Raw genomic sequence first — 112333 nt, 5'->3', positions numbered from 1 at the left:
GTGCCCCAAGAGGCCGCTCAAGACATCACTGATACCCTGGTAGCGGCTGGTGTGAAGGGCATCATGAACTTCACGCCACTCCGGGTTTCCGTACCGGATGGTGTCCGTGTTCAAAACGTTGATTTGACAAACGAATTGCAGACCTTGGTCTACTTTATTCAAAACTACGCATCCATTACAACGGGGAAGTAACACATGGCATTGCTTGATCTGACAAATCAAAAAGAGCTCGAACGTTTTCAAGAATTCGTTCGAACACAGGCCGGTGGCCAAGTCACCCAGGATCCAAAGTGGGGCGACTTAAAGGGGAACTGGGGACATCTCTACCTCTATCGTGAAGACGAGCAGGGGCAGATTACTGCCGCCATGGCCGTTTTGACTATCGAAGCCGTTCCCGGCAAGCTCTTGGCTTACTGTCCCAAGGGACCGGTGGCAGACATTAAAGATGTCAACTTAGTCAAGTCCCTGGTCGAAGAGGCCTTAGACAACTTGCCTGACAATGTCTTTTTGCTCCGCATGGATCCGGAAGTGCTCTACGATGACAAGCTGGATGCGGCCTACAAGGCAGCCGGCTTTGTCACCCGCAACACCGATGTGACCTACATGCATGGCAACATCCAACCCCGAAGAAACGTCGAACTCTTTTACGACGGTCGTGGGGAAGGGGCATCAGTGATTACGAACGAAGAGGAGCTGATGCACCACTTTAAGAGTGATTATCGCAACCAGATTCGCCGGGCAAAGAAGGACGGTGTGACGGTGACGGCCGGAAGCTCTAAGGAAGACATTGAGGCCTTCTTTGAGACCTACAAGATGATGGCCAAGGCCCAGGGAATCACCCACCGACCAATCGACTACTTCTACCGAATGCAGGAATTGTGGGCAGACGATCCAGCTTTCCGCGTCTTCTTGGCCCACTTTGATGGCCAGGTCGTTGCGGCCGGGATTGGCTTTGCCTACGGCGATAAGATTTGGTACATGTACGCGGGATCAAACCGCGCTTATGCCAAGCACTACGGCCCCTACCTTGTGCAGTGGGAAATGCTGAAGTGGGGTCTTCAGGAGAAAAAGGTTCGCTACGACTTTGGTGGCGTTGGTTCCTTTACCCCAGACGACGGCCTTTACAAGTTCAAGCACGGCTTTGCCTACCATGATCCACACGTCGAATACATTGGCGAACTGGACTGGGTGGTCGACCAAGCGGCTTACGACAAGTACCTTGAAGGCTTTGCCGAATAACTTTAAACGAGCCCTCCCGACAGAAGACGAGAAAGGCGAATGATGACAATTAAATTAATCGCATCCGACATGGATGGTACTTTTTTAACTAGCCAAGACGCATACGATCAAGCGCGCTTTGCCAAAGTCTTGGCCCAACTAAAGGAGCAAAACGTTCGCTTTGTGGCGGCTTCCGGTCGTCAGCTAGCGAACTTGGAAGAGCTCTTTGCCCCAATGGCTGATTATGGTCTCTTGGATCAAATCGATTATATCGGGTCGAATGGTTCGGTCGTGGCAGTGCCAGGCCAGGTGCTTTCCGCTGTTTACTTGACTGCCGAACAGATTCAAAAGGTGATTCAATGGAATGCTAAGCACGCCAGCATTAACGAAAACCTGATTGTTTTGGCCGGCACGAAGGGAACTTACGTTTCCAATCACGCCACGGCTGAAATCATCGCCATGCTGTCACAGTTTTATCCAAACGTGACGCAAGTCGAAAAGCTTTTGGACATTGATGATCAAATTTTGGGTGTTTCCTTCATTTGGCCCCATGACGAAGTTCAAAAGTACGTGAAGATCATTGAAGACCTCTTCGGGGATGACATTCACGTGACCGGCTCTGGCTTTGGTTCGGTGGACATTTTGCCAAAGGACGTCAACAAGGCCAACGCCCTGAAAATCTTGCAGGACTATTACGACTTGACTGACAATCAGGTCATGGTCTTTGGCGATAACTCCAACGACTTGGAAATGCTACAGAAGTATGAACACGCCTTTTTGATGCCGAACGCGGCCGACTTTATGCACACGGCCCACGACAAGGAAGCCGTGGCCACCAATGTCGAAACCGGTGTTTTGAAAACGATTGAAAAAGAATTGGGCTTAACGCCTTCATAAAAAAGAAGACCAAATGGTCTTCTTTTTTTATTGTTTAGAACGATTCAGATAATGGCCGGTCCAAATGGTATAATGAAAGCATATAGGAGAAAAGACGATGAAGGCATACCAGGACTTTTTAGAACACTATTTTAACCTTAGCGAGCGGACGAATCGGTCAACCTATTGGGCGGTGGCCGTCATTAACCTCTTGTTCTTGGTTGGCTTTGCCCTTGTCTTTAAGCTGCTCTTCACCTTGTTAACCATGGTTGAGTGGTTCTTTATTTTAGACATTCTAGTTGCTTTTATTACGATTACTTGGCTGGTCTTGACGACCTTCTTCCTCTTAGCCATCTTCATTCCAAGCATCACCATTTCCGTTCGGCGCTACCGGGATACCGGCCTATCCCTTTCTTTCTTCGTGATCGAACCCGCCGTTTTCTTAGCTATCTGCTGGTGTGTGAGTGAATACGTGGTGGATGGCTATGCCAGCATTTGGGCCGTGGTCATAACCGGTCTCCTTTTATTAGCAGACGTCTTGATCAAGCTCCTGCCCTCCGCCGATTAATATGGATAAAAGTTTTGCAAAAGTCGCTTAACAAGCGGCTTTTTTGCTTGAAAAGGCTTGGTTGTGGTATTCTTATCTGAGAAACGAGGTCAATTATGGTAAAAAAGAATGCTTTGGCTGCTTCAAAGCAGTGGGAACGCTCTCATCAAAAAATAACAAAGGCCGGCCGCTTGACCCTCTCTGGGACTGTGCGCCTGTTTTCCTGGCTCTTCTTTTTTGCCTTTGAGTACCTGGCCATGGCTTTGATGCAGGGGTCGGTCCTGATGACCGGCCGCGACCGCTACTTGCTTTTGTTCTGTGGCTTTCTCTTGGCCTATTCCTTCATTCGCTTTGGTCTGCAGGCAATGGCCAAGGTCAAAGCCGGCCTTCATTCAAGCGCAACTTCTTTGAAGAAAGGCTTTTCATTGAAAACCATTAACTGGCCGACGCTTTCCGAACTGGGCTACATCGCCTCGGTCTACCTGATTGCCTTAGCCGGGATGATGGTCTGGGGGATGCTTGAAAACCTCTTCTTAGCAAAATGGGCGTCATCGACGACCGAAAATCAAGCGGCCATTGATGGTTTGATGAACGCCGGTGGGCAATATTCAACGGTTGTTTTGTCTTTCATTATTGTCTTTTTGGGGCCGGTGATGGAAGAGCTGCTCTTCCGTGGCCTCTTCTTCCGTTACTTCAACTGGGCCAAGGCACCCTGGGTAACCATTATTGCCTCAGGTTTGCTCTTTGGCCTCTACCACTTGAATTCCTACACCTGGCTATCCCTCTTAGACTTGCCACCCTACCTGATCATTGGAACGGGACTGGCCTATGCCTATCAAAAGACGGGGAAACTGTCCTCATCTATTCTGATGCACATCTTCCACAATGGTTGGGTCCAGGCAGCTTCCTTGTTGATGCTCCTTCATTAAAAAAACGACGACCAGGTGGTCGTCGTTTTATTTTGCTTCAGTCAATCCCGGGGAATTTCTTTTCACGAATGATTTGATCAAAGAGGGCGTAATCCTTTTGGAAGGAGTACGGTTTGTTTAAGTTGTTGTTCCAAATGCGGATGACCTGCATGTTACCGAGCAGCCAAAGCACTTCCGAAGAAGAAGCCATGGCAGCTAGTTCCTTAAAAACTGCGTTATAAAACTGTTCTTCAAAAAGTTTATCCTTCAGCTGGAAATCGAGAATCGATAGTGAATCTGGAAAGGCGAACTGATTAATGGCCGTAAAGGGCGCCTGCAAGAAAAAGTCAACATCAAACTGGTTGGCCATTAACTGGAGGGCTTCTTTAACGATAACGTCCAGTAAATCAAACTTATCGTCAAAGTGCCGGTAAAAGGTGTTTCGGTTGACCTCGGCCTTTTCACAAATGTGTTTGACGGTAATCTTTGAAAAGGGCATGGTTGAAAGCAGTTCGCCAGTCGTGTCTAGCAAGTGCTCATGCATGAGGGTGTAGGTTTTATTAGCCATAAAAGGGACACTTTCTCTCTGTTGTAATGGTGCTGCGACAGTATCTCAATTTTACCCCTTTACCGGGCAAATTTCCATGCCTAGAATGGATGCAGTAATAAAAGAGATATGAAGGAGAATAACAATGCTTAAGCGCTTAGGAGAATGGATTTATCGAAATAAATTCAAGACCTTTTTCGCCTGGATCGTCGTTGTTGCTGCCTTGGCAGCTACGGCCATGGGATTGGGTTCGCACTACACCCAAAACCTAACGATTTCAGGTATTCCATCAACCAACATTCAATCGACCCTGCAAAAGGAGTTTAACCAAAACCCCAATGCCGGAACGATGAAGGCGGTTATCCAGGAGAAAAACGGTGATGTTACGGACTCAAAGACGAAGGCCGACGTAACCGCTGCCATTCAAAAGGTACAAGACAAGTATGGTAAGGACATCAAGTCCATTGCCAACCCATACGAATCAAACGCCGTATCTTCTGACAAGACGACAACTTACGTTGACATTACCTATAAGGAAGATTCCAACAACGTTGCCCGCAAGGATATCGACGGTGTCATGGACATCTTTAACGATAAGGTGAAGACCTCAAACACCAAGGTGGCCTTTACGGGATCTGTTAAGGTGCACCCCTTTGAGGTCGGTGGTTCATCTGAAATCATCGGAATTGCCATCGCCTTTGTTTTGCTCTTGGCCCTCTTCCGTTCATTCGTAACGGCTGGAATGCCAATCATCTCAGCCTTGGTTGGGTTGATTTCTGGGATCTTGCTCGTGGTTATCGGCACGAACTTCTTGACGATGTCTTCCGTTTCACAGACTTTGGCCGTGATGTTGTCATTGGCCGTTGGAATCGACTATTCCCTCTTCATCTTGAACCGTTATAAGACGGATTTGGCGGATACCAAGGGGAACAAGCAAGAAGCCTTGGGCCGTGCCCTTTCTGAGGCTGGTGCCTCCGTTATCTTTGCCGGTGTAACGGTGATTATCGCCGTGCTTGGTTTGGCCTTTGCCGGCATCGAATTCGTGACGACGATGGGAATTGCGGCAGCCTTTGCCGTTGCCTTTGCCGTCTTCTCAGCACTGACTTTCTTGCCAGCTTTAATTGCCTTGCTTTCAAAGTTCATCAAGCCAGCCACTAAGACGGTTGATGAAATGGCGCAAAACCCATCAAAGATTACCAAGTTTTTGACGGGTCACCCTTGGACGGTTATCGTTTCGGTTATCGTTATCCTGGGAGCAATGGCTTTGCCAACGCAACACATGCGTTTGGGCATGCCATACAACGGTTCACTGCCAGAAGATCGCACGGAACGTCAGGCCTATGACATGATCTCTGACAAGTTCGGTGAAGGGGTGAACTCACCACTGGTTGCCGTGGTTAAGTTGGATACTGATAAGGATGCCAACCAAAACCAGGCCAACCTCGCAAAGATTGCTGATCACATTGCTGGCTTTAAGGCAGTCAAGACCATGCAGACTTTGTCAGTCGACCAAACGAAGGCTGCTGCTTTGCAAAGTCAATTGACGCAACAAGCCCAGCAGCAAATGATGGCTCAAGCACAAGCAACGGGTCAGATGCCTACGCAGGAAGAAAAGGACCAAACCGCCGCTAAGATTAAGGCAGCGATTATGGCCCAAGCCGGTCGTAAGTACATGGTTTCAGACGATGGCAAGTACGCCCTGATGCTGATTACCCCTAAGAAGGGTTCAGAAGCCAAGGAAACGACAGACTTGGTTAACAAGATTAAGGACTACTCTGACACGACGAAGTCAAAGTACGATGCTAAGATTACGCTGACTGGAATCAACGCCGTTAACTTGGACATTACGGCCAAGTTAAACAACGCAACGCCAATCTTTGTGGCAACGATCATGATTTTGGCCTTCCTCTTGTTGATGGTGGTCTTCCGTTCCTTCGTTGTCCCAATCGTGGCCATGCTCGGCTTCGGTTTGTCTCTCTTGGCTTCCTTTGGTTTCACCACCTTGGTTATCCAAGACGGCTTCTTGAAGGGCCTCTTCGGCGTATCGAAGGGGGCTCCGTTGATTGCCTTCTTGCCAATCATCGTCACGGCCATCCTCTTTGGTTTGGCCATGGATTACGAAGTCTTCATGGTGTCACGTGCTCGTGAAGAATTCAAGAAGACGCAGGATAACGACCGTGCTGTCACGGTTGCCATGCAGGATTCTGGTCCAATTGTCGTAACGGCCGCCTTGATTATGATTGCCGTCTTTGGTTCCTTTGCCTTGAACTCTGATCCTACGGTTAAGTCCCTTGGATTGGCCTTGGCCTTTGGAATCTTCTTCGACGCCTTCTTCGTTCGCTTGCTCTTCGTGCCTGCGATGTTAAAGGTTTTTGGAAAGCTCAACTGGGCCTTCCCTGGAAAGAAAAACTAATTGAATAATCGAAAAAGGGAGACGATTCGTTCGTCTCCCTTTTTTACTGCCCAAATGGCGGCCTATTTCAAAAGAAATCACGAAAAAGTCTTGCAGGGACAGGCCAGCCTTGATATAATATTTAAGTCGTAAGGCATTCGGGAGTGTAGCGAAGTCTGGCTAAACGCGACGGACTGTAACTCCGTTCCTTCGGGTTCGTAGGTTCGAATCCTACCGCTCCCATCGCTGCTGCATAAGTAGCTGGTATCTTACGATTGCCCCTTGGCCAAGTGGTAAGGCAGAGGTTTTTGGTACCTCCATGCGCTGGTTCGATCCCAGCAGGGGCAATAAGCCGTTTTGGCAATCACTTTTGGCAGACCTTTGGGTCTGCCTTTTAATTTGCAAAATAAAAAAGCCGCTCTTAATCGAGCGGCTTTTTTTTAGTGAATGTATTTTTGATAGCGATTGATTTCATCGGGCGACAGGGCCAGCTTAACCGTAGTTCCCGTTTCGTCAAAGTCCTGGCTAAGCAGTTCGTGATCATCAAGCAGATGGGCCACCACGGCCGAATCGGCAAAGGGCACCTTTAGCGTGACTTCTTTACGGTCGGTGAAGAGGGCTTTCTTTACCAAGCCGAGCAGCTCATCTTGCGACTGCCGGTCCCGAGCCGAAATCGTGATGGCGGCTTCACCATCGACCAGTGGGAAGGACAGGTCAGCCTTATCGGCCTTGTTATAGACGGTAATCATGGCCTTGTCCTTGATACCAAGGCGGGCCAAGGTGTTTTCTGTTGTCTTCATCATTGACTGGTAGTGTTCGTCTGAAACATCAACGACTTGGAGGAGCAAATCGGCGTTTGCGGCCTCTTGCAAAGTCGATTCGAAGGCGGCCACTAAGTGGTGGGGCAGCTTGGAAACAAAACCGACCGTGTCAGACAAAAGAAAGCGGGACTTGTCTGAAAGGGTTAACTGCCGAATCGTTGTGTTCAACGTCGCAAAGAGCATGTCTTTTTCAAAGACCTGCTTGCTTGAATCGCTTCCGGCCCCCTGGCCAAAACGGGTTAGCAGCTGGTTCATCAAAGTCGACTTGCCGGCGTTGGTGTAACCAACCAGGGCAACAGTTGGAATGGCTGACTCCTGGCGTTTCTTGCCCTGGGTGCTGGCGTCTTTTTGCAAGGCTTCCAGCTCCTTCTTAATGGACACCATTTCAGAAGTCAAGCGCCGCCTTGACTGTTCTAGCTTCGTTTCACCAGCACCACGGGAGGTGAAGCCACCGCCACCGGCACCGGTTTGCTGATCGAGTGAGACGGACATGGATGTCCGGAGACGGGGCAGCTGGTATTCGAGCCGGGCCAACTGGACTTGCAGTTTGGCGACTTTGGTCTGGGCACGCTGGGCAAAGATGTCTAGGATTAAGCCAGTTCGGTCAACAACCGTGGCTTGGGTTGCCTCTTCCAAGTTGTGAATCTGTGAGGGGGACAGTTCGTCGTTGGTGACAATCAAATCCGCCTCGTATGTCTGGACGGCCAGGCGCAGCTCTTCGACCTTGCCCTTTCCAAAGTAGGTGGCCGGATTTGGCCGGTCTAAGGCCTGGATAAAGGTTTCGACCGGTTCCAGCCGGTTGGCTAAGGCCAGGTTTTCCAGTTCTTCTAGCTCATAGTCCAGGTTTTGCTTTTGGTCCTGTCGCAAGGCCGCCAAAAGGACGGGACGGACGGGGATTTCAGTACGTGTATCTTCTGCCATAGTAGACTCCGTTTAAAAAAGTCGGCTGCGGCCGACTGTGCTTATGCTTTTTTGAAAACGTGCTCGTTATCATTAAAGATTTCGACACGGCCATCTTCTTTTGTCAGATGAATCTTTGTCACGGCTCCGTTTGTAATTGATTGACCGGCCATTTCGGGGTGACCAAAGTAGTCAACGATTGCTCGAATGGCGGTGCCGTGGGCGACGACCAGGACTTGATCGCCATCTTTGTGTTCCTTCAACAAGAAGTCAAAGCCGCGCTTAATGCGACTGATGAAGGCCTCGTAGTTTTCAGCCAACTGGTAGGGGTCGGCTTTTGCAAAGAGGTCCATTGAACCGGCCATGCCACGTTTTTGAATCATGTCTGAGTAATCAGCGTATGGGGTGTCGGTGAAGGCGTTTAACTGCGTTAAGGCAACCTGGGAATCAATCCCTTCAAAGGAGCCGAAATTCTCTTCACGAAAGTCTGGAAGCTGCTGTGGCCAAGTTGGCGAACCGGCCTTGTTTTCAGACAAAATATACTTAGCTGTATGGATGGCACGGGTTAAATCAGAGGAATAGGCGCCGTTGAAATGAATGTTTGCCAAGCGCCGGCCGGCGTCGTGTCCGTGTTCGATTCCGGCTGCTGTAAGTGGTGCGTCAGAGTGACCCTGGAGACGACGGGTTAAGTTAAAGTATGTTTGTCCGTGGCGGACAAGGTAAAGTTGAATGGCCATGGTTACTCCCTTTCAATCTGTTCTAAGGTCTATTTTACCATTGTTTGACCTGTCTTTTTGGACTTTCTGGAATGGGAAAGTTGCCCTTTCATGGTCACAACGACCATTTTGATCTAGCTAAAAAAGAAAGGCCAAAGGGCAATGGCAGAGCCGATACGTCTTTGCCTAGTTTTCTCTTTTGAAATCGACTAAAAACTGCGGTAGGCTAGACATTAGAATAGTGCTGCAGGAGAAAATAATGCCCCAAAAAATTGAGCAAATTGAAGTTCGCGGTGGACGTGTCCACAACCTGAAAAACATTGATGTCGACATTCCGTTAAATCAGTTCGTAGCCATTTCGGGGCCGTCTGGTTCAGGAAAGTCCTCCTTGGCTATGGGCATTCTCTATGCCGAGGGGTCACGTCGCTATCTGGAGGCCTTGTCCACCTACACCCGCCGACGAATTGGTCAAAGCAGCCGGGCCGACGTGCGAGAAGTCAAACACATTCCTTCCGCCATTGCGCTGCGACAGCGACCGGGTGTTCCTTCTGAACGGTCAACGGTTGGCTCGATGTCTGAGATTTTCAACGTCGTTCGCCTCGTCTTTTCACGGTTGGGTTCGCCAGTTTGTCCAAACGGACACCGCGTGGCCCCTTCGATTTCAATTGCCCAGGCCTTCGATAAGGCATCGTCGTCTGATGAACAAGATTCCTGGACAATCGACTGTCCGACCTGTGGCGTCAGCTTTAAAATTCCAACCGCCGCTGACTTTGCCTTCAATGGAAACGGTGCCTGCCTGACCTGTCATGGAACGGGGCAGGTACGCGAAATTGATGATGATGCGATTATTAAGGATGAGAACATGACCATCGACGAGGGAGCCGTTGCGCCATGGCGTTTGCCGGGCCGTGCATTTATGGCGACAATCGCTCGTTCACGGGGTGTGCGCACGGACGTTCCCTTTAAGGATTTGACGGACAAGGAAAAGGACTTTGTCTTACATGGTGAAAAGAAGCGCTATCCGGTCGACTTGCATACATCAACGGGTCGTGTGTATAACAACAATAACTCCCTTTATGAAAACGCCTACGATGCCATTCGCGATTCCCTGGCAACGGTCAAGTCCGAGGGGGCAATCAAGCGTCTGAATAAGTTTTTCCTCTTTAAAACCTGTCCGACTTGTCATGGTAGCCGGATTAAACCAGAATTGCTGAAGCAGACGGTGAATGGAAAAAACATTGCGGAGGTGGCCGACCTCACGCTTGGTTCTCTGCAGGACTGGCGGGATGAGACCTTGAAAACACTGCCAGAAAACATGCAAAAGATGGCCAGGGCGATCTTTTCGGAGTTAACGAACAACCTGCGCCCGCTGCTGCAACTCGGGCTGGACTATCTGTCCTTATCACGGTCTGGTAACACACTGTCGACTGGGGAACGGCAACGGATTCAGCTGGCTAAAACATTGAGAACCGAGACGACGGGCGTGCTTTACGTCTTGGATGAGCCGTCGATTGGGCTACACCCAGACAACGTGAAGGGGTTGATTTCGGTTTTCCGTGAATTGATTGCGCAGGGGAACTCGCTGGTGGTCGTGGACCACAACGTAGACCTGATTGGCGCTGCCGACTGGATTATTGAAGTTGGGCCGGATTCCGGTGTGAAGGGTGGTAACATCATCGCACAGGGGACACCGGCGGAGCTGCAGAAGAACAAGGATTCGCTGATTGGCCCCTACTTGTCGGGAAAGGCAAAGATTATTCTTGAAAAAACGGCGCCGGTGGCGCCTATAAAAGGCGAAGAAACGGCTATGGAGGTTGCTGACTTTTACAACATCAAGGATGTGAAAGTCAAATTCCCAGAACATGAAATGACCACTGTCACTGGCTTTTCCGGTGCCGGCAAGTCCTCCTTGATTCTGGATTCACTAGTACCCGCACTGGAAAATCAGAAAAAGTTGCCAAAGCAGGTGAAGAGCCTGAAGACAAACTTGAAGCACGTGGTGTCCGTTGACGCCAAACCGGTTGGGAAGAACACCCGCTCTTCGGTTGCGACCTACACGACGATTATGGATCACCTGCGCCATCTCTTTGCTGACCTACCTGAGGCGAAGGAAAAAGGCTATGGATTAGCAAACTTTTCTTATAACAGTAAGGCGGGGGCCTGCCCAAACTGTGGTGGTTTGGGCATGGTCGGTTTGGACGTGCAGTACTTGGCCGATATTGAAGAGCTTTGTCCGGTTTGTCAGGGGAACCGTTTTAAACCTGAAATCGCGGCAATTAAGTGGCATGGTTATTCCATCGTCGATGTCTTGAACCTGTCGGTCGAAGAAGCGCTGCCCGTCTTTTCAGAGGAGCCAAAGATTGAAAAAGAACTCAAACTGCTTCAAGAAATTGGGCTGGACTACCTTCAGCTTGGGCAGAGCACACCTTCTCTTTCTGGTGGAGAGGCTCAGCGTCTTAAGCTAGTGAAACACTTGAATAAGTCTCAGAAGCAGACGCTCTTTGTCTTTGACGAACCAACCATCGGCTTGCACCCAACGGACGGGGCGACCCTGTTTAAAGTCTTTAACAAGCTGAAGGCTAAGGGAGCAACAATCCTAATCATCACCCACGACTTGGATTTGATGACCAACGCGGACTACTTGATTGACCTTGGACCGCGTGGCGGGTCTGCCGGGGGCCAGTTGATGGCTGAAGGACAGGTGTTTGACTTGCTGAAAGAAAAGACCAACAGTTTGACCTTACGGTACCTAAAAGAACACGTTGATAAGTTCCACATTGCTTATTAAAGTAAAAGAAAAACCCAGTCCTTAAGGACTGGGTTTTTCTTTTACATGGTATTAATCTTTTTTATTTTCTTTTTGGTTGTCCTTATCACGAAGGTGGAAGCGGGATTTTTCCTTTTCCTTTTCCTCTGCTTCGGACTGGTCGTCATTTTCCTCATCCGTGCTTGGTTCTGGTTCGGGGTCTAATTCCTTCACCGCAAACTCGGGGATAAAGGCGTTTTCATAATCCAGGGCAGTCACTTGGTAGTTGGCGATCTTCAAAGAATCGCCAGTTCGAAAGTCGGGATCGCGTTTTAACACATAACCGGTCAGGGTCACGGCCTCGTCTTCGTCTAATTCCTTCACATCCGTGTGGAAGTAGCGTTGGAAGTCGTAGAGCGTTGTTTTACCGGAGACCTTGTAGCGGCGATCGCCCAGCTTTTCGATGTATTCATCGGCCTGGTCATCCATTTCATCACGAACGGATCCGAAGAGTTCTTCGTAAATGTCCTTGTCCGTAATGATTCCGGCGGTACCACCGTATTCATCAACGACCACGGCAATTGGCGAGCGCTTCATTACCATTTCGTCCATGACATCGTGTAGGTCCATGTTTTCAGGAACGGCAGGAATGTCACGCATGATTTTGGCAACCGGTTCCTTGCCAGAAATCCGGCTTTGGCGAACGAGATCGTAGTTAAAGACGTAGCCCAAGACCTTGTCCTTGTCACCGTCAGCAACCACCGGGAAGCGGGAGTGCCGCTTTTGCAGGTACTCGTCCAAGCCAGTGGCGATTGAATCGGAGACATCGATGACGTCCATTGACGTTCGATCGATCATGACGTCAACGGCGACTTTGTCATTCATTTCAAAGGCCCGCTGCATGAAAGTCAAATCCTCGGTATCCAATTCGCCGGCTTCGGCGGCGTTTTTAGACAGTGAGAGAATTTCGGTCTGCGAATAAATATCGTCATCGTTTGTGACCTGGAAGCCAAACAGGTGCGTCACCCAGTTGGACAAATGGTCCAAAATCCAAATCATTGGAAAGAGGGTGATGTGGAAGAAGCGCACGGGCTTCACGATGAAGAGCAAGACCTTGATTGGTTCTTCAATGGCGATGTTCTTTGGGACCAAGTCGGTGAAGACGGCGTGCAAGACCGTGAAAATCACGATGGCTGCAACGGAGGCGACTGGCTTGGCCATGTCGCTTGGCAACAGGTGGGATTGGATGATTAAGTCCGCGACGGTTTCTTCACCAACCCAACCCAAAATCAAGGAAGTCAGGGTAATGCCGACTTGGGCAGTGGAAAGGAATTCCGTCAGGTGCGTGACCATGTGAATGGCGGACGCAATGTTTTTTGATGGCTTATCCCGGTCAGCCTGCAAGGCCTCAAGGGCAGACAGGCGGACTTTGACTAGGGAGTACTCCGTCAGTGTGAAGAGCACGGCCAATAAAAGGATGAAAACAATAATAAATGTATTAATTAAATACGAAGGACCAGAATCCAAAATACATACCTCTTTCAAATGGTTTAATACGTTTAGTTCCTATTATAGCAAAAAAAGCAGGGAGGGAAAGAAAAGAGAGGGAATCGGAGAAAGTGTCTCATTTAGTATTCACAAAAAATACAGAAAGGGCGTTCCCCTTTTAAGACAGGCGCGAGAAGCACCTTGCACTTTCGTAACATTTGTCATAAAAGGCGGAAGCCGAACGATTACAGAAAGAAAAGGCTTGTCTAAATGAACACAAAGAAAGAGCAAAAAAGCCTTGCAATAGGCTTCAGACGAACAGGTGTTTGTGCAGACATGTTTAGACCTTGAAGTCTCAATTCAAACCGGTAAACTAGTAATTGTTCCACCGGTGCAAAGGACTTGCAAAGTCCGCCTCGGTGATAAATCTAGAGAGAAAGAAGGACCACGTCATGTCACAAGTCACGGTCTTTACCAAAAATAACTGCGTTCAATGCAAGATGACCAAGAAGTACCTCGATCAGCTCGGGGTCGGCTTTGAAGAAATCAACATCGAAGAACAACCGGAATACCTTGCCCAAATTAAGGCCGAAGGTTTCAAGCAAACCCCCGTTGTGAAAATTGAAGGGCAAGAAGCCTTTTCAGGATTCCAACCAGCCGTTTTGAAACAACTGACTGCCTAAGTTTTTTTGTGTACCGTTGTTTCATTTACTAGTCAATTAAATGGACAACTTGAAAAAGTTTGTTCATTTTTACTAGTGAACATTTTGAAAGGAATTCCATGTCATTACTCGATATCGACCTAGCGAATGTTAAGTATTTTGATCTTAACAACGAAGTCAACATTCCAAAAGATGGGCAAATTCAGCTCGAAAAAGACCAGGAAGCACTCCAGGCTTTCATGGAAGAAAACGTTAAGCCAAACATGAAGACTTTTCCTTCAGTTGCGGCCCGTTTTGATTGGATGATTGAAAACGACTTTTTGGAAGAGGGCTTCGTTAAGAAGTACAAGATGGCCTTCATCGAAAAGCTCTACGCCTTTCTTGAGGGGGAAGACTTCCACTTTGCTTCCTTCATGGCCGCCTTTAAGTTCTATAACCAGTATGCGCAAAAGACCAATGATAAGGCCTACTACGTTGAATCCTATCTTGATCGAGTGGCCGTTAACGCCCTCTTCTATGCGGATGGAAACGAAGACTTGGCCATGTCATTGGCCAACGAAATGATTCACCAGCGTTATCAGCCGGCCACGCCTTCCTTCTTGAACGCCGGTCGTGCCCGCCGTGGGGAATTGGTATCCTGCTTTGTGCTCCAAACAACGGATAACATGAACTCAATTGGTCGAATCATTAACTCCGCCCTTCAACTGTCCAAGATGGGTGGGGGTGTTGGAATCAACTTGTCCAACGTTCGTGAAGCAGGGGCACCCGTGATGGGGATTGCCAACTCTGCTGGTGGAATCGTGCCAATCATGAAGCTATTGGAAGACTCCTTTACTTTTTCTTCTCAAGTTGGCGCTCGTCAGGGAGCCGGTGTGGCTTACCTGAACATCTTCCACCCCGATTTGATGACCTTCATGGCCACGAAGAAGGAAAACGCCGACGAAAAGGTTCGTGTGAAGACTTTGTCACTCGGGTTGATTGTGCCTGACAAGTTCTACGAACTGACCAAGGCAAACAAGGAAATGGCTCTGTTCTCACCAGCCGACGTCGAACGTGAATACGGTGTACCCTTTAACTACGTGGACATCACGGCCGAATACGATAACCTGCTCAACAATGATAAGATTCACCACAAGATGGTTTCGGCCCGAATGGTCGAAGAAGAAATCTCAAAGTTGCAGCAGGAATCCGGCTATCCATACATCATGAACGTGGATACGGTTAACCGGGCCAACCCGATTAATGGAAAAGTCGTCTCGTCTAACCTCTGTTCTGAAATCTTGCAGGCCCAGCGCCCGTCACTTTTGAACGATGAGCAGGAATACACGCAGCTCGGAGAAGATATTTCATGTAACCTTGGTTCGATCAACATCGTTAACATGATGAAGACGCCAGACTTTGCGGCTTCGGTTGAATCAATGATCCGGGCCCTGTCCTTTGTTTCGGATAACTCCAACCTGAACGTGGTGCCTTCCGTGCAAAACGGGAACCAAAAGAACCACGCGGTTGGACTTGGTGCCATGGGCTTGGCAGCCATGTTTGCTCAAAACCAAATGATGTATGGGGATGAAGAGGCCCTGGACTTTACCCAGACTTTCTTCTCAACTTTGAATTACTACTCCATCATGGCCTCTATGCACATTGCCGAGGACCGTGGGGAAACCTTTGCGGACTTTGACAAGTCGGCTTATGCAGACGGCTCCTACTTCGATCAATACATGGAGAAGGACTTTGCGCCGAAGACTGAAAAGGTTCAAAAGCTTTTTGAAGCAATCAAGGTGCCAAACAAGGCCGATTGGGAAGAGTTGAAGCAAAACGTGATGAAGAACGGCTTGTACAACGCCTACCGTCACGCCATTGCGCCAACTGGTTCGATTTCTTACGTCAACAACACGACCGCTTCCCTGCACCCAATCATTAACCGAATTGAGGAACGTCAGGAAGGTATGATCGGAAAAGTCTACTATCCTGCACCAGGCTTGTCCAACGAAACCTTGCCGTACTACCAGTCAGCCTATGACACGGACATGCGCAAAGTCGTTGACGTTTATGCCGCTGCCCAACCACACATTGACCAGGGGATGTCTTTGACCTACTTCATGCGGTCAACGATTCCTGATGGCCTCTACGAGTGGAAGGATGACCGGACGAACAAGATGACGACCCGTGACTTGTCCATCCTGCGAAACTACGCCTTTAAGAAGGGCATTAAGACGATTTATTACGTCCGCACTTACACGGATGATAATCAAGAAGCCGGCGTTAACGAATGTGAGTCTTGCTCCATTTAATCACCGCTTCATTAAAAGCAAGCGCTTGCTTGCTGTACATAATCGTTTGGCCCATTTGGGCTAACCGTTGACTGGCTGGGCTCTTTCCTTCTTTTTTTGAAAGAACCCGACCGGTCGTTGATTTTCATTATCAGCGCATGGCGCTTAGAAAGGTGCTTTATGGCAACATACCGTTTGCTATACATTTCAATTGAAGGAAACACCGAGTCCTTTGTCAAAAAGCTGGCCGCCGTTGCGGAGGCTGAAGGGGACCAGCTGTCCCTGTTAGAAGTTGGTGACGAGGTCAATCCGGTCCATGAAAAGGCCCCCTTTGTCGTTCTTGTGCCCACTTATCTAAATGGTGGCACCGGAACCGGACCAGAAGTGGTGGAAATCTTCACCAATGCCTTAGGCGACTACGTCGACTTTGGCAACAATGCCCGCTACATTCGCGGGGTGATTGGCTCGGGCAACCGGAACTTCAACGATCAGTACATTTTGACTGCTAAACGTTACGCAGAGAAGTTCCAGGTACCGGTCATTGGTGATTATGAATTACGCGGGACGCCTCGCGAAGCCGAAAAGATTTTTGCACGCATCAAAGAAACGTTAGGAGAGTAGTATGCAACACGTTAACCAGGGTTCCTATACAGCCGTTAATTGGAATAACATTGAAGATGCATTGGATAAGGCCACTTGGGAAAAGTTAACCCAGCAGTTCTGGTTGGACACCCGTGTGCCCATTTCAAACGATCTCCGCGTTTGGCGTGGTGAATTAGACGATACGGAACGACGTGTTTATAACTTGGTCTTTGCTGGTTTGACGACTTTGGATACGCTGCAATCGCAAGACGGAATGGCATCATTGCGTGCCGATGCGGTCAACCAAAAGGAAGAGGCCGTTTTGAACAACATCCAGTTCATGGAGTCCGTTCACGCCAAGTCCTATTCTTCGATCTTTGAGACCTTGAATAACAAGTCTGAAATCGACGAGACTTTCGAATGGGCCGATCACGATGAATTCTTGCAGTACAAGGCCAACAGGATCAACGACATCTACCAAAACGGTACGCCTTTGCAGAAAAAAGTCGCCTCCGTCTTCTTGGAAACCTTCCTCTTTTACTCCGGTTTCTACACGCCTTTGTATTACCTTGGCCACAACAAGATGGTCAACGCGGCCGAAATCATCAAGCTGATTCTCCGCGACGAATCCGTTCACGGTACTTACATTGGCTACAAGTTCCAAATCGGCTTTAAGAAATTGCCTGAAGAGGAACAAGAAGAACTCAAGTCATGGATGTACGACTTGCTCTTCGACCTTTATTCAAATGAAGAACAGTTTACCCATGAAATCTATGACCAGATTGGCTGGACGGATGACGTTTTGTCCTTCCTCCGCTACAACGCCAACAAGGCCTTGATGAACCTGGGTCAGGAACCAATGTTCCCTGATTCTGCTGATGATGTGAACCCGGTCGTCATGAACGGAATCTCCACATCAACGTCAAACCACGACTTCTTCTCCGCGGTTGGAAACGGCTACCTGCTTGGGGAAGCCGAATCGATGGAAGACAGCGATTACGACTTTTAAAGCCTTGATGGCAAATAAAAACACCGACCAGAAGGTCGGTGTTTTTTGATGAAATCATTTAGGCTTCTTGGTCCTTGAAGAGCCAGAACTTCTTCTTTAAGAAAGTGGCCACCATTGGGTAGAGCGAAGCGCAGAAGATGACCCAGACGTAGGCCAAGAGGAAGGCGCCAATCGTATCCGTTAGGAAGTGGGCGGAGAAGTAAAGCCGGGACAACATGGTCATCAATGCCAGGGTGATTAAGAACCACTTTGTCAAAATGCGGACCAGCGTTGATGAAATGTTTGGTGTCACCAGTAAGAACATGATGAAAACGGTCAACCACATGGCCGTCACGTGTTGTGAAGGGAATGAGGCACCGTTGTCAGTCAAAAGGTGACCGATTGGCCGGTCACGGTGAATGATGACTTTGATAATTTGGGTAACCACAACCCCACCGAAGATCGTCAAGATCACCCAGAGGGAAGGGAGTTTCAAGTCGGCCAAGAGCAAGACCAAGGCGAGCAGAACCCCGTAAAAGAGGTTCATGGCTGGTGAGCCAAGGAAGGTGGCAATCGACATAATGACATCACCGTAGGATGTTTGAATACCGGTCATGAAGAAGCGGACTTCTTCATCCATGTTGGCGGGCCATGTGGCGTTTGTGCCAATCAAAACGGCTAAAACGATAAAAAGGAGCGCGGCGAGCAAAGCGTGCCGGCGCTGTTTATTGGTAACGGAAATAATCATAGTGGATACTCCAAGTAATCAGTGCTTTCTTTAAGTATAAAGATTTGAGACTGACAAAACAAGCATTCGAAAGCGAAAATGGCAGATTTTGTAAAAGAAAAAAAGCTAGCCAAAGGCTAACTTTCTTTACTTCGTCTTAGGGATTTCAACGTTCTTTCCCTTAGCCCATTGCTGCAATTGTGCAATGGCTGATTGACGCTTCTTCTTCTTGGCGTCGTGACCGACTTTGCGGCCGCGGGCGAATGAGTTCAAGGGTGTCTTGACTGCCATAGTGGTAACTCCTTATATTTAAACTTTAAAATCTATCGTACAGAATTTGATTATACCCGAATCACTGGGGCTTTTCAAGTGTTATAATACTGGTTATGGAGAATTGGGATCAGCAAACAATTGAAAATTTCCGATCGGATCTGTTGTCCTGGTACGACCGGGAAGGCCGGGCCCATTTGCCCTGGCGCGAAAACACCGATCCTTACCGAGTCCTGGTGTCTGAGCTGATGCTTCAGCAGACCCGGGTTGATACGGTGATTACTTATTTTAACCGATTTATGAAGGCTTTGCCAACTGTTTTCGACTTGGCTAAGGCACCTGAAGACCAAGTTTTAAAACTCTGGGAGGGCCTGGGCTATTATTCGCGGGCCCGCAACCTACACAAGGCTGCCAAAGTCGTCGCCTTTGACTTGAAGGGGGCCTGGCCCGAGTCTTACGAGGACTTGTTAACGCTACCCGGCGTCGGCCCCTATACGGCTGCTGCAGTGGCCTCGATTGCTTTTAACCAAGTGGTGCCAGCCATTGATGGCAATTTCTTCCGTGTCTTTTCTCGTTTGTTGAAAATCGATGCCGATATCGCTAAGCCAAAGACGAGACGGGTCTTTTACGATGCGGTGGCACCAATCGTTGATCCGAAACGACCGGGCGACTTTAACCAGGCGATTATGGATCTGGGCACTTCATATATGAAGACAAGCGATCCGGACACTCTGCATTCACCGGTGGTTAAGTACAATGCGGCCTATCGAGATGGTGTCGAAGATCAGTACCCGGTCAAAAGCAAAAAGAAAAAGCCGGTCTTGGAACGCTACCAGGCCCTTGTTCGGTATAATGAAGACGGGGCTTTGCTCTATGAAAAACGTCCAAAAACCGGCTTGCTGGCTGATTTTTGGACACTGCCGTTGCGACCCATTGATTCGATTGAAGAAGTCGATGGCAAGCAGTTAACTATTAAGCCAATCACCCATGTCTTTTCGCACCGGAAGTGGGAAATCTGGCCGGTTTTGCAAGAAGAAACAGCAGACCCTGCACAAAACCAGCGGTACTTTACTGAGGCGGAGCAAGAAGCACTGGCCTTACCAAAAGTGCAGCACAAAATTTTACAAGGACTGAAGGAGTCATAATGTTTCCAAGTGACAAACTAAAGCAACTATTTTTCTGGACAATTGAATTATTGGCCCTGGCCGCATTGCTTTTCATTGTCTTTCGTTTCGACTTTTTGATGAAGCCAATCGCGGTCTTTGCCGGTACGGTCTTCATTCCGCTCTTGGTTTCCGGCTTTCTATACTACTGTTTGAAGCCACTGCAGAAACTGATTGAAAAAGTTCACATCGGGTCTTGGAAAATGCCACGGTCGATCGCCGTCATTTTGACTTTTACCATCTTTATGGTGGTTATTATTTCGGCCTTCATGATCTTTGTGCCGCTGATTTTAAATGAAATTTCTAACTTAATCACTTCTTTGCCAAGCGTGGTTAACCACGTCCAAGACTATGTCAAGGACCTGATTGACAAACCTTGGTTCAAGAAGCTGAACCTGTCGATTTCAGATGACGATGTGAAGAACGCCGTTTCACAGTATGCCTCCTCTTTTGTGCGGATTACGGCTGGCACTCTCACTGGTTTTGTCGGGGCGGCAACCTCCTTTACCATTGGAGCCTTAACCGTACCAATCATTCTTTTCTACATGCTGTCCGATTCGAACCGCTTCTTGCCCGCCCTACAAAAGTTCTTTCCAAAGAACCGGGCCGAAGACGTCATGGTGCTTGGTAAGGAACTGGATAAGACCATTGAGCGTTACATCTCCGGTCAGGCCATCCAAATGCTCTTCGTTGGCTTTACCATGTCGATTGGCTTTGGCATGATTGGCCTACCATACATTTGGCTGCTTGGTTTCATCGCTGGTGTGGCCAACATTGTGCCATATGTCGGCCCTTTCATCGGGGTTTTCCCAGCCGTTTTGGTTGCCATTTCCATTAACTGGAAGATGCTGATTGGAATTGTCATCTTGATGGCCATTGTCCAACAGGTCAACGGCTCCATCATCTACCCAGCCCTGATTGGAAAGTCCTTGCGGATTCACCCGCTGACGGTCATGCTGCTCTTATTGGCAGCGGGTAACCTCTGGGGAATGGTCGGCATGATTGTGGTCGTGCCATTCTATGCCATTGCGCGGACAATCACGCTCTACATTGTAAAACTACGGCAGGCCCAGCGTCACGAAGAGACGGTTTCCAGCCTGACGAAAACGATTGAAGAAGATTCTTAACTAGAAGCATTGCAGTGCCATTTGGCACTGCTTTTTTATTTGAAAAACGCTTGACGACTGGTGGTAAATCCAGTATCATTTAATAGTTGCTTAAGACCTGCGGATGTGGCGGAATTGGCAGACGCGCTAGATTTAGGTTCTAGTGGATTTATCCGTGCAGGTTCGATTCCTGTCATCCGTATAACCAAAATTTTTATCTAATTTTGGTTGCCTTAGTAGCTGGCATTTGCTACAATTATTGAGTACTAATTTTGCCGACTTAGCTCAGTTGATAGAGCACCTCACTAGTAATGAGGGGGTCAACGGTTTGAGTCCGTTAGTCGGCATTTGATATAATTTTAAACAATGTAGCTAAAGCCCGGTGTTATCGCATTTAACGTGATAACACCGGGCTTTTCTTTTGTTTTAGTAATTGATTTTTTCTGTGTAATTCTGCCTAATTCTGTGTGTTTCTGTAAATATTTAGACACTTTTTAGACACTTTTTGCACTAAAAAATAGACATCATGATACGCTGTGTCTTTTCCTCTTCGCTTTCTTTTTGTGAGCTGAGAAGGTGGGTATAAACGTTAATCGTTGTTGAAATATTTTTGTGCCCAAGCCTCGATGAAACATATTTAATATCAATACCTTGGCTTAATAATAAAGATCCGTGTGAGTGACGCAATGCATGAAATGAAACTGGTTTAATGTCTAATTCCTTGATTGCTGCTTTTAAGGCCTTTCCCGCACCGTAATTACTGATGTCGGCGATTGGACCTTCAATACCAGTTAGCTCATTTAGTAAGTCATCATCAACAGAGATTATGCGGTTGCTTGATTCTGTCTTAGTGGACTTAACATGACGGTATTGATCAAGTGCTTTATTAACTGATATTGTCTTTTTTTCAAAATCAATATCATCAGATTGAAGGGCCATGATTTCGCCAATACGCATCCCAGTATGAATTGATATATAGATTGCTAAGTATGATTTAGCATGTGGATATGTAGCAAGCTTATTTTTAATATAATGATCTAGTTTAATAAGTTCATCTTTTTCAAGAAACTTTTCTGATGCTGACTTTCCATCTGTTCCTGTAAGTTGGATGCGAATAGTGGGGTTATTCTTAATTATTCCATCAGCAAAGGCATCTTCCAATGCCTGACTAATATGGTTCTTTCGTTTAGCAACTGTTTCTTTTGAATGGTCTTTACCGAATTCATTAATAAAATTCTGGAAATCAGTACGTGTGAAATCAATAAGAGTAGCATCGGGCATATATTTAATAATATTATCGAGCGTATTTTGATACTGATACTGAGTGGCAGCCTCCATTTTTGATTTATAGGTGTCAACCCAAGTCTCAAAATAATCTGATAACAGCATATTTTCATATTTATTTTGTAACTGATCAGTATAACCAGCTTCTAGCTCTGATGCCCAAATAACGGCTTCTTTTTTAGTCCGAAAACCTTGTTTACTAATTTGCTTGTATTTTCCGTTTTCTTTAACGGATACCCTTGCCCGATATTTTCCTGCAGTTGTTTTATGGAATGTAGCCATGTTTTTCTCCATTTTGGCACAAATAAAAAGGCCTGTGGCCTTAATTATTGTTATCTTGTTACTTGTCGTTAGAATCAAAAACTTCCGAATCATCTGTTATATCTACACGTTCATTAACGGAGTTTTGTTCTTTGCTTTTCTTTATTGCTAAATAGAAACAGTAACCAGATAGCGAGAACAGGGCAATTACAACAAACACCCAACTAAAGATAAAAGAAAGTATGGAAAATACAATCCAAGCAATAATCAACCATGGCAGGAATACTGTTAAAGTCTTCCATGTGAACCAGATACTGATGATGAATAGTGCAATTAAACCAATTAAAATCATTCTCTTTCTCTATCCTTTCTTCAACCTTTTCTAACATTCTTTCTAAACTTTCTTCAGCTTTTAACATGGCGCAGTTTTTGCGCGTATATATGCCCAAGAGGGCTTTGATTGTTAGCTTTGGGGGTCAACCATTGGAATAATTTCTCGCTCATCAGTAGAGTAAGCTATCATTTCGAGGTCGCCGTTAAACGGATAACCAAATGAAACGGCATCACCTTTCTTAAGCTTTGCTGCGGCCTTTTTAACCTTCTGTTGAATATTGTAGATTAAGCGCTTCTGATCTGGCGTGGCTCGATTATTATTGATAGCAGATTGAGCTTCCATGATGGCCTGAATATTAGCTTTGTGCTTTACAATTACCCTAACCTCAGTGTGGCTTTCAGGAAGATCTGATGTGGCAACGTTGTTTTCAACCACAACCTTTGCATAGTCTTTTTTTGAAAACTCTGCTGCTAACTCGTTTTTAACAGATTGATATTTATTAGTAGAGACAGATTTTTTAGCTTGTGCAGCATCTTGATGTTTAACGTTATTAGTGTGTTTGACAGTAGAAAATACAATTACCATCGCTGCAATGGCGGCTGCAAAAGAAGACAGAATAATTATTTTTTTACGCATGTGTACTCTCCTATATATCTTTTAACGTGGTTAAGTTTTGCACGTACTATGTACGCCGCCAATACGGTTTATTTGTTTTTGCGGAATTCTTCCAATAGTTCATGCTGCAGCTTTATATTTTCCTCTACAAGTTGGTTATTTTTATTTTGTAGATTCTGAATTTTAATGGCATCTACGTGTGCCTGATCATATCCCCACTTTTCGTCATTGTTACGGACAAGGTAGTCGTTAATGAACTGGATGGTATAGAAAACAACGATGGCGATGAATAGTAATGTGAGTAAGCTGTCCAGCAGTGAGGCAAAGGGAGTGAGTGCATAATCAAGGTTAAGTGTGTGACCACTGGTAAAAAGCCAAATTGTTAGTGTCTTTAAAAGACCAGAGACAGTCGCAATTAAATCTTTAATAGCAGATCCAAAGCTGTTACCAACAACAACTGAGATGACGAAGGTCAGCAGGTTGGGTGCAAAAATAAATCTTCTAAATGCTGAAATTCTTGCAGACCCATTCGATTGAAGTTTAGTAGTGCTTTCTTTAAACATTTCAGCAATTTTGTGTACCATTGGTTATTTCCTATTGTTTTTGATGTGTATGTGTCACGTTATGTATGCCCGAAAGGGCGTTTGTTTACTTACTTAAATGATCAATAGCATATTGCGCTTCGGATTCGGTAAACTTTTCTCCAGCATCTGAAGTTAGTTGCTCTTTGATATCATTCACTGACATGTCCATATCTTTTTGATAAGTTTCAGCTGATTTAAGAGCGTTCTTATTGTAGTCTGCTTTTAAATTGTCAACTGCATATTGAGCGTCATCAGCAGAAAATTTATCACCGGATTCAGAAGTTAATTGGTCATAAATGCCCGCTTTTGACATATGCATTGAGCTGCTATATGTTTTTGCGCTATTAAGAGCCGCCTTTTGTTGAGCAGTAGCACTTGAGTTATTTGAAGACTTTGATGTCTTTTCGTTAGATGTTTTAGTGTTCCCGTCATCGTTGCCACCTGAAACATTTATTGCAATAATAACGACAATTAATGCAATAAACCAAACCCAAACTCTCTTGTAAAATGGTTTCTTTTTTACATACGTATTTCCGTTTTCGTCAGTAATTTTCTTGCTCACGATACTTCTCCTATCAGCTTTTAACGTGGTTCAGTTTTGCACGTAATATGTGCACCCCGAAGGGTGTGTGTTACTTTGAGTATTTACCGTTAATGAAAGTGATTTCGTTTGTATCGTTGTAAGTTGAATAAGCTTTAGTAACTGCGATAATGAAGTCAATTAACGGCCATATACCAAGAGTTATCCATAATCCAATCAGCAACTTAAGGACACCGAGGATAATTTGACCACGCATAAAGCGATCAACACCAATGGATCCGAATAAAAATGCTCCTAACCAAACAAAGATATGTTTATTGATGATTGCTGTTTTCATTATGATTTTCCTCCATTGTTAATAAATTGCTGAGACAAAATAAACTCTGAATTTTCTGGCTCATCATGCCATTCAATTGTTATATTTTTATTATTTTGCACATAGTTTTTAATTTCTTCCAAACTAGTATTGAAATATTCTTTTCTGTTATTTACGTGGTTAATTTTGTTTTCTTTAAAGTGTTCATGTAGATCATGTTCAAGCCCAAATGCATCATCAGAAAATATCAACGCGTGAATATCAAATTTAAATGGAACTGATGCCGAACTTAGTTCGGCAATCCTTTCTGTAGGATCTAGTCTCCTGGTAACCCCAATTTTGAATACGCCTTCCCCAAATGATCCAACATTACTGATGATGTATATATACCCGGCTTTTGAGTTTTCTATCCGAAAATCTAAATCTTTTTCTTGATCATTGAGACTATTTATTTTTTCTTTCAGAATCTGAGTTTGTTCAATAACCTCTTTAGATTGTTCTTGTTGTAATAATTTACTTAGAGCGTTGGTAAATTGTGTGCGCTCTTTATTTAAACTTTTCTTTTCTTTTTCAATTTCTAATCTTAATTGTTTTTCTTCGCGATCACGTTGCCGCTCTTCCCTTAACTTATCTTTTTCTTCTTGTTTTTTAAGAGCGTATTCAACAGATAATTTTAATTCTTGTAGCTTTAAATCAACATAACTAGAAGATAGCCTTACGAAGTTTACTGTTTCAAATAAATCACTCAATTTATTTGCGCTTTTTACAATTCCTTCAGATTTTTTCTCATAGTTTGTCGCGTTTACTTTATTTATAATTCCGGATGCTTCTCCGTTGAATGCTCTAATTAAAGCTTGAGCACTTTTCTTTTGCATTTTTATTCCCTTTGATGGTGATCCGTCAAAGGTAATTTGTTGAATTACATAGGTGGCTAAATTATTTTTAACTTCGTACTTTTCTTTTTCTATAATTTCTTGTAATTCGTATTTATAGGATAAACTATCTGCAAATTCATATGTCGGTTTATAAAATCCAGCCGTTATATCATTTTCAATTCCATTTAATTCTTTTTCTGCTTCTTGTATTTGTTTTTTCTTGTTTGCCAGGTCCCTTTCACATTGATTGAGTTCTTGTTTTTTTGACTGAATGATATGTTCTAGTTCCCTTGTTTTTTGGATTGCATTAGACTCTATTTCACTCATCCTTTGTTCAGATAATTGAGCCAGCTTCCGTTCTTTTTCTAAAAGGGCTGTTTTTATTTCTTTTTTTTGCTGATTTTTTAACGTCGCACTATTTGACTTTATATCAATCAAAATGTCGTGTAGTTCTGATTTTTTTAATGCTATCTCACTTTTTAGTTGTGAAAGTTCACTTTGAAGTTTTTCTTTTTTATTGAACAATTTCATTCCCTCAATTAAATAATTAGTTTTGGATGTTTTTTCAAAACGATGATTGCTGATGAACTAGCTTACCAATAATCTGAATAGGTGGCTGTCCGTTCTCGACGTCTTCCTTATTATACTCAAAAGGCTTAAATTCTTCCTTTAACCAACTATCTGGTTCAAATCGAATACGATCAGGGTACTGGTACACGTGTTTGAGTGTAGCGGCTTCTCCGTCAATAATAACCCCACAGATGTCCCCGTTAGTAATTTCGCCTTTATCGATTTTTGCAAGAATAGCAACAGCACCATTGGGGACAACCTTGTTCATACTTTCTCCGTTAACACGAAGTCCTATTAAGTTGTCTTTACCATAACGTTCGATTAGGTCGTCGTCTATCTTTACGTGTCCCTCAATGTCTTCCTTAGCCCCTTCTGGGTATCCTGCGGAGATACGGCCGTAGATAGGAATAGAAACAGTATTAATTCCAGTAATATTTAGTTCGTTTGAAGGGGAATCAGCTACAAACCCTGCAACTTTGAAAATATCATCTTGGCTCACATTTAACCCGTGAGCAATTTTAAGTAAAGTCTTCTTAGATGGTATTGTGCTTCTTCGTCCGTTTTCAATTGTACTTAAATATGAGTGGGACATATCTGCTTTGATAGCGACCTGACGAACAGATACGTGTTTAGATTCCCGAATCTCTTTTATTTTTCTTCCAAATTCAACTCCGTCAACCATAATCGAGCCTTTCTGTTCGTTTTATGATTACATTGTAATAAAAAAATGTAACGAATTGGTCTTTTTTTGGTCAATAAGTGTTGCAATTTATAAACCATGTTGCTATACTTAATTCATCAGTTAAGGAAAGGAGACAGCAAATGACAGTTTTAAAAGTGAAAGACTGCCAAGAGTTGAAAGCGTTAATCGCTTTAAGTGGTAATACGATCAGCAGCATTTCAAAGTCTATTAAGATTAGCCCGACAAGCATTAATAAATATTTGAAGGGTGAAAATGTTCGGCCGGATAAAGCTAAAAAAATTTCTGATTATCTTGGTAAAGATGTATCTTATTTTTTTGAACAAAGTGGTCGATAAATAGTAACAAAAGGAGGCCGACATGGCAAACGAAGTAAAAGCTTTCAACTTCGAAAGCAACGAAGTACGGACTGTACTTATTGATAACGAAGCATGGTTCGTAGGGAAAGATGTAGCAGAGACTTTGGGATATTCCCAAACAGCTAAAGCAATTCGAACGCATGTTCAAGTTGATGACAAAGGGGTGTCCGTTTTGGACACCCCCGGAGGAAAACAGCAGATGACTATCATTAACGAATCGGGTGTGTTTGCTCTTATCTTTGGAAGCGAATTAGATAGTGCTAAGCGTTTTAAAAAGTGGGTCACGTCAGAAGTCCTGCCAAGCATTCGCAAGACTGGTAGCTACTCTGTACAAACTGACCCAATGGCTATCTTAGCGACAACGTTTGAAGCATTGCAGCAGATTGACGATAAGCAGACTCGACAGGCGGATGAACAGAAGCAACTTGAACAACGCTTTAATAAGTTCGAAGCCGACCAGGAAATCCGAAGTTGGGAACAAGCAGAGCTACTACAACTTCGTCGCAATCGGGTGTTTGCAGTCCTTGGTGGTAAGTACAGCCAAGCATATAAAGAATTGTCTAGCGAAGTGTTCCACGCAATTGCAAAGGACTTTAAGCGACAATTCAGCGTGCCACGTTACAACGCACTACCACGCAAGTATTTTGCAGAAGCAAAGCGGTTCTTGAGTTTGTGGGAACCAAATAACTTGATGGATTTAGCAATTCGTGGTGCTAACCAAGACCAGACGGCGTAAAGGAGAAAATAATATGACTAAGCAACCATTAAACAAAGAGTTCATTATGAACGCAACGATTGATAATTTTAATGAATTTGAAAAGTCATTAAAAAAAGCACAATCTACAGCGATTGCGCTTTTTGATGCAATTGAAGAAATTAATAAATTTATTCCTCAATTATCTGTGAGTGAACTAGACAAAGAAACAATTTCGAATTCTGAGTCTGATGAAAATAAGCTAGACGATAAGAATGACTCAAATGTTATTCAAGAAAACCACTTTCGAGGTATGAGCTTTAAGGGAGATCCTGAACTAGCTTCCATTCTTAACGAACTCGCTAAGCGAATTACAAGTTATTAAACAAGTTGTGTTTGTAATCTGAATTGTAACTTGAAGTAAAGTCGTTGGCATCAATTACAAAAAATTCACGGGGAGGGTTCATCTCTAGAAATTTATGAGAGAAATCCTTTAAGGACATTTTGGTTTTGATAGCAATTAGTTCGCCGGTTAGCTGAATCCAATTTCCATGTCCGACCAAGTCCTCAAGTAAGCCACGAGACTCAATGCTTTTTTCATCAGATCCACTCAAAGGCATATTAAAATACACAATAAATTTATTCATAACTATCCTCCTTTCAATTTACTAGGCACCTCACTGCCAGTAATTAAAGGATAACAAAAGAAAGGAGAACAAATGAGTAGACATTTTGACCCGACAAAGTGGTATTCGCAAAAAGACATTATGGACGAGTTGGGCATTAAATCTTACGCCACTTTCCGAAAATACTATAAGAGTAAAAAAGACTTCCCAAGACCAGTGATGGATAGCAAGACCCATCCTTTATGGGATGGGTTAGCATTACAAAATTACTTTTTTAAGAAGGCCAACAAGTACGCATAAGAAAGGCAATAGAATGAATGATTTAATGTTTTGGAATGACGTTGTTGTAGGCATTTGTTTGGTTGGTTTTGGTATTGGGTTGACCATCTTTATTAAGAAGTCACGTAAGCCAACATACAGTTATAACGACGTAACACGAGACGTTGTGAACAATGATCTAAACGACTTATTGCAAAAAGAAAAAGCTCTCAAGGCAGCAACCAAGAGAGCTTAGGCATAATGTTTCCTAGACAGAAAATTATGCCTCTAGTATATCACAGGAGGTAATGTATGAAAGTAGTACCACTAGAAGTATTTAATCACGAGCCTTTGGACGCTGAGTGGATTGAGATTGCCAACGGCGCACATCGAATTGCCTTCGTGACGACTCCTTCACGCAAGCAAGGAATGTACGTTTTAGATGATGATTTAACTGATTTTATCAACGGAGACGAAGCTGTCATTAAGCAAGAGTCGCTAGATGACATTGAATGGGAGGAACAGGCATGATTGAAAATCACATGGTCACAGAACAAGATTACTCTAATTCTCATTATCGAGGATATATGGACGAGTTCTGTATGAACACGTTTGATGAAAATGAGGAGGAGTATTGATGACTCAGGTGCATGACTTAACAACACTAACAGAAGATGGTGAGATGTTAACGTACAACTCGTTGATGAATAAAGATGATCGTGAAAAACTAACATCTGAACGATTTGAAGATATCTATAAAAACGTTATTGAGCGAATGGATAAGGCTGTCACTGCTTGGAAGAAAGAACGCAAAGAACGATTGCGAAATGGTCAAGTAATGAATAATTATTACAACGATGTAAAAGACGATGAAGTGCTTATTCAATCTAACGAAAATATGGAATACATCATTTCAAAAGTCGGTGTCGAACCATTAAAAGTTCCAACTTATAAGCAGTTAATTTCTAGCTATCCAGAATTTAAAGACGATAACCAATTACAAACTGTTATCAAAAATAAAGAAACAATTAGGAACCGCTAGGAGGAAAGATGATTACTTTTAAACCAGGAGAAATCAAGAAGTCTGGCGATATGTACTTCATATACGGAGACGGGGGTACTGGTAAGACAAGCCTGTCTAAGCTATTTAAAGGCAAGAAGCTATTACTAACGTTCGATGGCTCTTGGAATGCTCTAGTTGGAACGACAGACACAGCCGTGATGGCGTTTGGTAAGTCGGATGAAGCAACATTGCAAAAGAGTGTTGAACAATGGCTTGGCCAGTACCTGTACAGTGATGAATTTGATGTCATCATCTTGGACAACGTGACAGCCCTTCAAAACTTCGTTCTTGAAAATATTGATGGAGCAAGTAAGGACGGACGATAGAATTATCAAAAATTGCAAGCGTGGTTTAGATCGCTTGCTAACTCATTACGAGAAAGCAATAAGACTGTTCTAGCTACGGCTCACCAAATCGACAACGGTTCGAATGGCTTAGACGAAAAAGGTCGCTTTGAGGCTGATATGAACCAGAAGACATTTAACGCTTTCACGAGCCCTTTCGATGTAGTTGGACGTATCTACAAGGAACAGGGCGAGCGTTTCATTGATATGGACACAGAGAACGGAAATCATGCGAAGAATCGTATTGATGAACGGACAAAAATTAAAGCAGAAGACCTGCTAAAGCCAGAAGAAAAACAAACATTGTCAGAAATGACAGAAGAAAAGAAAGAGGATAACTAACATGGCATTTGGAGTAACAGTAGACAACAACAACGTATCAGGTCAACAAGTTGAAGAGGCAGGGAAGTATAACGTACGAATCCTCGACAGCTCAGAAGCAAAGCAGACGTCCACTGGTAAAGACATGGCCGTTATGAATTATGAAGTTACAGATGGTCCGTACGCAGGCGGACAAATCCGTTACGACAACATTGTTTGGGACGAGACGGACGAGGATTCACGAAAGCGTTCAGAACGAAACTTCAATACAATGCTGGTTGCTGCTGGTGTTCCTGAAGGAACTAGGGTAGACAGCATTCAAAGTTTTGTAAAGGGAATGGCTGGGAAAGAGTTGTCCGTTACAGTTGATTGGAATGAGTTTAACGGAAAGGTAAACCTTAATGTTAAGCGCCGTGAACCAAAGTTGGCTAATGGAAGTGAGCCAAATGGCATTACTCGTGACATGTACTCGGCAGAAAAGGGTATTAGCCAGTCTAATGTATCTCGACAAAACCAACAGGACCAACAAGGAGCATCCAACCCGTTCCAAGGTCAACAGGGCGTAGACATTTCAGATGACGACCTGCCATTTTAATAAATTGGTATAGCTATGTATCAGTTTTCAAAACGACTTAAGAGTCTACGAGAAAAAGAAGGGGTCACCCAGCGACAAATGGCGAAGCATATCGGCATGTCAGCAGGCACGATAGCCAACCTTGAGAACGGGTATTCAAAGCCTAGCTTTGATGTCTTGATTGACATTGCAGACTACTTCGAGATGTCGCTAGATGACCTAGTAGGACGAGAGAATGAAAAATAATCGATTGAAACAATTACGAAAAGAAAAGGGTGTTTCACAAATTGATTTGGGTGAGGAGATCGGTCTTTCTCATGCTAGCATTTCACGATATGAAACAGGTGGGCTAGAGCCCAACATCACAACCCTAAAAAAGCTGGCTACTTATTTCAACGTATCAATTGATTACTTAGTGGGGTACAGCGATGAACGGTAATAGATTGAAACAGTTAAGAAAAGAACGCGGGCTAACTATAAACCAGTTACACGAAAGAACTGGAATATCAGCACCCATGATTTACAAAATTGAGCATGATGAAAGAAAAATAGGTCTACATACCTTAATCAAGTTAGCAGACTACTTCGAAATGTCGCTAGATGACCTAGTAGGACGAGAAAGGGGGAGAGATGGCAAATACTAGGTTTTTCTCACAGATCCCGGCATGGGTTGATGAGTTAGACAACGTGAGTGACTTTCAAGTTCGGCTACTTGGGTTCATTTACACGGTTTCTAATACAGGTAATCAAGCTTTCCCAAGTAACAGTTTTTTAGCTAAAAAATATCATAAATCGGCAAGCACAGTTCAACATGCATTGAGTGACTTGTATCAAAAGGGATTGCTAAAAAGCACGCCGAAATACGTTGATGGGACTAATCGTATTGAAAAACGATACCTGGAGATAGTTGAACCAAACTATCATGACTTAAATGATATGGCAGAAAACGGAGGTACGTCCGAAAACGGACATACCCCTACTCCGAATTCGGATATACCCCCTAGCAGAAAACGGACATACCCTATGTCCGAAATCGGCACAGATAATAGATTACTTAATAAATTACCTAATAAATCAGTATATACAGAAGGAAACGAGAGTGTTCTTGACCCCATGACAGCTTCAAAAATGTTGGCTGCTTATAACAAAGCGACCGGACGAAATAATACAAACACAGGAACGTTCTCATCACTTGCTATGAAGAATGTATCGCTTGAGGAGTTTCAAGATGTGCTGAATTACATGGTCACGAGATACTCTGACCTTGAGTACATCACTGTTAAATCACTTGTCAGCAGGTTTGAAGAACATTTGAATAGCGCTAAGGAGCGTGGCTTTGTTGGTGGGGCGATGCCTGAGAAGAGAGTTAAGCCTAAACCAGGACAAAAGCAAGAGCCGCCACTGGCTAAGAACGAATTACCTGCAAGCACTGAACCAGTAGATATGCAGGCAGTAAAAGGAATGCTAAAAGGCATTAAGACAAGCGGATAGGAGGTCGCAATGGGTAGAAAGGCAGATAGAATCTGGGCTTTGTACAAGGGGGAAGAGTTGTTAGCCACCGGTACCATCATGCAAATATCCAGGCGAACCGGTAAGAGCTATGACCATTTAATGTTCATGACTAACCCGGCATACAAGAAGAGGCCTGACAAAGGTAACAGAATGCAAATGGAGGAGTTGGAAGAATGATTTGGTGGATTATTTATTTTGTGTTGTGGGCATTTGCATTAGCGATTGTTGGCCTGCTGTTGACTATTTTGTACCTGTTGGTCAAGTTTGCGATGACATACGATCTATACGGAGACCGCAAGCCGGACAAGCGAGATAAAAAGAGGGTGAAGTGATTCTATAGACGCACAAAACCCCTATCATCAATTGCCTGAACAATTTCAAATAGGGGCTTCATGTGATACTGATGTGTGCATGCCTTTGCTCACATCTGTCCAATTTCGTTGTCTCTAACTTGGCGGGTTAGTCAGTTAGTCTGTGCAGGACATGCACGATGCTGAAGGTGTGGCTAACTGTGAATGGATGCTTTGTTATTTATCTTAATAAATCCCAACACCAGACCTGTAAAACAAGATTGGCTGAATTAGTTATTTAGTTACCAGCTAAAAACCAGTGTCAAAGCCAACTGTCAACAAGATTGGTAAGAGAAATTGGTAAATTAATTTAAATAATAGCGTAAACATTCTTCAACGCACATTAGAACAAAACTTGGGTCATGAAAATAAACCCGCCTTTCGCTTTTATTTGGCGTATTCACGCCTGATTGAATTATAACAAAAGTTAGAACATAAAAGGAGTTGCGCTCATGAGTTTGTACAGTTTTATTATCAAAAAGTTAAATGAACAAAATAAATCAGTAAATTGGCTTAATCGTGAAGCAGGAATCTCATCAGCAACTATTTACAGGATGAGAAATAAGAAAGATTACACGATGAACCTAGCAACTGCAATTAAAATAGCGGATGCGCTTAATTTCAGCATGGATGAGTTTAGGAATACTGATGGAACTACCAGGTAAGTTACTAAGCAGGCGTGGGTCTGTCGTCACAATAGAGCTAGAAAGCCCAGATAAGCTGTATGAGCTCGATAAAGTGCAGGATAGTGTAATCACGCTAAACATACAAGATGGACGTTCTGTGAGTCCTAAACAGCGTAATTTTGCATTTGCTCTTATCGGCGATATTGCCAAAGCTGAAATTGGTGGTAAATGGGCAGGCGAACCTGAACTGATTAAGCGGGCATTCTACTTCGCCATGGATATGTTCTATGGCATCGAGGACTTTAGCTTGTCAAACGGTCGGGGAAATATGTCGGATGCCAACACGTTTATCAACATGCTGCTGGAGTTCTGCCTGCAACACAACGTGGCATTAAGTCGCCATCCGCTAGATGCATTAGACGATCCGGCCATCGCTCGGTACGAGTACGCCTGCCTGATGAATAAGCGCTGTGTGATTTGCGGACTGAAAGCAGACCATCACCATATCACAGGCAGCAAGGTGGGCATTGGAAGCGATCGCACGAAGATTAACCACAAAGGCCGGCGCTTGATTGCCTTGTGTCGAGAGCATCACGACTTGTTCCACCACGAGGAAAAAGAGCGCATGGCTGAATACCATTTGCAGGGTGTGCCTGTTAACGAAGAAATTGCAAGAATTTACAACTTGAATTATTGGTGAAAGAAAAATTGGTATAGGTGTATTTATGACTAAAAAATTCACTGAAGAAGAATATCAGAAGATTGTTGATTTGTTTGATAAGTTTAATAAGTTTAATAGAGAAGACAATATGGGCATTTTAAACCCAAGCGTTACCATTCACTTTCAAGAAGAATTAGGCAATGATTTTAACCTTATTAATGATTGGTCAGAAATTGTGGCAATTATGAACCCACGTACTCGTGACGGGGCGCATGAACAATTCGTCGAGAAAGAGAATAGGTACTTTTGGCGATATAAGAACCCTAATGTATACAATGTCTTTCTACACCTTAATAAAGCTCAAGGTATCGTGAGACTTAGTTATTTAAACCGTTGTCCCTTGACCGAAAAAGAAATCATCGAAACCGGCTATAACCCAGACATGTTCGACAAGGAAGAGGTGAAGTGATGAGTAAACAAGAGCTAATTTGATATAGGTTTAAGAACCACAAAGAAGATTGTTGGGCTTACACATACGATTTAGATGGTGCAAGACGTGGAAACGGTCTTAAAGATTATAAGTATGTAGATTCTATCTACGCTAAAGAGGGAATGGTGAGTGAATAACCATGAGAGATATTAAGTTCAGGGCGTGGGATAGATTTGCTAAAGAAATGGTTTTTGCTAAAACAATTGACTTTGGCATAAACGGTGCAGAATGCATTGTTGATTCTTCTGGAATTATTGGTGAAGTTGAAAGCGAGTGGGATTTAGAACAATTTACTGGCCTGCATGACAAAAAAGGCAAAGAGATTTATGAGGGCGATATTGTTAAGGTTTACGGATTCTCTAAAGTTACTGTCGGTAATGTGATTTATGAAGACTATTATTTCACCTTCGATGGATTTTGCGACACAGGCACAGATAGACCAGAAATGGCATTTTCAGAAGGTGAATTTGAAGTAAATTACGAGGTAATTGGCAACATTCACGAGAACCCAGAATTATTGGAGAGAAAACATGAGAGAGATTAAGTTTAGGGCGTGGGACAAGAAATGGGAAGAATGGTTAAATCCAGAAGAACACGTCATTTATGCTGACAACGGTGATGTCGGTGAAGTTAATGACGACGAACTAGTTGAAGATATTGTTCACGATACTGTGGTAGAGCAATTTACAGGACTGCACGACAAGAACGGTAAAGACATCTATGAGTCTGATGTTGTAAAGTTGCATGTTGTCATCTTGTCCCCTGATGACAAGGTTGGAGTAATTGAGTATAGTCCTGAGTTCGGCTACTGCATTAACTTCGGGAAAGCTATTGCACGGCAGGAGTATTGGGCTGCTAATGATAAGCATACCATTGAGGTCATCGGCAACATTCACGAGAACCCAGAACTATTGGAGAAAACAGGAGTGGAGTGATGAGCAGTATAACTGATTTGAAAATGCATGGTAAAAAAATTTCAGAAGGTTTTAGAGGAGAAAATCCATATTACTGGCGAACAGTTAATGGTTTCTGGTTGGTAAAGGATAATATTTCCGGAATGGTAACTTCTGACGTTAATTTAAATAAGGCTATCAAAATTACCGAAACAGAAGCTAAAAAAACTGATTTCGAATTTGAGAAGTTGACACCCTATGAAAAGAAACCATAGAAGGGTCTCTGATGGATATATTTTTTGAAACAAAAGTAATCATCGTAAGTAACTTGAACAAACATACTCCTGAAATTCTAAACATGATTGACGATGACTGCGAGCAGTTGTCAGTTGATAAGATAGACGGTGGTTTCATGATTATGTACGGGCGCTTTTCTGACTACTACAGGGAGCTGGAATCACAAGGATTAGTTAATCGTGATGGCTTTAATTTTAACGGGGAGAATTAGATGGCGGAAACGATAAAGATTGAGTTTGACATCAAGCCACAGCAACAAGAACGTCCTCGTATTGGTGTTAAGAAAGTCCTTAGCAAGGCTGGATATTACAAAAACAAGAAATATTTGTATGACCCATTAAAGACGGTTAACTACAAAAAGAAGCTTGCTTACCTAGCTAACCTTGAAAAGAGTGTGAACTACTTCGAGCCGTTGAGTGGGGCGTTGGCACTGAACGTTACCTTCTACATTCTGCCGCCTAAGTCATTAAGCAAGGCTAAGCATACAATGGCTATTATTGGCGAACTGTTGCCATTCAAAAAGCCAGACCTTAGCAACTACATTAAGAGCACCGAGGACGCCTTAAACGGCATTCTGTGGAAGGACGACGCCATGCTGTGTGACATTAACGCTAAGAAGCGATTTAGCGACGAAGAGAGAATTGTCATTGAGGTAAGCAAGATTAACGATAATCAGTATTAAAGGGGGTGATTAATTTGGGATATACAGTTGATCAGTTATTTACTGATTACTTCTCGGGGACAATTGAAAAGCAGATTGCTTGGCGCCGTTTTGAGTTGCGTTTTGATAACCCTGTTCGTGATGAAAACATTGGCGGTGGGAAGAAGCAAAATGAAATTAGCCGGGCGCTTGATAATCAGATTATTAGGGAAGAGTCAGACCCCGAAATTATCCAGTTGACTATACGGTATGAGTCGGTGAAACAGTTTATGCAAACAATCGACCAGCAGATTGTCACAATACTTGATTATCATTATGACGAGCAAAAGCACTATGTGTGGCCTAAAATTGCTCAAATGATGTACAAGTCTAAGAGCCAGTGCATTCGTGATGTACAGCATATGAAGGAAAAGTATTACAATTCTCATTGGTCCCGACCTGTGGAAAACTTGACCCTCTAAAAACATGCGACTATCATGCGACTTTTTGCCTTAAAAAAGGTGTTATATTTGTATTGTGGTTATTTCAGATAGCCAAGGGAATGAGCGGCCATCTTCAAACGGTGTCTTGTCATGAATGCTTACTTTTTCTTTCAATTTCTCGCATTGGTTAGCTCGTTCCCGTTATGAACAAAGCCAAGTGGCTCGTGGTTGCCTGCAAGCGGTTGTTAAATCAACGCCACGGTTAGAAATATCGTTACGGGTGCGATTCCCGTGTTGTTCTTAGCTTGCGATGACTAGTTGATGTGTCAACTAAGAGCGAGCAAATGTGACCATTTCCTGGCGGTTATGGTTGCGGTACATATGACTGTTTCCATTTTGGAAATGGTCATTTTTGACATTAAATGACAATAAATTAATATTTGATATATAATTGAAATGAATAAAATTTATTAGTTAGGAGATGTTGAGATGGATGCATTTACATCACGAGTTCGACGCACAATTGGAATTGATGGATTGATTTCGACAGTTATTGGGGCGCTGATCACAATTTGGCCTGAAAAAAGTGCCAGTTTTGTTGCAGGCATGATTGGATTTGCCTTTTTCGCAATTGGGGTATCAAAGTTTTTGGTTTCCGCCCGTAATACTGATCAGGGTAACGCCAACCGTATTATTGGTATTATCATGTCTATCCTTTACATGGTAGCTGGTCTGTTTATCTTTATTGATATTGAAACGGCCACCTTGTCGTTGTTCATCGTAGTAGGAGTGTTTACTGGTTTGACTTGGGTCATTGAAGGTGTTGTACAAATGAGCGTTATTAACCGTTTGGGAAGTAACCGTGTATGGCCGTTCATTTCTGCCTTAATCAGTTTACTTGCAGGAATTACATTGGTAGTAAGTCCATTCTTTGGTGGACTACTACTATGGGAGTTCCTCGGAATTATGTTGTTGGTTGTTGGTATTGTTAAGCTTGTACAGTTTACTGCCATCCGCCAGTGAACTAAATAAATTATTGATAAGTGACCGCTAGTTAGTTAAATCTAACGGCGGTTTTTATTTTGGAGGAAAACATGAAAGATTATTTGAAGTTTAAGGTTACTAAGAGAATGGCACACATGGCTAATGCAGTGGCTTATATGTTGTTAGGCGGACTGCTTGCCGGAGCAACTGGTATCATGATCATTGGTGCTAAGATGTTATGGTTTGGAGTGACGTTGTGAATGTTAGGCAATAGTTTTAATGTTCGATAATAAAAATAATGATACAATTTATCCATAGACTAAAAGGAGGCGATATTATGTTAGTACAAGTTTTACAAGCATTCACATCAGTGACTAAAGAAGTAGCTGAAGTATTTGCTGGTTCTTTTAAGGATACTATGCGTATTGTCGTGTCGCCATATAACCATATTGTTAATGCTAAAAACGGTAGTGATTATAAATCTCAAAGTTACCTTTCTAAGTCTGATGATGATAAACTTTATGGTGATTGGGTTTCTGTTGACGAAGATTTGAGAAAGACCATTAAAAATTATGGCCGATAAGCAATTTGTATCAGCAACAGAAGAAAATGGAGTGGCAAAAAGGAGCTTATCGTTAGGGCCTTTGCCTAACTCCCAAGAGTTGGAACGTCTTGAAAAGATTGCTCCTGGGTCAGCCGAGAAAATTATTGATGATATTATGGCGGAATCCGATCACCGTAGGTCATTAGAAAAGAAAGAACAAAAAGAATATTGGCATTCTAGAAAGTCCGGTAATCGAGCTGCATTATTTGTTGCGGTGGCCATGATTGGATGTACATTCTCACTTGTTTATTTTGGCCATCCTATTGCAGGAACCTTGTTTGGTGGTACGACATTTTTGTCAGTAGTTGGTATGTTTATCAATGGTAAAGATGAACAAAGTGAAAATGAAGATAATTAGATTATTAAAGGCAGCTTAGGCTGTCTTTTTTAGTACATATATCAAGAAGAAAGGAGGAGCGCCAATGACATGACAAAACGTGATGAAGCTAAGCAAGACTACTTAGCTGGAATGAAGTATAAGGAAATTGCAGACAAATACGGAGTAACTTTAAATACAGTTAAGTCGTGGAAAACGAGACACTGGAATAAAGAATCCGAGGGTGCACCCGTTGAAAAAAGTGTGCACACAAAAACGAAAAAGTGTGCACACAAAAAAGAGCTGCATTCGGCAATTCAAGAGTTGGAAGATAGCGACCTTACTGACAAGCAAAAAGTCTTTGCTAGAGAGGTTGTAAGACTTGCCAATCAAACACAGGCATATATAAATGCTTATGATGTTGATTATGAAACAGCGATGGTTAATGGATCGCGATTGCTAAGAAATGCTAAGGTTCAAACCGAAATAAAACGTCTACGTCAGGCTCGATTATCAGAGCTCGACATAGACGTTTTTTCGTTGGTTGATGATATGGCAAAAGAGGCAAAAGCTGATATTGGAACGTATGCCGATTGGGGTTCTGATGAGTTTCAATATACCGATGAAGCGACCGGAAAAGAGCTAACAGGACACAAGTCTTGGGTTGCTTTAAAAGATAAGTCAAAGGTCGATACTAAGGCTATTAAGAAGATTACTGTTGGTAAAGATGGACCAATTGTTGAGCTTCATGACCGTAACAAGGCCCGTGACAAGTTACTAGAGTATCTATTGGCTGATGGTAAGATTTCTACCGAAACAAACAAGCAACGAAAAAACAAAGCTGAAGCAGACTTGATGGAAGCAAAGGCTAAAGAGTTGCAAGGTGGCGGTGACAATCAAGATGACATGCTGCGTAGTATTGCAGATAGTTTAGGAGATGTTGAATGAAACTAACAACTAAACAACATCAAGTAATTGCCGAGGTAAATCGTACATTAGGTGATTTGAAATTGCTTATTTTATATGGGGCCAAGCGAAGTGGAAAAACATTCTTAGACAACTTACTTTTCCTCATGCTGGTAGCTAACGCTAAGAAGAACGCTGACGAAGTTGGTGTAACGAATCCGCAGTACATTCTGGCTGGTTATACTATGGCCAACATTCAACGAAACATCATTGCCGAACTACAGAATATGGGCATTAGCATTCAAATGAACAAGTATAACGAGTTTGAATTAATGGGTGTTCGTATCGTACAGACATCTACTGGTTCAATCTCTGGTATTGGTCGCATTCGAGGAATGACGGCATTTGGTGCTTACATCAATGAAGCTAGTCTGTGTAATAAGGTCGTCTTTGATGAAATTCGTTCCCGTTGTTCTGGTAAGGGTGCCATTGTTATCTGTGACACGAACCCTGATAACCCGGAACATTGGCTGTTAAAAGACTACATTGAGAAATCAGGCCACGATGGCATTCGGGCATACCACTTCGAGTTCGACGACAACGAAATGTTGGACGAAGCTTACAAGAAGAATTACAAAGCAACTGTTCCACCTGGCATGTTCTATGACCGTTATATCAAGGGATTGTGGGTCAGCGGAGAAGGTGCTGTCTATCCTGAATTTAACAAGGAAACAATGACTGTTACTCGTAATAAGGCGTTTGACCAAAGCTATGAACGGTTTATGGTCGGTGTCGATTGGGGATTCAATCACCCAACTGCTTTTGCTGTGATTGGATTCAAAGACGGCAAGTATACGTTGATGGAAGAGCATGTTGATAGCAAGAAGCCGATTGACCATTGGATCAACGTTGCCAAAGATATTCAAGAACGCTTTGGCGATATTATCTTCTATTGTGATACGGCCAACCCAGAACACATCTATGACCTGAAGCAGAATGGCATCAGGGCCTTTAAGGCAAATAAGAACGTTGCTAATGGTATCGAAGCGGTGGCTGACAAAATTCACAACAATCAGTTCAACGTTGTCTATGACGACTGCCCGACATTTAGGAGTGAAATATACCGCTACGTTTGGGGCAAGAATGGCGACGTAGTGAAGGAAAATGACCACTTGATGGATGCCATCCGCTATGTGATTTATAACGATAAGCTGGCCATGGATCAGAACACAATGGACATTTCTGACTTGGCTAAGCTGAAAGGATATATGTAATGGCAGTAGTTAATAATTTTGAGAGAGATATTAAGTCGATTATGAACGGTGAGTCATTCCCGTTCGATACGGCAAGTAATATCAATTATCTGGTCAGTTCATTAGACGACCTAACTAATAATAACTATCTGATGCTTGGTAAAATTATCAAGCATTTTTTAGATTACCAAGTTCCACGGTTGCAAGTACTAGATGAGTACTCAAAAGGACTTAATTCAACAATTTATAGCCGACCTAAGCGCCAGGAAGAGAATAAGGCTGATTATCGTAGGGCGCACAATTTCGGCAAGATTATTGCACAGTTCGTGGCTGGGTATACGACATCTGTTCCAGTTAAATACACCGTTGGCGATGACAGCGAACAGGAATTAATCGATACGTTCAATCAATACAACGATGTAGCGACACTTGATAATGAGCTGATGTATGACGTGGCTAAGTATGGCCGAGCATATGAATTGCAATATCGTGATGAAAACTCGAACAACAAGGTTAAGTTATCTAATGTATTCGAAACTTTTGTTATCTATGACAACACGATTGAGCGCAATCCGTTGGCGGCCATTCGACTTGTTGAAATTGATACGCTTGATAATAACCAGACACAGTACAGTGTTAGCTTGTACACAGCTAATGAGATTGTCACATTCGCTAACATTACACAGGCTGTTGGTTCGTTGAAGGTAACAGGCAGCACGCCTCACTTCTACAACCAAGTGCCAATCATTGAGTATTCAAGCAATCGATACCGCACAGGTTGGTATGAAGACGTGATTAGTCTGATTGATGCCTATGATGCCGTTAATTCTGACACGTCAAACTACATGACTGACGTTGTTAATTCGTTGCTGGTCATTAGCGGTGACTTCCAGGCACCAAATGGGAAAGACGGTGTGAGCCAGCTTATCAATAATATCAAGCAGTATGGTGTGTTGGCCTTGCAGTCAGGAACGGACAGAGAAGGTAACAGTACTAGTATTGATGCCAAGTACATTAACCCAGAGTTTAATTCAACGGCGAGTGAGAACTATCAGCAACGGCTGTTCAAGGACATTTTCATGATGTCGAACGTGCCTAATCTGGCTGATGAATCGTTTGGTGGAAATGCTAGTGGTGTTGCAATGCGTTATAAGATTTTTGGATTTGAGCAGGCCATTGCCCAGACAATGAATTCATTCAAACGGTCACTTGGTCGGCGGTATGAATTGTTAGGCACATTAACTTCTAATTTGAAGGGGGGATTGTCTAACTATATGCCAGTCAATATCACGTTTACACCGAACTTGCCATACGCAGTAAGCGAAGAAGTCCAAATGCTGACACAGGCGGGCGTACCATTGTCGCGTAAGACGATGTACGACCAAACACACTTCACTGATGCTCAGAACGAAGAGAACAACCTTGAACAAGAAGCCAAACAGAAAAACGACGGTAACGATGTTTTGAAGTTCGACAATGAGAATATAGACAAGGATGTGACGTCCGATGGCGCAGAAGGATAAGGAGTATTGGGTACAACGTGAGTTAGATCATGCGGAAGACATCAAAAAGTCAGTAAATGATGAGCTTAAGGTAATGAAGCATTCATTTGACCAGGCACTGTCAGATATTCAAGATGACATCGTCCGAAACTATTCACGTTATGCCAAAGGTAACGCCATGACGATGGATGAAGCGATGATGTTGGCTGACAAAGAAGACGTCACTCGTCTCACTGATAAAGTGGAGAAGTATGTTAATGAACGTGACTTTTCCCCGCAAGCTAATGCTGACTTGAAGCTTTATAACTTGAAGATTCGTGTTAGTCGTCTAAAATTGCTAGAATTAGAAATCCAGCTAGAAATTGACCGACTTAACGGGAAGAATACTGATAGAGCAGAACGATTTTTACAGCAACAAGCTATACAGGAGTACAAACGACAAGCAAGTATTCTAGGCCGGTCACTGTCTTATAGTGAACAGTCCGTATCAAGTATCGTAAATGCTTCATATTCGCTATCTAGTAAAGGTTCGTATTCATACAGTACAAACATCTGGAAGAACAATGAAGCTCTTAAATCAAAGCTTACAGATACGCTGAACAGGGTCATTCTTCAAGGTAAAAACCCAAACCAATTCAATAAAGAGTTTCGAGATTTATTTGACGTGCAGCCACACCAAGCTGGACGTCTTTTAATTACAGAGACTTCAAGAGTACAGGGTGAAGTGCAGTCTGACTCGTACAAACAGTCAGGTATTGACATGTATGACATTGTGTATGAACGAAGAGCTTGCCAGACGTGTATTAGCATAGCTAAAGATGGACCATATAAGTTGTCAGAAGCAGAAGTTGGGACGAACATGTATCCGTTTCATCCCAATTGCATGTGTTCGATCATGCCGGCATTAAGTGATTAAAACGTGACCTGAATACGTCCTAAAACTGTTCAAATAACAATTATCGTGTACGGACTAGTATTCGATAGTAACAAGAATTTAAAGACGTGTATGGGGCTCTGTGAGTCGTGTATGGGTCTTTTTATTTTGCTGTCGATTAGGTGTGTATGGGAGGAGTAAGAAATGGAAAACAAAGATTCACAAACCGAAGTTGTAGAAGAGCAGAACGAAGATAAACAAGCTGAAACCAAGAAAGACGGCATTAGCTTTGAATCTCAATCTGAACTCGATAGCTTCATGGACAAGAAAGTTTCAAAGGCGATTGAAACTGCCCGTAGTAAGTGGGAAGAAGAGGCTAAGGAACGTGAAGACAAGGCTAAGAAGTTAGCCCGCATGACAGAAGCTGATCGAATTAAGGCAGAACAAGCTGACCGAGATAAGGAATTGTCAAAGCGTGAGCAGGAATTGAAGCGACTCGAATATTCAATTCAAGCCAAGTCTACATTGGCTGAAGCTGGCCTACCTAATGAAGACGAATTGGTGTCGTTGATTCTAAGCGATGATGTGGAGACAACGAACAATAACATCAACTATCTCAAGAAGTTGATTGCTGATTCTGTTAACAAGCGAGTTGATGAGCTTTCTAAGCAAAAGACTCCAAGTGCTTCATCTACCAAACTAAGTGGTGCTGTTTCAATTGCTGAATTGGCACAAAAAAACCGTGTAATTAAATAAAGGAGAATAAAACATGGTACAACAATTTAACCCGAACAACGTGATGACCACTCAATCTGTTCCATCAGACGTGGCCACAACTATTATTGACCGGATCATGGGTCAATCAGCTATCTTGCAAGTCGCTAAGAATGTTGAAATGCAAGGCCAAAAGACTAAGAAGTTCTCATTCATGACTGGTGTAGGTGGCGCTTACTGGACTGGCGAAACACAGCGTATTGCTACGTCAAAGCCTACTTTTTTGCAAGCAAAGTTGGAAGCAAAGAAGTTGGCCGTCATTATTCCTGTGTCTAAGGAATTCTTGAACTATTCGTACTCTAACTTCTTCTCAGAAGTAACACCATTGATCGTTGAACAAATGGACAAGGCAATTGACTTGGCTGTTATCAAGGGAATTAACACCCCTTACGCTGATTCTTTGGCTAACGCTGCTAAGACGAATGGCGCAGTATTGACTGGCGATATCAACTATGACAACATTTTGGCTTTGGAAAACAAGCTATATGACAAGGGATTGCAAGGTAACGCCTTCCTGTCAACTTTGACGAATAACCCAGCCTTGCGTACATCTATTCAAAAGGATGCTGGTTTGTATCCAGACAAGTTGTATGATTCAGCAGCAAAGACATTGGACGGAATGCCTGTTGTTGACACGCAACAAGGCGTATTGAACAAGGGCGACTTGGTATTTGGTAACTTCGACTACTTGTACTACGGATTGCCAGGTAATTTGGAAGTTGAACTGGACAAGTCAGCTCAATTATCAACATTGACGAACGCTGATGGTACTCCAATCAATTTGTACGAACAAGACATGGTTGCCATGAAGGTGACAATGGACGTTGCCGTATTGCCAGTACGTCAGGATGCGTTTGCAACTCTGAACGTAACCGCTGGTGATGATGTTCTTGGTGCCGTTCCTGGAGAAGGAACAGACTCTAATGACAAGAACGCAAAGGCTAACACTAAGGCAAAGCCAGCTACTGAATCAAAGTAAGGAGGCCTTAAATGACTGATAAGCCAAGTGTCCTTGATACAGTCAAGACATTGGCGGGCATTAAGGACAATTTACAAGATGATGTAATTGCTACATTGGAATCGATGACTCGCGAACAATTGGCCATGTTAGTTGATGAAGATTCAGTCCCTAAGAAGCTCGAACCGATTATTCAGCATGTTGTTTTGGCTCGATTTAATCGGTTGGGTAATGAGGGCTATTCTTCGTATTCACAAGAGGGAGAGTCAATCAGCTATCCTAGCAGTGACTTTGATGAGTATTCCTCAACAATCTCTCGCTATATGTCTGAGCAAAATCGTGGAAAGATTATCATGTGGTGATTATATGCGGTATAACAAGCGATTACAGTTCATTGATGACAAGTTAGTCAAGCAGACAGAAGTGTACCCAGTAAATGTCACGAGTATGGGCGTTAAAGCTCAGAATCTAGTGTTTGGCTCATTCAAACAGGGACGGATTGCGGTTCGATTCCAAAACAAGGTGAATGTGCGTTCAGGGTACATGGTAATTGATGGCGATAATTTTAAGATTGAGAACAGTACCTATACTGATCGTGCTTCAACTATTTACGGGGTAGAATATCGTGGCAGACTTTGAAGTAAAATTTGATGGTTTTGATGATTTGATTAAGCGAATTGATGAAGTTGGCAAGATGAAAGAAGCCAAAGAAGCTGTCAAAGAGTCAACAGTCAATGTTGCAAGAAAGAGTTTGGAACTTGTTCCTGTTGGATATGGCCAGCGCTACTCTGTTAAGTCAAAGAAGCCAAAAGGATATGTAGGTGGAACATTAAAGCGCAGCCAAAAAGTAACAATTACTGACTACACTGGCATGGTTTCATTCAATACTGATTACGCAGCTTATCAGGAATATGGAACACGTTATCAAACGGCCCGTAAGTATCTTGGCACGCCGTTCATCAAAGAAAGAAGTAGCTTTATTTCAAAGCTAAAGAGGTTGGCAAAATGAGCAACCCGTACAACGAAATATTTCAGACAGTAATAGAACTGTCTAAAAAACAAGGGTATGACACTTTCGACTATTTACCAGACGAAAGCCAGTCATATCCTTTTGTTTTTGTCGGTAATCAGCAAAATGCAGATATTCCAACTAAAGGGCGGACGTTAGGGACAACACATATTCAAATCGATGTGTATGCGGAGTTCAATCACCGTTCTGAAGTGCTAGATATCTTGGATGATTTACAAGCCAAAGTTATCAATTATCAACATACAGATAACTTCAAATATCAAGTGACCAACACCAGTCAGCAAATGATTGCTGATCAATCAACGGACATTCCGTTGTGGCACGGGGTTTTGGAACTTGATATTCAGTATTTATAAGAAGGAGATACAAGAATGAATACACCACTTAAGGGTAAAGACAAGGTCTTGATGTTCCGCTTGTTCCAGGACAAGGATAAGGCGAATGCAACACGATTGGCCTTGCAAACGACTCATTCAATTAAGAATAGTCGCAAAAATGATTCAACGCCAACTAAGGATGGCAACATCGTTTCTGCTGGAACGTTGGAAACGACTATCGACATTGAGGCCATTGCTTCGGATGATTTGACAAATCAAGTTTTGGCTTATGCCCAAAAGAAGGGCCTGGAAGTTGAAGTATGGGAAATTGACTTTTCTCAAGATCCACAAAATGGCAAGTATGTGGCGCAATATGGCGTCGGGTACTTGTCTGATTGGGAAGTTCCAGCAGAAGTTGACAGCAATACCACAATCAAGACTACTTTGACCATTTCTGGTGAATTGGTCAAGGGTCTCGCTACGGTATCAGCCGTTGATGTGGCTACAGTTAAGAACTTCTTCCGTGACACGGTTAAAAACGCCACAGAAGTTGCTCCAATTGATGAAGCGCCTGACTATGGTTCTTCATCTAGTTCATCAGCTACTACACCATCTAAGTAAATTAACTAAATGTCGCCAATAAATGCACAGTACCTTATGGGGCGGCTGCTATGAAAGGAAATTATTATGTCACAAGCAACTATTACTATTAACGGCAACCAATACGACTTGAAAGTTACGTTCAAGTTCTTGTCAGCGTTTGGAATTGTAAAGAATGATTTTGAAAACAATATCGAATCAATGGGAAACATTGTTATGGGGATTGTTGGTGGCGACCCATACGCTTTGGTTAAGGCATTGTCTGCCATGTCTGGTAAGGATGAGGCAACAGTTCAATCTGATGTCGAAAACGCTGATGACTTGGAACAAGCATTTGAAGCAGTTGAAAATTTATTAGTAGTAAGTCCTCTTACGAAGACAACGGTATCCAAGATTATCAAGCCAATCAAGGACACGTTCGACAACATGGACAAGAAGATGGAAGAGGTAATGGCGGAGAAAAGCCAGACAACCGAGTTAAATACTCCAGCTTAATTCGTAGGGGCTTCTATGTGTGGCCAAACGCCACCATGGAACAAGTTGAGATGATGACCATGGATGAACTTCATTTAAGGGAACAAGCCCATGATTTGCGTTCAATTGATCAGCAAGAGTTGATGACAAACTTTGCTTTTGAAAGCCGTATGGTTCAGGGTGCCGATGAGAAAGGTAACTATGTTGTTAAGAAGCCATCAGATATTGTTAATTACACCAAAATACGTAAGAAAATAACGGGTGAAATCGCCGAGGATGAAGCTAAGGTTAGTCATCTAAAAGAGCTGTCTGATCGTGCTAAAAGGGCCCGTGAAGAAGCGCTACAAGAATTAAAGAAAGGAGGTAATTAATGGCAGATAGCTATTCAATCAACGCTACATTTAGCTTGAAAGATATGTTTTCGGGTCCATTAGATAAGGTGAAGCGTGGCCTACAAGAAACATCAGAACAGCCCAAGAAGCTCACTGCAAGCTTAATGGACATTGCTAAGGGAGCTGGCGCTTTTACGGTTATTAGCAAGGGATTAGATGTTGTTAAAGATAGCGTATCTAGTGCTGTTGGACGGTTCGATACGTTGAATGCGTATCCCAAAGTGATGAAACAAATGGGCTATTCTACCCAAGACACTCAAGAGTCGATTCAGCTCTTGAAAAAAGGTATTGATGGTCTGCCAACGTCACTGCAAGACATTACGAAGAGTGCTCAGAGTTTTGCTATTTTAACCGGTTCAGCAAAGGGCGGAGCTCAAACTGCAAACGCATTGAATGATGCATTCTTGGCTTCTGGTGCTAGCGCAGCGGACGCTAGCCGTGGCGTTCAGCAATATAGCCAAATGTTGGCTGCCGGTAAGGTTGACATGCAATCATGGCGAACATTGGTTGAAACAATGCCGTATGCATTGCAAGAAGTCGCTAAGTCATTCGGCCTAACTGGCGAATCAGCCAAGAATGATTTGTATAATAAGCTGCAAAGTGGCGAAATTACAATGAAAGAGTTGAATGATCGTTTCATTCAGTTGGATGGTGGAGTTGATGGATTTGCAAACACAGCAAGATTGGCAACTGGTGGAATTGGAACATCATTTACAATCATGAAAACGTCTATTGTGCGTGGATTGGCTGACATGATAACTGCCTTGGACAATGGTGTAAAACAAGCCGGTGTAAAAGGTGGTATTGCCGAGTTGTTCTTGAAGGCTCGTGTTGTTATTGATGATAGTTTTAAAACTATAAATAAAATCATTTCAACTTCAATTCCTTATATTGTTGACATATTCAATACTCTGGGTCCCATTATTCGGGATATTGGCCCCGTAGTTGTGACGATGGGTAGCGGATTTTTGAGTGCCTCTGCTGGTGTTTGGGCGTTTAATAAAGCAACTAATGCTGTTTCATCAACATTAATGGCAATAGCCAATCATCCAGTAATTGCGTTTGTTTTCTTGTTAGGAACTGCTTTCGTTTCGGCTTATAACAATGTTCAGCCATTCCATGATTGGGTTGATAAAACCGCTAAAAAAATCAAAGAGTTTGCTGAAGAAGTTTCTAAGAATAAGGATAAAATGGAAACCTTTAAGACGGTACTGCAAAACATAGCCGGAGCTGGCGTGTTAGTTGTCTTAATTGCGGGTTTTATCAAATTTAAAAAAGCGCTAGAAGGAATAACAAAAGCACCAAGCCTGGGGGACAAGTTTAAAAGCTTTGGTCAGGGAGCTGAAAAAGCGTCTAAAGGAACTTCAAAAATGTCCAATTCATTGCTAAAAGCTTCCCTGGGAATTGGTATTATCACTGCTGGTTTGGCAGTACTGGCGTTCGCCTTAACAGGACTTGCTAAAACAGGAAGTTCTGGTGCGTTAGTTGTCGGTGTATTTGGACTGGCAATAGCTGGAATAATTGCTACTCTTGGTGTGTTTGGTCCAGTATTAGATGCCTCTTCAGTTGGGTTGGCCGCGCTATCGTTACTATTTGTGTCGATAGGTGGTGCTATCTTTATTGCTTCAGCTGGAATAACAATGGTTATTGATGCCATTTCAAGATTAATTGAAATATTAAATAATGCTAACCAAGCTGGTGAGAACGCTAAGATACTTCTACAATCAATCGGTGAAGGATTTGCATTAATGATTCTCACTTTCATCGCAACAATTGAAGACAATGTACCTATTATTGTCCAAAAGTTCATTGACATGTTAATTCAAGTATTTAACACGATTGGTGCAAATGCACCATTAATCGTAGAAGCATTCACTGACATGATTGTTAATATGATTAACGCCATTTCAAATAATTTAGGAAGAGTTATTGATGCTGCTACTAATTTAGTGATTACATTGATGAATTCTCTTGCAGATAATGCATTACGGTTAGTTGATTCAGGATTAGATCTTCTGGATAAGGTATTGCATGGTATTACTGATAATCTTCATAAATTAACTGATACAGCAATTTCATTTGTAGAACGATTAGCGTTTGAAATTGGATATGCTGCTGGTCGATTATTGGCATCAGGAACGACATTAGTTGATAACGTGATTGATGGATTCAAGAGTGGATACTCTCGAGGCGGTGGATTAGGTTCTGGATTTGTTAATGAAATTGCTAATGGCATTAAGCCTTCGTCATTGTTTCATAGTGGTAAAGCAATTATTGATGGTTTGATTGATGGTGTAAAGAGTGCCTGGAATACTGGTAAGAAAATCTTTGAGGATATCACCAAAGCTATTCCTAAATTGAAGGGACCCTATTCATACGATAAGGTGCTTTTGACTCCTGCTGGTAACGCTATCATGGACGGGTTGAATAACGGTATTATGAATGGATATAAGACTGTTAAATCTAATTTGTCAGGTATGGCTGATGACTTGGAGAGCAACTTCAGCGGACAGCTAAACGCTAATGCAACGCAGACAAGCCGTAATGTTAGCCAGATTGAAGTGACTGCTAATAATTCAACCAATGGACTGTTGCGAGAGGTAGTTAAGGCCATTCGTGAGGGTCAAATCATCACGATTAATGGTAACCAAATGATTGGAGCTACGGCTAATGGATATGATGGAGCGTTGGGTGACATCATGACTGATAGGAGGCGTAACCAGCTATGATAGAGATTGTCGAAAAAATACAATTTGGTCAGTTTGACTCTAAAGAAGAAGGGTTTTATTTGGTCGAGCGGGAAGCTCCCACCCCTTCTGAGAAGACTGTTACCGAGAACTTGAGTTATGCCAATGGTATTCTTGATTTCTCCAATATCACTGGTGAGCGCTTTTATGATCAGCGGTCTATCACTTATCAATTTACAATGCCAAACGTGTCTTATTTTGAACGTAAGCTAGTCGAAAACAAAGTAAAGCGGTTGATTATGACACCGTTTGACCAGCGTTTGTACGATAGTCACGATAAAGGGTATTACTGGGTTGGCAAGGCCAAGAGCGTAAAAATTGATGATGACCAAGCTAATAATAAGTTAGTCTTAAGCATTGAATTTGACCTGTACCCATTCGCTATTAAGAATAATAGCAGCATCGACAACTATGATGACTGGGACACATTTGATTTTGATAACGACTTCATTCAACCGTTCTCATACCAGATTGAGGGTAAGTGTGAACTTGATTTGATGAATATTGGTGAGAATAGTCTCAGTCCAACAGTCGTGACAAGTGATGCCATTGAAGTCATTAAAAACGGCCAGTCTTATCAATTTGCTCCTGATAAAGCCAAAGACTACCTGTTCTCGTTGGAACGTGGTAATAATCATGTGATCATCAAGGGAAATGCGACAGTTAGATTTGTCATCCAAAGTGAGGTGTTGCTCTAATGTATCGAGTAATTGTTTACAAGAATGCCAGTGATCAGGTCGGCGAGGTGCTGCATGAGCCGCGTAATTATGGCAATAAGGCGATTTCTGGTGAGTTGGATATGCAATTCAATGGTGTATCAACAGCCTCCTTTACAATTACAATGCAAAACAGCCTCTATCGTCAGTCAGAAGCCATTGCGAACCTTGTTAGGGTGATTGACACTAACACAGGTAAGGTCGTCTTTGACGGCCGTGTGGTTAAGATTGATGGGGCCTTTAGTGGTAGCCATACCCAAATGTTACAGTGTGAGGACTGCTTAGCCTATTTGCACGATAGCACGCAAGTGTATCGCAAGGTTCAAAACACGAGTATTCGAGACTTTCTGCAGATGATTGTGGATGAACACAATCGGCAAGTTGAACCGCACAAGCGTTTTGAATTGGGGCGAGTGACCGTCGTTAATAGTACGGACAATGTCTATCGTTACACGGATGATGCTCAAGACACCTTTGACACCATCAAAGACAAGTTGGTCAGTCGCTTAGGCGGCTTTTTAATTTGGTATCGTGACGGAAATGGACAACTGGTGTTGGAGTATTTAGCCAGTGTTGGCGAACATATCGATACACCAATCAAGCTGGGTAAGAACCTCAAGAGTGCCAAGCGTGATTACGATGTCCGAGACATTATCACTCGATTAGTGCCGATTGGGTCGTCGATTGAACAAGGACAGACAGAACAGTCCAGTGATGATACGGCTGCTGCACAACCAAAGACCACGATTGAGACCGTCAATAATGGTATTCGTTACTTAGATGACACGGCCTTGATTAACCGCTTTGGGATTATTCAAAAAGCAGTGGAGTGGAACAACGTGAAGGTGCCTAGTATTTTGATGAGTAAAGGGCAAGAGTACCTGAAAAATCAACGAGTTGGCTTGCTAACATGGTCAGTCGATGTAGTTGACATTTCATTGTTAGACCCAACGTATAAGTCGTTTGAAATGGGTAACTTTTACCCAATCCACGACCAATTCTTAGGATTGGTAGAAGACTTGCAGGTAGTCGCTAAGAAGATGGATATCACACAACCACACAAGATGTCATTGACTATCGGTACGAAGAACCGGACATTGTCACAATATCAACTAGATTATCAGGCGGCCATGCAGTATGCCGAGCAGCAAAGGCAGAACGCCCAACAGACGGCTAATGATTTAAAAAATCGAATCAAAGAACTGTTAGACGTGACTAATCGTATTCCTGAGCAGGATAAAGAGATTGCTGATTTGCAAGCAAGACTGAAGGAATTAGAAGGTCAACAGTCACAATACTATGGTGGTGTAATTATTGATGTATCCGAGTTCCAGGGTGATATTGACTGGAATAAGGTCAATAGTGCTGGACTAGCATTGGCCATTGTAAGAGTCCAGTATGGTGCTAATCGTGAAGACTTGAAGTATCAACGAAACCTATCAGAATTAGGCAATATAGGCGCTAATTACGCCGTTTATTCATACATGACTGCTAGTGATACAGCTAGTGCTGAAAACGAGGCACAGGCGCTCTATACGAGGACACAGCAAGCAGGCAATGGTAAGCAACCTCGCTTTTACATGATTGATGTGGAAGAAACCACAGGTAATGACATGCGAGGCATTGTTGAGGCCTATATGAATAAATTGAACAGTTTAGGTGTACCAGACAGTAAGATTGTCCTGTACATTGCAAATCAACTGTATAATTCATTCAATTTGAACGTTGGCCGTGCTGGGGCCATTATGATTCCAGCCTATCGTTCTACGCCACCAGACCATGCTTATGACTTGTGGCAATACACCAGTTCCGGTTCAGTTAGCGGTATTAATGGAAACGTTGATATGAGTAAAAATTACTCTGATAGATTCAAAAATCAGTATTTAAGAAAGGAGTAGTAAATGGCAAATGATAATGGCTTTGTGGATATTACTCCACAAGCTGGTAATGGTGATCAGTACCGTGACTCAACTCATATTCCAAGTGAAAACGAGTTCACAAATGACATTAAGAATGGTGTAGTTGATAAGAATAGTCAGACACTAGCGAAATGGCTGCGTGAAAAGCAGTGGGGAGTCGATGTCCGAGAGGCATTGGCTCTTTTTGTTGAGTGGTTAAGTACCAAATGGAACAGCAACAAAGAATTAATCGATAACAACTCCAGTCGTCAGTCACAGGTTGAAAAAAGGCAGACTGACTTGGAGGGTCGATTTACTGGGGTGTTAAGTGGCGCCACCAAAGATAGTGAGGTAATTGATGCTCGCAACAGCCAGACATACGGCCAGTTTGATGTCTTGGATAAGCGATTTGAAAACATTGAAACTTTGCTGGCCAAGTACGTTCCGCAAGGGTTTGAAGTGACAATTAAGCACAATTTAAATCGAATGCCAACAGTGTCTGTATTCAGCTATGAATGGGCAATCGGAACAGCGCCTAATGGTTTCGGAACAGAACCGCAAGGCCTATTTGGTGGAACTAATCCAGTATCGGTTGCCAGCAATGTTGTCTATTCAGACGTTAATACTGTCAAGGTTGTTCTTCCTCTTGATTACAAGATGGACGGAACAATCGAACAACACGGCAGTAGCTGGTATCTAGTAGAAGGCATTAAGTCTTTGAAGTTCAAATTAGAATAAAGGAGAAATCATGGAGAAGATTTTTAAGGGCATGGATAACGCCCCAGATGCAATTAATGGCAACTTCAACGAATTATCAGACCCTAAGCGTGATGTGACGGTTAATGAATTGACTGTTAACGGTAATGTTAGTTTAGGGGCTCAAAAGGTTGTTAGGTCAAGGTTCATGATGGGGAATATGCAAGTAACGGCTACTCGTATTTTAAACGAAGTAGTCTTGTATTTCGAAGGAACACTGCCAGGGAACGATTGGAATGCTGATGGTGTCAATCCTATTCCGTTTGGATTTAGGCCTGTTACGCCATTCATCACTGATTTGAGTGATAATAACGGTTACGCTAAGGTTGGATTTAATCCAGACGGCACAATGTATCGCCGTGGTTCTAACAATTTTGGTGGCGATGTACAGCATGCAATTAATTATCCAACTAATGATTCGTGGCCAGAATAAGGAGGAATGACGATGGAAAAGAAATGGTACTTCAAATACGATCCACAGACGTTCGAGTTTATTCCGGGAGCTATTCTTGCTGAAGAACAGCCGGAGAATACAACAGATATTGAACCAACTGGATTCTATGGACTTCCTAAGTGGAATCCATCCACTAACTCATGGACAGGTCAGTCGATTGGTGATTATTTGGCAGAACAAAAGGCAAATGCAAAGCAACAGTTAGACCCACAGCAACAGCAATTAAACACGATTGCTAATCAGCTTTTGAAACAAAATATTGCATTGTCACAACGAGTATCGGCTCTTGAAAGGGAGGCTAAGTGATGTTTGACGTTTTAAAAAATTGGTATGAGATGGGACTAGAAAGCAACGATAGTCTTAAGAATTGGGTAATCGGAGAGGTTATCACAGCGGACCAATACCAGCAAATCACTGGTACTTTGTATTCGTTTTAAGGAGGTTAAATGAAGCGACATTTTTGGAAAAATCGTCAGTGGGTAACCATTGCGGTTGAGGAAATTGTTGTTGGTCTTGTGGTTATGTTGCACTACCAGCAACTTGATATTCGGTTGCCACCCGCACTAGGGTTACTAGATGATGCACCTTTTGGAATGCTGTACATCACAGTTGGAGTAGTGCTACTAGTTAACTCTCTTTGGGACTTCTATTGGTATCGCATTCGGTTAGTATTGATTGCTTTATCTGGTGGTATGTGGACAGCCCTGACGTTTAGCTATGCTATTAACGATTATGTGACAAACAATGTCACGATTGTTCCATTTATCTTTGGAATTATCACACTAAACGTGTTTCTTAGTGCATGGGACGAACCACGTTATAAGTTGAAGGGAGGTGAGCATGTTTGAAAATCTAGGTGCTTTTTTTGCTGTGATTGGGACAATTGCCACCGCCTTTTTTGCTTGGCGAGGGAAACGTGAGGACACAACACAAAAACATGATGACACGTTGAGCCTGATGTTTAAAGCTCAAAGTGACTTAGTGAAAGACCTTTCGTTACAGGTTAGCGATCTTAACACGGAAATCAAAAAGTTACGGACAGACAACGAAAACTTAACGAACGAAAATCGAGAGTTGCGAATCGAAGTCCGTAGTTTGACTAACAAAATTGATGAATTGATGACGGCTAATTAGTCGTCTTTTTTATTGGAGGAATAAAAATGAATTTAACTGATACATTGGTGTTGTCAGTGACTCTCTTGGCCATTGCTGCACCGGCAGAGCACGCCTTGATTCGCTGGTTGCGAACGAAGACGAAGAACGGAAACGTTCAACTATTGCTCACTTGGGCAGACCAAGCCGTTGCTTTGATTGAGAAGAGCGATCTAGCTGGCACACAGAAGAAGCAGCAAGCGATTGATTTTGTTTCGCAACGACTCGTGGCAAATAAGTTAGCAGGTAAGTTTTCACAGGAACAGCTATCAGCAGTAATTGAACAAGCAGTGGCACAGTTGAATGCCACTACAACTAAATAAGGAGGAATACACATGACAGTATCAGGATTAGCAACACCTTATGGATTCCAGTCATTCCCTAATTTCACACAGGGGCGGCAAGGAAATTCCGTTAATAAAATTGTGGTTCACCACATGGCCACGATTGACTATGATTCAGTACCTGGCATTTGGAACAATCGACAAGCCTCGGCTCACTATGGAATTGGACAAGATGGACAGATTCGTGCCTATGTTGATGAAGATAACACAGCATGGCATGCGGGCGATTGGGGTACTAATCTAACGAGTATTGGCATTGAGCATGCTAATGTTAATCTGGCGCCTAACTATGACATTGCACAGGCAACAATTGAAGCCAGTGCTAAGTTGGTGGCTGACATTGCTAAGCGGTATGGTTTCGGCCAAGTTGTGCCATATAAGAACCTATTCCCACACTCGCAATTTACGTCTACTGCATGCCCAGGTCAGTTGAAGGATAAGCTGCAAGAAATTGCTGATCGAGCTAATGCCATTAACAATGGTGGTGGATATGTGCCGACTCAAGCGGCCACTTCGACACCACAGTCAAATGGACAAACAGCTATTCAAAGGTTCCAAGCAGGAGGAAATCGATTCGTATTGCAGGGTTCATTTATCAACAATACCTGCCAGTTGCAATATGGAATCTACCAGGTACGGTCAGAGGAATTGACAGCCGACCCATTTTCATGGCCTGATAATGGTATCCCGACTAAGTTGTTGGAAGATTTGGACGACCCACAAGGACGGTCATTCAATGATGGTGGACGTGTAGCGTTTAAGAAGGAATATCAACGTGGTATTATTGATAAATACTCTGATAACGCCAACGCAGTCGGAATTGATTTCTTGGACGGCAACGGTATCATCTGGTTCGATGCTGACAAGTTCTGGAATCACGAATAAAAAAAGCCCTTCGGGGCGTACATATATGTTAGAATTAAGGCGTGCTCGTTAATGCGAGCTGCTAATTACAGGCTCACCCTTTGGTGGGTCTTTTTTGATTATCGTAATTAACCCATGCCCTTCGGGGCGTATATAAAATATCAAGCTTAATGATCTAAAAAATATCTTTACAACTTCTTATGAGGAATATATAATTGAGGCACGAACAGGACTTAATTCCGTATTCCGTCTTGTTTGAACCCACCATTTTTAGGCTGGCGAAAATGGAAGCCTGATGATTGGGCCTTGTACATCATCGTATGTCCCTACCGTGACGCCTGACGGTACGCCAGCGTACATATTGGTGCTCGGGTATTAAATTCCCGGGCATTTTTTTTTGGAGACTAATAAGTGTATAGATCCTTTGATTACTTAGAATTGAATACATTAAAAGAAATTGTCGATAACTATGATCGTGATTATCACGGACACACAGTAGAAATTACAACTAATTTTAAACCGCTTCAAAATATAGTGATTAACTTTGATATTTTAGATATTCCGCATCTTCTAGGACTTCAGTATTTATCAAAACGCAGGTCGGCTAGTCATATTATCGAATTAATAAAATCTGGTGATTTAACGCTAGATGATATTAAAAAAGATTTATCTTTTGGAGAAAAAATTAAGGATAGAATGAAGTATCATAGTTTTTTAAATGAAGTCTTCCAAAAAAATTCGTCACAGTTAATGGTTATAACTAAAGATATTCGTCCTCCTCGTCTTGGAAATGTTGAATTTCTTATTTATGATTATCTAGACGAACGAAAGAAAAGAATGGTGTTAATAGGATTTTCTCCAAATAATAAGGGATATTATGTTCCTGCTACTCTTCATGTTCGAAAAACTCCTAATATATTTACAGAACGTAGATTAACAGAAATAAAATCAATGAAATGGATTCGTTAGAATTTGTGACCTGCTTAATTGCAGGTCTTTTTTTGTGCAAAAATAGTAAGTAAAAACGTTGACAAACAGTAATATATGGAGTATTATAATAAGTATAGAAAGGAGGAAAGAGATGAGCGAAAATAAAAAAGAGCCACGAAACAAGCTAACCATCAAAATCAGACTTGTAATCGTAACTCTAACATTCACGAAAAGCTGGTAAAACAGCCGAGACCACTCGGTCTCTTTCGTGTACACTCATCTTACCATAGATATGAAAAAAGAATATACAAGTAAGGCTGGCGCACATACCACTATTGAAATTAAAAAAGCAACGCCTAAAGAAATGGTGGCTTCCACAATTGTATTAATTGCCATTGGGATAGTTGTTTGGTGGTTAATTAAATAGGGGGACATCATGGCACTAACACAAAATGAAAAGAATAAAAAATGGCGTGATAAAAATAAGAAACATAATCGCTATCTTTCATACCGTTCAACGTCACGATCGTTCATTCGCAAGTTAGCAACCGCTGATGATTTAAAGGAATTAATTAATTTAATCGAAGAAAGAAGTAAAGAGATTGGCAAAGAAGGATAGTAAACAAATAGCTCGAGAGATTTTTAAAGCAGTAGAACCACTTTGGAAGAAGCAACCAAACACTATTTATGCGATCCGTGTCGTAATGCCAGAGTTTAAACATGACATCAATGTTTTTTTGAATGGAACAAAGTAGGAAAATCCACAATATCTTGAGAAATTAAATCATATACAGCTAGCCAACAAGATGAAGTGCTAAAAGCTGTTGATGTTTTACAACGTGATTACAATTTGAACGTGAACGTGTACAATTAAAACGTCGTTACCGTAGCGACTTCCAAAATAAAATTCCCTACTTCTGTGATTGAGATAAAAATTTGGCGGAATTAAATTAGACATTTTTCAGACACATATACTTAAAAATGCTATTATATAAGCATTTTAATTTCCGTTAGTCGGCATCGTGCTTTAAAGCAATTCAAAAGTCCTGTGTAATTTCAATTACACGGGACTTTTTTCATCAAAGAATCTTTTCCACCCTTTCCAGCAAGTTCAGCGGAGCATTGCCCAATATTTGCCGCATGGCCATTTGGTTGAGTGGAATGAGGGTGTCGAGGATAGCCAGTAGGTTTAGTAACTGGTCCTTAAAAATCTGCCGTTCGCTTTGCTTAAGAAAGATACCAATGACAAGGAGAAGGCCGAAAAAGTCCCGTTTCCCATGTCCTTCAGTGAATTCTTCAAGGTTGATGACGCTTTCTTCGTAAAAGGGCTGAATCTGCTCATAATGCAGACTGGCCTTGCTTCTAATTTGGCCGATTAGCGTCCCATGGGCCAGGCCGTTACGAAATGATACCAGAAAACCAAGGGCCTCTTTAAAGCAGTCCAGCCGCTGTCTTTCTTCAGTAAAAGGCATGGTAAAGTCCGCAACAACTAACCGTTTAACGGGCAGGGGACTCATCATGTACCAGTGCATAAACTGACCAAAGCTAATTTCGTTAACCAAGACCCAGGGTGGTACATTACCGGTCTGTCGGTGTCGGTGTAGATCGCTTGACACCTGTTGACTCTTCTTGGTTTTTTCTAAGAATAGGGCCAGTGTTTGTTGCCGCTGGGTTTTCCAGGAAAGATAGGGGTCGGGCCTGAGGTAGTCACTTTCCTTTGTACCAAGTTCCTTGCTAATGGCTTGTTGGAAAAGGGCTTTCATGTTCTTTTCAATCGAGATAATGGCTTGTAGTAATTCGGAAGAAAGGCGGTTTTCAAGCATCTGAATCACACCCAGTGTTTCGATGCTAATCCCCGGCATGAAGCGTGTTGGTTGTTTTGGGTCCTTTAACGAAGGCAAATAACCCTGAACGAGACTGTGAAAGGCATACTTCTTTAAAGTCGCAAGGGCACTTTCCTTTGATTCAATCTGCAAGTTGTAAGTCTTTTGCAGCTCATGTAATTGTTCTTCCCAACCCAAAAAGTTGGCATGGTTTGGCATAGCAGTACCTCCTAATGAAAGAAAGCGGGCCCAGTGTTTGTCCAAAACGTGTATAACTGCTGAAACTTCCTTAGAAAAAAATCATGCATCACGGTTGATAGACCTATTTTACCACATAATACGAACATCTGTTCGTATTAAAAATTGGATAATTTTTAACTGTTCCAGGTACCGCTGTCTATTTTTTAGAAAGAATCAAAGTCGCGGCAGTCCTATTCTAAAGCGCTTTATCCCATTCGCAATACCCGAATTTGACCCGGATATGATAAATCAGCAACAGTTCTGACATTTTACTTTTTTCACATTTTTAAAAAGCCTTTAGAACGGCTTCGGTCGACTTTCGTAAATGACGCATTATTGTAAGAAATCTTCTTGTTAAATAAGGCTAATCATTCGGCAATCTCTTGATATTCTTTCGCAATCTTCATCCTGTTAATCTGGTTAAGTTAACTCAGCTAGGGAGAAAATCATGAGGAATTTAATGAAGCGCCGCGCACTTTTGGTGACAGCGCTAACGACCGTTATCATTGCTGCTGGATCCGGATTTGGCCACCAGCAAATTCAAGGGGCACAGGAAAAGCCCAACCGTTCAAAAGTCTTAAAGACAAAAAAGACGACGTCAGCGGCCAAAGTTGAACAAACGGCTGAACAAGCCAACCAAGCGATTGAAGCCAGCCAGCCAAGCGATGCGCAGAACAATGCGCAAGGCCAAAGTCAGAGTCAAGATGACCAGAATGCTAGTCAAACAACGACGACGGATCAAGTAAGCACTGCAACGGCAACAGCAAGTGCAAGCACCACTGCTAACCGCACGGACGGCTTCAACTTCGCTGGCCAACACTTTGACGTCACAACTTTTTCAAACACAAGTGGTGGCAACACGCCACGGTGGACGCCATACATCTTCCAGTGGTCAGCCATTCCAAACTACTACTTGGCCGAAGCGGCCTCGAAGGCGGGTAGTGCCGTTCGTCAATTGAGCTACGGTAGCGAAGCGGTTGTCAACGGCCGGACCTACCACGTGTCAGAGATCCACCACGGCATGAAGCGCCTGGATTCGCTGGAAACGGTGCAAGACCTTGCTGATCAACACGCCATTGGTATTCAGACTTGTGATGATGCTTCTGGAACCTACGTTTCCACATACTGGTTTGATTAATTTAAAGGATTCGATTAAAAAGTCAGTGCTTTAAGCACTGACTTTTTTGCTGTTATCAAGAAGAAAAGTCCGTATAATAAAAGGCAACGAAAACAAAAAGGAGTGAAATTCATGCGTTTGTGGCATTATCGACTCATTCAAAGCCTGTCTCGGCAGCACCTGCTCGGCCAGTGGCGGGAGTGCCTGGCCATTACCGGTGCCATTGCCAAGCACGGCGCCGTGAACCACGCGACCGTGAATCGGTTGAACGACTTTTCACTGGAACACTTGAAGGCATATACTCAGCTGGTGAAGGAAGAAATGCAGCACCGGGGGTATAAGACGTCGGAGAAGTCCCACCAGAAGCTGATTAATGATATTGATTACGACTGGGAGCAACCGATTGTTTATCAAAAAGACCAAAAGGGAACGATCCGACTAGAAAACGGCCAGGAACTATACGAAGGCTTCCATGACAAGCGCTACCTACTGCAAAACCTCTATATGATGCAGGAGAAGGCGGATACCCAGCAGATTGATGCCGCTGTTTGGCAGGGGATGGTTGACTCACTCTTGCACACTTACCCAGAATTGGATAACATACGCTAAACCAAAAAGCCCTCATCTTAAGATGAAGGCTTTTCTTTTTCCATTAACGACTGTAGTAGCCGTTGATAAAGGTGAGGTTTTGCGTGTCTTGATAGACACCGTAGGCCTTGATGACCGCGATGATAAAGTCGACTAAGTGCCAGATGCCAAGGGTCAACCAATTGAGCAGCAGTTTGGCAATGCCAACGCCGACCTGGCCACGCATGAAGCGGTCGACGGCTAGGCCGCCAAGCAGGAAGGCCCCGACCCAAACGAAGAGCTGCTTGTTGATCACGTTTTCTTTTACTGAGGGGTGTTCGCCACCGTAGTTTGCATTAATCATTTTGCGTAATGTCCATTGATAAAGGTAATTTGATTTGTTCCAGAAAAATCACTGTAGGCCTTCTTGACGGCAATTAAAAAGTCAATCAGAGCCCAAAGCCAAAGGTCCCGGCTTCAATCACCAGTTTCAAGATCCCGATACCGATTTGGCCACGCATGAAGCGGTCGACACCGAAGAGACCAAAGAGGAAGGCACCAACCCAGACGAAGACGTGTTTATTCATTGTTTTTTCTACCATGGGTGACCAACTTTCTTCTTTAACAAGGGATAATGTTACGGGAATGTTACTATACTAGTATACAGAGGAATCGAAAAAAAGCCAAGCAAAACACGAAAGGAGGTTCTGCTTGGCTTTTGGGTTTATTTGCTCAAATGATCGATGGCATAATTAGCTTGATCCTGAGTGAATTTGTCACCGGCATCGGCAGTTAGTTGTTCCCGGATGCTTTCTGGAGACATGTTCATTGTTTTTTGGTAAGTTTCGGCGGACTTTAAAGCATTTTCATTATAATCAGCTTTTAAATTGTCAACAGCGTATTGTGCTGCTTCTGGCGAAAATTTATCGCCTGCATCAGCCGTGAGCTGTTCGTATAAACCAGCTTTTGACATATGCATAATCTTGTTATAGTTCTGAGCAGACTTTAGTGCGCTTGTGTACTCCTTTGGAACAGAACTGTTTTTCTGAGTTGAAGAGCTCGTTTTCTGCGAACTGCTTGTTTTAGAATCTGCTTTTTCAGAGCTGTCCCCCATGTTGGCAATCCCAACAAACGCAACAAGAACGACAAGTAGAATAAACCAAACGCGTTTGTAAAATGGCTTTTTTGTTTTACTTTGCATTAGTTTTGTACCTGTTTCTTTGCAGGTCGTTGCAAAAATTGGAAAACAGCGGCAATGATTAAGACAACGATGGCAGGAAATGCCAAACCTGCTGTGAATCCAAATAGAAGGGTACCGACCAAACCAAGAACGGCTCCAACTAGTGAGATACCAGCTTTCTTAGAAGCATATAGGGCGTAGGCATTTAATACAACACCAATCCAGGCAACGGCATAAAAGAAAGTGATTGAATTTGAGCTTTGACCATTTGAATTGACAGCTTCTGCAATAACCACAAACCAAGAAATGCAGAACATGACAGCAGCAAAAATAGAATAAATCCCTGCAAGAATATTAACTTTGAGTTTCATTTTTTCTCTCCCCACAGCTTTTAGTGTGATTCAGGTTTGCACATATTTTTAAAAGTTTATGTTCATAAATTACCAAACTTTCTAATTGAATGTAAGAGGATTTATTCTAATTTAATCAAATTGTTATCCCAATGTAATAAAAAAGCACCCGCAAGCGGATGCTTTTGTTATCAATTTAGGCTTTTTCAGCGTTTTGGATTTCTGACTTGTGACCAAGGAAGAAAAGAACCAAACCAACGATGACGTAGGCTGCCAAAACACCAGCAGACAAACCAATGGCGTGGCCATCAAAGAAGGTCAGGTTACGCAAGAGCGAACCAGTTGCACCAGGTGGGAGGAGTTGTCCGAAGAAGCCCCAGCCCTTTGGCAACATTTCCGGTGCTGAAGACAGACCAGAAAGTGGGTTTCCAAGAAGAATCAAGAGAACGGCTGCGATTCCAAGACCGGCGTTTCCCATGACTTCGAGCAAGCCAAGAACGAAGAAGCCGGTTGCGGCGATTCCGAGCATGGCACCGAGTGACGTCAAGAAGTAGTTACCGTTGAAGGTTCCCACAACGAACTGGATAACCCCAACGAGGCCAAGTCCACCAACAAAGGCGAAGGCGATGGCAGCCCAGAACTTTTGCTTCTTACCCTTCACCGTGTTGGCGATGGCAACGGCACCGATCCATCCACCAAGGGCGATTGGCAAGGCACCGGCAGCAAGTCCCGTTCCCTTAGGATCGGCCTTAGGGAAGGCCTTCAATTCCTTAACCGTCAAGGTCTTGGCATCGATGGCTTGGACCTTTGCGTCCAGAGCCTTCAACATCGTGGCATCGGTTGCCTGTGCTTGCATTTGGGCAATTTGTGCCTTGGCAGCCGTCTTTTGCTGAGCAACAACGGCGTTACCCATTGTTTCCAAAGCTTGTGACACAGCTGTTGAAGCAGCGGTTGCCTTGTATAAAGTCATGTCGCCAGTGTTTGAGATTTCAAAGGCACCATAAACCTTGCGGTCGTTAACGGCGTCCTTCATTGACGAAACAGACTTGTACTGCTTAACGTCAAAGCCCTTTTTTTCCAAAGGCGTGGCAAACTTGTTGTAAACGGTCTTGTCAGTCGTGACAACACCAACGGGTACGTTGTTCACACCTGAGTTAACGGCTGGCAGTGAAAAGGCGGTCATCATGATGCCAAGAATAACCGCCAAGCCAACAGCTAAGGTCAAGATGAACTTAGGTGATGATACTTTCATTTTGTTTTCCTCTCTTTTATGAGCTGTTTTAATTATAGAAAAGGAAGCAAAATAAAAAAACCAACATTTGTTGGTTAAGAGTTGGATAAGTTGAATATACTGCGACTTTTACGCCGGTTTGATAAGCTGGAGAACGATGCTTGGCATGACGCGACTGATGATGTCAGCAAAGTCCTCTGGACTCTCTTCGAAGCCGTTTTTGACCCAAGTCGTCAGAGCGGAGGTGACCGATGCGGTTAAGAGCACCGAGGCATACTCCCTTGGGATAATCAGTTGCTCATCCGTGATGACGTCTTCAAAGACTTGGCGACTCCGGTTTTGCAGGTGGCTTTCAAAAGAGTGTCCGGCGTTTTTTGATAACATGAGACTCACCAGTTCGCGATGCTGGGTGATATTGTTGACGATGTTGATGGAACGCTGCTTGAATTGGGATTCTAAGGGAGTTTGTGACGTCCAGTTGATTTCAGGCAGGTCCTTAATCAGCTCGTTTAAGAGGGACTCTTGGACTTTTTCCATTAAATCGAACTTGTCTAAGTAGTGGGCGTAAAAAGTCGAGCGGTTGATACCCGCTTGATCGATGATCATTTTGACCGAAATCTTATCGAAGTTATTGGCCTGAAGCAGCGCTAGGAAGGCTTCTCTTATGGCAGTATCGGCCTTTGAAAAGCGTTGATCCGTTTTTTTAACCATGGTTCTTTCTCTTTGGTGTGTAAATTGACGTTAATCCGCCTTAACTGGTACTGCGACTTTGCCACGAAAGTCACTGGCGAAAAGGCCCATCATGTAGGAGTCGTGGTACTGGCCTTCGGCAAAGAAGTGCTGCATGAGCCGGCCTTCTTCTTGGAATCCAATCTTCTTATAGATATGGACGGCCGCTGCGTTTTCGACGTCGACATAGAGGTAGATTTTGTTTAAGTTCAAGACGTTAAAACCGTATTCGATACCTGCCCGCATCCCGGCCTGCGCCAACCCATGACCCTGGTACTTGGAGTCGATGATGATTTGGATTTCGGCGTGTCGGTGAATCGTGTTGATTTCCATTAATTCGACCACACCGGCAAATTCGCCACCCTTTTCAATGACAAAGCGCCGCTCGGTCTGGTCGAGCACGTGCCGGTCATACAGCAGGGAAAGTTCGTCAAAGGAGTTGTAGGGTTCTTCGAACCAGAGCGCCATGACGGAACGGGAGTTCTTCTGTCGGTAAATATGGGGTAGGTCCTTTTTTTCAAGTGGCCGGATATTCATGGAAACCTCTTTCTTTTTTTTAATAGCTTACCACACTTCATTAAGGCAAAGATAAAAGAAAAGGAGTGAAACCAAGGTGGTTTCACTCCTTTATTAATTGCCCCTGCTGGATTCGAACCAGCGCATAACGGCACCAGAAGCCGTCGCCTTACCGCTTGGCCAAGGGGCAATTACTTGATATATATTAGCTAATTTTTCATGAAATTGCAAGTCTTTCCCTAGAAAAAAGTCTGGATTTTTTAGAATTTTTGGCTAGTAAATCGTCAATCCGACCAAAAGGCCGCTGACATCAGCCTGACACGCAAATGTGATTTGAATTCTATGACTAGACCAATTATAATGAAAAAAGAAAATCACTGGGGACAATCCCGAGATAAACCGAACTTATCCACTAGAGGAGGTTTTAAGCATGGCTATACCACGCTATATTGAAATTCATAATGAAATCCGCCAACGAATTGCAGCTGGAGAGTGGAAGACGAATAAACGACTACCGGCTGAACGTGAATTGGCTGCAGCCTTCAATGTGTCGCGAATGACTCTGCGTCAGGCCATCCAGACTTTGGTCGACGAGGGGATTTTGGAACGGCGGGTTGGTTCCGGGACTTTCGTTGCCGAAAAGAAGGTTTCCGAACGGGCCCTTGGCATGACCTCTTTTACCGAACTAATGAAAAAGTCCGGCAGGACCGCTCAGTCAGTGACCGTTTCATACAAAGTCACGACGCCCTCCGTTTCCGAAATGGACCACTTGAAGCTTAAGGCGGAAGACGAAGTCTTGGTCATGGAACGCTTGCGTTTGGGGGATGCCGAACCAATCTTGCTGGAGCAGACGACTTTGCCAGTGAAGTTGGTCAATAACTTTACCCGCTCCGAATTGACGGATTCGCTTTACAAGACCTTGATCGATGCCGGCATTCAGCCCGGTCGAGCCGAACAGACGATTACCGCTTCCTTGGCCACTGAACGGCAGGCGGCCTTGCTTGAAATTAAGCGTGGTGACCCGATCTTATCGGTTCGCCAGGTCTCCTATGACCAGCAGGATAACCCCTTCGAATATGTTCGCTCCTACTACGTGGGTGACCGTTTCGAATTCAAATTAACACGCTAGTTTTGGGTCCTCCGCTTCCGCGAGGGACTTTTTTGCTATAATGATGGCAAGAAATAAGCGATTGGAGAGGGCAATGAGCAAAGCGAATCAAGCAGAAATCTACCTTGGTAAGGGCTTTTTGAACCGCCCCTTCTCTTTGCCCTACCAAAGTCTCTTAGGCAAGCACCTCCTGATTACCGGGCAAACTGGATCTGGCAAGTCAACTTCGGCCAAGCAGATTATCAGCCAGTTGCAGCAGGTAAACGTGACCAACATTGTCTTCGACCCAACGGGGGAATATGGCCGGGATCTGGAAAACGTAGTGACTTACCGGCTTGGTCAAAATGGCTACATCGACTTGCGCTCGCAATCGGCCGAAGAAATCGTCTCTTTGCTGGGCTTAAATTGGTCGACTGAGCTGGTGTTGAAGCTGCAGGCGGCAATTTACTCGCTGCGGATTCAGGCGACTTTGAAAGCTGGGCCGGGTGGCTTGTACAGCAAAGTCAATCGCTCGGCTGCTGAACACGAACGAGATTTGGAGGGCTTGACGGTTTTAAACCAAGACTACGACATGACCCTCCTGGCCAAGCAATTGCAGCAGGAGTTTGTCCGGCCCTTTCCAGACGAACGAGCTGATTATCAGCTGCTGGGTCAAGAGCTCGATCATCCGGCCATTCAGAAAAACTGGGCGGCCATTCAGGACTTGCAGGGGCAACTTGATGATGAAGAACTGAATAAAATTTTCCATTTTCATCCCTTGGAGAATGGTAAAACGCAATATGAATTGACTTTTATCTTGAAGACCTTTGAAGAAAAAGCCGGTTCTAACCGCTCTTTGGTAATTGATTTAGCGGCCTTGCAAGACCATCCAAAGGTCCAAAAACGGGTCTTGTCCCATCTCATGCAGCGCACCCTCCAAAACCGGTTGGCAAGTGCTGTCAAACAGCCAGTGGTCCTCTTCTTAGACGAAGCCCACCGCTACATTGACCAAACGGGCCCGATTAACGAGAACGGCCTCTTTCAGCTGCTTCGCGAGGGTCGAAAACACCACTTAAACGTGGTCATTGCCACTCAGTCCCAAGAGGATTTGCCAAAAGTCATGCGTGGCCAATGTGCCAACCAGTTCATTCACCGCTATCAATCAGTTGATGAACTGCTGAACATGGGCCTTTCCAAGAAGGAGGCGGGCAAGGTGTTCGACCTTCCGGTTGGCCAGGCCTTACTCCAGGTCGGCAATAAAAAGCGCTTTCTGCGAATTGAAAAGCCAAAGATGATGTAAAATGAGAGCCCCTTGATGAAAAAAGCCCCCGGCACCAATGCCGGAGGCTTTTTATTTTATTTATTATTCCCAGTGAACGATACGGCTCATGGCAAGGGTGAGCATGGCCGAGAAGAGAATGGCGTAGTCTTTAACAACCGGAATCAGCAAACTGATGACCAAAGCACCCAGGAAGAAGGCGGCAATGACCGTCGCCAAGTCTCGGGCTCGTTCAGCCATGGCTTTATCCTTACGGATTAGGCCTTCGTAAGTTGCGGCACAGAGGGTCCGTAAGTTACCGGTCATCAAAAGGGGCATGAAGGCGCTGCCTTTTAGAATTCGGAACTCCTGGAGGGCTGCAGCGGCAGCAATCGATAGAATAGCTGTGGCCAGCATGTTGGGGACCGAGCGACCAATCACGGCCGACAGGGAGAGGAGAACGGTCATGTAGAGCAGGATGTATTCCCGTTCCTTATCGTGTTCGAGATTTTTTAGCACCCGGTAGTGCTGCATGAACTTAACGATCAAAGTCCCGATGGCAAAGGCCATCAAGGAAAAGATATACTGACCGGCGCTGCCCCAATGAAACTGGCTAACGTTGATGCCAAGCAGAATGATGTTACCGGTCTGCAGTCCAGCGAAAACCTGGCCGTGCATGTGGTAGGAATAGGCGTCAATGGAGCCGGCCGTCATGGTTAATAGGCTGGCAAAAAGGACGCGTTCATGGGATGGAAATGGATTTACTGTCACGTTATCAGACCTCCGACGAAAGAATATTTTACTACAAATTGCCGCTATAAGTATAAAAACTTCCGCCATTACCGCAAAGAAAAAGTCCCGCTTCAAGCGGGACTTTTTAAAGAACTTATTTGTGGTTGTACTTCTTGGCCAACCAGTCGCCAGTCACTTGCACGATCAAGACCATGATCAGAACCAAGACGGTTGCGACCAAAGTCGTGTCATTAGCAAAGCGGTTGTATCCGTAAGCAACGGCCATGTTACCAAGGCCACCGGCACCGATGGCACCGGCCATGGCAGTCAAACCAATCAGAGAAATCAGGGTCACCGTTGAAACGCGAATGATTTCAGAGCGGCCTTCCTTGATGTACACGCCAAAGACGATTTGGATAAAGGAAGCGCCAACGGCCTGTGCGGCCTCAACGATTCCACCATCGACTTCTGAAAGCGCCACCTGAATCTGGCGGGCATAGAAGGGGAAGACACCGAGGGAGAGGGGAACCAAAGCGGCGTTGATACCAATTTGGGTTCCAACCAGGGCCTTGGTGAAGGGCGCGATGAAGGCCAGCAAAATAATGAATGGCACGGCACGGAAGATGGAAACGATCTTATCTAATATCCAGAAGATGGTCTTGTTTGGCGTGATCCCGCGTGGGCCAGTCACAACCAAGCCAATTCCGAAAATCAAGCCGAGCAGACCACCAAAGACGGCTGACCAAAAAGTCATGAAGAGCGTTTGGAAGATGGCCGTTCCCCAGCCAGTGTCACCGCCCCAGCCTTGGTAGACGACGTTTGGAAATGTTTGTGAAAACCATGTACTCATGCTTGTTCTCCCTTCAAGATGTTAACGGAAACGGATTGGGCAGCTAAGAAGTCGAGGGCCGCATCCATGTTGGTCGTGTCACCAGACAGGATAACAAGGAGGGAGCCGACTTCGGTGTCCTGGAGGACTTCGACGTTTCCGTAGAGAATGTTGGCAACGATGCCAAAGTTTTGGTAAAGACTGGTAATCAGTGGCTCGTTTGTTGCGTTACCAGAATAAGTCAGTTGGGCAAAAATTTGACCGTTCGTCAGGTCTTCAACCGCTTCGCTTTGACTGATGGCTTCGATTGCCTGGTCCTGGTTAGTAGCTGTGGCAATGAATTCCTTGGTTAGTTCAGCCTGTGGCTTGGTAAAGATGTCCAAAGTTGAACCCTTTTCCAAGACGCGGCCGTTTTGCATTACAGCGACTTTGTTAGCAATCGACTTGACCGCTTCCATTTCGTGAGTGATTAACAAAACCGTCAGGTTGTATTCCTGGTTCAGCTTTTTGAGCAGGGCCAAGATTTGACGGGTCGTCTTTGGATCAAGAGCAGACGTTGCTTCATCTGAAATCAAGATTTCGGGATCGTTTGCTAGGGCACGGGCAATGGCCACACGCTGCTTTTGACCACCGGAAAGTTGTGAAGGGTACTGCTTGGCACGGTCGGAGAGGTCGACCAGGTCCAAGAGACCTTCGACTTTTTTCTTCTTGTCTGCTTCCTTATCCTTGCTGTTTTCAAGGGCAAAGAGCACGTTTTCTTCAACCGTTCGTTCGTTTAGGAGGTTGAAGTGCTGGAAAATCATGCCGATCTTGCGGCGCTTTTCCTTTAATTCGTTTCCCTTAATCTGGGTCTTTGCTTGACCATCGACCTTTGAGAAGAAGGTCTCGCCGTTGATGATAACAGAACCGGCTGTTGGTTCTTGCAAGAGGTTAACCGTGCGGACCAAAGTCGACTTACCGGCACCGGAGTAGCCGACGATTCCGTAGATGTCACCCTTTTGGACGTCAATGGACACGTCTTTTACGGCGTGGATGGTCTTGCCCTTTGGAGTAAAGGTCACGTCGATGTTTTGTAGTGAAATAATGGGGGCTGTCATAGAGGCCTTCCTTTCGTTTCTGTTTAGTTAAAGTTCTTATCCCAGGCGGGTTGTTCGGCATCGCCGTACTGCTTTTGAATAACCTGCTTGACTTCCTTTGTTTGGAAGGACTTGACCACTTCTTTGTAAAGCTTGTTTTGCTTGTCGGAAGAACGGGCAGCAATCACGTTGATCCAGAGCTTAGCATCCTTGTTCAGTGGTTCGGTAAAGATGCTGTCCTTTAGCGAAAGGCCGGCGGCCGTGGCGTAGTTGCCGTTGACAACGACACCCTTGGCATCGCCCAGAGTCCGGGCCGTTTGGTCGGCCGAGATTTCCTTAATCTTCAGGTTCTTTGGATTCTTCGTGATATCCTTGGTCGTTTTGAGGTTGGAATCGGAGGAGAGTTCAATCAATCCGGCGTTTTTCAAAACGTAGAGGGCCCGGCTTTCATTGGAAGCATCGTTTGGCACCACGATGGTGTCACCGTCTTGAAAGTCCGAAACGTTCTTATAGGACTGCGAGTAGAGGTGGATAGGTGCGATAAAAGTCTGGCCAATGGCGGTCAAATTCGTCTTGTTTTTACTATTATATGCATCCAAGAAGGCGTAGTGCTGAAAGGCGTTCAAGTCGACATCGCCGTTATCCAAAGCCTTGTTGGGCTGGGAGTAATCGGTGAAGCGCTTGAATTTCAGCGTAATGCCGTACTTTTCCTTGGCGGTTTTAGAGACCTGGGCCCAGACGGCATCGTCTTGCTTATTAGCGGCCATGATGCCCATGGTAACCGTTTTACTTTCCTGCTGGTTAGGCTTCACAAAGGAGAAGTAACCCAGGATCAGGATGATGACTAGGAGGACGCTGTTAATGAGTTTGCTTTTGTTGGACATGATACTTTCGTTATTGTTTCCTTATTTTTGATAACTTTCGAGAATGGCTTTTACAAAGGCCACGTTCTCATCATAGTCCTTTAAGCGAATATTTTCATTAGGTGCGTGGTCCAAAGTGCCGGGATAACCAATTCCAAAGCCGACAATCGGTGTCTTGGTGGCCTCGTAGGCGTAGTTCATTGGGCCGGTTCCGGCAGAGGTTGGAATGACTACCGGTTCCTTTCCATAGGCTTCCTTGCTCAAGCGAATCACCCGTTCGATTTCCGGATTCGTCATGTCGGAACGGTAGCCGCCTTGACCAAGGGTCTTTTCGACTTCGATGTCGTCAAAGCCCTGGGCAATCAGGTGCTTTTCAATGGCCTTTAAGGTGTCGTCTGGATCCATGCCAGGGACGAGGCGGGCCTCGACTTTGGCAGTGGCTTCAGCCGGTAAGACGGTTTTAACACCTGCACCCTGGTAACCGGAAGTGATCCCTTCGATGTTCAGCGTTGGTTCGAAGTAGAGGGCCTGTTTCCAGTCATCACCGCGCTTGTCGGTCAAGAGTGGCGCTTCAATTTGGTTCTTCTTGATAAAGTCTTCTCTACTGTCAGGCAGTGCGGCAATCAAGTCCTTTTCCCGTTGGTTGGGCTTTTTAACCTGATCGTAGAAGTGGGGCACTCGAATGCGGCCGTCTTGGTCAAAGAAGGTCGCCAGTGCTTGGCTAAGGCGCCAGGGGGCTGAATTGACAACGGCGGCCAAGGAAGAGTGAAGATCGATGCCACCGGTCTTGGCCTTCAAATTAAAGGTCACGATTCCCTTGTTTCCACCGCCAATGATTGGTCGGCCGTCACCGTCCTTTGAACCGGACTCCCAGATGATCAGGTCACCCTTGATTTCCGGGTGCTTCTTGAAGTAATCGTCTAAGTGCTGAGAAGCGGTTTCTTCGGAGCCTTCAACAACGAAGATGATGTTGACTGGCAATTGCTGGTCGTGTTCGTCTAAGTATTCGGCCAGGGCCGTCAAGCGGGCCGTCAGGTTTCCCTTATCGTCATCAACACCACGTCCGTATAAGTGGCCGTCTTTTTCGGTCAAAGTCCAGGGATCGGAATTCCAGAGGTCGAAGGGTTCGGCCGGTTGCACGTCGTAGTGGTTGTAGATGATTAAGGTCTTGGCATCCGGCTTTTGACTCTTAAAGTGGCTAATCACCAATGGGGCAAAGTAGCTGTCATCGACCGTTGTCTGACCACCGAGGTCGGTTAAGGCCTTGGCAATGCGGTTGGCTGCTTCTGGTAAGTATTCGCGCTTAGCGGATACCGAGGGGATGGCGACGAGTTCTTTTAGTAAATCAAGGTAGGTTTCTCGGGCTTTTGTCATGTTTTGGGGTCCTTTCTTTCTTATCTAATATGTACGTGGGAGCCTCCCACGTGATTGTTCATTTCCTTTTAGCTAAATGAACGGTCCCAGGCTGGGATTGAACGGTCACCGTTTGACTTCTTGATGGCCTTCTTCACAGCGTCAGACTGGTAAGCCTTCACAAATTCCTTGTAAAGCTTCTTGTTGGCGTCCTTCTTGTTGGCCGCAATGATGTTGACCCACTTTTCAGAATCCTTGTTAAATGGTTCCGTGAAGATTGACTGCTTGTCCGTCAAGTGTGCCGTTGAGGCGTAAGTTCCGTTAACCACGGCACCCTGAACGTCGTTGATGGCGCGGGCCGTTTGGTCGGCTGACAATTCCTTAATCGTCAAGTTCTTAGGGTTCTTCGTGATGTCCTTTACCGTTACCAGGTCTTGGCCATCCTTCAAGTCGATCAAACCGGCGTACTTCAGAACCTTCAAAGCACGACTTTCGTTTGATGGGTCGTTTGGTACGACAATCGTGTCGCCGTCCTTAAAGTCAGAAACGGACTTGTAAGTGTTTGAGTAAAGGTGGATTGGTGAGATCACCGTCTTACCAATGGCCTTGATGTCCGTGTTGTTCTTCTTGTTGTAAGCGTCCAAGAAGGCGTAGTGCTGGAAGGCGTTGACGTCGATGTCACCACTCGTCAAGGCCTTGTTTGGCTGTGAGTAGTCCGTGAAGATCTTGTATTTCACGTTGATACCGTATTCGTCCTTGGCTTGCTTCTTAACGGCATCCCAGATGGCGTCATCGTCTTTTGTGGAAGCCATGCGGCCAACCGTGATGGTCTTATCTTCCGATGAGCCGTGTGACCCAAAGCTGAAGAAGGCGGCTGATGCGACAGCGACGACGGCGATTCCTGAAATGATCCACTTTTTCTTTGACATGTGTTTCTCTCCTAAAATGTTTTTGATAACAAAAAAAGTCGCCCCTGTTTCCCACGTGGAAAAAACAGAAGCGACTTTCGCGTTACCATTCTGAGGTTATTGTATTGGGTTACCCCAATACGACTCACTAACCATCGGGCCCCGGAGAATGATCCTAGCCGAATGGTGTGCCTGGGTAACGTAGGCCAATCCGTCAACTGCTATCGGTAAACCGAGTGACAGTTGCCAATCACAGGTCATTTTCGCCGCCGCACGCACGCAACCTTTCACCAACCGGTTGCTCTCTACGCTTTGCTTAGCAGGTACTTTCCTGATCAACTTGTTTATGTATTTGATATCTTGTTGATAATCATACAGTCCCATTTCATTTATGTCAACAGAAAAATGAAATTAAGATTAAAAAAGGCTGGGGATGGGGTAAAATAGGGTTTGGAAGAAAAGGGAAGTATACAAAATGATGAAAAAGATTTATGTTCGCTGGGTTCTTGCCTTGGTGATTGTTGTCGGCATCGGGACCGCTGCTGTCCTTGTTCAGCAACAAGATGGCGGTAGTCGGCAAGAAAAGCAGGGGACAACTACTGTAAAAAGTAGTCAATCGAAGAGTAATGTCCTCACTTTGTCGGAAGCCGAATCCTTAATTGAAAAAGTCGGGGGCGAATGGCCGAGTGATAGCCAGAAAATTTTGAGCCAATCGGCCGATACAACATTGGTCGGTGGTGGTGCTGGAGCCAAGGGCTACGATAAAATCACCTATCGGATTGATGGCCAGCAAGTGCACATCCATGAAGAGTTCGGGACCCTAGATGGTGGAAAATATTCCGTTCTCGGTTACATGCCGGCTAAAGATTACACGGTCGAACGTTGAAATGAAAAAAGTCCCGAGTAAAAATCTCGGAACTTTTTAATTAATCTTTTCAAAGAAGTCAGCCATTGGCAACCGTGAAACGGCTTTGTTGGTGTGCTGGCTTCAGAAGTTCGTCCACTACGGCAACGGCCATTGTGCCGGCCGTTGTTTCGGACTTGCCGGCTTCGTTTGTGAGCACGACGTCTGTTCCGTAGAGAATCTTATCAGACTTTTCACCAGGGAGGAAGCTGATGGCAGGGGAGACGCCAAACCAGTTCACGTTTTGAACGTTCTTTAAGAAGTCCAGTTCGTAGAGCTGGTTTTCCGGTGTGGCCCGCCAGGGCTTGCTGCTGTCATCGGCCTTGATGGCATCGTAGACCAGGCTGGTCTTTGAATCGTCAGCATAGAGGCTGCCGGCACCGAGGATAAAGCCAATCCGGGTCTCTTGATTGCGCAGGAGGGCGACTAGCTTGGCGGCCAAGTCAACCTGCCGGTAGGCTTGGTCGGGTGCGATGGCAAAGGCATCGATGATGCTGTCAACCTGTTTAAAGTCCTTTTCGGTCAATTGAAAGGCGTCCTTTTGAAGCAGGATAATGCCTTGATCAGCGCCCTTTAGTGCCATTAATTTATCGAGGTTGCGCCCGTTGGCAATGACCTCAAGTCCCTGTTTACGAGCTTCCTTTACAACGGCCGAACCTGCCATTCCGGTGGCGCCAATAACAAAAACATTCATGATGCTTCCTCCTTGTGTGTACTTCTTAATAGTACAATAAGCTGACGGGGTGGTCAACCGACTTTTAAATAATATGATTTTTTTGAATAATTAGAAGTGGGGCGTTGCCTTTTTGAAAGCAGCTGATATAATAATAGTAACAACTCATTCCTGAGGGAGTAACTGGCGACCTAGTCGTTGCTGAGTACCGTCAAACCGAGGTGGTCACACCTTTTATCGCGCCAAGGCGCCGGCTCAGCATTAAACAGCGAGACTTATGAGAGTAGGATTTTTCCTACTTCCATAGGTCTCTTTTTCTTTATCAGGAAGAAAATCAAAGGAGAAAAAGTTGAAAAAGCCGTTTTACCAAGTGGATCAACAAGAATTAGTTGAAGAACTTCAGAGCAATCTGAAGACGGGGTTGAGCAAGCAGCAGGCGGCCGACCGCCTTGAAGCCGATGGGCCAAACGCCCTGACTGCAAAAAAGAAGCAGTCCTTGCTGTCCAAATTCATCGACCAGTTTAAGGACCTGATGATTGGGATTTTGTTAGCCGCCGCCTTGATTGCCGCTCTAACAGGAGAGCAGACCGACGCCCTCTTTATCCTAGCCATCGTGGTCATTAACGCCATCTTTGGTGTTTTTCAGGAGTCCAAGTCGGAAAACGCCATCGACGCCTTAAAGAAAATGGCCACGCCAAAGGCGACCGTCATTCGCGACGGGAAGCCTGAACAGGTGCCAGCCACCGAATTGGTCAAGGGTGACTTGGTTTCTTTGGAAGCCGGGGATGTCGTGCCGGCTGACCTGCGCTTGGTCGACGTGGCCAACCTAAGGGTTGAGGAAGCGGCTTTGACAGGGGAATCCGTTCCGGTTGAAAAGACGGACAAGACGTTGACGGCCGACAAACTGCCCTTGGGTGACCAGGATAACCTGGCCTTCATGAACGCCCACGTTGTCTATGGACGCGCTCTTGGTATCGTAGTGGCCACCGGAATGGCCACCGAAGTCGGTCAAATCGCCGGTGCTTTGCAGGGTCAAGACGAAACCAAGACACCACTGCAGGAAAACTTGAAGTCTCTGTCAAAGGTCTTAACCTACCTTATTTTGGCCATTGCGGCCTTGACCTTTGTGATTGGCTACTTCACGCAAAACATGCCAATCATTGACTTAATTTTGACGGCCATCTCCTTGGCCGTGGCGGCCATCCCAGAAGGATTGCCGGCCATCGTGACAATCACCCTGGCCTTGGGTACGGCCCGGATGGCCAAGAAGGCGGCTCTGGTGCGCAAGCTACCAGCCGTTGAAACCCTTGGTTCGACTGACATCATCGGTTCCGATAAGACGGGAACGTTGACGCAAAACAAAATGACGGTTGAAAAAGTCGTCTTGAACGGCCAGATTGTCGACTTAGATGCGGAAAACCCCTTTGATAAGGAAGAGTTATCAAAGGCTGCCGGCATCCTTGGCGACATCATGACCTTAAACAACGACAGCCAGCTGACGGCCGAAGGCTTGGTCGGCGATCCAACCGAGACGGCCCTGATCGACTTTAACGAAAAGTACCGGCCGGACCGCTTGGCAGAACTGCGTGGGCAAGAACGCTTGCAAGAGATTCCCTTTGATTCCGAACGGAAGCTGATGACGACGATCTATGGAGCCGAAGATGCCTACCAGGTGACGGTCAAGGGTGCGCCGGATGCCGTTTTGGCTCGTGTGACCCAGGTCTTAGAAGATGGCCAGGTTCGGCCCTTTACCAATGACGATTTGGCTCATTTCCAGGAGTTGAACGGACGCTTGGCTGACCAGGCCCTCCGAGTTCTGGCCTTTGCGGAAAAGTCGCTGGAGACTTTACCCGAAGAAGCCAAGTCCGAAGAAATGGAAACGGGTCTGACTTTGATTGGTTTTGTTGCCATGATCGATCCGGAACGTCCGGAAGTCAAGGATTCGGTAGCCCAGGCCAAGGCGGCCGGGATTCGGCCAATGATGATTACCGGTGACCACCCACAAACGGCAGCAGCGATTGCCGGTCGCTTGGGTATCTTAGATGAAGAAGATGACCGTGCAAAGACGGTTTTGACCGGCGCTGGCTTGGATGAACTGTCCGACGAACAGTTCGAACAGCGGGTCGAAGACGTCAAAGTCTACGCCCGTGTCGCTCCAGCCCACAAGGTCCGAATTGTCCAGGCCTGGCAGCAAAAGGGCAAGGTCGTGGCCATGACCGGTGACGGTGTCAACGATGCGCCAGCCTTAAAGGCGGCCGACATCGGGGTTGCCATGGGAATCACCGGAACGGAAGTATCAAAGGAGGCCGCCGACATGGTGCTGGCCGATGATAACTTCTCGACGATTGTGACGGCCGTCAAGGAAGGAAGAAAGGTCTTTGCCAACATTCAAAAGGCCTTGCAATACTTGCTGGCCTCTAACCTGGCCGAAGTGATTGCCATCTTCACGATGACCTTGCTCGGTTGGGAAGTGTTGGCGCCGGTTATGATCTTGTGGATTAACTTGGTGACCGATACCATGCCAGCCATTGCCTTAGGTCTTGAACCGGCCCAGAAAAACATCATGCAGCAAAGCCCCCGCGGAAAGACGGCCAACTTCCTTTCCGGTGGTGTCGGTCCGGCCATTGTTTGGCAGGGAATGCTGCAGGCTGCGTTAGTTTTGTCGGTTTACGCCTTTGCCCTGGCCTTCCCGGACCATTCGGGAACGGCTCTGGTTCACGGGGATGCCTTGACGATGGCCTTCATGACCCTGGGGTTGATGCAAATGTTTAACGCCATCAACGTCAAGTCGGTTTACCAGTCCCAGTTGAACGGGTCGGCCTTTAAAAACCACTTCTTCAACGGGGCCCTGCTCTTCTCCTTGTTGGCCATGATGGCCGTTGTGGTGATCAAGCCACTGAATCCAATCTTCCACGTGACGAACTTGGATCCTTACCAATGGTTGATCGTGATTGCCGCTTCTCTTGCTATCATTGTTATCGTCGAGCTGGTAAAATGGGTGCAACGAACATTTTTTAATCGAGGATAAGACATTGGCAAAATTTAACCCAAAACAAATGCAGTACTACGTGACGACTTTGCAAGACGTGTTGACTAACACGCAGGAAACGGCTGATCACGTATCGCCCTTCTTCGTTAAGTTGGACGAAGCAAAGGAAGCCGGCAAAGTAAAAGACATGGCCAAGGCTGAATTCGGTGAAATCAAGGCCGAATTCGACGATGCCGTTTCTGCCTACCAAGCAAACGCCAAGACTTTGGCAGCCGTTCAAGTGCCGGTTCGCTTCATGGGTGTGCACAAGACTTTGGCCAAGGCATACGCCGATTACGCCGAAGCAACTAAGATGATGGCGGATGCCTTGAACGAAAAGGACCAGTCAATCGACGAAGCCGCCTTTGCACAGTCCGAAAAGGACCAGGAAACGTATTTGACGAAAATTCAAGCACAGGTGTCAAAGATTTTTGGTGCCTAAACCTAAACAGTGGATTGGGCCGGACAAATTGTCCGGTCCTTTTTTGCTGCCTGACTAGTCAGCCAACCGTTTCCCATGCTAAACTATTGCTATCGAATAGAACTTTATAGGGAGAATCAATGTTTACAGCTTACGGAAAATTTTGGAAAAACTACGTCAACTTTAAGGGCCGTTCCTCGCGTTCGGACTTTTGGTGGGCAACGCTCGTCAACGCACTGGTCTACGTTATCTTGATGGTGGTTGGCTTCGGTCCCTTCTTGGTTGCCTTCTTTAGCAGTCAAGATGTGAAGAAAGTATCGGCCGGTGTCTTCATTGTCATGGGCCTTTCGGTTTTGGCGCTTTTGATTTACCTCTTGGCCACCATTTTGCCAACCCTTTCCTTGGCATACCGCCGCTTGGTTGACACGGGCCTGTCACCCTGGTGGTACAGCCTGGTTGTCTTGGAAGTCATTACTAACTTCATGGCCGAATCGTCTGTCAGCGCCATTTCTGATCCGGCTTCTGTTGTGAACATTATCCTGACGATCGTTCTCATTGTGCTCTTTGCCATGAAGACGGATAAGTTTTCGAAGCAGCCCCCTCAATCAATTGAAGAATAGGCAAAAGTCCTGCAGGAACTTTCCTGCAGGACTTTTTTAGTGAACTGAGCGAACAGGGAATTGGAAAACAAAAGAAACTTTCGGTTATTCGTTTGGACAGAATCTTTGTTTTATAATGAAAGAAGAGGCTGTCGGGTGATTGTCGGTCGGCTGTCGTGGCTTGTTTTGCTTGAAAAGGGTAGGTTTAAAGCATGGATAAAACAAGAGTTGCTCAACTACGAAAAGAAAAGGGCTGGACGCAAGAAGAGCTAGCCGAGAAAGCTTATTTGACCGTGCGGACCATTCAGCGAATGGAGGCTGGCCAGGATGTTTCCTTAACAACGCTCAGTTCAGTGGCCAAGGCCTTTTCTCTTCCACTGAGTGATTTGTTCGACCATATTGAGGAAGAACAAAGGGAGATTGAGGTTATGGAATATTCACAAGAGCAGGAAGAACAGGTTCGGCAGCGGCGAGCCGAGAAGAATGCGATGCTGTTTTTGGTAATGGCGGTGGACTTTTTGCTGCTATCATTACTTGGCTACCCGATTGGGCAACTACCCGACAGCAAGCAATCGTTGCCCGGTATCTTATGGACGGGCATGCTTTTCTTGGTTATGGCTGCTTCGATTTATTTTCTAAAGGTTTTCTGGGCGCGACATCTCGATAAAAAGTATCCGAAGTCAATTGGCTACAAGCGTGTCATTGATCGTCGGCCCGTTCAAAACGGTTGGGACTTTGCCGCTCGTTATTGGTGGATTGTCTTTCCAATTGGTGGTTTTTTGTTCGGTATCCTTTCGGCCGTTCATGGTGTACTACAGTAATTGAATTAAAAGGCAAAAGTCCTGCAGGAACTTTCCTGCAGGACTTTTTTAGTGAATTGGGCGGGTTAGCGATGACATTTTTAGCTGAAAAGTGTATCGTCAACGATAGAGAAATGAGTGAAGAGGAGTTTTGGATGAGAAATAAGGGTTTTGTGATGGCCGGTGTCGCTCTTGTGATTGCAGCAGTCTTGGCCGGGGCCTTCTTTTTAGGTAAGAATCAGCCGGCAAGGGATTCAAAGCATCAAGATGTCAAGGTGCAGTCGACCAGTCAAAAGAGGGCGGCGAAAAATTCGTCCAGCCAATCGACTGACAAAGCAAAAAATCAGGAAAACAGCGCTTTTTCCGCCTTGCCACAAAAGACGCAGCTGGCTCTGCTGATTTACAAGGAGCTACCCACTGATTACGGTACGGGCTATAAAACCCACTATACGATTTACATGGGTGACCCAGACAAAATTGTGATTGTCGATGATGGTGAAGGGGCAGGCGGTATGCCGGAACATTGTGTCATGTACACGGATAATCATGACGGGACTTTTACAACTTCGGTGATTGACTCGACAGCGGTCGACCTTGCAGATTATAGCGCACAGAATTCCTATTGGAAGGCCACCCAAACCATCAGCCAAAGCGATTTGATGACCGCCTACCAGGAACATCGCGATGAGATTGATTACGTGACCGGCCTCTTTGATTTAGGGTATTCGGCAAGGAAGTTTGTCTTCTTGCCAACCAATCAAACGTCGATTCCACGGTGATAAAAAAGCCCCAGACAGCAATGTCTGGGCTTTTTTCTTTAAGCATTAATTTTGGCTTTTAGCTTGTCGATTAGACCAGTCTTTTTGGTCAACAGAATGGTTAGCAGGCCAAGCAGACTACCGACGGCTGCTGATGGGAGGAAGAAGGGAATCAACTGGGCCCAGTTGCCGGCCTTCATGCCGTAAAAGGTGACCATGAAGGGGTAGGACAAAAGAGCACCCAAAATGCCGGAACCGACCATTTCTCCTAGGGCAAGGAGGCAGACGTTCTTGGTCTTCTTGTACAAAAAGCCGGCGAGGACTGGGCCGACAATGCCACCGGTGACGGCCATGATCGTTCGCCCTGAAAGCATGCGCAAGGAACCGCAAATGAAAGCGGCCGCCATGCCGTACCAAGGGCCGAGCAGATAGACAGCCAGCACGTTGACGAAGTGTTGGAAGGGGGCCATGGCCGGAAAGACCACGGCGGTGTTTAAGACATAGGCCAACGCGGCTAAGAGTGCGGTGACTAGCATCTTTTTAAGGGAAGGGGACTGTTTCATTTGGCGACTCCTTTGGTCTTACAATGGTTTTGACAGTGGAAACTGACAGTGCCATGCCGAAAAAAGCCTCCTTTCCTCAGACTTTTCCACAAAAAAAGGACGCCTGAAAAGACGTCCATTAAAGCGTGGAAAATTTCCTACGACGGCATGATCCGTATCAGGTTCATGGGTCGGTAATCACATTACCCTCTCAGCCCGTCTGACGGACTCCCCAGCAAGTAGTTTACCAAGAAAGAGCGGTCTTGGCTAGTCAAAGAAGCGGACGACCTTGTCCAGTGCGGTTCTGGTATAAAAGCCGCTTTCGACACGGTCTTTTAGGACCAGTAGATTTTTCTGATAAGTTTCGTACTCGCTTTTGGTTAAAGTCGCTAATTTTTCATTGAGGTCGGCTAAGTTGTCGATGGTCAAGCCGATTTCTTCTGTCCTGACCAGGTCGGCCAAGTAGGATTTTGACCAAACAATCAGGGGCAGCCCGGCCTTTAGATAGAGGGAAGCCTTGTGCGGGGCGTTGACCTTTGTGTAGGACTGAAAAAGTTTCTCCTCGTAGTCCGAGTCCCAGAGTAGGCCGAAGCCGGATTGGAAGGCTAGGGGGATGTCTTCTGGTGAAAAGGCACCGACCCAGTCGACACTGGCAGGAAGTGTAACCTCCTGCCAGCGTTTGGGCCGGGAACCAAAGAGCTTGAGCGCTGGTCCCTGGTAGCTTTTTAGCCAGGGGGCCTTTTGCCAGGTGCCGGCGTAGTTTAGCACCGTTGAAAAAGTCGGCAGCGAAGTAGGTGCAGGCCCCAGATAATCAAAGAGGCCCAGGGTGATCGTCGGTGTTTGAACACCTTCTTTCTGTAAAGCAGCCGCCATCGCATCCGAGTGGACGACAATTAGGTCGGCTTGCTCCGCCAGCGCCCACTCCCAGGTGTCGTCACGCTGCAAACGGAGGGGTTCGAAGTCGTGGATAAACAAGACGTACTTGGCCCCGCGACTTTGGACGGCTGCTTGGAATTCCTTTTCAAAGTCTTTGGACATGTAAGTGGGGAACTGGTGGACCAGGACGTCGCCTAGACCAATTCCGGTCAAAAAGTAATTAATTTTTTCCTGCCGAAGGGCTGCGGGAAAGCGGACGTCATTGTAGCGTTCGATGGGCAGGCGCTGCCAACCAGCCCCTTGAGCAATGTTGGCAACATCTGCCTTGGCTTTTAGGGCGCCGGCCGGCATCCAGGGTTCGATTGTTTGGGTTAAATAGTGCATGTTTTTCTCTTGGATTCTTCCTTTTTACTGCCGTTAACGGACTAGACCGATTTATAAAATCGTGTTAGAATAGCTGACGTGATTCAGCTTGCTTGAGTAGCCGACTGCTAGACTAAAGGTATCGAGCAAGAGGGGTTACTCATGAAAAAGAAATTGTTAACAGCTTTTGTGGCTTTGTCAGCGATTGTAACGTTGTTCGGCTTTAATGGTCGAAACAAAACGGTCAGCGCCGACGAGGCCCACTACACGATTACGTCGGACGCAACCTATGCGCCCTTTGACTTTCAAGACAAAAACAATCAATACATTGGAATTGATCAGGATCTGTTGAAGGCGATTGCCAAAGCCGCCGGCTTTACCGTTACGGTTAAACCGATGGCCTTTAACGCCGCCATGCAGTCGGTCGCTTCTTCGCAGGCCGACGGTGTGATTGCCGGAACGACGATCACAAACGAACGAAAGGCCGTTTACGACTTTTCCGATCCCTATTATAAGACGGGAATAGCCTGGGCAACAGCCAAGGATTCAAAGATTAAGTCCCTGTCCGATTTGAAGGGCAAGACCGTGGCCTTGAAGACTGGAACAGCCGGGGCTGAATACGCCGAATCAATCAAGGATCAGTACGGCTTTAAGATTACCTACTTCTCCGATTCGGACACGGTTTACCGTGATGTTATTAACGGCAATTCGGTCGCCACTTTCGCCGACCTGCCCGTGTTGCAGTATACCATTAAGAACGGCACGGCTTTAAAAGTCCAAAACGCCAAGGAGCCCTTTGCGGCCGGAGACTTGGGCTTTTCCGTGAAGAAGGGTGAAAACCAAGCGCTGCTGGCCGACTTTAACAAGGGCCTGGCCATCATTAAGAAGAACGGCACTTATGACAAGATTGTCAACAAGTACCTGTCGGCCAAGGCGTCGACCTTTACCGGTTCGGCCAAGGATAACAGCAGTATGTGGGGCATCTTGAAGAGCAACCACACGGCCTTTTGGTCCGGTTTGAAGCAAACGCTTTACCTGACGGTGGTCGGCATTGTCTTGGCCTCCCTTTGGGGCCTTTTCCTCGGAATCCTGGGCGTTTCTAAGAACGGCTTGCTCCGCGGCCTTTCCACGACGATTATCTACATCTTCCGTGGAATGCCCATGCTGGTCTTGGCCTTCTTCTTGTACATTGGAATTCCAGCCGTAACCGGGACTAAGATTTCAGCCTGGACGGCCGGGATCTTGACTTTGGTCTTGAACGAAGGGGCCTATACCGGTGCCTTTGTTCGCGGGGGCTTTAACTCCGTTGACGACGGCCAGATGGAAGCGGCCCGTTCGTTGGGCCTTTCCCATGGCCAGGCCATGCGCCGGGTGATTATTCCCCAGGGGCTGAAGTTAATGGTGCCATCCTTCATTAACCAGTTCATCATTACCCTGAAGGATACGTCGCTGCTTTCCGCGATTGGGATTCTCGAATTGACACAGACTGGAACGCTGATTGTGACGCGAAACTCGCAAGGTTTCCGTGTCTGGGCAATCGTGGCTATGATATACTTAGTAGTAATTACGTTGCTGACTTTGCTCAGTAACTGGGTTGAAAAAAGGACAAACGCATGAGTGAAGAGAAACAAGTGAAAGTACACGTTGACAAAGTCAACAAGTCATATGGTGACAACCATGTCTTACGCGATATTTCCCTGGACGTCATGGATAACGAAGTGGTCGTGATGATTGGCCCTTCCGGTTCCGGTAAGTCGACGTTCTTGCGAATGTTAAATCAGCTTGAGAAGCCTAATTCTGGTGTTATCGAAGTTGATGGCTACGACATTTCGGATCCAAAGACCAATATTAATAAGGTCCGCGAAAACATCGGAATGGTTTTCCAGAATTTCAATCTCTTCAATAATTACTCGGTCATTGACAACATCACCCTGGCCCCTGTCCAACTGGGCAAGTTGACCAAGGAAGAAGCCGAGAAAAAGGCCAAGGAATTGTTGGAAACGGTTGGTTTGCCTGATAAGGCCAACGCACCGGTTTCATCACTTTCTGGTGGTCAAAAGCAACGAATTGCCATCGCCCGTGCTTTGGCAATGGATCCTGACATCATGCTCTTTGATGAGCCAACTTCCGCTTTGGATCCCGAAGTGGTTGGCGACGTCTTGGACGTCATGAAGCACTTGGCCAAGATGGGGATGACGATGATCATCGTGACCCACGAAATGGGCTTTGCTAAGCAAGTGGCCGATCGGGTTGTCTTCTTTGAATCTGGAAAGATCCAAGAATCCGGTACGCCAGAACAAATCTTTACCGCACCGAAGAACGAACGTTTGCAAACCTTCTTATCGAAGGTCATGCAGGCCTAAGTTCTTCTTGATAAACGAGAGGAAGAATACCATGGTCATAAAACGGTTTAAGCCGCTTTTGACTGCTTTGGTTGCCTTGTTCTTCGCTGCTTTTGTAGTGGGAACGACGGCCAGCGCAGACTCAAAACCCAACTATATTATTTCAACTGATGCCACTTACGCACCCTTTGACTTTCAGGATAAGAATAATAATTACGTTGGCATTGACATGGATATTCTGAAGGAAGTGGCCAAGCGGAATAACTTTACGTATACGCTGAAGCCAATGTCCTTTAACGCCGCTGCTCAAATGGTGGCCAACGGTCAGGCCGACGGCATTATCGCTGGGATGATGATTAACGATTCCCGTAAGCAGGTGTATGACGTTTCGACGCCTTACTACCAATCTGGTGTGGCCTGGATTACCAAACCAAACTCAAAGATCAAGTCCCTGTCCGATTTGAAGGGCAAGACGGTTGCCTTGAAGACTGGAACGGCTGCGGCAGCATACGGGGCTTCTTTGAAGGACAAGTACGGCTTTAAGGTCAAGTACTTTAACGATACCGACACCATGTACAACGACGTGGTCAACGGCAACACGGCCGCGACTTTTGAAGACTACCCCGTTATCCAGTACGCCATTAAAAACGGCGTGAAGTTGCAAGTCCGTAACCCAAAGGACTTGGGCAACGCCGGTGGCGTTGGCTTCTTCGTAAAGAAGGGGCAAAACGCCCAGTTGCTCGAACAGTTCAACACGACTTTGGCAGCGATGAAGAAGGACGGGACTTACGATAAAATCATCAACAAGTACCTGAATTCCAGCCAGTCGACTTTTGTAGGTTCAGCTTCGGATAACAAGACCACCTTGGGAATCCTCAAGTCCAACCAAAACGCCTTTTGGAAGGGCCTGCTGGAAACGGCTAAGCTGACGGTCTTTGGAATCGTTTTGGCATCCCTTTGGGGACTCTTGCTTGGTATCATGGGGATTTCCGAATCCAAGTTCTGGCGCGGGTTGTCCACCACAATCATCTACATCTTCCGTGGATTGCCATTGATGGTTTTGGCCTTCTTCATCTACATCGGCTTGCCCGGTGTGATCGGGGTGAAAATTCCGGCCTTTACCGCTGGAATTCTGACTTTGATCCTAAACGAAGGAGCCTATACTGGGGCCTTTGTTCGCGGTGGCTTCGAATCCGTTGACGTCGGTCAAATGGAAGCGGCCCGCTCGCTTGGTTTGACCCATCGTCAGGCCATCTGGAAAGTCATCGTCCCACAGGGCTTGAAGATCACGGTACCATCCTTTGTTAACCAGTTCATCATTACTTTGAAGGATACGTCCATTCTTTCAGCCATCGGCTTGCTTGAATTGACGCAGACGGGTACTCTGATTGTTGCCCGTAACTCGCAAGGATTCCGTGTCTGGGCGATCATTGCCGTCATCTACTTAATCGTGATTACGCTCTTGACTTGGTTCTCCAACTGGTTGAAGAAGAAAATCGCTTAATTCTAAATAAAAGTATTTGAAACATCTCACTCCCGTTATTGGTCGAGTGAGATGTTTTTTATTTAGAACGCTTTATTAAACGACATCTAAGAAACATTTGTTTGTAATAATGAAATTCCTGAGTGAAAATAAAGCACTCCTATCGTGTCATTTAGTGACGGTAAGATAGGGGTGTTTTTATTATGCTAATTGCTGTGACGATTCGAAACGATTATTGCTTGGCTGAAAAGGCCAAGAAAAACGAAATTTATCTCTGTCCAAGCTGTCGGGGGCCGGTTCGATTGAAACAGGGGGAAGAGAAGATTGCCCACTTCGCCCATGTTTCCAATAAGGACTGTCAGGGCTTTTCAGAGGGGGAGTCGCCGGAACATTTGGCTGGTAAATTAGCCCTGTATCGCTACTTTCTTGGTAAAGTCCCGGTGCAAGTGGAGCCGGTTCTGCAAAGCATCGATCAGCGACCGGATCTCTTGGTCGGCCGCCCGGGCAACCAAGTCGCCATTGAGTACCAGTGTTCTCCGCTCTCAAAGGCTGATTTGGCCAGTCGCAACGCCGGTTATGCAAGGCTTGGCATTCGTGTTTGGTGGTTGCTTGGACCAAATTACTACAAGAAGCACCTGTCGGTTGCAACCATTTGTCGTTTTTGGGTGGCGGAGCGACTTTGGTACTACTTACCGGAAGGCGGCTTTGTTCGAGAAAGTCGTTTTGCGCGGGCCGATTTTAAGAAGCGCCGGTCCGAGAAAGTGACTTTGAAAGACCCGCTATTTTTGGAAAAGACGGGCCTTGCTGATTGGTCGGCCGTTTTTCAACGGGACAGAGAGGACGGTGGAGTTCGACTGGCCCCCTTAGACGTGGATCGGCAACGAACCAAGCTGTCCTTGCAACTGGCCCGAGAACAAATCGATGCTAGAGTCGTGGGCTACTTGTACGAGCGGGGCCAGCGGGTTGATCAGCTGCCTGCTAACTTGCTTTCGGGCACGGCCTTTGGATTAAAAGTCGCCAACTGGCAGTACCGCTTAACGGTCTATTTGCTCTTGGAAAGGGCCGGGCAGCAGGGACTGACCAAGGAGCAGCTAGGACAGCGAATGGAACGCTACTTCTACCCTGGCTATGACGGTCAAAAGGCGGTTTTGGAGGAATTTTTAGAGGAGTTGCAGCATGCCAATTGCCTGGCCTTTAACCGTGAGAAAGTCTTCATAAAAAGCCCCCTTTCGTTTAAGGATTAGCTAAGTGCTATGTTAAACTAGAGAAAAGCACAAGGGGGCGTTTCCATGGGACAAATTACACGCGAAGAACTACCAGAAGAGTTGACTTGGGACCTGACGACGGTCTTTAAAACGGATGAAGACTACCAAAAGGCCTTTTCACAACTACAGGCCGAATTGCCTAAGCTGGCGGAATACCAGGGCCACTTGGCCGATTCGGCCGAAAAGCTGCTAGCCGGCTTAGAAGAGGACCTGCGGATCGAACGGGCCTTTGAAAAGCTCTACGTATACGCCCACCAAAAGTTTGACCAGGATACGGCCAATTCGACCTATGCGGGGATGAACGCCCAGGTACAGGACTTGCTGGCCCAGGTATCTTCGGCCACGGCCTTCCTCCAGCCCGAAGTTTTGGCCATGGATGAGGGGCTCTTGAAAGATTACTTGGCAAGTCCAAAGTTAGCGCCCTACCAACACTTCTTTGACGTTCTCTTGAGCGAAAAGGCCCACACCCTGCCTGCCGATCAGGAAGCTTTGTTGGCTGGCGCGTCAACGATTATGTCCGCTTCCGAACAGACTTTTTCAGTATTGGATAACGCCGACATTGACTTTGGCGACGTCATGGATGAAAAGGGCGAAATCAAGGAGCTGACGAACGGGCTGTACGCCATCATGCTGCGCTCGAAGAACCCAGCCCAACGACAAGAGGCCTTCCAGTCCCTATACGACGCCTACATGGCCCTGCAAAACACCTTTGCTTCCACGCTTTCGGCAACGGTCAAAAAGCACAATTTCTTAGCCAGGGTCCGCCACTACCAGTCCGCTCAGGAAGCCGCGGTGACGAGTAACCAGATTCCGGTGACGGTTTATAAGACTTTGGCTGAAAAAGTCGACGCCCACCTGGACCTCTTGCACCGATACGTGGCCTTGCGCAAGCAAGTGCTTGGTCAAAAGGAATTGCACAACTACGATCTTTACGTCTCCTTAGTTGACGACGTCGACTTTCCCGTGACCTACGAAAAAGCCAAAGAAATTGCTTTGGCGGCCCTGGCGCCACTCGGTGAGGATTACTTGGCCGTCGTCAAAAAGGCCTTTTCCGAACGCTGGATTGACGTGGTCGAAAACAAGGGGAAGCGGTCCGGTGCCTATTCTGGTGGGGCCTACGATACCAATCCCTACATTTTGCTGAACTGGCAGGACACGTTGGATAACGTTTATACGCTGGTGCACGAAATGGGCCACACGGTTCACTCTTACATGACCCGTCACAACCAGCCCTACCACTATGGCGACTACCCAATCTTCTTAGCTGAAATTGCTTCGACGACCAACGAAGGCCTGCTAACGGATTACCTCTTGAAGCAAACGGACGATGAAAAGGTGAAGGCCTTCATCTTGAACCAGTACTTGGACGGCTTTAAGGGGACGGTCTTCCGCCAGACCCAGTTTGCTGAATTCGAAGCCTGGATTCACGAACAAGACGCGGCCGGTCAGCCATTGACGGCCGAGGCCATGGCGGACTTTTACGGCCAGTTGAACCAGAAGTTTTACGGACCGGATCTGGTGGCCGACCCAGAAATTGCCTACGAATGGACGCGGATTCCGCACTTCTACTACAATTTCTATGTCTACCAGTACGCCACGGGTGAGGCAGCGGCAACGTCCCTTGCACAAGGCATTTTGACTCACAACCAGGCGGAATCCTACAAGGATTACTTAAAGGCCGGTTCATCGGCTAACCCGCTCGATGTCATGCGTCAAGCCGGTGTTGACATGGAAAAGGGGGCATACTTGGACGCCGCCTTTGCGGTCTTTGAAGAACGGTTGACCGAATTAGAAAAGCTTTTGAAAAAATAAGCTAATTGCGTTACAACAGTGGGGAAGGGAGTTCTCATGGCAAAGAAAATTTTAGTGTTTAATGGTGTGAATGATTCCGCTATCAAGGAATTGCAAGCGGCTGGTTATGAAGTCGTGGCCAACGCGCAGACGTCCGACCAGGACTTTGCGCCGGATCCAGACGTGGTCGGCATCCTGCTCATGATGTTTAAGATTGACGGTGCGGTCATGGACCGTTTCCCAAACTTAAAGGTCATTGCCCGTCACGGTGTAGGCTATGATAACGTTGATTTGGCTGCTGCCAAGGAGCGTGGCATTGTTGTGGCCAACACGCCTGGTGCAAACGCCACGGCCGTTGCTGAAACGGCGGTCGCCTTGATGTTGATGGCTGGTCGCTTGTACGATACGGACAAGCGGGGCATTACGGATGAAAAAGCAAAGGCCTATGCTTCTACCCACCCAGGCATGCAAGTGTGCAACAAAGTTGTGGGGATTCTTGGCTTTGGGCACATTGGTCGAACGGTTGCCGAATTGTTGACCGGCTTTGGTGTTGAAGTTTTGGCCTACGCCCGCCACGATAAGGACGTGCCAAACGGCCGCATGGCTTCCCTGGATGAAATCTTTGAGAAGGCCGACTTTGTCGTTTCGACCCTGCCAGCAACGGAAAAGACCACGAAATTGGTCAACGAGGCCGCCTTTAAGAAGATGAAGCAGACGGCCGTTTTGGTCAACGTCGGTCGTGGACCGGTTGTGGACGAAGCGGCTTTGATTATTGCCTTGAAGGCTGGTGAAATCGCTGGCGCCGGCTTGGACGTTGTTGAAAAGGAGCCAATTTCGCCTTCAAACGAACTGCTTTCGCTTGAAAACACCTACGTTTTGCCACACGTGGCTGGTGGTTCTCGTGAGGCCAAGAAGGCCATTGCGAAGACAGCAGCTGAAAACATCCTGGATGTCTTGGCAGGCAAGGGAACAAAGAATCAAGTAAATGAATAAGAAAAAAAGCACGCCCGTGATGGCGTGCTTTTTTTAAGCATACAGATAAGGAAGGTATAAACATGCTAAGCTAGATGAGTAAAAATTTCTAAAAACGGAGAATGACATGGCAAAGCAAGACATCAAGGTGCATCACGGTATTCTGATTTTTATTTTAATGTTCTTCGGATCTGCCGTTGAACCGGCCGAACCCCAAGTCGTCCCCTTAGCTGGCACAATCTTTTTAGGCGCGCTAATGTTGGCCTTCCTATTTTTTGTCGTTCGGCTCGTTCGTAAGGAAACCAATCGTGAAAAGCTTTTTGCAAAGCGTTTGACTTTGACAAAAGGGCAAAGGGGAATGACGGGAGTTCTATTCGCCTATCTTTTGATGATTTATTTACTCAATGGCAATATTGCTAGTTTGATGGGAATGCCAAAAGCATCGTTAAACGTGATTTTAAGTTGTGTTTTGGTTGCGGTCGGGGCCGGCTTCTTTGAAGAATACTTTGCTCGGGGCTATTTGTTTAATCTCATGCAGCGGATCTTGAATCGTCATGATGTTCAGCAATCTAGAATGACGGTCATTGCTCTTGTGACGAGCATCGTCTTTGGCTTGCTTTATCTGATGAACCTGGATGGCACCAACACCCTTGCTACTCTGGAACAGGTCTTCTATGCCTTTTGCATGGGTATGCTGTTGTGTGCTATTCGAATTGTTAGCAATAAGATTTGGGTAACGGCCGTGATTCACTTTGTCTTTGACTTTTCATTGAATATTATCAAGGGGACTAACACGGACCATTTTCTGGAAGTGCTCGTGATTTATTCCGGTGCATTGATTCTTTCACTGATTGTTCTTTATTTGTTGGATAAAAACTTAGTCGAGCAGAAAGTTGTTGAATTGAAGCCTTAAAAAAGCACGCCTGTGAAGGTGTGCTTTTTATTATTTATTTTCTTTTTGCTTCCTTGATCGATGCTGCATGTAAGCGTTAATGCCCGTCAAAATCAGGAAGAAGAGGGCGGCGGAAAAGAGGTCCATCCGCAGGTCGCCGGAATACAACCAGAAGTGGATGACCAAGAAGTAGACGACTGTTCCAATGAGTGTTGGAATCAATGTATTCTTCATGTCCTTTTACCTCCGTCTCGTTTAACTAAGTCTATTCTAACCTACTTTATGTCCTTTGTTAAATATTTGTTACAAATATTCTAAAAAAGTGACTGAGTAAGGGAGACGTTTAGAAAAAGCACTAGCTCACTCCCTAGTTTCTTCCTGTGAAATTTGCTATACTAAAGGAGAAATGCAGGACCTAGTAGAAGGTTTCCTGGTTAATCAGCGAGCGGGGGAAGTGAGAGCCCGTTAACCAGCCCTTTGAATTTCAGTCCGAAGAAACTTGATTTAATCGTCAACGGTTGCCGCCGATACCGGCGAAAAGCGCTAGCCTAGCTAGAACTTGGGTGGTACCGCGGCATTCGTGACGTCCCTTGGCATCGAAAGATGACAGGGGGCTTTTTTATTTGGATAAAAGAGGGATGAAGATGACATTAGTTGAAGAATTACAGGGCTTCTTGAAAGAAGCAACGGCCGAATTGGCCAAGCCCGACGTGGATGTGGAAGCAGTTCGCGTGACTTTCCTCGGAAAGAAGGGAAAGATTACCGGCGTATTAAAGTCGATGAAGGATTTGTCGATTGACGAAAAGAAGGAAGTCGGCCAGGTTGGAAACCAGGTTCGCACGGCCATCCAGGAAAAGATTGAAGAAAAGAAGGCCGCCCAAGCAGCCAAGGCCTTGGAAGAAAAGCTCGCAGCTGAAACACTCGACGTGACTTTGCCAGGGGCAGCACCAAAACTGGGCGCCCCCCACGTCTTGCAGCAAATCATGGATGAAATCGAAGCCCACTTCCTGGGACTCGGTTACCAAATCATTGACGATCCAACTGACTCACCCGAAGTCGAAACCGATGAATACAATTTTGAGCGGGAAAACCTGCCAAAGGACCACCCGGCCCGTGATATGCAGGATACCTTCTACATCACGCCGGAAATCTTGCTTCGTACGCAGACGTCTCCTGTCCAATCGCGTGTAATGGAGAAGCACGACTTTTCAAAGGGACCCTTGAAGATGATTGCCCCGGGAAAAGTCTACCGTCGTGATACCGACGATGCGACCCACTCCCACCAGTTCCACCAAGTCGAAGGGCTGGTTGTCGGTAAGAACATCACCATGGCCGATTTGAAGGGGACCCTCCTTTCCATCATGCAGGAGCTCTTTGGTGAAAAGCACCAAATTCGTTTGCGGCCTTCCTACTTCCCATTTACGGAACCATCCGTTGAAGTCGACGTTTCCTGGGATGAGGTGACCGCAGACACCAAGCCCGAAGACATCAAGTGGATTGAGGTCTTGGGTGCTGGAATGACCCACCCCAACGTCTTGAAGATGGACGGTATTGACCCAGAAGAATACACGGCCTTTGCCTTTGGACTTGGTCCGGACCGCTTTGCCATGTTGAAGTACGGGGTGGAAGACATCCGCCAGTTCTACTTAAACGACAGCCGTTTCTTAGAGCAGTTTAACGAGCGAGGAAACTAATCATGAAGACGAATTTAAAGTGGTTAAACGACTATTTGACGCCAGGCTTGGACCTGAGCGAACAGGCCGTGTTGGACTTGGCCCAAAAAATCGAATTGACGGCCGTTGAAATCGAAGAGGTTGGTCAGGCAGCAGCCAAGCAGGACGGCTTGATTGTGGCCCGTGTTGATGAAGTTAAGGATCACCCGGATTCCGACCACCTGCACATCACCCAGGTCTTTGACGGTCAGGAAACGATTCAAATTGTGACCGGTGCACCAAACGTCGCCGAAGGTCAGTTGGTGATTTTGGCAACGGTCGGCGCCCACATCATTGATCACGAATCCGGTGAATTGGTGAAGATTCGAAAGGCCAAGCTCCGTGGCGAAGTTTCCTACGGGATGCTTTCAGCCCTACAGGAAATCGGACTACCCGACGCCCTTTGTCCACAGCCCTTTGAAGAGGGCATTTACGTCTTTGACCAAGGCGCGGACGTTAAGCCCGGTGACGACGCCCTTGTCGTCCTTGGCTTGAAGGATCCGATGATTGACACGGACTTGACGCCCAACCGGGCCGACTTGCTTTCCATGCGGGGAATGGCCTATGAATTGGCGGCCATGCTTGATCAGAAGGTGAGCGAACAAGTGGTGACCGGCGCAGCAGTTGCCAAGGAAACGGCGGATGCACAGGTGACAGCCGAAATCGCACAGCAGACTTTGGCTTCTGGCCTAGCCCTTGCCGTTGTCAATGGCGTGCAGGTGCAGGAAAGTGGCCTGGCCTTACAGCGCCGACTTTGGACCTCTGGCATTAAGCCGGTTAACAACGTCTTGGACGCTTTGCACGAAGAACTCCTGGCCAGTGGCCAACCACTGGCTGCCTTTGACCTGGACCGCTTGGCAGACAAGACGGTGCTGGTTCGCTTAGCTGAAGAGGGCGAAGTGCTTGGTCAAGGGGATGGGGAAGAAGCCATTGCCTTGCGCGCTGGGCAAGACATCGTTTTGTCAGCAGGTTCTCAAATTCTGGCCTTGGCCGGGATTGCCGCTGACCCAAGCTATGCCGTGACCGAAAAGACTGAAAACGTCTTGATTGTGGCCGGCCAGTACAATGCCAGCTTGATTCGTCAAGCCGCCCGCCGTCACGGACTTCGTTCGGAATCTTCCTTCCGTTTGGAACGTGGTATTGATTTGACGAACACCAAGACGGCCCTGTCATCAGCGGCCAACCGGATTGCCTTATCAGCTAAGGGCCAGCTTGCTGATGGTCAAGCAACTGCCGGCTTTGCAAAGGCCGAAGACGTGACGATTACCATGCCCGTGGCCCGCTTTAACCAGGTTCTTGGGACGACTTTGACGGAAGAAGAAGTTGTAACGATTTTGGAGAAGCTGGCCCTGCAGGTAAAAGTCGCTGACGGCCAGCTGACGGCAATCATTCCTGGTCGCCGAACGGACCTGCGGATTCCGGCCGACCTGGTCGAAGAAGTCGGCCGCCTTTACGGCTACGACAATTTGCCAACAGCCTTGATCGATGGCCAGTCAACGGCCGGTGATTTGACGCCCCGGCAAAAGAAGATTCGGGCATCCCGCAAGATTTTGCAGGCGCTTGGCTTTGACCAGGCGATTTCCTACGCCTTGATGACGCCGGAAAAGGCAACGGCCTTTAACATCGGCGCCGACCACCCGGTCTTGGCCTTGGATTACCCAATGTCTTCGGACCGCACAACGGCACGGCAAAACTTGCTTTCCGGCTTGATTGACGACGTAGCCTACAACGTGGCCCGTTCGGTTAAGAACATCGCCTTGTACGAGCAGGGCCGTGTCTTCTTGAACGATAACGCCGCCGTTCAGCCCGTTGAACAAGAACACCTGGCCGCTGTTTTGGTGGGCTCGCTTGCCGAATCGACTTGGCAAAACGAGATTAAGAACCGAGAAGTCGACTTTTACGCCATGAAGGGCCGGGTTGAAAGCTACTTGGCGAACATTGGCATTGAAAAGGTCAGCTTCAAGGCTGCCAAGGAACACCCAAACATGCACCCGGGTCAAACCGCTGACGTTTATGCCGGTGAGGTATACCTGGGTTACGTTGGGCAGGTTCACCCGGAGTTTGTGGCCAAACAAAAGCTGCCCGCCATCTTTGCCTTCGAATTGAATTTGGAAGAAATCATTGACTTTGCAAAGCGGGACAACGCCTATCAACCAATTTCGCGTTACCCACAGATCACTCGTGATTTGGCCATCCTGGTTGATGCCAAGTTGACTAACCAAGCGGTCGTGGACTTGATTGAAAAGACAGCTGGTCAACACCTGAAGACCGTTTCCTTCTTTGACCTTTACACCGGTCAGGGAACGCCGGAAGGGAAGAAGTCCCTGGCCTATCAGCTGACTTATCAAGATCAAAACGACACCTTGGTCGAAGAAGCGGTGACCAAGGACTTTGCCAAGGTTGAAGAAGCCTTAGTGAAAGAATTTGGCGCGGAAATTCGTTAATTGCAATTGTCAGTTTTTAATAAACCCCGTATAATCGAAGTAAACTCATAGCTAAGTAGGATTCGCCTCATGGCAAAAATTATTATTAACGGTGGCCACAAAGTCGCTGGTCAAGTGACCATCGGTGGTGCCAAAAACTCAACGGTTGCGCTGATTCCAGCAGCTATTTTGGCTGATACAGCGGTTAACTTTGACAACGTGCCACAGATTTTGGACGTTAAAAACTTACAATACATTCTGGCCGCCATGAACGTTCACTCGAACTTCCATGATGGCGACCTCTCCATTGATCCAACGACGATTAAGGAAGCGCCATTGCCGGCAACGGCGATCAAGTCCCTGCGTGCCTCCTATTACTTCATGGGGGCCTTGCTCGGCCGCTTTGGCCGTGCCACGGTGACTTTCCCCGGTGGTGATAACTTGGGCTCCCGTCCAATTGACCAACACATCAAGGGTTTTGAGGCCCTCGGTGCCAAAGTCACGGAAAAAGACGATGTGATTAACATCGATGCGACGGAAAACGGTTTGAAGGGGGCCCGAATCGCTCTCGACACGGTTTCCGTTGGGGCAACGATTAACATCATCTTGGCGGCCGTTCGTGCCGAAGGTCAGACGATTATCGAAAACGTGGCCAAGGAGCCTGAAATTATCGATATCGCGACCTTCTTGAACAACATGGGGGCCAACATCCGTGGTGCCGGAACCGATACCATCCGGATTACTGGTGTGGACTCCTTGAAGGCACAAAACACCCACACGGTGATTCCTGACCGAATCGAAGCCGGGACTTACATGTCCATGGCGGCGGCATACGGCGATGGCGTGACCATTCAAAACGTCATTCCGGAACACTTGGAGTCATACACGTCCAAGTTGATTGAAATGGGCGTTGATATGCAGATTGGCGACGACTCGATCTACATCGGACCGTCCCGCGCCTTGAAGCCGGTTTCCATCAAAACCATGCCATACCCTGGTTTTGCCACGGATTTGCAACAGCCGATTACGCCTTTGCTCTTCTTGGCAGAGGGGGAATCAACCATTATTGAAACGATTTACCCACAGCGGATTCGCCACATTGCCGAATTGCGCCGGATGGGGGCGGAACTGTCTTCCCTAAATCCTGGGGAAATCAAGATTAACCACTCGAAGCGTCTGGTCGGAACCACGGTGGAAGCCGCGGAAATCCGTGCCGGGGCTGCTCTGGTGATTGCCGCCATCATGGCCGATGGTCAAACGGTGATTGATAACGCCTCCCACATTTTGCGTGGTTACGACCGAATTGCTGAGAAGCTGCGCGGCCTGGGCGTTGACCTTCAAATTGAAGGGGTTGACCTCATTAATTTGATGCCATAAGTTCTTGTCAAAAAGACTTTGGCATGCTACACTTATACAGTTAATAACTGACTCTGGCTATGAATAGTCAGGGCGCTAAGGAGATTAGTCATGAAAGCAGATATCCACCCAAACTACCGTCCAGTAGTTTTCATCGATGCCGCAACTGGTAAGAAGTTCTTGTCAGCTTCTACTGTTGAAACGGAAACGACGGCTGAATTTGACGGCCAAGAATATCCATCAGTACGTATGGATATTACGTCAGACTCACACCCATTCTACACTGGTAAGCAGAAGTTTACTCAGGCTGATGGTGCCGTTGACAAGTTTAACAAGAAGTTTGCGAACTTCGGTTTCAAGAACAACGACCAATAAGTTTGTTCAAAAACGTTCACCTTGGTGGACGTTTTTTCTTTTGAAAAAGTCTTTTACAAAACGCACAGTAGGAATCCTTATGGCTAAGACAACCCCACCTGTAAAACTGAATGAAACGGTCACCCTAACCATCGATAAGATTCGCCAAAACGGGATGGGTCTGGCTTTTGCTGATGCGGAAAAAAACTACCCGGTTTACATTGCCAACACCATGCTGGGCGAAGTGGTAGATGTCAAAATCATCCAGGTTGATAAACTATCGGCCTATGGTTCGGTCAAAGAAATCCTGGAAGCAAATCCGCAGCGCATTGACGCAAAGCGCGACTATCTCTTAGAAGCGGGGACGGCGCCCTTGGTTAACTGGGCCTACCCAGCACAAAGGGATTGGAAGCGGACCCTGGTTCAAGAAAACTTCGAGGCGGCCGGCTTGACGGTTGATGTTGCTGAACCCGTCACCATGGATGAGGAAGTCCCATCATACTACCGAAACAAGACGGTTGTACCCGTTAAATGGCAGAATGGCAAGTTGCTTTCGGGCTTTTACCAGCGGGGAACCCATCAGTTGGTACCGATGGAAGACTACTTCGTTAACGACCGTCGTTTGGATGAGGTGATTGTGATTGTCCGCAACATTTTGGAGAACTTGGCCATTTCAGCCTATGATCCTGATACCGAAGAGGGGGCCGTTCGCTATATCATGGTTCGCCGGGGCTACTATTCAAAAGAGTTGATGGTGGTTTTGGTATCAAACGAGCCGACTGTGCCAAAACAAGCAGAAGTGGTTGACGCGATTGTGGCTGCTTTGCCTGATTTGACCTCCTTGATTTTGAACAAGGCACCCAAGAAGGACTACGTCCAACTATCGGCCGATAATGAGACCCTCTATGGAAAGGACCAGATTGAAGACTCGCTTTTAGGCAAGCGCTTCTTGATTGGCCCTAATTCCTTTTACCAGGTCAATCCGGTCATGACCGAACGGCTCTACCAGACGGCGGCCGATTTGGCTCAGTTGAAAAAGTCGGACTTGGTCGTCGATGCTTATGCTGGGATCGGAACCATCGGCATGTCCGTAGCCGACCAGGTTGAGCGGGTGATTGGTGTCGAAGTGGTGCCCGGGACGATTGCAGACGCCCAGAAGAACTTAGCCTTAAACGGCATCAAAAACGCGACCTACATCTTAAAGGACGCGCCCGAGCAATTTGTCGAATGGCAGGCGGAAGGCGTGCAGCCCGATGTCGTCTTCGTGGATCCGCCACGGCGTGGGCTAACGCCAGAACTGATTGAAAAGACGGTCTTGATGGCCCCCGACCGGGTGGTTTACGTTTCTTGTAACCCGGTGACCGCCGCCCGCGACTGTGCCCTTTTCAAGGAATTGGGCTATGTGATTAGTCAGCCGGTCGTTCCGGTTGACCAATTTCCTCAAACGGCCCACATTGAAACGGTGACAGTTCTTTCTAAAAAGCGTTAAAATAGAATGAATGGGCTTTGCAAAAGGAGTGTCACATGCAATATCAACGTGTAAATGTTTCGGGCCTTTCGATTTTTTTTCGAACGGCGGGCAATCCCAATCAGCCAGTTTTGCTTTTATTGCACGGCTTTCCGACAGCATCACATTACTTTCGTAATTTAATGCCCCTTTTGGAAAGAGACTTTTATTGCATTGCACCTGATATGGTGGGCTTTGGGCAAACGGAAGCTCCTAGTCGGGAAAACTTTTCCTATACCTTTGATCATGAGACTGAAATGATGGCAGCCTTTTTGGAAGAACTAGGAATCGATTGCTACTATCTTTACGTCTTTGATTATGGGGCACCGGTTGGTTTCCGTTTGGCCATGGAAAAGCCCGAGCAGGTTCTTGGGATTATTTCGCAAAACGGTAATGTTTACGAAGAAGGCCTTGGTGCTAAGTGGCAAGACCGAAGGACTTATTGGGAAAATCCGACGAATGAGGGGCGCCGGACTTTTGCAGCAGCCTATGCGAAGGACACGATTGAAAAGCAGTATCTTGGTGGTGAAAAAGAAGGCGCCGTCGGTCCAGATGGTTATCTTCTCGATATCTACTACAGCCAAGTTCTTCCGGATTATGCTGAAAAGCAAAATGATTTAATCTTAGATTACCGTACAAACGTGGCGAAATACCCTGCCTTCCAGCAATACTTGCGGAAACAACAGCCGAAACTCTTAGCGATTTGGGGTAAGAACGATCCATCCTTCATCTGGCAGGGGGCAGTAGCCTTTTTGAAAGATGTCCCCGAGGCAAGGATAGTCCCTCTTGATGCTGGACACTTTGCCCTGGAAAGTCATGCAAACGTAATTGCACAACAGATTCGTAAAACATTTATTGGTTAAAAGGAATTATTTATGAAGCTCACCTTAGCAGAGTTGGCGATTGCCACAGATGGCGTCCTTCAGGGCGATGAAAAAACAGCAGTCGAAGGGGTTTCCTTCGACTCACGAACAGTTCAACCGGGCGATCTCTTTGTTGCCTTAGTTGGTGAAAACGACGGGCACAACTTCATCCAGATGGCCCTGGACAAGGGGGCTCGGGCGGTGCTGGCAGAAGAAGGACACGTCTTGCCTGAAGATGCGCCGGCCGTGGTGGTGCCAGATTCCTTAGCCGGCTTGCAGCAGCTTAGTCAGTACTACTTGAATGAAGTCGGACCAAAGGTTGTGGCCATCACTGGCTCCAATGGGAAAACGACCACCAAGGACATGGTGGCGGCCATCCTGTCGACCAAGTACAAGACTTTTAAGACACCAGCCAACTTCAACAATGAAATTGGCTTGCCGGTGACGATCTTATCTATGCCGGAAGACACGGATGTGCTTGTTTTGGAAATGGGCATGGATCGACCGGGCCAGTTGACGGCACTGTCGACTTTAGCAAAGCCGGATATCGCGGTCATCACGATGATTGGTGAAGCCCACTTGGAATTCTTCAAGACCCGGGCAAACATCGCCAAGGCCAAGCTTGAAATCACGGCGGGCTTGAAGGATGGCGGACTCTTTTTGATTCCAGCAGACGAGCCACTGTTGACAGAGGCGACGAACTTGCCAGCCAATACGAAGAATTTCGGACCGGTTCCTGCTGATATTGAGGAGAGCTTGGCTGAAACGGTCTGGACCGAAAAGGGCCAGCGGTTTGCAATTCCCATGCTAGGCCGCTATAATGTTAAGAATACAGAAGCAGCGATTATGGTTGGTCAAGCACTGGGCTTGGACCTCAAAACCATGGCAAGTGCTTTGGCACATTTTGATCTCACGAAGAACCGGACAGAACGCCTGACCGCTCAAAACGGGGCGCAATTGATTTCCGATGTTTACAACGCCAATCCAACGGCGACAAAGGAAGTGCTGAGGGCGCTGAGCCAAGATGGCGCTGCCAACTTGGTCCTCGTCTTAGGGGACATGCTCGAATTGGGCGAAGAGGGACCGGCTTTGCATGCCGCTTTGGCTGATGCCGTTCTGGCAACCAAGCCTAAACAAGTTGACTTGGTTGGCCCCATCATGGTCGACAGCCTCCTACCCGCTTTGAAAAAGGCAGCACCGGACCTGAACGTAAAGGGTTATCAAGCAGATGAGTTAGACCGGTTGAGTGCTGATTTGAAGGATGGCTTGAAAAAAGACGACCTGGTCTTCTTGAAGGCCTCCCACGGCATTCATTTGGAAAAGGTGGTTGCTTCCTTGACGGAAGGGTGGAAGAACCATGCTTAAGCGCACGGATATTTTCCCAGCAAAGGCTAAGTTACCCTGGTACCACCGGCCAGTCTTTTACTTTTTCTCCGTTTTTGTTCTGTTCGCCTTAATCACGACTTTAACGGTAATTGGTGCCTCACGGCCGGATAAGGTGGTCGCTCAGAAGACCAGTGCAGAAAAGGAGGAACGTTTTGATCAAAGCGTTCAACCCGCTGGCAAAGTCGCAAAAAAGTTCGACCAAACCTTAAAGGACAGCCACTTTTCGGGCACGGCCTTAGTCGTTAAGAACGGCAAGGTGGTCCTTCACCAAGGTTATGGCAAGGCCAATGCCGAAAAGGATGAGGCCAATCAGCCAAAGACCACTTATCCGGTGGCTTCAACGGCGAAGATTTTAACGGCCATTTTGATTGGCCAGCAGGTCGAAGCGGGCAAGCTGTCCTACGATACAAAGTTGTCGGATTACTACCCCAATGTCTTGAACGCCGACCAGATTACCGTTCGGGATTTGTTAACGATGACTTCCGGCTTGAAGCAGAGTAAGCAGCCAACCGACTTCACATCGGATGCCGACAACGTCGACTTTTCGGCTGAAAACGCTGAGAGTTCCGGTGGTGTGATTGGGACTGGGTCCGGTTGGACTTACCAGCCGATTAACTACCGCCTCTTGGCCGGTATCTTGATGAAGGTGACGGGCAAGTCCTATCAGACTTTGTCCGAGCAAGCCTTTAACAAAAAGGCCAAGTTAGGCATCCTCTTTTACCCGACCTTTAAAAAGGCGGCTAATTTTGCTAAGTCCTACCAGTTTGGAACGACCGAAGAACGGGATGTGACGCCGGTTGAGTACCAGCGGGAAACTGGAACCGGAAACGTGTCCATGACCACTGGCCAGCTCTACCAGCTATACCGACTGTTCTTTACCAACAAATTGGTGAAAAACAGCAAGGCGCTCTTGGCGCAACACTTGCCGGCTCACTATGCCGCTGGTACCTATGGTTATGGCGATGTCTATGAGGGCCATGGCATCTTCTCTGGTTACGAATCCAACGCCGTGGTTTCAAATAAGGGAAAAAACGCCGTGATTCTCTTGTCAAACGAGTACGACAATGACCATTCCTTCCAAAAAGTCGGCCAACAATTCTTTACCGAATTAACTGGGCAACAAGCCCCATAAAGTAAGGTGGGTGTCTGATACAACCCGCGAGTCAGTCCAGCTAGACTATAAACCGCTTGGCCTTTCAAACGCGCAGGGAGCGCGTTATCATAGAAGTAGACCAATTAGGTCTTAAGCGCGCTTTCGTGCTTTTAAAGGAGAAAATTTTGAAGTTTAACGAACTCGGCTTGTCACAAGCCATTTTGCAGTCCATTGAAGCCCACGGTTACGTGGATGCAACCCCTATTCAGGAAAAGACAATTCCGCTGACTTTGGCGGGTAAGGACGTCATCGGTCAGGCCCAAACGGGAACCGGTAAGACGGCCGCCTTTGGTTTGCCAATCCTGGAACACATTGACTTGGACAACCCAAACATCCAAGCAGTCATCATTTCCCCAACGCGTGAATTGGCCATCCAGACGGCTGATGAATTGAAGAAGTTGGGCTCAGACAAGCACGTTAACGTGCAAGTTGTCTTTGGTGGATCCGACATCCGCCGTCAGATTCAAGGCTTGAAGTCCCACCCACAAATCTTGGTTGGAACACCTGGTCGTTTGCTTGACCACATTAACCGTAAGACGGCTAAGTTGGGTCATGTTCAGACTTTGGTCTTGGATGAAGCCGACGAAATGTTGAACATGGGCTTCTTGGACGATATTGAATCAATCATCGCTCAAGTACCTGACTCACGTCAGACCTTGCTCTTCTCAGCAACGATGCCGGAATCAATCCGTCGTATCGGTGTGAAGTTCATGACCAACCCCGAAATGGTTAAGATCGAAGCCAAGCAGTTGACGACGGACTTGGTTGAACAGTTCTTCATCCGCTGCCGTCACGAAGAAAAGTTCGATGCTTTGACTCGTACCATCGATATCCAAGAACCATTCTTGGGCATTGTCTTTGGCCGTACAAAGCGTCGTGTTGAAGAATTGGCACGTGGTTTGGAAGCTCGTGGCTACAAAGCCGCTGGTTTGCACGGTGATTTGACGCAACAGATGCGTTCCCGTGTCTTGGACCAATTCAAGTCACACGAAATCAACCTCTTGGTGGCAACCGACGTTGCTGCCCGTGGTTTGGACGTGAAGGACGTTTCCCACGTTTACAACTTTGATATTCCACAGGACCCAGAATCATATGTTCACCGTATTGGACGTACGGGTCGTGCCGGTGCCGAAGGTACTTCAGTGACTTTGGTTGCACCAAACGAAATGGACTACTTGCGTGCCATCGAAGAATTGACGAAGAAGCGCATGACGCCATTGCAACCTGCTACTTTGCAGGAAGCACGTTTGGGCCGTATCAACGGTGCCGTTGATGACGCTGCGAAGTTGACCAACTTGGTTAAGCCAGAAGAAATGCCTTCACAGGTTGCCCAATTGGTCAGCCAATTCACGCCAGAACAGTTGGCAGCCGGTCTCTTGGCTTCCGCTGCTGGCTTGGAAAAGCAAAACGCACCCGTTACTTTGTCTCGCGAACGGCCATTGCCACGCCGTAAGGGTGGTAAGGGCGGTTCACGCGGCGGATACCGTGGTGGCAACCGTCGTGGAAACGGTGGCGGCTATCGTGGACGCCGTGATGGTGACCGTCGTGGAAATGGCGGCGGTGGTTACCGTGGCCGTCGCGATGGCGACCGTCGTGGAAACGGCAACGGTGGTGGTTACAAGGGTAACAACCACGGTGGCGAACGCCGCGGAAACGGCCAAGGCCGTAAGCGCGACTTTTCAATCCGTGAAAAGGGTTAAAAAGAATTTAACAAATGAAATGTTTGAAAACCGTCTGTTATCTGGCGGTTTTTTTGTTTATAATGAAGATAAGAAAGAAGGGGGGCGCCATGACGATTGAAGAAGCACTGGCTTACATTCATTCAAGGCCAAAGGCCGGGAAAAAAGATAGCCAGGCCCGCATGGCCGCTCTCCTTTCTGCTTTAGAAAATCCCGAAAAAAGAATGCCGCCGGTCATTCACGTCACCGGGACCAACGGGAAGGGATCGGTTTCGACCATGCTTTCGTCGATTGGCCAAGCGGACGGTTTACGGGTTGGCCTCTTTACCTCGCCCTACATCGTTTCGTTCAACGACCGCTTTCAAATCAACGGTCAAGACATTGATGATGAAAGGCTGGCTCGCTATACAAAGCGGGTAAAAGAAGCGGTCGAGCGGGTTAAGGAAGAATCAAAGGGGACGCTTGCCGTCACCGAATTTGAAGTCGTGACGGCCATCATGTTTTGCTACTTTTCAGAAAGTCAGCTGGACTTGGCCGTTGTCGAGGTCGGCATTGGCGGTCGCTTTGACTCGACGAATTTCATGGAAACGACGGCCGTTGCGGTGGTGACCTCGGTTGCCTTGGATCACGAGCAGCTGCTTGGCAACACAATCGAAGCGATTGCCAAGCAAAAGGCCGGGATTTTCGTTTCTGGCCAACCGGTTGTGCTTGGACCTGCGTTGCCAGAAGAAGCCCTGACGGTCATGAAAGACGAGTGCCGGTCTTTGGCTTGTCCACTGCTGATTGCAAGCGGGCAAGAGCCGACTTTTAAAAGTGCTTTGCAGGGCAGCTTCCAACGGGAAAATACCCAGACGGCCGTTTTGGCTTACAAGACTTTTCGATCATCGGTTAGCGAGCAGACCATCGCAGACGGCCTGCAAAAAGCCTTTCTACCCGGCCGTTTTGAGGAAGTTCTAGCTGGTGTTTACTTGGATGGGGCCCATAACCCAGCGGGCTTGCAGTCCTTGCAAGAAAGCATCCACGAACGTTTTTCAGACGGGGCCGACCTGGTTATCGGTGCCTTGGCGGATAAGCATTTGGAACGAGCGCTGAGTCAGTTAGCAAAAGATCCACTGCTGTCTCTTTGGTCCTTTGATTACCAAGGACTACCTGGTCGACCAGGGATGGCCTTTGATCACTTTGCTCCAGAAACAAAGCCAATTAAAAGCGTCGAAGAAGCGCTTCAAATGAAGAAAAAAACCAAGCGACCGCTAATCTTTACCGGTTCGCTCTACTTTATTGCTGATGTTAGGAGGCAGTTATGTCAGATGAAAAAGTCCTCAGCCCAAGGCTGATTTTAAGCATTCTAGCCATTGCGTTGATTGCCTTTACCGATATTATGTTGGAAACGGCGCTAAACGTTTCCTTTCCGGTTTTGATGAAGAACCTCCACGTTGATGCCGCCACGGTTCAGTGGCTGACTTCCGGCGTGATCTTGTTGACCTCCATGGTCATTATCATGTCTTCTTGGTTGAAGGACCGTTTTAAAAACCGCTCGCAGTTTTTGGCTGCCGGCATCATTTCGCTGGTTGGAATTTTGATTGATGCCATTTCTAACCAATTCCCCATGATTCTCTTTGGTCGATTGCTGCAAGGTGTCGGTGCTGGGGTTGGTTTACCCTTGATGAACAACGTCATCTTTGAGCAGGTGCCCGTTAACCGACGGGGAACGATGGTCGGCTTGGCCTCTTTGATTGTTTCCTTCTCACCAGCCTTGGGCCCTGCCTTTGGTGGCTTTTTGACCGATGCCTTTGGTTGGCACATGGTCTTCTGGGTGGTCATTCCCATCCAGCTCTTCTCACTTTTTTTGGGTTGGTTTACGATTGATCAGACTGTTGAAACGAAAAAAGTCCGCTTCGACATCGTTGGTTGGTTACTTCTTTCCTCCTTCTTTGTTGGTGGTTTGATCACCATCGATCGCTTCTCGGCCGATGGCCTTTGGAACTTGCCAAGCTTGGTGGCACTGGCTGCCTTTGTCTTTGGTATTCTGGGTTATTACTTCTACGCTCGCAACGAGAAGGAACCGCTGCTTTCACCAAAGATGTTTGCTAAGCCAATGTTCCGTTTGGCCGTCTCCTCGGCCTTCATTTTGCAGATGGTCAACTTAACCTTTAACTACGCCATTCCAATGGGGCTGCAGCTCATCTTGCACCAGAATTCTTCCGTGGCCGGCTTGGCCCTCTTCCCAGGAGCCCTTGGCCTGGCCTTCATGGCGGTGATTTCTGGAAACCTCTACGACCGTTTTGGAGCTCGTTTGCCAAACAACATTGGCCTTGGTTTGATTTTCTTTGGTGTTCTTTTCATGACGGTTCTGCCCTTTACGGTCTTGACCGCCACGATTGGCTTCATCCTCATGCAGTTGGGGGTTGGCTTCTGGAACGGAAACAACATGACCAACGCCATCTCCAATATGGACCGGCAGTACCACAACGCCGGAAACTCAATCTTTGCGGCCGTTAACAACTATTCGGCCGCCGTCGGGATTGCCCTGGCCGCTTCGATTGTTTCGGTCTTCCAAAACAGCCACGGCTCCGATATGGCCAAGGGCACTTCGCTCGGTATCATGTGGACCTACATCATGGACTTGGTTCTCGTGGTCCTTGCTATGTTCATGTCTTTGAAAGTCATGAAGATGACCAATCCCCGTGCCAACGATGGCCGGGTGGTTGCCCGTATCCAAAAGACGGTTGATCAAGTGAAGAGCACCGTTAAGAAATAAATGGATAAATTACCTGTTTTTTCGTGTCACCCGTTGGGGGGACAATATGAAAAAACAGGTTTTTTCTTTTTACGAGGCCTTGGGTGAAGATGCGGCAGTTGAAAGTGCCCGCTTTGATCTTTACTTTCCAAAGGGCTTTGACTTTCTTTCTTTGGATAGCGAAACGGCCGCCGACTTTATCTCGGAGAATCCGCGCGTGAACAGGGCCTTACTGCACGCCCTTTTCGCTGGCCAGCAGATGCAACAACACGCTCAGAACCGGTTGATTTCAGCAAAGCACTCGGAGGTTTTTGGCCGCTTTGCCCAAGCGGAAATCGGTTCGTTAAAACAAGAGCAGGTCTTTTTGGCTTCGCTGAATACCCAGCTGGATTTGATTGGTTGGGAGGTGGTCTTTGTTGGAACTTTAACCGAAGTTTCGGCATCGCCACGTGAAATCTTTCAAAAGGCCCTGCAAAAAAACGCCTACGCGATGATTATTGCCCATAACCATCCCTCTGGCCAGGTCCAACCATCCGTTGAAGACCGGCGCTTTACAAGAAGGCTGTCCGACCTGGGGGAGCAGCTGGGGCTACCGCTGCTGGATGCCTTCATTGTCACCAAGGAGGCTTACTGGTCAATGGTGGAAGAAGAGGGGGGCTTGGTCGAAGAATTTCCAACAAAAAAACGCCTTCCCCAACCGGTTTTAACCAGAAAAATGGTAAACTAGGGGAGAAGTTTCAAACGAAAGGGGCCAACACATGCCTGCAAAAATCGTGATGATTGGTGGTGGATCGGGCCTGCCCGTCATTATCCAGCCACTTGTCAAAGCCGATGTGGACTTGACCGCCATTGTGACGGTCGCAGACGACGGTGGTTCGTCTGGTCTGCTCCGTGATTATGTCAACATTATTCCACCTGGGGATATCCGGAACATTTTGGTGGCGATGTCCACAGCCGACCAAGAACTCTTGGATCTTTTCCAATACCGTTTCCAAACCCATGACGACTTTTTAGCCAAGCATGCGGTGGGAAACCTCTTGATTGCGGCCCTAACCGAAATGACCGGGGACGTTTCCGAAGCCATTGCTCGCTTGGCTAAGTATTTAAAGATTAAGGGCCAGGTCTATCCGGTTTCAAAGGAACCCCTGATTTTAAAGGCGGAAACGGTGGCTGGCCAGAAACTGTCTGGTGAAGCAGCCATTACGGCCGCTCACCAAGCCCTGGATTCCGTCTGGGTCGGGCCTTCCGTGGAAGGTCAAACGATTCAGGCTAATCCAGATGCCGTCGACGCGATTTTGTCAGCCGACATGATTGTGTATGGACCGGGGTCGCTCTTTACCTCCATTTTGCCCAACATCGTGGTGCCAGGCATTCGAGAAGCCCTGCAGGCAACCCCTGCTAAGCAGGTTTACATTGCCAACATCATGACGCAAAAGGGTGAAACGGATGCCTATACCGATGCCGAACACCTGGCCGTCTTGAACCGCCATTTGGGTAAGCCGATGGTGGATGCTGTTTTGACCAACCAGAGCGAAGTGCCCGACGACTTTGTCGATTACCAACGCTGGGGAGAGATTTCGACCCAGGTGAAACAGGATCCAATGGCCATTGAGGCCGAAGGGGCGACGGTGGTTTCACGGGACTTTTTGCTCCTTCGTGACGCCGGTGCCTTTCACGATGGGCAAAAGGTTGCTAGCGTCTTGCTCGACCAACTGGAGAATGACTAATGTCCTTTGCAGCGGAAGTGAAGAAGGAACTAACCGGTCGAATCGTCTCAGACGATGCGGCCAAACCTGAACTAGCGGCCCTCCTGCAGATGAACGGGGTGACGACGCTAGGCTTTGAGCAAGAGATCCGGGTTCAGACCGATAATCCGGCCATTGCCCGGCGAATCTTTTCCTTGATTCGCCAATCCTATCCGGAGGCCGATGTCGACTTTAACGTCAAGCAGCAGTTTGCCCTGTCGGAGCACAAGGTGGTGACCGTGGTGCTCCATTCCCATGTCGAAGAGATTCTAGCGGATTTGGGGGTCGACCCCTTTGGCTTGGACCAATCGGTGCCCGCATGGTTGCTAAACACCGAAGATAAGCGGGCGGCCTTTTTGCGCGGCGCCTTTTTGGCTGCTGGTTCCGTTAACTCCCCTGAAAAGTCGAACTACCACTTAGAGATTTCGACTGGCCAAGAGGGTTTGGCCGATCAGTTGCTGGACTTGATTGAAGACTTTTTGATGCCGGTGAAGATGATTACCCGATCAAAGCACTACGTTTTGTACATGAAGCGCTCGGATAAGATTGTTGAATTCATGAAACTGATTGGGGCGACGGCGACCATGTTGCGCTTTGAAGACGTACGCCTGGCAAAAGACATGCGCAATTCGGCCAACCGGATGATGAACGCTGACATGGCCAATCTTCAAAAGGTGGCTGATGCGGCCAATGCCCAGGTTCAAACGATTCTGACAATCCAATCTGAGATTGGCGATTTAGACGAACTGCCGGCCAAGCTGGCCGACTTTGCCAGGGCCCGTTTGGAGCACCCGGATGCGTCCTTGACCGAAATTGGCGATTACCTTGAAATTTCAAAGTCCGGCGCCAACCACCGGATGCGCAAGCTAAAGGAAATGGCCAAGCAAATCGACGAGGGTACTTTTAATCCTGATCAACTTTAAAAAAAGAGGCCGAGGCCTCTTTTTATTTTAGAAAGACTTTGTTTTGCGTTACAATAGAATACTAAAGAAGATAAAAGGAGATTACTATGTGGCCAGGTGTTATTGAACAAACCGCAAACGGACGCGAGTCCTATGATTTGCCATCACGACTTTTGAAGGACCGGATTATTCTGGTTCAAGGCGAGGTGGAAGACGGCATGGCAACGTCCATTGTTGCCCAACTGCTCTTCTTGGAAGCCCAAGACCCTGACAAGGAAATTTCCATGTACATTAACTCACCAGGTGGTTCTGTTACGGCTGGTTTGTCGATTGTTGATGCCATGAACTTTATCAAGGCTCCAGTGACAACCATCGTCATGGGCTTGGCCGCCTCAATGGGGACGATTATCGCCTCATCCGGTGAAAAGGGTCAGCGCTTCATGCTTCCAAATGCCGAATACCTGATTCACCAACCAATGGGTGGCGCTGCTGGTGGCACGCAACAATCCGATATGGCCATCATTGCCGAGCAATTGACCAAGACTCGTAACAAGTTGAACAAGATTTTGGCTGATAATTCTGGTAAGGATTTGAAGACAATTGCCCGGGATACCGAACGTGACTACTGGATGTCGGCCGAAGAGACGCTAAAATACGGACTAATCGACGGCATTATGGAAAAAGCCGGCGAAAAGCCAATTACCTTGAAAAAATAAGCACGAACCCTGGCGGGGACTTTGTGTTTGAAGTATAATGAACATACAGAAAAAATATTTGGAGGACGAATCATGAAAGTTTTTGCTTACGGAATTCGTGAAGATGAAAAGCCAGCCTTGAAGGACTGGGAATCACAGAACCCTGACGTTGAGGTTGAATACACGGACCAACTGTTGACGCCTGAAACGGCTAAGTTGGCCAAGGGTGCTGATTCAGCTGTTGTTTACCAACAAATGGACTACACGAAGGAAACGTTGGAAGCATTGGCAGCAGCCGGTGTGAAGAACATGTCACTCCGTAACGTTGGAACCGATAACATCGATTTCGACGCTGCCAAGGCATTGGGATTCAACATTTCAAACGTGCCCGTTTACTCACCAAACGCCATTGCAGAACACTCAATGATTCAATTGTCTCGTTTGCTTCGTCGTACGAAGCCAATGGACGCCAAGGTTGCTAAGCACGACTTGCGTTGGGCACCAACCATCGGTCGTGAAATGCGCATGCAAACGGTTGGTATCATCGGAACTGGCCACATTGGTCGCGTTGCCATCAACATCTTGAAGGGCTTCGGCGCAAAGGTTATCGCTTACGACAAGTTCCCTAACCCTGAATTGCAAAAGGAAGGCTTGTACGTTGACACGTTGGACGAATTGTACGCCCAAGCTGATGCCATTTCATTGTACGTGCCAGGTGTTCCTGAAAACGATCACATGATCAACAAGGATTCCATCGCTAAGATGAAGGACGGCGTTGTTATCGTTAACGTTGCCCGTGGAAACTTGATGGACATCGATGCCGTTATCGACGGTTTGAACTCAGGAAAGATTTCTGACTTCGCCATGGACGTTTACGAAAAGGAAGTTGGCCTCTTCAACAAGGACTGGTCTGGTAAGGAATTCCCTGATCCAAAGATTGCCGACTTGATTGCTCGTGAAAACGTATTGGTTACGCCTCACATCGCCTTCTACACGACAAAGGCCGTTTCAGAAATGGTTCACCAATCATTTGACGCCGCTGTGTCATTTGCTAAGGGTGAAACGCCAGCGATCGCGGTTAAGTACTAATTACGTGCTTTGACCCCAAGCGAACCTTGGGGTCTTTTTTTAGGAGAGAGAAAATGTCAGAAAACGTAATGCCGGAAAGCAAGCCATTGCCTGTTTTTTCTGGAAAAGAAAACCTGCACTTGAAGGACTTTTTCTTCAAGGTTTTGTCAGGTTCAGCAAACGGTATCTTGATTGGTGTTTTGCCATCAGCCGTGATGAAGTACATCATCCAGTACTCTGGATTGGGTAATACCCAATGGGGGGCTGACTTTTCAGCCATCTTGACGCTCTTTACGTCAATGATTCCATTCTTGATTGGTATGGCCGTTGCCATGAACTTCAAGATGAAGGTCTTGGATACTGGAGTTGTCGCCCTGGCAACGATGGTGGCCTCAAACTCCGTTACCTGGGGAATGGCCAAGGCCGGAACGGTCAACCCATTGACCCACAAGACTTTGGCAGCACCTACCCGCCTCTACATGGCAGCCGGTGCTGGTGACGTCATCAACGCCATGTTGGTTGCGGCCATTGCGGTCTTGGTCATCTGGTTGGTTTCCCGCTACTTGAACGGCTTTGGCTCCGTTGCCATCATCTTGTCACCAATCTTGATTGGTGGTGGTGTTGGTTTGCTTGGTAAGGAAATCGCGCCAACGGTTGGTAAGTTGACCACCTGGATCGGTGACGTGGTTGAGTCCTTCACGAAGTTGGCCCCTGTGCCAATGGCAATCTTGATTGCCATGGCCTTTGCCGTGATCATTGTGACGCCAATCTCAACGGTTGGAATCGCTTTGGCCATTAACCTGACTGGAATTGGTTCCGGTGCCGCTGCCATGGGTGTTGTCGCAACGACGGTTGTCTTATTGATCAACTCATGGTCAGTCAACAAGAAGGGAACCACGGTTGCCATCTTCTTGGGTGCCATGAAGGGAATGATGCCATCGGTCTTCAAGAAGCCCGTCACGCTCTTGCCATTCATGTTCGCCGCTGCCTTGTCCGGCATTCCGGTCGCACTCTTCAACGTCCAGGGAACGGCCATTACTGCCGGCTTTGGTTACATCGGAATGGTGTCACCATTGCAGTCTGTAATTAAGGATACCGCCATTCCATCAACGGTCATGTCAAACTTTGTTTCACCAGTTATTGCCTTGATTGCTTGGTTCGTTGTCCCAGTCATTGCTGGTA

General features: G+C 46.1%; 131 protein-coding genes, 5 tRNA genes, 1 pseudogene and 1 riboswitch (2 of these 138 only partly in view). Of the genes and pseudogenes, 103 read left to right on the top strand and 34 right to left on the bottom strand.

Translation table 11 applies throughout. The features are described from left to right. From G6R28_RS04400 to G6R28_RS04380, 5 genes are all read left to right on the top strand, one after another. Positions 1–192, top strand: partial view of a redox-sensing transcriptional repressor Rex gene (locus G6R28_RS04400; protein ID WP_213793027.1) — the 3' end only. It extends 456 nt beyond the left edge of the window; 192 of the gene's 648 nt are visible here — the last part of the coding sequence; the start codon falls outside the window, past its left edge; it ends in the stop codon at positions 190–192. 3 nt (positions 193–195) lie between these two features. Then, positions 196–1239 carry a lipid II:glycine glycyltransferase FemX gene (locus G6R28_RS04395; RefSeq protein WP_213793026.1) on the top strand — a complete coding sequence of 348 codons (1044 nt, stop codon included), beginning with the start codon at positions 196–198 and terminating at the stop codon, positions 1237–1239. A 42-nt stretch (positions 1240–1281) separates the two neighbouring features. After that, positions 1282–2115, top strand: a complete 834-nt coding sequence (locus tag G6R28_RS04390) for a Cof-type HAD-IIB family hydrolase (RefSeq protein ID WP_213793217.1) — start codon at positions 1282–1284, stop codon at positions 2113–2115. A 97-nt stretch (positions 2116–2212) separates the two neighbouring features. Further along, a complete protein-coding gene (locus tag G6R28_RS04385) occupies positions 2213–2662 on the top strand; it encodes a DUF805 domain-containing protein (protein ID WP_213793025.1) in 450 nt (149 codons plus the stop codon). 95 nt (positions 2663–2757) lie between these two features. Further along, on the top strand, positions 2758–3570 hold the full coding sequence (locus G6R28_RS04380; RefSeq protein WP_213793024.1) for a CPBP family intramembrane glutamic endopeptidase: 813 nt from the start codon (positions 2758–2760) through the stop codon (positions 3568–3570). Positions 3571–3607: 37 nt separating this feature from the next. Here G6R28_RS04380 and G6R28_RS04375 read toward each other — a convergent pair whose 3' ends face one another. Next, positions 3608–4117 carry a TetR/AcrR family transcriptional regulator gene (locus G6R28_RS04375; RefSeq protein ID WP_238479341.1) on the bottom strand — a complete coding sequence of 170 codons (510 nt, stop codon included), beginning with the start codon at positions 4115–4117 and terminating at the stop codon, positions 3608–3610. A gap of 124 nt (positions 4118–4241) precedes the next feature. Between G6R28_RS04375 and G6R28_RS04370 the strand changes: the two genes are divergently transcribed. The 3 genes from G6R28_RS04370 to G6R28_RS04360 all read left to right on the top strand — a co-directional run bounded on the left by G6R28_RS04370 (position 4242) and on the right by G6R28_RS04360 (position 6836). Beyond that, positions 4242–6509, top strand: coding sequence for an MMPL family transporter (locus tag G6R28_RS04370; RefSeq protein ID WP_213793023.1), 2268 nt, complete (start codon positions 4242–4244; stop codon positions 6507–6509). A gap of 139 nt (positions 6510–6648) precedes the next feature. Then, a tRNA-Tyr gene (locus G6R28_RS04365) sits at positions 6649–6731 on the top strand. A 33-nt stretch (positions 6732–6764) separates the two neighbouring features. Continuing rightward, positions 6765–6836: transfer RNA gene (locus tag G6R28_RS04360), tRNA-Gln, on the top strand. Positions 6837–6928: 92 nt separating this feature from the next. On the opposite strand, the gene hflX is transcribed toward G6R28_RS04360, so the two are convergent. Together hflX and G6R28_RS04350 are read right to left on the bottom strand one after the other, a co-directional pair. Further along, the gene (gene hflX / locus G6R28_RS04355; protein ID WP_213793022.1) at positions 6929–8230 is read right to left on the bottom strand and encodes a GTPase HflX; all 1302 of its coding nucleotides are present in this window, start codon (positions 8228–8230) and stop codon (positions 6929–6931) included. A 41-nt stretch (positions 8231–8271) separates the two neighbouring features. Further along, positions 8272–8946 (bottom strand): histidine phosphatase family protein, encoded by a 675-nt coding sequence (locus tag G6R28_RS04350; protein ID WP_213793021.1) that lies wholly within the window; start codon positions 8944–8946, stop codon positions 8272–8274. 238 nt (positions 8947–9184) lie between these two features. On the opposite strand from G6R28_RS04350, the gene G6R28_RS04345 reads away from it, so the two are divergent. Next, complete coding sequence (locus tag G6R28_RS04345) at positions 9185–11713, top strand: excinuclease ABC subunit UvrA (RefSeq protein WP_213793020.1); 2529 nt, start codon at positions 9185–9187, stop codon at positions 11711–11713. Positions 11714–11764: 51 nt separating this feature from the next. On the opposite strand, the gene G6R28_RS04340 is transcribed toward G6R28_RS04345, so the two are convergent. Further along, positions 11765–13198, bottom strand: a complete 1434-nt coding sequence (locus tag G6R28_RS04340; RefSeq protein ID WP_213793215.1) for a hemolysin family protein — start codon at positions 13196–13198, stop codon at positions 11765–11767. Between the two features lie 413 nt (positions 13199–13611). Between G6R28_RS04340 and nrdH the strand changes: the two genes are divergently transcribed. The 4 genes from nrdH (at position 13612) to nrdF (ending at position 17682) form a co-directional block, all read left to right on the top strand. Beyond that, on the top strand, positions 13612–13842 hold the full coding sequence (nrdH, locus tag G6R28_RS04335; RefSeq protein ID WP_213793019.1) for a glutaredoxin-like protein NrdH: 231 nt from the start codon (positions 13612–13614) through the stop codon (positions 13840–13842). A 98-nt stretch (positions 13843–13940) separates the two neighbouring features. Beyond that, positions 13941–16112 carry a class 1b ribonucleoside-diphosphate reductase subunit alpha gene (gene nrdE, locus G6R28_RS04330; protein WP_213793018.1) on the top strand — a complete coding sequence of 724 codons (2172 nt, stop codon included), beginning with the start codon at positions 13941–13943 and terminating at the stop codon, positions 16110–16112. Between the two features lie 159 nt (positions 16113–16271). Then, a complete protein-coding gene (locus G6R28_RS04325; protein WP_213793017.1) occupies positions 16272–16712 on the top strand; it encodes a class Ib ribonucleoside-diphosphate reductase assembly flavoprotein NrdI in 441 nt (146 codons plus the stop codon). A gap of 1 nt (position 16713) precedes the next feature. Continuing rightward, complete coding sequence (gene nrdF, locus G6R28_RS04320) at positions 16714–17682, top strand: class 1b ribonucleoside-diphosphate reductase subunit beta (protein ID WP_213793016.1); 969 nt, start codon at positions 16714–16716, stop codon at positions 17680–17682. Positions 17683–17740: 58 nt separating this feature from the next. On the opposite strand, the gene G6R28_RS04315 is transcribed toward nrdF, so the two are convergent. Further along, the gene (locus G6R28_RS04315; protein WP_213793015.1) at positions 17741–18409 is read right to left on the bottom strand and encodes a phosphatase PAP2 family protein; all 669 of its coding nucleotides are present in this window, start codon (positions 18407–18409) and stop codon (positions 17741–17743) included. A 126-nt stretch (positions 18410–18535) separates the two neighbouring features. After that, entirely contained in the window at positions 18536–18679 is a 144-nt protein-coding gene (locus G6R28_RS04310; protein WP_213793014.1) for a hypothetical protein, read from the bottom strand. Between the two features lie 95 nt (positions 18680–18774). Between G6R28_RS04310 and mutY the strand changes: the two genes are divergently transcribed. From mutY to G6R28_RS04290, 4 genes are all read left to right on the top strand, one after another. Next, a complete protein-coding gene (gene mutY, locus G6R28_RS04305; RefSeq protein ID WP_213793013.1) occupies positions 18775–19803 on the top strand; it encodes an A/G-specific adenine glycosylase in 1029 nt (342 codons plus the stop codon). Beyond that, the gene (locus G6R28_RS04300) at positions 19803–20948 is read left to right on the top strand and encodes an AI-2E family transporter (RefSeq protein WP_213793012.1); all 1146 of its coding nucleotides are present in this window, start codon (positions 19803–19805) and stop codon (positions 20946–20948) included. The genes mutY and G6R28_RS04300 overlap by 1 nt, the downstream gene beginning before the upstream one ends. Before the next feature lie 99 nt (positions 20949–21047). After that, positions 21048–21129, top strand: a tRNA-Leu gene (locus G6R28_RS04295). Positions 21130–21201: 72 nt separating this feature from the next. Next, a tRNA-Thr gene (locus G6R28_RS04290) sits at positions 21202–21274 on the top strand. Between the two features lie 163 nt (positions 21275–21437). On the opposite strand, the gene G6R28_RS04285 is transcribed toward G6R28_RS04290, so the two are convergent. The 8 genes from G6R28_RS04285 to G6R28_RS04250 all read right to left on the bottom strand — a co-directional run bounded on the left by G6R28_RS04285 (position 21438) and on the right by G6R28_RS04250 (position 26989). Then, positions 21438–22493, bottom strand: coding sequence for a tyrosine-type recombinase/integrase (locus tag G6R28_RS04285; RefSeq protein ID WP_213793011.1), 1056 nt, complete (start codon positions 22491–22493; stop codon positions 21438–21440). 58 nt (positions 22494–22551) lie between these two features. Next, positions 22552–22824: a hypothetical protein gene (locus G6R28_RS04280; protein WP_213793010.1), complete on the bottom strand. Its 273-nt coding sequence runs from the start codon at positions 22822–22824 to the stop codon at positions 22552–22554. Positions 22825–22935: 111 nt separating this feature from the next. Further along, positions 22936–23442, bottom strand: a complete 507-nt coding sequence (locus tag G6R28_RS04275; protein WP_213793009.1) for a hypothetical protein — start codon at positions 23440–23442, stop codon at positions 22936–22938. Positions 23443–23510: 68 nt separating this feature from the next. Continuing rightward, positions 23511–24005, bottom strand: coding sequence for an MscL family protein (locus G6R28_RS04270; protein ID WP_213793008.1), 495 nt, complete (start codon positions 24003–24005; stop codon positions 23511–23513). A 64-nt stretch (positions 24006–24069) separates the two neighbouring features. After that, positions 24070–24567: an Ltp family lipoprotein gene (locus G6R28_RS04265; protein ID WP_213793007.1), complete on the bottom strand. Its 498-nt coding sequence runs from the start codon at positions 24565–24567 to the stop codon at positions 24070–24072. 70 nt (positions 24568–24637) lie between these two features. Continuing rightward, a complete protein-coding gene (locus tag G6R28_RS04260; RefSeq protein ID WP_213793006.1) occupies positions 24638–24883 on the bottom strand; it encodes an NINE protein in 246 nt (81 codons plus the stop codon). Further along, positions 24883–26262 carry an SNIPE associated domain-containing protein gene (locus tag G6R28_RS04255; RefSeq protein ID WP_213793005.1) on the bottom strand — a complete coding sequence of 460 codons (1380 nt, stop codon included), beginning with the start codon at positions 26260–26262 and terminating at the stop codon, positions 24883–24885. Before G6R28_RS04255 ends, G6R28_RS04260 begins: the two co-directional genes overlap by 1 nt. 40 nt (positions 26263–26302) lie before the next feature. Continuing rightward, on the bottom strand, positions 26303–26989 hold the full coding sequence (locus tag G6R28_RS04250) for a helix-turn-helix domain-containing protein (protein ID WP_213793004.1): 687 nt from the start codon (positions 26987–26989) through the stop codon (positions 26303–26305). Positions 26990–27129: 140 nt separating this feature from the next. On the opposite strand from G6R28_RS04250, the gene G6R28_RS04245 reads away from it, so the two are divergent. Genes G6R28_RS04245 through G6R28_RS04235 form a run of 3 tightly spaced genes read left to right on the top strand, consistent with a single transcriptional unit; the run spans position 27130 to position 28445 of the window. Next, the gene (locus tag G6R28_RS04245) at positions 27130–27345 is read left to right on the top strand and encodes a helix-turn-helix domain-containing protein (RefSeq protein ID WP_213793003.1); all 216 of its coding nucleotides are present in this window, start codon (positions 27130–27132) and stop codon (positions 27343–27345) included. 22 nt (positions 27346–27367) lie between these two features. Next, positions 27368–28102, top strand: coding sequence for a BRO family protein (locus G6R28_RS04240; RefSeq protein WP_213793002.1), 735 nt, complete (start codon positions 27368–27370; stop codon positions 28100–28102). A gap of 13 nt (positions 28103–28115) precedes the next feature. After that, positions 28116–28445 carry a hypothetical protein gene (locus G6R28_RS04235; protein WP_213793001.1) on the top strand — a complete coding sequence of 110 codons (330 nt, stop codon included), beginning with the start codon at positions 28116–28118 and terminating at the stop codon, positions 28443–28445. Here G6R28_RS04235 and G6R28_RS04230 read toward each other — a convergent pair. After that, the gene (locus tag G6R28_RS04230; RefSeq protein ID WP_213793000.1) at positions 28432–28707 is read right to left on the bottom strand and encodes a hypothetical protein; all 276 of its coding nucleotides are present in this window, start codon (positions 28705–28707) and stop codon (positions 28432–28434) included. The two genes, G6R28_RS04235 and G6R28_RS04230, sit on opposite strands and share 14 nt — an antisense overlap. A 72-nt stretch (positions 28708–28779) precedes the next feature. Between G6R28_RS04230 and G6R28_RS04225 the strand changes: the two genes are divergently transcribed. The 49 genes and pseudogenes from G6R28_RS04225 (at position 28780) to G6R28_RS03990 (ending at position 58622) form a co-directional block, all read left to right on the top strand. Then, positions 28780–28986 (top strand): hypothetical protein, encoded by a 207-nt coding sequence (locus tag G6R28_RS04225; RefSeq protein ID WP_213792999.1) that lies wholly within the window; start codon positions 28780–28782, stop codon positions 28984–28986. A gap of 270 nt (positions 28987–29256) precedes the next feature. Beyond that, positions 29257–29475 carry a hypothetical protein gene (locus G6R28_RS04220; RefSeq protein ID WP_213792998.1) on the top strand — a complete coding sequence of 73 codons (219 nt, stop codon included), beginning with the start codon at positions 29257–29259 and terminating at the stop codon, positions 29473–29475. A gap of 106 nt (positions 29476–29581) precedes the next feature. Then, the gene (locus G6R28_RS04215) at positions 29582–29986 is read left to right on the top strand and encodes a hypothetical protein (protein ID WP_213792997.1); all 405 of its coding nucleotides are present in this window, start codon (positions 29582–29584) and stop codon (positions 29984–29986) included. Between the two features lie 8 nt (positions 29987–29994). Further along, a pseudogene (locus tag G6R28_RS04210) lies at positions 29995–30693 on the top strand (AAA family ATPase). A 1-nt stretch (position 30694) separates the two neighbouring features. Continuing rightward, on the top strand, positions 30695–31267 hold the full coding sequence (locus G6R28_RS04205; RefSeq protein WP_213792996.1) for a DUF669 domain-containing protein: 573 nt from the start codon (positions 30695–30697) through the stop codon (positions 31265–31267). 15 nt (positions 31268–31282) lie between these two features. After that, positions 31283–31492 carry a helix-turn-helix domain-containing protein gene (locus tag G6R28_RS04200; protein ID WP_213792995.1) on the top strand — a complete coding sequence of 70 codons (210 nt, stop codon included), beginning with the start codon at positions 31283–31285 and terminating at the stop codon, positions 31490–31492. Next, positions 31482–31685: a helix-turn-helix domain-containing protein gene (locus G6R28_RS04195; RefSeq protein ID WP_213792994.1), complete on the top strand. Its 204-nt coding sequence runs from the start codon at positions 31482–31484 to the stop codon at positions 31683–31685. The genes G6R28_RS04200 and G6R28_RS04195 overlap by 11 nt, the downstream gene beginning before the upstream one ends. Beyond that, on the top strand, positions 31675–31890 hold the full coding sequence (locus tag G6R28_RS04190; protein WP_213792993.1) for a helix-turn-helix domain-containing protein: 216 nt from the start codon (positions 31675–31677) through the stop codon (positions 31888–31890). Before G6R28_RS04195 ends, G6R28_RS04190 begins: the two co-directional genes overlap by 11 nt. Next, positions 31877–32737: a helix-turn-helix domain-containing protein gene (locus G6R28_RS04185; RefSeq protein ID WP_213792992.1), complete on the top strand. Its 861-nt coding sequence runs from the start codon at positions 31877–31879 to the stop codon at positions 32735–32737. The genes G6R28_RS04190 and G6R28_RS04185 overlap by 14 nt, the downstream gene beginning before the upstream one ends. A 194-nt stretch (positions 32738–32931) precedes the next feature. After that, entirely contained in the window at positions 32932–33090 is a 159-nt protein-coding gene (locus G6R28_RS04180) for a hypothetical protein (RefSeq protein WP_213792991.1), read from the top strand. Between the two features lie 470 nt (positions 33091–33560). Further along, positions 33561–33773 (top strand): helix-turn-helix domain-containing protein, encoded by a 213-nt coding sequence (locus tag G6R28_RS04175; protein WP_213792990.1) that lies wholly within the window; start codon positions 33561–33563, stop codon positions 33771–33773. Then, positions 33757–34434 carry a putative HNHc nuclease gene (locus G6R28_RS04170; protein WP_213792989.1) on the top strand — a complete coding sequence of 226 codons (678 nt, stop codon included), beginning with the start codon at positions 33757–33759 and terminating at the stop codon, positions 34432–34434. The genes G6R28_RS04175 and G6R28_RS04170 overlap by 17 nt, the downstream gene beginning before the upstream one ends. Before the next feature lie 25 nt (positions 34435–34459). Continuing rightward, a complete protein-coding gene (locus G6R28_RS04165; RefSeq protein ID WP_213792988.1) occupies positions 34460–34864 on the top strand; it encodes a hypothetical protein in 405 nt (134 codons plus the stop codon). 160 nt (positions 34865–35024) lie between these two features. Further along, positions 35025–35429, top strand: coding sequence for a YopX family protein (locus G6R28_RS04160; protein WP_213792987.1), 405 nt, complete (start codon positions 35025–35027; stop codon positions 35427–35429). After that, positions 35416–35820 (top strand): YopX family protein, encoded by a 405-nt coding sequence (locus G6R28_RS04155; RefSeq protein ID WP_213792986.1) that lies wholly within the window; start codon positions 35416–35418, stop codon positions 35818–35820. Before G6R28_RS04160 ends, G6R28_RS04155 begins: the two co-directional genes overlap by 14 nt. Next, the gene (locus tag G6R28_RS04150; RefSeq protein WP_213792985.1) at positions 35820–36053 is read left to right on the top strand and encodes a hypothetical protein; all 234 of its coding nucleotides are present in this window, start codon (positions 35820–35822) and stop codon (positions 36051–36053) included. Before G6R28_RS04155 ends, G6R28_RS04150 begins: the two co-directional genes overlap by 1 nt. A gap of 53 nt (positions 36054–36106) precedes the next feature. Next, on the top strand, positions 36107–36286 hold the full coding sequence (locus G6R28_RS04145) for a hypothetical protein (RefSeq protein WP_213792984.1): 180 nt from the start codon (positions 36107–36109) through the stop codon (positions 36284–36286). Further along, complete coding sequence (locus G6R28_RS04140) at positions 36287–36757, top strand: RusA family crossover junction endodeoxyribonuclease (RefSeq protein ID WP_213792983.1); 471 nt, start codon at positions 36287–36289, stop codon at positions 36755–36757. Positions 36758–36771: 14 nt separating this feature from the next. Continuing rightward, positions 36772–37197, top strand: coding sequence for a DUF722 domain-containing protein (locus G6R28_RS04135; RefSeq protein WP_213792982.1), 426 nt, complete (start codon positions 36772–36774; stop codon positions 37195–37197). A gap of 450 nt (positions 37198–37647) precedes the next feature. Next, positions 37648–38181, top strand: coding sequence for an HdeD family acid-resistance protein (locus G6R28_RS04130; protein WP_213792981.1), 534 nt, complete (start codon positions 37648–37650; stop codon positions 38179–38181). Between the two features lie 71 nt (positions 38182–38252). Next, entirely contained in the window at positions 38253–38402 is a 150-nt protein-coding gene (locus G6R28_RS04125; protein WP_213792980.1) for a hypothetical protein, read from the top strand. Between the two features lie 77 nt (positions 38403–38479). Next, on the top strand, positions 38480–38725 hold the full coding sequence (locus G6R28_RS04120; protein WP_213792979.1) for a hypothetical protein: 246 nt from the start codon (positions 38480–38482) through the stop codon (positions 38723–38725). Beyond that, positions 38715–39104, top strand: a complete 390-nt coding sequence (locus G6R28_RS04115) for a DUF2335 domain-containing protein (protein ID WP_213792978.1) — start codon at positions 38715–38717, stop codon at positions 39102–39104. Before G6R28_RS04120 ends, G6R28_RS04115 begins: the two co-directional genes overlap by 11 nt. A gap of 69 nt (positions 39105–39173) precedes the next feature. Next, complete coding sequence (locus tag G6R28_RS04110) at positions 39174–40010, top strand: terminase small subunit (protein ID WP_213792977.1); 837 nt, start codon at positions 39174–39176, stop codon at positions 40008–40010. Further along, entirely contained in the window at positions 40007–41242 is a 1236-nt protein-coding gene (locus tag G6R28_RS04105) for a PBSX family phage terminase large subunit (protein WP_213792976.1), read from the top strand. The genes G6R28_RS04110 and G6R28_RS04105 overlap by 4 nt, the downstream gene beginning before the upstream one ends. Beyond that, entirely contained in the window at positions 41242–42744 is a 1503-nt protein-coding gene (locus tag G6R28_RS04100; protein WP_213792975.1) for a phage portal protein, read from the top strand. Before G6R28_RS04105 ends, G6R28_RS04100 begins: the two co-directional genes overlap by 1 nt. Continuing rightward, positions 42728–43639 carry a minor capsid protein gene (locus tag G6R28_RS04095; protein WP_213792974.1) on the top strand — a complete coding sequence of 304 codons (912 nt, stop codon included), beginning with the start codon at positions 42728–42730 and terminating at the stop codon, positions 43637–43639. The genes G6R28_RS04100 and G6R28_RS04095 overlap by 17 nt, the downstream gene beginning before the upstream one ends. A gap of 162 nt (positions 43640–43801) precedes the next feature. Beyond that, the gene (locus G6R28_RS04090; protein ID WP_213792973.1) at positions 43802–44353 is read left to right on the top strand and encodes a DUF4355 domain-containing protein; all 552 of its coding nucleotides are present in this window, start codon (positions 43802–43804) and stop codon (positions 44351–44353) included. Between the two features lie 13 nt (positions 44354–44366). Beyond that, positions 44367–45350, top strand: a complete 984-nt coding sequence (locus tag G6R28_RS04085) for a phage major capsid protein (protein ID WP_213792972.1) — start codon at positions 44367–44369, stop codon at positions 45348–45350. Between the two features lie 11 nt (positions 45351–45361). Continuing rightward, entirely contained in the window at positions 45362–45691 is a 330-nt protein-coding gene (locus G6R28_RS04080) for a phage head-tail connector protein (protein WP_213792971.1), read from the top strand. A gap of 263 nt (positions 45692–45954) precedes the next feature. Beyond that, on the top strand, positions 45955–46338 hold the full coding sequence (locus tag G6R28_RS04075; protein ID WP_213792970.1) for an HK97-gp10 family putative phage morphogenesis protein: 384 nt from the start codon (positions 45955–45957) through the stop codon (positions 46336–46338). After that, the gene (locus tag G6R28_RS04070) at positions 46335–46715 is read left to right on the top strand and encodes a hypothetical protein (RefSeq protein ID WP_213792969.1); all 381 of its coding nucleotides are present in this window, start codon (positions 46335–46337) and stop codon (positions 46713–46715) included. The genes G6R28_RS04075 and G6R28_RS04070 overlap by 4 nt, the downstream gene beginning before the upstream one ends. A 15-nt stretch (positions 46716–46730) precedes the next feature. Then, positions 46731–47297, top strand: a complete 567-nt coding sequence (locus G6R28_RS04065; RefSeq protein ID WP_213792968.1) for a phage major tail protein, TP901-1 family — start codon at positions 46731–46733, stop codon at positions 47295–47297. 66 nt (positions 47298–47363) lie between these two features. Further along, positions 47364–47771: a tail assembly chaperone gene (locus G6R28_RS04060; protein WP_213792967.1), complete on the top strand. Its 408-nt coding sequence runs from the start codon at positions 47364–47366 to the stop codon at positions 47769–47771. Between the two features lie 35 nt (positions 47772–47806). Further along, positions 47807–48121 carry a hypothetical protein gene (locus G6R28_RS04055; RefSeq protein ID WP_213792966.1) on the top strand — a complete coding sequence of 105 codons (315 nt, stop codon included), beginning with the start codon at positions 47807–47809 and terminating at the stop codon, positions 48119–48121. Next, complete coding sequence (locus G6R28_RS04050; RefSeq protein WP_213792965.1) at positions 48121–50871, top strand: tape measure protein; 2751 nt, start codon at positions 48121–48123, stop codon at positions 50869–50871. The genes G6R28_RS04055 and G6R28_RS04050 overlap by 1 nt, the downstream gene beginning before the upstream one ends. After that, complete coding sequence (locus G6R28_RS04045; RefSeq protein WP_213792964.1) at positions 50868–51587, top strand: hypothetical protein; 720 nt, start codon at positions 50868–50870, stop codon at positions 51585–51587. The genes G6R28_RS04050 and G6R28_RS04045 overlap by 4 nt, the downstream gene beginning before the upstream one ends. Further along, the gene (locus G6R28_RS04040; protein ID WP_213792963.1) at positions 51587–53503 is read left to right on the top strand and encodes a phage tail spike protein; all 1917 of its coding nucleotides are present in this window, start codon (positions 51587–51589) and stop codon (positions 53501–53503) included. Before G6R28_RS04045 ends, G6R28_RS04040 begins: the two co-directional genes overlap by 1 nt. 3 nt (positions 53504–53506) lie before the next feature. Then, positions 53507–54241 (top strand): hypothetical protein, encoded by a 735-nt coding sequence (locus tag G6R28_RS04035; RefSeq protein WP_213792962.1) that lies wholly within the window; start codon positions 53507–53509, stop codon positions 54239–54241. A 10-nt stretch (positions 54242–54251) separates the two neighbouring features. Then, positions 54252–54692 carry a hypothetical protein gene (locus G6R28_RS04030; RefSeq protein WP_213792961.1) on the top strand — a complete coding sequence of 147 codons (441 nt, stop codon included), beginning with the start codon at positions 54252–54254 and terminating at the stop codon, positions 54690–54692. Positions 54693–54704: 12 nt separating this feature from the next. Then, positions 54705–55019, top strand: coding sequence for a hypothetical protein (locus G6R28_RS04025; protein ID WP_213792960.1), 315 nt, complete (start codon positions 54705–54707; stop codon positions 55017–55019). Next, the gene (locus G6R28_RS04020) at positions 55019–55150 is read left to right on the top strand and encodes an XkdX family protein (RefSeq protein WP_213792959.1); all 132 of its coding nucleotides are present in this window, start codon (positions 55019–55021) and stop codon (positions 55148–55150) included. Before G6R28_RS04025 ends, G6R28_RS04020 begins: the two co-directional genes overlap by 1 nt. A 9-nt stretch (positions 55151–55159) precedes the next feature. Further along, positions 55160–55561 carry a hypothetical protein gene (locus tag G6R28_RS04015; protein WP_213792958.1) on the top strand — a complete coding sequence of 134 codons (402 nt, stop codon included), beginning with the start codon at positions 55160–55162 and terminating at the stop codon, positions 55559–55561. After that, positions 55554–55847, top strand: a complete 294-nt coding sequence (locus G6R28_RS04010) for a hypothetical protein (protein WP_213792957.1) — start codon at positions 55554–55556, stop codon at positions 55845–55847. The genes G6R28_RS04015 and G6R28_RS04010 overlap by 8 nt, the downstream gene beginning before the upstream one ends. A gap of 26 nt (positions 55848–55873) precedes the next feature. Then, positions 55874–56188: a phage holin, LLH family gene (locus G6R28_RS04005; protein ID WP_213792956.1), complete on the top strand. Its 315-nt coding sequence runs from the start codon at positions 55874–55876 to the stop codon at positions 56186–56188. 12 nt (positions 56189–56200) lie between these two features. Continuing rightward, on the top strand, positions 56201–57094 hold the full coding sequence (locus G6R28_RS04000) for a peptidoglycan recognition protein family protein (protein ID WP_213792955.1): 894 nt from the start codon (positions 56201–56203) through the stop codon (positions 57092–57094). Positions 57095–57511: 417 nt separating this feature from the next. Continuing rightward, positions 57512–58042 (top strand): PBECR4 domain-containing protein, encoded by a 531-nt coding sequence (locus tag G6R28_RS03995; protein ID WP_213792954.1) that lies wholly within the window; start codon positions 57512–57514, stop codon positions 58040–58042. A 253-nt stretch (positions 58043–58295) separates the two neighbouring features. Next, complete coding sequence (locus G6R28_RS06630; RefSeq protein ID WP_274381079.1) at positions 58296–58430, top strand: hypothetical protein; 135 nt, start codon at positions 58296–58298, stop codon at positions 58428–58430. Between the two features lie 9 nt (positions 58431–58439). Then, a complete protein-coding gene (locus tag G6R28_RS03990; protein ID WP_213792953.1) occupies positions 58440–58622 on the top strand; it encodes a hypothetical protein in 183 nt (60 codons plus the stop codon). Positions 58623–59082: 460 nt separating this feature from the next. Here the strand turns inward: G6R28_RS03990 and G6R28_RS03985 are convergent, their stop codons facing one another. Further along, positions 59083–60045 carry an Abi family protein gene (locus G6R28_RS03985; RefSeq protein ID WP_213792952.1) on the bottom strand — a complete coding sequence of 321 codons (963 nt, stop codon included), beginning with the start codon at positions 60043–60045 and terminating at the stop codon, positions 59083–59085. Positions 60046–60514: 469 nt separating this feature from the next. Here G6R28_RS03985 and G6R28_RS03980 point away from each other — a divergent pair, with 469 nt between their 5' ends. Together G6R28_RS03980 and G6R28_RS03975 are read left to right on the top strand one after the other, a co-directional pair. Then, complete coding sequence (locus G6R28_RS03980) at positions 60515–61204, top strand: hypothetical protein (protein WP_213792951.1); 690 nt, start codon at positions 60515–60517, stop codon at positions 61202–61204. A 111-nt stretch (positions 61205–61315) separates the two neighbouring features. Then, on the top strand, positions 61316–61792 hold the full coding sequence (locus G6R28_RS03975) for a pyrimidine dimer DNA glycosylase/endonuclease V (protein WP_213792950.1): 477 nt from the start codon (positions 61316–61318) through the stop codon (positions 61790–61792). A gap of 43 nt (positions 61793–61835) precedes the next feature. Here G6R28_RS03975 and G6R28_RS03970 read toward each other — a convergent pair whose 3' ends face one another. The 8 genes from G6R28_RS03970 to G6R28_RS03935 all read right to left on the bottom strand — a co-directional run bounded on the left by G6R28_RS03970 (position 61836) and on the right by G6R28_RS03935 (position 65946). Then, positions 61836–62114 (bottom strand): TM2 domain-containing protein, encoded by a 279-nt coding sequence (locus tag G6R28_RS03970; RefSeq protein ID WP_213792949.1) that lies wholly within the window; start codon positions 62112–62114, stop codon positions 61836–61838. An 85-nt stretch (positions 62115–62199) separates the two neighbouring features. Then, positions 62200–62352 carry an NINE protein gene (locus tag G6R28_RS06580; RefSeq protein ID WP_238479339.1) on the bottom strand — a complete coding sequence of 51 codons (153 nt, stop codon included), beginning with the start codon at positions 62350–62352 and terminating at the stop codon, positions 62200–62202. Positions 62353–62474: 122 nt separating this feature from the next. Continuing rightward, positions 62475–62951, bottom strand: a complete 477-nt coding sequence (locus G6R28_RS03960; RefSeq protein WP_213792948.1) for an Ltp family lipoprotein — start codon at positions 62949–62951, stop codon at positions 62475–62477. Further along, the gene (locus tag G6R28_RS03955; protein WP_213792947.1) at positions 62951–63301 is read right to left on the bottom strand and encodes a transporter; all 351 of its coding nucleotides are present in this window, start codon (positions 63299–63301) and stop codon (positions 62951–62953) included. The genes G6R28_RS03960 and G6R28_RS03955 overlap by 1 nt, the downstream gene beginning before the upstream one ends. Positions 63302–63476: 175 nt before the next feature. Further along, entirely contained in the window at positions 63477–64532 is a 1056-nt protein-coding gene (locus tag G6R28_RS03950; protein WP_213792946.1) for an ABC transporter permease, read from the bottom strand. A gap of 108 nt (positions 64533–64640) precedes the next feature. After that, the gene (locus G6R28_RS03945) at positions 64641–65222 is read right to left on the bottom strand and encodes a TetR/AcrR family transcriptional regulator (RefSeq protein ID WP_213792945.1); all 582 of its coding nucleotides are present in this window, start codon (positions 65220–65222) and stop codon (positions 64641–64643) included. A 30-nt stretch (positions 65223–65252) separates the two neighbouring features. Next, on the bottom strand, positions 65253–65777 hold the full coding sequence (locus G6R28_RS03940; RefSeq protein ID WP_213792944.1) for a GNAT family N-acetyltransferase: 525 nt from the start codon (positions 65775–65777) through the stop codon (positions 65253–65255). A 97-nt stretch (positions 65778–65874) separates the two neighbouring features. Continuing rightward, positions 65875–65946, bottom strand: a tRNA-Gln gene (locus tag G6R28_RS03935). Positions 65947–66186: 240 nt separating this feature from the next. On the opposite strand from G6R28_RS03935, the gene G6R28_RS03930 reads away from it, so the two are divergent. Both G6R28_RS03930 and G6R28_RS03925 read left to right on the top strand, forming a co-directional pair. Next, on the top strand, positions 66187–66885 hold the full coding sequence (locus tag G6R28_RS03930) for a GntR family transcriptional regulator (protein WP_213792943.1): 699 nt from the start codon (positions 66187–66189) through the stop codon (positions 66883–66885). A 73-nt stretch (positions 66886–66958) separates the two neighbouring features. Then, positions 66959–68143, top strand: coding sequence for an ATP-binding protein (locus tag G6R28_RS03925; protein ID WP_213792942.1), 1185 nt, complete (start codon positions 66959–66961; stop codon positions 68141–68143). 63 nt (positions 68144–68206) lie between these two features. Here G6R28_RS03925 and G6R28_RS03920 read toward each other — a convergent pair whose 3' ends face one another. The 6 genes from G6R28_RS03920 to G6R28_RS03895 form a co-directional block, all read right to left on the bottom strand. Further along, positions 68207–68872: a YoaK family protein gene (locus G6R28_RS03920; RefSeq protein WP_213792941.1), complete on the bottom strand. Its 666-nt coding sequence runs from the start codon at positions 68870–68872 to the stop codon at positions 68207–68209. 115 nt (positions 68873–68987) lie between these two features. Then, positions 68988–69683: a methionine ABC transporter permease gene (locus G6R28_RS03915; RefSeq protein WP_213792940.1), complete on the bottom strand. Its 696-nt coding sequence runs from the start codon at positions 69681–69683 to the stop codon at positions 68988–68990. Continuing rightward, positions 69680–70759, bottom strand: a complete 1080-nt coding sequence (locus tag G6R28_RS03910) for a methionine ABC transporter ATP-binding protein (protein WP_213792939.1) — start codon at positions 70757–70759, stop codon at positions 69680–69682. The genes G6R28_RS03915 and G6R28_RS03910 overlap by 4 nt, the downstream gene beginning before the upstream one ends. Before the next feature lie 23 nt (positions 70760–70782). Further along, positions 70783–71622 carry a MetQ/NlpA family ABC transporter substrate-binding protein gene (locus tag G6R28_RS03905; RefSeq protein WP_213792938.1) on the bottom strand — a complete coding sequence of 280 codons (840 nt, stop codon included), beginning with the start codon at positions 71620–71622 and terminating at the stop codon, positions 70783–70785. Between the two features lie 21 nt (positions 71623–71643). Further along, complete coding sequence (locus tag G6R28_RS03900; protein WP_213792937.1) at positions 71644–72975, bottom strand: M20/M25/M40 family metallo-hydrolase; 1332 nt, start codon at positions 72973–72975, stop codon at positions 71644–71646. 68 nt (positions 72976–73043) lie between these two features. Continuing rightward, entirely contained in the window at positions 73044–73883 is an 840-nt protein-coding gene (locus tag G6R28_RS03895) for a MetQ/NlpA family ABC transporter substrate-binding protein (protein WP_213792936.1), read from the bottom strand. Positions 73884–74337: 454 nt separating this feature from the next. On the opposite strand from G6R28_RS03895, the gene G6R28_RS03890 reads away from it, so the two are divergent. Beyond that, positions 74338–74748, top strand: a complete 411-nt coding sequence (locus G6R28_RS03890) for a hypothetical protein (RefSeq protein WP_213792935.1) — start codon at positions 74338–74340, stop codon at positions 74746–74748. Between the two features lie 58 nt (positions 74749–74806). On the opposite strand, the gene G6R28_RS03885 is transcribed toward G6R28_RS03890, so the two are convergent. Next, on the bottom strand, positions 74807–75460 hold the full coding sequence (locus G6R28_RS03885) for an NAD(P)-dependent oxidoreductase (RefSeq protein ID WP_213792934.1): 654 nt from the start codon (positions 75458–75460) through the stop codon (positions 74807–74809). 328 nt (positions 75461–75788) lie between these two features. On the opposite strand from G6R28_RS03885, the gene G6R28_RS03880 reads away from it, so the two are divergent. From G6R28_RS03880 to G6R28_RS03860, 5 genes are all read left to right on the top strand, one after another. Further along, entirely contained in the window at positions 75789–78467 is a 2679-nt protein-coding gene (locus G6R28_RS03880; protein WP_213792933.1) for a cation-translocating P-type ATPase, read from the top strand. Between the two features lie 4 nt (positions 78468–78471). Next, positions 78472–78909 carry a chemotaxis protein gene (locus G6R28_RS03875; protein WP_213792932.1) on the top strand — a complete coding sequence of 146 codons (438 nt, stop codon included), beginning with the start codon at positions 78472–78474 and terminating at the stop codon, positions 78907–78909. Between the two features lie 119 nt (positions 78910–79028). After that, entirely contained in the window at positions 79029–79508 is a 480-nt protein-coding gene (locus G6R28_RS03870) for a DUF805 domain-containing protein (RefSeq protein WP_213792931.1), read from the top strand. A gap of 191 nt (positions 79509–79699) precedes the next feature. Then, on the top strand, positions 79700–80308 hold the full coding sequence (locus tag G6R28_RS03865; RefSeq protein WP_213792930.1) for a helix-turn-helix domain-containing protein: 609 nt from the start codon (positions 79700–79702) through the stop codon (positions 80306–80308). Positions 80309–80442: 134 nt separating this feature from the next. Further along, positions 80443–81066, top strand: coding sequence for a hypothetical protein (locus G6R28_RS03860; RefSeq protein ID WP_213792929.1), 624 nt, complete (start codon positions 80443–80445; stop codon positions 81064–81066). Positions 81067–81104: 38 nt separating this feature from the next. Here the strand turns inward: G6R28_RS03860 and thiW are convergent, their stop codons facing one another. Together thiW and G6R28_RS03850 are read right to left on the bottom strand one after the other, a co-directional pair. Further along, positions 81105–81581 (bottom strand): energy coupling factor transporter S component ThiW, encoded by a 477-nt coding sequence (thiW, locus tag G6R28_RS03855; RefSeq protein ID WP_238479337.1) that lies wholly within the window; start codon positions 81579–81581, stop codon positions 81105–81107. 144 nt (positions 81582–81725) lie between these two features. Continuing rightward, positions 81726–81832, bottom strand: a riboswitch (TPP riboswitch). A 22-nt stretch (positions 81833–81854) separates the two neighbouring features. Further along, positions 81855–82847, bottom strand: coding sequence for a sugar transferase (locus G6R28_RS03850; RefSeq protein WP_213792927.1), 993 nt, complete (start codon positions 82845–82847; stop codon positions 81855–81857). Between the two features lie 141 nt (positions 82848–82988). Here G6R28_RS03850 and G6R28_RS03845 point away from each other — a divergent pair, with 141 nt between their 5' ends. The 7 genes from G6R28_RS03845 to G6R28_RS03815 all read left to right on the top strand — a co-directional run bounded on the left by G6R28_RS03845 (position 82989) and on the right by G6R28_RS03815 (position 91592). After that, positions 82989–84443, top strand: coding sequence for an ABC transporter substrate-binding protein/permease (locus G6R28_RS03845; RefSeq protein ID WP_213792926.1), 1455 nt, complete (start codon positions 82989–82991; stop codon positions 84441–84443). After that, on the top strand, positions 84440–85189 hold the full coding sequence (locus tag G6R28_RS03840; RefSeq protein ID WP_213792925.1) for an amino acid ABC transporter ATP-binding protein: 750 nt from the start codon (positions 84440–84442) through the stop codon (positions 85187–85189). Before G6R28_RS03845 ends, G6R28_RS03840 begins: the two co-directional genes overlap by 4 nt. A gap of 31 nt (positions 85190–85220) precedes the next feature. Continuing rightward, positions 85221–86672: an ABC transporter substrate-binding protein/permease gene (locus tag G6R28_RS03835; RefSeq protein WP_213792924.1), complete on the top strand. Its 1452-nt coding sequence runs from the start codon at positions 85221–85223 to the stop codon at positions 86670–86672. Between the two features lie 182 nt (positions 86673–86854). After that, complete coding sequence (locus G6R28_RS03830; protein WP_213792923.1) at positions 86855–87895, top strand: competence protein CoiA; 1041 nt, start codon at positions 86855–86857, stop codon at positions 87893–87895. 45 nt (positions 87896–87940) lie between these two features. Beyond that, positions 87941–89728 carry an oligoendopeptidase F gene (pepF, locus tag G6R28_RS03825; protein ID WP_213792922.1) on the top strand — a complete coding sequence of 596 codons (1788 nt, stop codon included), beginning with the start codon at positions 87941–87943 and terminating at the stop codon, positions 89726–89728. A gap of 36 nt (positions 89729–89764) precedes the next feature. Further along, a complete protein-coding gene (locus G6R28_RS03820; protein ID WP_213792921.1) occupies positions 89765–90700 on the top strand; it encodes an NAD(P)-dependent oxidoreductase in 936 nt (311 codons plus the stop codon). Between the two features lie 106 nt (positions 90701–90806). After that, the gene (locus G6R28_RS03815) at positions 90807–91592 is read left to right on the top strand and encodes a CPBP family intramembrane glutamic endopeptidase (RefSeq protein WP_213792920.1); all 786 of its coding nucleotides are present in this window, start codon (positions 90807–90809) and stop codon (positions 91590–91592) included. A 30-nt stretch (positions 91593–91622) separates the two neighbouring features. Here G6R28_RS03815 and G6R28_RS03810 read toward each other — a convergent pair whose 3' ends face one another. Further along, the gene (locus G6R28_RS03810; RefSeq protein WP_213792919.1) at positions 91623–91805 is read right to left on the bottom strand and encodes a hypothetical protein; all 183 of its coding nucleotides are present in this window, start codon (positions 91803–91805) and stop codon (positions 91623–91625) included. A 410-nt stretch (positions 91806–92215) separates the two neighbouring features. Here G6R28_RS03810 and pheS point away from each other — a divergent pair, with 410 nt between their 5' ends. The 17 genes from pheS to G6R28_RS03725 form a co-directional block, all read left to right on the top strand. Beyond that, positions 92216–93265 (top strand): phenylalanine--tRNA ligase subunit alpha, encoded by a 1050-nt coding sequence (gene pheS / locus G6R28_RS03805; protein WP_213792918.1) that lies wholly within the window; start codon positions 92216–92218, stop codon positions 93263–93265. A 2-nt stretch (positions 93266–93267) separates the two neighbouring features. Further along, positions 93268–95727: a phenylalanine--tRNA ligase subunit beta gene (gene pheT / locus G6R28_RS03800; RefSeq protein ID WP_213792917.1), complete on the top strand. Its 2460-nt coding sequence runs from the start codon at positions 93268–93270 to the stop codon at positions 95725–95727. Positions 95728–95796: 69 nt separating this feature from the next. Continuing rightward, positions 95797–97083, top strand: coding sequence for a UDP-N-acetylglucosamine 1-carboxyvinyltransferase (locus G6R28_RS03795; protein WP_213792916.1), 1287 nt, complete (start codon positions 95797–95799; stop codon positions 97081–97083). A 90-nt stretch (positions 97084–97173) separates the two neighbouring features. Next, on the top strand, positions 97174–97437 hold the full coding sequence (locus G6R28_RS03790; protein WP_213792915.1) for a type B 50S ribosomal protein L31: 264 nt from the start codon (positions 97174–97176) through the stop codon (positions 97435–97437). A gap of 79 nt (positions 97438–97516) precedes the next feature. Continuing rightward, positions 97517–98905: a 23S rRNA (uracil(1939)-C(5))-methyltransferase RlmD gene (gene rlmD, locus G6R28_RS03785; RefSeq protein ID WP_213792914.1), complete on the top strand. Its 1389-nt coding sequence runs from the start codon at positions 97517–97519 to the stop codon at positions 98903–98905. 35 nt (positions 98906–98940) lie between these two features. After that, positions 98941–99786, top strand: coding sequence for an alpha/beta fold hydrolase (locus G6R28_RS03780; RefSeq protein WP_213792913.1), 846 nt, complete (start codon positions 98941–98943; stop codon positions 99784–99786). A gap of 12 nt (positions 99787–99798) precedes the next feature. Next, positions 99799–101151: a UDP-N-acetylmuramoyl-tripeptide--D-alanyl-D-alanine ligase gene (locus G6R28_RS03775; protein ID WP_213792912.1), complete on the top strand. Its 1353-nt coding sequence runs from the start codon at positions 99799–99801 to the stop codon at positions 101149–101151. Further along, entirely contained in the window at positions 101144–102304 is a 1161-nt protein-coding gene (locus tag G6R28_RS03770) for a serine hydrolase domain-containing protein (protein ID WP_213792911.1), read from the top strand. The genes G6R28_RS03775 and G6R28_RS03770 overlap by 8 nt, the downstream gene beginning before the upstream one ends. Before the next feature lie 146 nt (positions 102305–102450). Continuing rightward, positions 102451–104025 carry a degradosome RNA helicase CshA gene (gene cshA / locus G6R28_RS03765; protein ID WP_238479335.1) on the top strand — a complete coding sequence of 525 codons (1575 nt, stop codon included), beginning with the start codon at positions 102451–102453 and terminating at the stop codon, positions 104023–104025. Positions 104026–104114: 89 nt separating this feature from the next. Further along, positions 104115–105338 (top strand): bifunctional folylpolyglutamate synthase/dihydrofolate synthase, encoded by a 1224-nt coding sequence (locus G6R28_RS03760; RefSeq protein WP_213792910.1) that lies wholly within the window; start codon positions 104115–104117, stop codon positions 105336–105338. Beyond that, entirely contained in the window at positions 105305–106762 is a 1458-nt protein-coding gene (locus G6R28_RS03755; protein ID WP_213792909.1) for an MFS transporter, read from the top strand. The genes G6R28_RS03760 and G6R28_RS03755 overlap by 34 nt, the downstream gene beginning before the upstream one ends. Positions 106763–106808: 46 nt before the next feature. Continuing rightward, positions 106809–107468, top strand: a complete 660-nt coding sequence (locus G6R28_RS03750; protein ID WP_213792908.1) for a JAB domain-containing protein — start codon at positions 106809–106811, stop codon at positions 107466–107468. Positions 107469–107499: 31 nt separating this feature from the next. Next, on the top strand, positions 107500–108468 hold the full coding sequence (locus G6R28_RS03745; RefSeq protein ID WP_213792907.1) for a gluconeogenesis factor YvcK family protein: 969 nt from the start codon (positions 107500–107502) through the stop codon (positions 108466–108468). After that, entirely contained in the window at positions 108468–109409 is a 942-nt protein-coding gene (gene whiA, locus G6R28_RS03740) for a DNA-binding protein WhiA (RefSeq protein WP_213792906.1), read from the top strand. The genes G6R28_RS03745 and whiA overlap by 1 nt, the downstream gene beginning before the upstream one ends. Before the next feature lie 86 nt (positions 109410–109495). Next, positions 109496–110104 (top strand): ATP-dependent Clp protease proteolytic subunit, encoded by a 609-nt coding sequence (locus G6R28_RS03735; protein ID WP_213792905.1) that lies wholly within the window; start codon positions 109496–109498, stop codon positions 110102–110104. Between the two features lie 72 nt (positions 110105–110176). Then, positions 110177–111172 (top strand): D-2-hydroxyacid dehydrogenase, encoded by a 996-nt coding sequence (locus G6R28_RS03730; RefSeq protein WP_213792904.1) that lies wholly within the window; start codon positions 110177–110179, stop codon positions 111170–111172. 53 nt (positions 111173–111225) lie between these two features. Continuing rightward, a protein-coding gene (locus G6R28_RS03725) for a PTS sugar transporter subunit IIC (protein ID WP_213792903.1) crosses the window boundary here: on the top strand, positions 111226–112333 show its 5' portion. It continues 71 nt past the right edge of the window; the window shows 1108 of its 1179 coding nt (coding positions 1–1108); the start codon lies at positions 111226–111228; its stop codon lies off the right edge, out of view.

Source organism: Fructobacillus papyrifericola (assembly GCF_018437235.1).
Classification (GTDB): domain Bacteria; phylum Bacillota; class Bacilli; order Lactobacillales; family Lactobacillaceae; genus Fructobacillus; species Fructobacillus papyrifericola.
The sequence above is the reverse complement of the archived record's forward strand: the minus strand, read 5'-3'. Positions and strand labels throughout refer to the sequence as shown.

Coding starts and splice junctions, on each gene's coding strand:
- G6R28_RS04050 (WP_213792965.1), top strand. CDS start 48,121: ATGGCAGATAGCTATTCAATCAACGCTACATTTAGCTTGAAAGATATG.
- G6R28_RS04225 (WP_213792999.1), top strand. CDS start 28,780: ATGAGTAGACATTTTGACCCGACAAAGTGGTATTCGCAAAAAGACATT.
- G6R28_RS03980 (WP_213792951.1), top strand. CDS start 60,515: ATGAGGAATTTAATGAAGCGCCGCGCACTTTTGGTGACAGCGCTAACG.
- G6R28_RS03755 (WP_213792909.1), top strand. CDS start 105,305: ATGTCAGATGAAAAAGTCCTCAGCCCAAGGCTGATTTTAAGCATTCTA.
- G6R28_RS04080 (WP_213792971.1), top strand. CDS start 45,362: ATGACTGATAAGCCAAGTGTCCTTGATACAGTCAAGACATTGGCGGGC.
- G6R28_RS03970 (WP_213792949.1), bottom strand. CDS start 62,114: ATGATTAATGCAAACTACGGTGGCGAACACCCCTCAGTAAAAGAAAAC.
- G6R28_RS04015 (WP_213792958.1), top strand. CDS start 55,160: ATGAAGCGACATTTTTGGAAAAATCGTCAGTGGGTAACCATTGCGGTT.
- G6R28_RS04200 (WP_213792995.1), top strand. CDS start 31,283: ATGTATCAGTTTTCAAAACGACTTAAGAGTCTACGAGAAAAAGAAGGG.
- G6R28_RS03895 (WP_213792936.1), bottom strand. CDS start 73,883: ATGTCAAAGAAAAAGTGGATCATTTCAGGAATCGCCGTCGTCGCTGTC.
- G6R28_RS03915 (WP_213792940.1), bottom strand. CDS start 69,683: ATGAGTACATGGTTTTCACAAACATTTCCAAACGTCGTCTACCAAGGC.
- G6R28_RS04065 (WP_213792968.1), top strand. CDS start 46,731: ATGAATACACCACTTAAGGGTAAAGACAAGGTCTTGATGTTCCGCTTG.
- G6R28_RS04110 (WP_213792977.1), top strand. CDS start 39,174: ATGACAAAACGTGATGAAGCTAAGCAAGACTACTTAGCTGGAATGAAG.
- G6R28_RS04180 (WP_213792991.1), top strand. CDS start 32,932: ATGATTTGGTGGATTATTTATTTTGTGTTGTGGGCATTTGCATTAGCG.
- G6R28_RS04020 (WP_213792959.1), top strand. CDS start 55,019: ATGTTTGACGTTTTAAAAAATTGGTATGAGATGGGACTAGAAAGCAAC.
- G6R28_RS03925 (WP_213792942.1), top strand. CDS start 66,959: ATGAGCAAAGCGAATCAAGCAGAAATCTACCTTGGTAAGGGCTTTTTG.
- G6R28_RS04230 (WP_213793000.1), bottom strand. CDS start 28,707: ATGAATAAATTTATTGTGTATTTTAATATGCCTTTGAGTGGATCTGAT.
- rlmD (WP_213792914.1), top strand. CDS start 97,517: ATGGCTAAGACAACCCCACCTGTAAAACTGAATGAAACGGTCACCCTA.
- G6R28_RS04275 (WP_213793009.1), bottom strand. CDS start 23,442: ATGCGTAAAAAAATAATTATTCTGTCTTCTTTTGCAGCCGCCATTGCA.
- G6R28_RS03790 (WP_213792915.1), top strand. CDS start 97,174: ATGAAAGCAGATATCCACCCAAACTACCGTCCAGTAGTTTTCATCGAT.
- G6R28_RS04175 (WP_213792990.1), top strand. CDS start 33,561: ATGAGTTTGTACAGTTTTATTATCAAAAAGTTAAATGAACAAAATAAA.
- G6R28_RS04285 (WP_213793011.1), bottom strand. CDS start 22,493: ATGGCTACATTCCATAAAACAACTGCAGGAAAATATCGGGCAAGGGTA.
- G6R28_RS03905 (WP_213792938.1), bottom strand. CDS start 71,622: ATGTCCAACAAAAGCAAACTCATTAACAGCGTCCTCCTAGTCATCATC.
- G6R28_RS04315 (WP_213793015.1), bottom strand. CDS start 18,409: ATGATTATTTCCGTTACCAATAAACAGCGCCGGCACGCTTTGCTCGCC.
- G6R28_RS03870 (WP_213792931.1), top strand. CDS start 79,029: ATGTTTACAGCTTACGGAAAATTTTGGAAAAACTACGTCAACTTTAAG.
- G6R28_RS03910 (WP_213792939.1), bottom strand. CDS start 70,759: ATGACAGCCCCCATTATTTCACTACAAAACATCGACGTGACCTTTACT.
- G6R28_RS04070 (WP_213792969.1), top strand. CDS start 46,335: ATGAGCAACCCGTACAACGAAATATTTCAGACAGTAATAGAACTGTCT.
- G6R28_RS03985 (WP_213792952.1), bottom strand. CDS start 60,045: ATGCCAAACCATGCCAACTTTTTGGGTTGGGAAGAACAATTACATGAG.
- G6R28_RS04300 (WP_213793012.1), top strand. CDS start 19,803: ATGTTTCCAAGTGACAAACTAAAGCAACTATTTTTCTGGACAATTGAA.
- G6R28_RS04090 (WP_213792973.1), top strand. CDS start 43,802: ATGGAAAACAAAGATTCACAAACCGAAGTTGTAGAAGAGCAGAACGAA.
- G6R28_RS04045 (WP_213792964.1), top strand. CDS start 50,868: ATGATAGAGATTGTCGAAAAAATACAATTTGGTCAGTTTGACTCTAAA.
- G6R28_RS03860 (WP_213792929.1), top strand. CDS start 80,443: ATGAGAAATAAGGGTTTTGTGATGGCCGGTGTCGCTCTTGTGATTGCA.
- G6R28_RS06630 (WP_274381079.1), top strand. CDS start 58,296: ATGAAAAAAGAATATACAAGTAAGGCTGGCGCACATACCACTATTGAA.
- G6R28_RS04035 (WP_213792962.1), top strand. CDS start 53,507: ATGGCAAATGATAATGGCTTTGTGGATATTACTCCACAAGCTGGTAAT.
- G6R28_RS04190 (WP_213792993.1), top strand. CDS start 31,675: ATGAACGGTAATAGATTGAAACAGTTAAGAAAAGAACGCGGGCTAACT.
- G6R28_RS04390 (WP_213793217.1), top strand. CDS start 1,282: ATGACAATTAAATTAATCGCATCCGACATGGATGGTACTTTTTTAACT.
- G6R28_RS04395 (WP_213793026.1), top strand. CDS start 196: ATGGCATTGCTTGATCTGACAAATCAAAAAGAGCTCGAACGTTTTCAA.
- G6R28_RS04095 (WP_213792974.1), top strand. CDS start 42,728: ATGGCGCAGAAGGATAAGGAGTATTGGGTACAACGTGAGTTAGATCAT.
- G6R28_RS04150 (WP_213792985.1), top strand. CDS start 35,820: ATGAGCAGTATAACTGATTTGAAAATGCATGGTAAAAAAATTTCAGAA.
- G6R28_RS04170 (WP_213792989.1), top strand. CDS start 33,757: ATGGAACTACCAGGTAAGTTACTAAGCAGGCGTGGGTCTGTCGTCACA.
- G6R28_RS03890 (WP_213792935.1), top strand. CDS start 74,338: ATGATGAAAAAGATTTATGTTCGCTGGGTTCTTGCCTTGGTGATTGTT.
- G6R28_RS04235 (WP_213793001.1), top strand. CDS start 28,116: ATGACTAAGCAACCATTAAACAAAGAGTTCATTATGAACGCAACGATT.
- G6R28_RS04010 (WP_213792957.1), top strand. CDS start 55,554: ATGTTTGAAAATCTAGGTGCTTTTTTTGCTGTGATTGGGACAATTGCC.
- G6R28_RS04250 (WP_213793004.1), bottom strand. CDS start 26,989: ATGGTTGACGGAGTTGAATTTGGAAGAAAAATAAAAGAGATTCGGGAA.
- G6R28_RS06580 (WP_238479339.1), bottom strand. CDS start 62,352: ATGGTAGAAAAAACAATGAATAAACACGTCTTCGTCTGGGTTGGTGCC.
- G6R28_RS04195 (WP_213792994.1), top strand. CDS start 31,482: ATGAAAAATAATCGATTGAAACAATTACGAAAAGAAAAGGGTGTTTCA.
- G6R28_RS04185 (WP_213792992.1), top strand. CDS start 31,877: ATGGCAAATACTAGGTTTTTCTCACAGATCCCGGCATGGGTTGATGAG.
- G6R28_RS04325 (WP_213793017.1), top strand. CDS start 16,272: ATGGCAACATACCGTTTGCTATACATTTCAATTGAAGGAAACACCGAG.
- mutY (WP_213793013.1), top strand. CDS start 18,775: ATGGAGAATTGGGATCAGCAAACAATTGAAAATTTCCGATCGGATCTG.
- G6R28_RS04085 (WP_213792972.1), top strand. CDS start 44,367: ATGGTACAACAATTTAACCCGAACAACGTGATGACCACTCAATCTGTT.
- pheT (WP_213792917.1), top strand. CDS start 93,268: ATGAAGACGAATTTAAAGTGGTTAAACGACTATTTGACGCCAGGCTTG.
- G6R28_RS04120 (WP_213792979.1), top strand. CDS start 38,480: ATGTTAGTACAAGTTTTACAAGCATTCACATCAGTGACTAAAGAAGTA.
- G6R28_RS04385 (WP_213793025.1), top strand. CDS start 2,213: ATGAAGGCATACCAGGACTTTTTAGAACACTATTTTAACCTTAGCGAG.
- pheS (WP_213792918.1), top strand. CDS start 92,216: ATGACATTAGTTGAAGAATTACAGGGCTTCTTGAAAGAAGCAACGGCC.
- pepF (WP_213792922.1), top strand. CDS start 87,941: ATGGGACAAATTACACGCGAAGAACTACCAGAAGAGTTGACTTGGGAC.
- G6R28_RS03850 (WP_213792927.1), bottom strand. CDS start 82,847: ATGCACTATTTAACCCAAACAATCGAACCCTGGATGCCGGCCGGCGCC.
- G6R28_RS04130 (WP_213792981.1), top strand. CDS start 37,648: ATGGATGCATTTACATCACGAGTTCGACGCACAATTGGAATTGATGGA.
- G6R28_RS03900 (WP_213792937.1), bottom strand. CDS start 72,975: ATGACAAAAGCCCGAGAAACCTACCTTGATTTACTAAAAGAACTCGTC.
- G6R28_RS04060 (WP_213792967.1), top strand. CDS start 47,364: ATGTCACAAGCAACTATTACTATTAACGGCAACCAATACGACTTGAAA.
- G6R28_RS03960 (WP_213792948.1), bottom strand. CDS start 62,951: ATGCAAAGTAAAACAAAAAAGCCATTTTACAAACGCGTTTGGTTTATT.
- G6R28_RS04000 (WP_213792955.1), top strand. CDS start 56,201: ATGACAGTATCAGGATTAGCAACACCTTATGGATTCCAGTCATTCCCT.
- G6R28_RS03775 (WP_213792912.1), top strand. CDS start 99,799: ATGAAGCTCACCTTAGCAGAGTTGGCGATTGCCACAGATGGCGTCCTT.
- G6R28_RS03840 (WP_213792925.1), top strand. CDS start 84,440: ATGAGTGAAGAGAAACAAGTGAAAGTACACGTTGACAAAGTCAACAAG.
- G6R28_RS04350 (WP_213793021.1), bottom strand. CDS start 8,946: ATGGCCATTCAACTTTACCTTGTCCGCCACGGACAAACATACTTTAAC.
- G6R28_RS04270 (WP_213793008.1), bottom strand. CDS start 24,005: ATGGTACACAAAATTGCTGAAATGTTTAAAGAAAGCACTACTAAACTT.
- G6R28_RS03845 (WP_213792926.1), top strand. CDS start 82,989: ATGAAAAAGAAATTGTTAACAGCTTTTGTGGCTTTGTCAGCGATTGTA.
- G6R28_RS03955 (WP_213792947.1), bottom strand. CDS start 63,301: ATGAAACTCAAAGTTAATATTCTTGCAGGGATTTATTCTATTTTTGCT.
- G6R28_RS03975 (WP_213792950.1), top strand. CDS start 61,316: ATGCGTTTGTGGCATTATCGACTCATTCAAAGCCTGTCTCGGCAGCAC.
- G6R28_RS04125 (WP_213792980.1), top strand. CDS start 38,253: ATGAAAGATTATTTGAAGTTTAAGGTTACTAAGAGAATGGCACACATG.
- G6R28_RS04280 (WP_213793010.1), bottom strand. CDS start 22,824: ATGATTTTAATTGGTTTAATTGCACTATTCATCATCAGTATCTGGTTC.
- G6R28_RS03780 (WP_213792913.1), top strand. CDS start 98,941: ATGCAATATCAACGTGTAAATGTTTCGGGCCTTTCGATTTTTTTTCGA.
- G6R28_RS04160 (WP_213792987.1), top strand. CDS start 35,025: ATGAGAGATATTAAGTTCAGGGCGTGGGATAGATTTGCTAAAGAAATG.
- whiA (WP_213792906.1), top strand. CDS start 108,468: ATGTCCTTTGCAGCGGAAGTGAAGAAGGAACTAACCGGTCGAATCGTC.
- G6R28_RS03950 (WP_213792946.1), bottom strand. CDS start 64,532: ATGAAAGTATCATCACCTAAGTTCATCTTGACCTTAGCTGTTGGCTTG.
- hflX (WP_213793022.1), bottom strand. CDS start 8,230: ATGGCAGAAGATACACGTACTGAAATCCCCGTCCGTCCCGTCCTTTTG.
- G6R28_RS03940 (WP_213792944.1), bottom strand. CDS start 65,777: ATGAATATCCGGCCACTTGAAAAAAAGGACCTACCCCATATTTACCGA.
- G6R28_RS04140 (WP_213792983.1), top strand. CDS start 36,287: ATGGCGGAAACGATAAAGATTGAGTTTGACATCAAGCCACAGCAACAA.
- G6R28_RS04375 (WP_238479341.1), bottom strand. CDS start 4,117: ATGGCTAATAAAACCTACACCCTCATGCATGAGCACTTGCTAGACACG.
- G6R28_RS03730 (WP_213792904.1), top strand. CDS start 110,177: ATGAAAGTTTTTGCTTACGGAATTCGTGAAGATGAAAAGCCAGCCTTG.
- G6R28_RS04005 (WP_213792956.1), top strand. CDS start 55,874: ATGAATTTAACTGATACATTGGTGTTGTCAGTGACTCTCTTGGCCATT.
- G6R28_RS04380 (WP_213793024.1), top strand. CDS start 2,758: ATGGTAAAAAAGAATGCTTTGGCTGCTTCAAAGCAGTGGGAACGCTCT.
- G6R28_RS04040 (WP_213792963.1), top strand. CDS start 51,587: ATGTATCGAGTAATTGTTTACAAGAATGCCAGTGATCAGGTCGGCGAG.
- G6R28_RS04115 (WP_213792978.1), top strand. CDS start 38,715: ATGGCCGATAAGCAATTTGTATCAGCAACAGAAGAAAATGGAGTGGCA.
- G6R28_RS04240 (WP_213793002.1), top strand. CDS start 27,368: ATGGCAAACGAAGTAAAAGCTTTCAACTTCGAAAGCAACGAAGTACGG.
- G6R28_RS03835 (WP_213792924.1), top strand. CDS start 85,221: ATGGTCATAAAACGGTTTAAGCCGCTTTTGACTGCTTTGGTTGCCTTG.
- G6R28_RS04245 (WP_213793003.1), top strand. CDS start 27,130: ATGACAGTTTTAAAAGTGAAAGACTGCCAAGAGTTGAAAGCGTTAATC.
- G6R28_RS04105 (WP_213792976.1), top strand. CDS start 40,007: ATGAAACTAACAACTAAACAACATCAAGTAATTGCCGAGGTAAATCGT.
- nrdH (WP_213793019.1), top strand. CDS start 13,612: ATGTCACAAGTCACGGTCTTTACCAAAAATAACTGCGTTCAATGCAAG.
- G6R28_RS03930 (WP_213792943.1), top strand. CDS start 66,187: ATGGCTATACCACGCTATATTGAAATTCATAATGAAATCCGCCAACGA.
- G6R28_RS04030 (WP_213792961.1), top strand. CDS start 54,252: ATGGAGAAGATTTTTAAGGGCATGGATAACGCCCCAGATGCAATTAAT.
- G6R28_RS03745 (WP_213792907.1), top strand. CDS start 107,500: ATGCCTGCAAAAATCGTGATGATTGGTGGTGGATCGGGCCTGCCCGTC.
- G6R28_RS03815 (WP_213792920.1), top strand. CDS start 90,807: ATGGCAAAGCAAGACATCAAGGTGCATCACGGTATTCTGATTTTTATT.
- G6R28_RS03945 (WP_213792945.1), bottom strand. CDS start 65,222: ATGGTTAAAAAAACGGATCAACGCTTTTCAAAGGCCGATACTGCCATA.
- G6R28_RS04215 (WP_213792997.1), top strand. CDS start 29,582: ATGACTCAGGTGCATGACTTAACAACACTAACAGAAGATGGTGAGATG.
- G6R28_RS03830 (WP_213792923.1), top strand. CDS start 86,855: ATGCTAATTGCTGTGACGATTCGAAACGATTATTGCTTGGCTGAAAAG.
- G6R28_RS04205 (WP_213792996.1), top strand. CDS start 30,695: ATGGCATTTGGAGTAACAGTAGACAACAACAACGTATCAGGTCAACAA.
- G6R28_RS04100 (WP_213792975.1), top strand. CDS start 41,242: ATGGCAGTAGTTAATAATTTTGAGAGAGATATTAAGTCGATTATGAAC.
- G6R28_RS03750 (WP_213792908.1), top strand. CDS start 106,809: ATGAAAAAACAGGTTTTTTCTTTTTACGAGGCCTTGGGTGAAGATGCG.
- G6R28_RS03820 (WP_213792921.1), top strand. CDS start 89,765: ATGGCAAAGAAAATTTTAGTGTTTAATGGTGTGAATGATTCCGCTATC.
- G6R28_RS04165 (WP_213792988.1), top strand. CDS start 34,460: ATGACTAAAAAATTCACTGAAGAAGAATATCAGAAGATTGTTGATTTG.
- G6R28_RS03795 (WP_213792916.1), top strand. CDS start 95,797: ATGGCAAAAATTATTATTAACGGTGGCCACAAAGTCGCTGGTCAAGTG.
- G6R28_RS03810 (WP_213792919.1), bottom strand. CDS start 91,805: ATGAAGAATACATTGATTCCAACACTCATTGGAACAGTCGTCTACTTC.
- G6R28_RS04370 (WP_213793023.1), top strand. CDS start 4,242: ATGCTTAAGCGCTTAGGAGAATGGATTTATCGAAATAAATTCAAGACC.
- G6R28_RS04345 (WP_213793020.1), top strand. CDS start 9,185: ATGCCCCAAAAAATTGAGCAAATTGAAGTTCGCGGTGGACGTGTCCAC.
- G6R28_RS03735 (WP_213792905.1), top strand. CDS start 109,496: ATGTGGCCAGGTGTTATTGAACAAACCGCAAACGGACGCGAGTCCTAT.
- G6R28_RS04310 (WP_213793014.1), bottom strand. CDS start 18,679: ATGGCAGTCAAGACACCCTTGAACTCATTCGCCCGCGGCCGCAAAGTC.
- G6R28_RS03885 (WP_213792934.1), bottom strand. CDS start 75,460: ATGAATGTTTTTGTTATTGGCGCCACCGGAATGGCAGGTTCGGCCGTT.
- G6R28_RS04155 (WP_213792986.1), top strand. CDS start 35,416: ATGAGAGAGATTAAGTTTAGGGCGTGGGACAAGAAATGGGAAGAATGG.
- nrdE (WP_213793018.1), top strand. CDS start 13,941: ATGTCATTACTCGATATCGACCTAGCGAATGTTAAGTATTTTGATCTT.
- G6R28_RS04055 (WP_213792966.1), top strand. CDS start 47,807: ATGGAACAAGTTGAGATGATGACCATGGATGAACTTCATTTAAGGGAA.
- G6R28_RS03990 (WP_213792953.1), top strand. CDS start 58,440: ATGGCACTAACACAAAATGAAAAGAATAAAAAATGGCGTGATAAAAAT.
- G6R28_RS04260 (WP_213793006.1), bottom strand. CDS start 24,883: ATGAAAACAGCAATCATCAATAAACATATCTTTGTTTGGTTAGGAGCA.
- nrdF (WP_213793016.1), top strand. CDS start 16,714: ATGCAACACGTTAACCAGGGTTCCTATACAGCCGTTAATTGGAATAAC.
- G6R28_RS03865 (WP_213792930.1), top strand. CDS start 79,700: ATGGATAAAACAAGAGTTGCTCAACTACGAAAAGAAAAGGGCTGGACG.
- G6R28_RS03770 (WP_213792911.1), top strand. CDS start 101,144: ATGCTTAAGCGCACGGATATTTTCCCAGCAAAGGCTAAGTTACCCTGG.
- thiW (WP_238479337.1), bottom strand. CDS start 81,581: ATGCTAGTCACCGCACTCTTAGCCGCGTTGGCCTATGTCTTAAACACC.
- G6R28_RS03760 (WP_213792910.1), top strand. CDS start 104,115: ATGACGATTGAAGAAGCACTGGCTTACATTCATTCAAGGCCAAAGGCC.
- G6R28_RS04220 (WP_213792998.1), top strand. CDS start 29,257: ATGAAAGTAGTACCACTAGAAGTATTTAATCACGAGCCTTTGGACGCT.
- G6R28_RS04025 (WP_213792960.1), top strand. CDS start 54,705: ATGGAAAAGAAATGGTACTTCAAATACGATCCACAGACGTTCGAGTTT.